Below are 113,780 nucleotides of genomic sequence, written 5' to 3' on the forward strand. Positions count from 1 at the left end.
AAGCTCAATACGTTATTTTTGCCTGAATTGGGGCTTCACGATGTACAGCTCACTTTAAAAGGGCCTGATTTTCGCGATCCGCTTGAAATTGCGAAGGTGCTTACGCCATTTATCTCCGCCGGTGCCGTTTCTCCTAATGATCTCCGTGATTTGGCCGGAAGAGTGCTCGGCAAAACGCTTGAGGAATGGCCGGAAGAGTACTACAGCCGGCCGGTGCTGAAAGGGAAAAAAGAGCAATCCTGAAAGGGGGTGAAAACATCTCGTGCCGAGAGAATTAAGAAATGCCGTCATCAGTTTTGTGAGCTATGTCGATAAAGCGGCGAACCAAACGGAATTCTTTTTTACAAAATCAGCCGTAGACCTTCCGTCATTTGAAAAAAAGGTGCAGGTGTTTACAAAAAGCGAACCCGATGAGCAGAAGCTTGTCTACGGCATCGTTTACGAGCCGGATGTCCCGGATGCCCATGGCGATTATATGACGGCCGAAGAGATTGAAAAGGCCGCTCACGGTTTTTTGGCGGACGCCCGCAACATTGATACAAATCATAATTTTGAAGGCGGAACCGGCGAGGTGGTGGAGTCGTACGTCGCCCCGGATGACTTTGAAATCGGGAATGCTGTGATCCGGAAAGGATCTTGGGTGCTTGTCACCAAAGCCTCCGATGAAGTATGGGATCAGATTAAAGCAGGTGTCATTACAGGCTACAGCATGGCGGGAACCGCTGATGTTTACGAGGAGCCGGCAGAAAAGCAAGCCGGCTTAATCGGCGCGGTCAAGCAATTTCTCGACCGTGACCGCAAATCAAGATACCGCAAGGGAGAGGACTTGAACAAGATGAGAAAAGATGATTTAAGAGAATCGATTGAACACGCGCTGCACCCGCTCTTAAAGCGGCTTGACAGTATGGAGCAAAATACGGAAGACAAAGACGGGGCGCCTGCACAGTCTGATGAAGAAAAACTGAAAACGCTTGTCGAGGACATGCTGGCGCCGATTATTAAACGCATCGAAGCGCTTGAAAAAGCAAGAGGCGCTTCAAAGCAGCCGGAAGAAGAGACGGGCGGCCAAGAACCTGTTAAAAAATCCATTTGGAGCGGACTGCTTTAAGCCCAGTCAGAAGGAGGAACTGTTAGTGAGAAATCAAGATATCATCAGAAAGGCGGAAATGTCACTTTCCGCATTAAAAAGCGGCGGTTTAATGAATCCCGCACAAGCTTCAGCATTTATCCGCATGGTGCAGAACACGCCGACCATTTTCAGCGAATCACGTGTGATTCAAATGGAAAACGACTCGCAGAAATTTGAAAAAATCGGTTTCGGCCAGCGTATTCTGCGTGCTGCTGAGGAAGGTAAAGCCTTAACGGACGATCAGCTGACCGTCCCGGCAACAAGTACGGTGCAGCTGAATACGAAAGAAGTCATTGCGGAAATTAACATCACCTATGACACGCTTGAAAACAACATTGAAAAAGACGGTCTGCAGCAGACAATCATGCAGATTTTAGCGGAGCGGGCGGCAGTTGATATTGAAGAGCTTGTCGTAAACGGCGATACATCTTCTTCTGATCCGTATTTGGCACAGCTTGACGGAATCCGTAAACAGACTGTGTCTCACGTCATCGACGGAAATGGGGAAGAACTGTCCAGAGCTACATTTAAAAAAGGTTTAAAAGCCATTCCGGCAAAATATTTACGCCTGCCTCAGGAATTCAGATTCTACACGTCTCAAGGCATGGAGATTGAATGGAAAGACCGTGTGGCTGACCGTCAGACCAATCTGGGGGATCTTGCGGTGCAGGGCGGTTTATCCTCAGCATTCGGCGTTCCGGTCAAAGGGGTTTCCAATCTGCAGCCGTACTCAGTCGGAGAAGGTGATTCCCAGTACGATGCGTCTGACATCATTTTGACTCATCCGAAAAATATCATTCTCGGTTTTTCACGGAATATCCGAATCGAAGTAGATAAAGATATCCGCAGCCGCAAATTTATTATCGTACTGACGGCTAAACTTGACAGCAAATTTGAAGAAGAAGATGCAAGCGCCAAAATCGTAAACGTTAAAGAATAAGCCGGGGGTGGCAGTTATGTTAATTCAGCCGTCTGACGTTGTCTCATATTCAGTTTATGATGAAGTCAAAAACAGGCCGGAGCCGCTGCTTATACAGGACATTCTGGAGGCGGAAGCGGAAGCGGCCAGAATGGCGGGGCACTCGTTCACTGATCCTGTTTACTCACCGCTTCCCGAGAAGGTTAAGCTTGCGTTATTAAAGCTTTCTCAATATTTTGCGCTGATCAATCAGAATGAAGCCGCCGCTTCCGCCTATCAATCTGAAAAGATAGGCGACTATTCCTATACAGTGTCGGGTGAAGGCGGAATCCGAAAACCGGCGGTATACCATCTGCTCTGTGAATATATCGCGCCGGGCTATTCCCCGGTTTCTATAAGCGCTAAGGTGAGACCGTTATGAGCTATGAACGGCTGCTCACTGACAGATGCGATATTTATCATGAGACGGTGTCAGTTCCGAAGGCCGGGCGCTTCGGCATTCCCGCTGAAAAGCTCCAGCCTGTTTTTACTTATCCGGACGTTCCCGACGCTGAAGACGTGCCGTGCCTGTTTGTTGAAAAACAGCAGCGGCTTATTCAGCTTGCGCCTGATCATAAAGTATATCAGCGGTTTCTCGTTCATTTTCCGAAAGAGGCTGCAGTGCGTGTTAATGACAAAATCATTTGGGAAGGACAGGCGTATATTCTGGAAATGCCGAAGAAAGCAAGACAGCACCATTGGGAGGCCATCGCTGTGAGAGATGACAGACTATGAGCATAAAGAGCCTGGAAAAATGGAATCGGTCGCTGCAAAAGGCATCATCCGGAGAATTTGCCCGTCAGGCTGGCCGATGGCTGGAACAATCAGGGGAGGATTTTCTCGACCTGGTACGGGAGGAGCTTATGCATTCGGGAGGGATTGATACAGAAAACCTGCTGTCTTCCTTCCGAAAAGGAGCGCAGGACCATGTATGGATCATTGAAAACGGGGGACTGACCCTTGAAATCGGCACCAATGTAGAGTATGCCTCATTCATAAATGACGGACATTGGACCGTCTCAGATGAAAATGTCAGATGGGTGCCCGGGTATTTTCAAGGCTCCCGGTTCATCTATGATCCGTCAGCTTCAACCGGAATGGCGCTCAAAAAACAGTGGAGCAGCGGGAATGGGTTTTGGGACAAAGCCCTTCTTATGTATGAAACCATCTTCGCCGGTTCGCTGGACAAGCGCTTCAATCAGTGGCTTAACACGTTAGGGGGAGATAACGGATGAATCGCGAGACCGGTTCAATCGCCGCTTTTTTGTATCAGCAGTGCGGCGTGCCCGTATATGAAAATGAACTGCCTGAACAATTTCAGGTGCCGTCCCTTTACATCCCGCCCCCGTATGTTTTTGACGAGAATGACACAGTCTCTACCTTTAAGAAGACATACAGTCTGAATGTGAAGCTGTTTCATGCTGACTCGGTGCAGGCGCTCACTGCAGCCGACCGGATTGCTGATGCGGTGAGAGAATCAAGACAGATCATTCCGCTGCTTACGGAATCAGGAGAGGATACGGGTGATTTCGTCCGCATCAGCCGTATTGAAACAAGAGTCGGAGACAAAGGCGAGGCAGTGATCACCATCCGCTGGACGAGCCGCTACTACTATCAGAAACAAACATCTCCCGCACTGCGGGATGTGGACATTAACAGCGGGGTGAAACAAAAGTGAAAGAACATAAAAAGAAAAATGCCGCAACGGCAGAACGAGCGATTCTTTTTGACACGGCGGATTTAACAAAGCACGCGAAGGAGCTTTTCGGCGTAAAACCTGAGATTCTCCAGGGGGCTTTATTCGGCGTGAAGCAGAAACAAATGACAAAAGCGCAAGCCCAGACTTACATTCAAGCATTTTTAACCAAGGAGGTCATGCAATAATGAACGGCGGAACATTTACGCAAGGAAAAGAAAAAGAACGTGCCGGGATCTATTTTAACTTTAAGACAACTGCCCAGGAGCGGGTCACAATCGGTGAACGGGGGATTGTCGCCCTTCCCGTCGCATCTAATTGGGGGGAAGCGAAAACATTCGTCTCTATTTCAAGCATTGAAGATTTGAATAAAAAAGTAGGGCTCAGCATTGAAGATCCGTCACTGATTCTGCTGCGCGAGGCGAAAAAGAAAGCAAAAACCGTTTTGATGTACCGTCTGATAGAGGGAATCAGAGCGAGCGCCGATCTTTCGCAAGGTGTAAAAGCAACCGCTTTGTACGGCGGTTCAAAAGGAAATGACATCATCATCCGCATCAGTGAGAACGTCCTTGACCAGACTGCTTTCGATGTGACCACATACATGGATGAAGCGGAAGTTGACAAACAAACGGTGAAAAAGGCCGAGGAGTTAAAAGCGAACGGCTATGTCACATTCACGGGAACGGGCGAGCTGTCGGCTTCCATCCCGCTGACAGGCACTGACGAAGAGTCCGGAGAAACGTTAAATCCTCAGGCAGGCATCCGTCTTGCGGGAGGAACTGATAAAGCGCCGGTCAACTCAGACTATACGGATTTTTTAGCTGCGGCTGAAACGGAGAATTTCGATGTCATCGCTCTTCCTGTCGCGGATAACGATCAGCTGAAAGCGACATTTGCCGCATTCATTAAACGCCTTCGCGATGCGCAGGGACAGAAAGTGCAAGGGGTGACTGCCCATTACAACGGAGATTACGAAGGTATCATCAATGTGACTGAGGGCGTCCTGCTTGAAGACGGAACCGAAATTAAAGCTGAAGATGCGACCGCGTGGGTGGCAGGCGCAAGTGCCGGCGCCGCATTTAATCAGTCCTTAACATTTGTTGAATACGAAGGCGCGGTCGATGTGCTGCATCGCCTGACTCATGATGAAGTGATCGAACGCCTTTCCAAAGGTGAATTCCTTTTCTCTTATGACGCCCGTGATAAGTCAGTCAGCGTAGAAAAAGATATCAACTCATTGGTGACATTTACGGCAGAGAAAAACAAAAAGTTCGCGAAAAATAAAATCGTCCGTGTGCTTGATGCGGTGAATAACGATTTGACACGTGAACTGAAAGCTTTAATTAAATCGAAAAAAGGCACCGGAAGCGATCTTCCAGCGACAAACGACGGCCTTCAATTCGTCAAAACGATGATTATTCAATATTTGACAACGCTTCAGGATGCGGGCGGCATCGCTAACTTTGATTCAGATAAAGACATTACAATCGGCCTTAATGAAGACCGCGACGGCTTTTTAATTGATCTCGCCGTGCAGCCTGTGGATGCAGCAGAAAAATTCTACTTTAATGTGGAGGTAAACTAAGATGGCATTAAAAGCGCAAAACACAATTTCAGGAAAAGAAGGCCGTTTATTTCTCGATGGAGAAGAGATGGCGCATATTAAAACCTTTGAAGCAAACGTAGAAAAAAACAAATCAGAAGTAAACATCATGGGACGCCGCATGACGGGGCATAAAACGACTGGCGCCAACGGAACGGGCACAGCGACGTTCTATAAAGTCACATCCAAATTCGCCGTGCTTATGATGGATTACGTGAAAAAAGGCAGCGACCCGTATTTTACGCTGCAAGCCGTTCTTGACGACAAATCATCAGGCCGCGGAACAGAACGCGTCACCCTGTATGACGTCAACTTTGATTCTGCAAAAATCGCCGGACTGGACGTAGACTCAGAGGCGCTTGAAGAAGAAGTGCCGTTTACCTTTGAAGATTTCGATGTGCCGGAAAAGCTTTCTGAAACGTTTTAAGAAAATGAAAAAGTATTGAAACCATCGCAAAAGCGATGGTTTTTCTAAATAAAAGGAGCATGCTGTATGAGTGAAAAACAACAAAATGTATATGATCTTTCATTTTTTATGCCTGGACAAACAATAGAAGCTGAAGAAATAAAAGTTGCAATTTCAAAACGATTTGTAGATAAAAAAGGGAATGTCATTCCATTTGTATTAAAGCCGATTACAACTGAACGGATTGATGAGCTGGAGAAAGAAAACACGACTTTTAAAAATGTGAAAGGCCGAGGCCGTATTAAAGATTTAGACACTCAGCGTTTCTATGCAAGAATCGCCATTGAATCAACAATTTATCCTGATTTTCGTTCCAAGGAATTGCGTGAAGCATATAAAACAGCAGACCCGGTTGAGGTGGCCAAACGTGTACTCTCTGTCGGCGGTGAATATGCAAATTGGCTGAATAAAGCGATTGAAATTAACGGCTTTGAAGATGATCTTGAAGATCTGGAAGAAGAAGCAAAAAACTAATTAAGGATGGTAATAAAGAAGCCGTGTATCTTTATTACGCGATGCACGAGCTTCATTATTCACCGTCCCAGATTTTGGAATTATACGAAGCGGAGAAATCTTTTAAAGCTCTCTTATACGGGATGATCGGCTATAAACTGGATCTGCTTGAAAAAGAATCGCAGAAAGGGGGGGCATAACTTGGCAAAGCTGACTGCACGTTTTGATTTAGAGGACAAGGTATCCAAAAAACTGAAAAGGATACATAAAGGCTTTAAAGAAGTTGAAAAGAAAGCGAAGACAATTAATCGGCAGATCAAAATCAGTATTAGAGCTGAAGATCAAGCTTTCTACAAACTGAGAAAAATCAATGATTATATTATTCTGAAATTCGCAAAATCCCTTCAGATTAAAGTGGCTGTTGATGATCAAGCTACCGGCACACTGGAAGCTTTAGAAAAAAAAATGAGGCTTCTCCCCAAAAAAATGAATATTTCTGTTTCTTTAACCGAACATGTGACACCTGTTTATAAAAAACTGAAAAAAATGTTATCAAATCATGCATTTTCCTTTCTTCTGACGGCTGATGATCAAATTACATTGAAAGTCAAAAAAATAATAGGCTATATCAAGCGGAATCTGAAAAAGGGCTACACTGTAAAATTAAAAGTGATTGACGAGATCACAAAAACCGTCAATCGGTTAACATCTGTTCTGAGGCAATTTGAAAAGACCTACTATGTCAAACTGGAAGTAAAGGATAAGGTTACTGACAAAGTTAAGAACCAGGGAAGTCCTCTTGAATATAAGGAAGATAAGCCTAAAAAAGGTGAAAGTGAGAATTCCAAAAAAACCTCAGAAAATGAGTCTGACAAAAAGCCTGGATGGGCTGGTAAAATAAAAGGCTGGCTTAAAGACTGGTGGACAAAATCAGCATGGCCTTGGATAAAGGATACACTGAAAGAAATTGGCAAGGCGTTTGTGGATCGATTTAAGGAAAGGCTGATGGAAAAGCTGAAGGATGACGTTTTTGATAAAATCATTGACAAAATCCTTGGTCCTCAAAAAAAGAAAGATGCTGAAGGCAAAGAGGAAACAGAAAGCAAAATTAAAAACCGTAATACAGGAGGATGCTGCTGCGATTGCGGAGGAAGCAGCGCTCCGGGAAGAAAGAGAAATAAAAATCCCCGTAAAAAAAGAAAAGGTCCGGGTACAAGGAAAACGCCTGGAAAGACCCCTTCAAGAACAATCAGAGTGCCTGGTAAAGTTATAAAGAATCGTCAGGAGAAATCTTCAGGAAACAAAACGGCTGGTTCAAAGATGAAAAAATGGTTCGGAGATTTAACCTCAGCCGGTGAAGAATCCTCTAAATTAGGAAAAGCACTAAAAGGATTGGGAAAATTCCGTAAAGCAATCCCTTATATCGGGAATTTGTTATCTTTATCAGACCTGCAAGGAACAAATAAAGATAATGTCGGAGAAAAGGTTGGTACGGTCGGAGGGCGTATTGCCGGTATGGAGGCCGGAGGTATTGCCGGGGCAGAAGCTGGTGCGGCAATCGGCAGTTTCGCAGGACCCGCAGGCACTGTGATAGGCGGAGCTGCGGGCGGTTTGGCAGGTGGAGCTATAGGCGCATTCGGCGGAGAAGAAGCTGGGAAATCAATCGGTAAGATGTTTGATACTTCTAAGTTAAAAGAAGATATATCCAAAACGCTGTTTAATGGGAGCTGGTGGAACGAGAAATGGACCGGGGTAAAAACATCTGCCGGCAATACATTAGGCGGTCTTGGGGGTACGTGGGACAATATTAAGAGTACTGCGTCTACGTCATTTTTTAATAATTCGAATTGGTGGGCTGAAAAAGCGGGTTATGCATATGGAGCTATGGAATCTACTCTTTTTAACAGTGATTGGTGGAAAGGAAAATGGGAAGGAGTAAAAGGCTGGACATCCGAAAAATGGGAAGAAGCCTCTTCTATATGGAATGACGTACAATCAAATGTAAAGAAAACGGTCTTTAATAAAGATTGGTGGAATGGAAAATGGAAAAACGTACAAAGCTGGGGTAAAGATACTTGGGAAAATAGCCAGGAATTATGGGGTAAATTTCAAAGTAAAATTAAGGAAACTTTGTTTAACAAAGATTGGTGGTCTGAAAAATGGAATTCGGTTAAACAATGGGGCGAAAATATATTAGGAGATTCAATGGATGCTATTAAAAGTGCTGGCGGGAAAGTGGTTAGCACTGCTAAAAATATAGGCGGAAAGGTAAAAGAAACTGCAGGGAATATTGGGAATGGTGTGAAAGACTGGCTTTCTGGAGTATCTTCAAGTTTCCAGAAAGGGAAAAATAAAGCTTACAAAGACTTTCATTATGACAAAAACGCCACAGGCGGCTTCATTACAAAGCCGACCATTTCGTGGATCGGTGAAGCCGGTAAAGAATTTGTTATTCCCGTTGACAACAACCGCGGCCGCGGGAAAATGCTGCTTTCACAAGCTGCGTCTAAGCTTGGCATGCGTGTCGTCGACGATATGGGAGCGGCTTCGGCTCAGTCTTCCGCTGCATCGGCGGGAGCGGGCGGTGTTTCTTCTTCGGCGTCTGTATCAGCCTCTGCGTCTGTGGATGCTTCCGGATTTGCCGGGACGGCTTCATCACTCGGCAAACAGTTTACAGAAGGCTTTGACAGCGGGATCAGCAATAAAGCAGTGGATATGGACGGCTGGAAAGAGAAAAACATCGGTACGCCGTTTAACGCCCTCATTTCGTCTTCGCCCGATTACGGAAAGCAAGTCGTTGCGGGCTATGCGAAAGGTCAGAATACGTCACAGACGGGCACCGATTCGTTTTTAAAAACAAAGGTGAAAACACCTTATCAATCGGCGGTCAATCAATCGTCCTCCTGGGGCACCGCTACAGTTAAAGGATTTTCGGCCGGACAGAATGCAAAAGATACGGGAACCGCACAATACGTGAGCACACACATCAATAAACCGTTTGTGCAATCAAGAGATTCTGCGAACGGCTGGGGGTCAGGCCTGATCGGACACTTCGTATCAGGGATGAATGCGAAGGGAAGCGAAGTCAAACAGGCGGCCAAAGATTTGGCCAAAAAAGTCGAGGACGCATTCAGGGAAGAGCTTGATATTCACTCTCCTTCCCGTGTCATGATGAGTCTCGGACGCTTTGCTTCAGTCGGCGTCGTCAAAGGGCTCAGCTCAGTTGACGTGAAAAAATACGCCGAAAAACAGGCAGGCTCGCTTGCAGCGGCCTTTTCCGGCATGGGTGCAGCGGGAGGAAGCGTCAAAGAGTGGCTGTTGGCCGCAATGAAAGCGACCAATACTCCGATCAGCTGGCTTCCCGGATTAATGACGATCGCACAGAATGAATCAGGCGGCAATCCTAATTCCATTAACTTATGGGATAGCAATGCCAAAGCCGGCCACCCGTCACAAGGGTTAATGCAGACGATCCCAAGCACCTTTGAAGCTCATAAGGCGCCGGGAATGAATGATATCAGAAACCCAATCCACAACGCCGCTGCCGCTATCGGCTATATTAAAAGCAGATACGGCTCGATCAACAATGTGCCGGGGATTAAGAGTATGGCGCACGGCGGCCCATACGTCGGTTATGCCAACGGAGGCCTGATTACGAAGGAGCAGATCGCCCGTGTCGGCGAAGGGAACAAACGGGAGTGGATCATCCCTGAAGAACGGGGCATCCGCGGCCGTTATCTGCTTCAAAAAGCGGCTCAAGCGCTCGGCATGGAAGTGTCCGATCCGTCCCAGACGGAACCCGCAGCGCTTTCAGCCGGCACGGTTTCCGCAGCCGTTAAAGGCGGCGGACAAACCGTGCAAAAAACGGGAACAAAAGAGATCAAAATCGAATTCAGCGGCGATCAGCATTTCCATAACGGACAGGACGCCGACAGCCTCGCTGCCAAAATCAAACAGGCGCTGATTGATGAACTGCAAAAAGACATTTATACCGGAGCAAAGGGGGCCGTTGCTTTTGACTAAATCTGTTTACGAATTTTGGCTGTCACAGGGGAAGGACAAGCTCCGGCTTCCCGTTCTCCCTGAAGCGATTGATATCGCAAACAGCGTGCAGAATGATTCCGTGAAAGTCACGGGTCTTGGAGAGGTGACGTTTATTGAAGAACCGGGAGCGAAAGAAATTTCGTTCTCTTCTTTTTTTCCGAAACGATACACCCCGATTGCCGAATATCAAAGCATCCCTTCGCCGGAAAAAGCAATTTCAGCCATTGAAACATGGATGAAAGCGAAAAAACCCGTTCAGTTTTTGATTACAGGGACAAAAATCAATGTCACATGCAGTATTGAAAGTTTCAATTACAGCGAAGGTGACAATGAAATCGGCGACCGGAATTTTGATATCGTACTGAAAGAATATAAAACCGCTTCGCCAAGAAAAATCAAACAAAAGAAAAAAACGAAAGCGAAGCGCCCATCCAAAGCTTCACCCAAAACATATACCGTCAAAAAAGGGGATACGCTTTGGGACATCGCCGGCAAGTTTTACGGAAACCACACGGAGTGGCGGAAAATCTGGAACGCGAATAAAACCGCCATGATTAAGCGCAGCAAACGGAATATCCGGCAGCCGGGGCATTGGATCTTCCCGGGGCAGAAGCTGAAGATACCGCAATGAAACGGGTGAGAAGATGATTGAACTATTTGTCATAAAAGAAACGGAGTGGCTCGAGCTTGTCACGGAAAGCGTAACGCTGGAAGGACACAGATATCAGGCGCCCCGCTCCATCGAAGCGACAATTGTCGTAAAGCAGGGCAGCCAGACGTATTACGGCGTATCAGAAGGGGATACGGTTTTGTTCAAATGGAACGGAAAAGAGCTGTTCCGCGGCATTGTCTTTGCAAGAACGCCGGATGAGCATACCGTCGCCTTCACCGCATACGATATGCTCCAATACCTTGTGAAAAACCAGGACGTTTATGTGTTTTCCAACAAGCGCGCCGATCAAATATTAAAAAGGATCGCCAGCGATTTTCAAATTCCCGTGACATCCATTGCCAACACAAGGCATACCATTAAATCACTCGTTTTCAAAAATGATACAAGTCTTTACGATATGATGTTAAAAGCGTTAAAACAGACAAAAAGCCAGACGGGCCGCAATTATCAGCTCTATTCAGAAAAAGGCAGACTCGGCTTGCGTGAATGGCCGGACCCGTCTGACATTTGGGTGCTGGAAACAGGAGTTAATATTACAGGGTATCAATACAGCACTTCAATTGATGATACCGCAACCCGTGTCGTCATGCGGCTGCAAAAAGACGATAAAACCGTGAAAGCTTCCGCGTCAGACAGCGCGGGCATGAAAACATTCGGCGTTTTACAGTATACCGAAACGGTTTCTGACGACATTAACGAAGCCCAGCTGAAACAGCGCGCAAAAGTGAAGCAGGCTGAGAAAAAAGGCGTAAAGAAAGAGCTGAAAAATATACAGGCGATCGGCATTCCGGGGTTGGAAAGCGGATTGCCGGTCTATATCTCAATTCCGGAAATCGGGCTGAAGAAAACTTATTATGTAGATACGGACCGCCATGAATTCCAAGGAACAAAGCATACCATGACGATTGATGTCACGGAGAAAAATTCACTTCCGGAGGGGACATCCTGATGAGATTAAGCGATGCTATTAAACATTTAGCCGTCGGGGCGGTTGACGCCGAAGCACCGGTGGAGCTGATGACAGCGGAAGTGACCTCGGTTTCTCCGCTCGAGCTGAAGCTGAAAGATCACGACAAACTTTTGATCCCGTCTGATGCACTCATTGTGCCGAAGCGGCTGCAATCCGGCGGAGATGATCAGCTTCAGGCAGGAGACCGGGTGATGACCGCCGCATTAACAGGAGGACAGTCCTTTTTTGTGCTGGATAAAATTTAACCGCATTCGATGAATGCCGGGAGTGTGACTTTGAAAATTCATCCGTCTGGACAGAAATGTATTAAAGATATCAGCCTGTTAAAGCCGCTTCATTTTCTGAAGAGGGCTTTTTTACATGAACAAATCAAAAAGGAGCGGGTGCAATGGCCCTGACACCGGAAATCGAATTTGAAGATTTGGAGGATGCGAGTGAGGCCATTGAAACTTCACAAACCTACCGAATTGATTTTGAAAACAACCGGATTACCAATGAACTGATAAACGGACTGGACGCCATCAGACAATTCGTCTATATCGCTCTTCACACAGAACGGTATTCATATTCGGTTTTCAGCCATGATATCGGGAATGAACTGCAGGAAGTGCTTTCTGATCAGAGCACGACGGATGCTTATAAAAAAATGGAGATTCCAAGACTGATAGAAGAAGCCTTGCTGTATGATGACCGGATTTTGGCTGTTGCCAATTTTGAGATTGAGAAAAAAGATGATGCCTTCATCGTCTCTTTTACCGTTGAAGCGGATGAGGGCATGCTTGAGATAGAGGAGGTGCTGGGAGAGAATGTTTGAAGCTCAGACGTTTGACGGCATTATGGACAGAATGCTGGCGCGCATTACGGCGGATATTGATACGAGAGAAGGAAGCGTCATTTACAATGCGCTCGCGCCTGCGGCCGCTGAGCTCGCAAAGTCTTATATTTGGCTTGATACCGTGCTGGAGCTTGTTTTTTCCGATACGGCTCAAGGAGAATTTCTGGACAGGCGGGCTGCCGAAGCGGGAATTGAACGAACACCTGCCACAAAAGCGGTCAGAGCCGGAGAATTCACAGCGGGCATCACCATTCCGACAGGCTCCCGTTTTTTCGTCGAGAACCTGTATTTTCAATATACAGAGGATGGAACGCTCGAATGTGAAACGGCCGGAGAAGCGGGGAATGCCGGCATTACAGGCCAAAATCTGCTGCCGCTTGATACGATTCCCGGGCTTGAGAAAGCGGTCATGGGCGATATATTAATTCCCGGCCGTGAGGAAGAAGATGACAGCAGCTTAAGGACACGATATTTTACCCGAGTCCGCCGGGAGGCAGTCAGCGCAAATAAACAGCATTATAAACAGTGGGCTGAAGAAGTGGACGGTGTCGGCAGAGCGAAAATCTTCCCGCTTTGGAACGGAGACGGAACGGTGAAAGTTGTCATCACAAATGCGAATTTGGAACCGGCATCAGATATTCTGATCAAGAAAGTAAAGGATTATATTGACCCGGATGAAGGCCAGGGAGAAGGCCAGGCGCCGATCGGAGCTGCAGTAACAGTGGAAAGCGCGGTATGGAAAGAGATCGAAATCTCCGCTTCCGTGCTGCCTGAACTGAACAGCTCGATCGATGACGTGAAAGCGGAGATTGAAAAAGGCATCCTGAATTTATTTAAGAAAATGGCCTTCGAAGAAAACACCGTCCGCTTATCACAAATTAACAACATCGTTTATAACGCGGCATCCGTCAGTGACTACGCAGATATCAAAATGAACGGTGCGGCGGAAAATCTTGTGCTCAGTGATGTGGAAATTCCTAAACTCAAAGGGGTGACAATCCTTGAGCAGACTCGATGAGATGACGGCATACCTCCCGCCGTTTTTAACTCAATTAAAAGAGATGGCGGAAATTCTTGAGGCGGAAGCTCCCGAGTTTGAGCGGCAGAATAACGATATTTTCGATTTGACAGACCAGCTTTTTATTACGACGGCGACGTGGGGGCTTGACCGCTGGGAAAAAATATTAAAAATACCGCGGGAGTCAGATGACACGGAAGACATGAGACGGCTCAGGCTGATCTCGAAGATGTCGAATATTCCGCCCATTACGCATCAAGCGATTGAGCAGGCGCTAAACCGGTTTTTAAAACATCCGTCAGCTTACGTTCGGATGTTTCCGGGGGAATATCGTTTTTATGCCGATATGGAGCTTGATGACCTGCAGTACATGAACGACCTGATTGAAACGCTTGAAAAAATCAAACCCGCTCATTTGGCGTATACACTCAGAGCCGCATTAAACGAAACACTGGAAATCAAAGACCGGGTCATTCTCAACAATCGGAGATACCGAAAAGTCAGCGAACTGAAGGTCGGTTATTCCGTCACACTCAACAATAACGAGGTGGTCTTACCATGATATCAGCCGCATATAGACAGCGTGCCGCAGCCGATTTGAAAAACAGGATCACAAAAGTGCTGTTAAACGGCAAGGAAACACCGATTGCGGACATTTCTGTAAAAGATGCCGCAGTCACTGTTCTCACACGCAGAGAAGAAGACATTAAACATATTGAAACCGTGCAGATGCTTGACGAAACAGGGAGCATCATCACAGAACGAAAAACAAATTTGGACCTCAGCAATAACAGAACGCTTGATTTAAGATTTACTTTTGAGGTGGTGTAACGATGGCTTACGAAGAAAAAACAGACTGGCTTCCGGACGATCCGATTAACGAAGATGACGTCAACCGCTGGGAAAAAGGCATAAAAGACGCACACACGGATCTGGCGGCCCATAAAAATGACATGAACAACCCGCACAAAACGACAAAGGCCCAAATCGGCCTCGGAAACGTAGACAACGTCCAGCAGGCAGCAAAAAAAGATTTCGACCAGCACAATCAAGATCAGAACCGGCATGTGACGATAGCTGATAAGGATAAATGGGATGCAGGACAGCTGTTTAAAATCACTGCCGATAATGGCACTCAGAAAATCAATTTAACTTCCGGCTCGTTTTATGACTCGTTAAAAGACGTTGGTTCTGTAACTTTTTACGGAACCAATGCAGTAACAGACAACCCGTCAAATACGAGCCTGCGCGGTATGCAGTTAGTGGGGCAGCCTGGAATAGGTAATGGTTATGCCGTAGACGTGAAGGGTAACGCATGGTGGTTTTACTATAACTCTAATCAAACAGCAATCAATTGGTATCCTATAGAGTCTACAACTGATGTGCAATCAAAGATAGATGCCCATGCTAATAAAACAGATATTCACGTAACAAAAACTGATAAAGACAAATGGAACAATTCGCAGTTAAATAAAATTTCGAATGATGACGGCCAGCCGTTATTAAATGTCACAACTGATCTTCATGCTGAACTGTTAAACTATCCGTCATTAACCTATTTCTCATATGAAAAAACTGCGGCGAATACCCCGCCTGCAGGCGGACGCGGGTTTTGGACCTGCAGCGTCGGAAAGTCATATGGTCATGTTCTTGCCATGACAAATGACAACAGAACATTTCGTAAGTCTTTGGCAAATAACGTTTGGAGTGATTGGGTTGAGTTGGACAGCACAGAAGATGCACAAAAACTAGTAGACGCTCACGCCAATAAAAAAGACATCCATGTCACACAGGCGGATAAAAATATGTGGAACGGCGGGCAGCTTTCCAAAATCACAAACGACAGCGGCGGCATTCTTCTCGCGATTGGTGATGAAGATAACTTTCTTGAAAAAATTGTGAAAAACGGCAGGGCGTTCGGCACCTTTTATTCAACCGGCAAAGCGGCAAACAGTCCGAGCAATGCTTCGACCCGCGGCATGTTTCATTTTACCTCTCTTGACAGTGAGGGAAAGGGAACGTTTGGGTATGTCATTGCCATCGATTATAAAAATAATATGTTCACGAACTATTTGGATTTGAACTTGGGCTGGCAGGGCTGGAGGCGGATCGTTACCGAACTTGATACTGAAAATGTTCCTTGGGTAAATGTTCCTTATAAAAATGGCGCTAAGTCAGGAGACAGGCCGCTTCAATATCGCAAAGTGGGAAACACCCTTCACCTGAACGGACACGTTCTTACGGACAGAGAAGTGGTATTCGGGAGTGTGCCATCCTCTTGTGCGCCGGCCAAAGGCGTTGTGACTATGGTCGCAGCCAGTGGCACCACCGGTTACAGTAAGATTGTTATTTATTCTAATGGAGATTTGAAGCTGACGGGAATTATGGCCAATATAGAAAATAATGTTAACGGCTATTACATTGATCTTGTTGTGGCCCTCACGTAAAGGAGCGAGAATATGAAATTAATATTTCCGTATGACAATGACAACATTTATACAGGCAGTCCGGTTGAGCTTTATCCGGATTCTGAGACAGGAGATTATATAATGCCGGCTAACGCTGCGGACTTTCCGCCGGAAATAAACGGCGAAGGCATGTGGCGCCCATTTTTTGATGAGGAAAAACAAGAATGGGTGGAAACGGCTGATGAAGCATATAAAAACAGTTTAAAAAAAGATATGGCTCCCGATGCAAATTCATTAAACCAGCTTGCGGGCCTCGGCGCGCAGCTGGCAAATGAGAAATTGGCCAGAAAAGCAGCCGAACAAGCACAGCAGTCACTCGGCGTGCAAATAGCATCTTTAAAACTGGAACTCTTAAACGTAAAAGGAGAATGAAAAATGAAGAGACTTAACTTTTGGGTTTACGCTTTGTTTTATAAGTGGGCCTCAACAGAAATGGTCAAACAGGCTATGGGCTATAATGACTGTTCTGCCGAAGATCTGGCTGAAGGGGTGGCCGCGCACTATATCACCCCTGAGGAATTTCAAGAAATAACGGGTGAAACATACGAAAACTATAAAAATGCTGTGTCATAAGCCAAACGGCTTTTTTTATTTGTCATTTTTAAAAAAGGAGGATGGCCAATGATAAAGCATTCATTTGAATTTCCCGCTGATCAACTTGGCAGGCCAGGCGCCGTAAAAGCTTATCGCGGTAGCAAAAACGATTATGCCACACCGGTTGCTGATTTGTCCGGAATGGCAGAGCTGCTTACCAACACGCCGCTGCAGGCAATTGAAGTTTACAGCCAATTCGGACAAGACCGTTTAGGGGCCGTCTTAATAGACAGAGCACAGGGGTGGGCTTATTCGGACCGCAACGGAACTCTTTTTATCGAAGAGAGCGAGGATAACAATTCGTGGACAGCTTCACATTCTGTCACAGTCACAGGCGGAGTGCTGACCGCTTCGGGGTGGGTCTGCCTGACAAAAAGATATTACCGGTTCCGTTTTGAAAATGGAAATCAAAAGCAGTCCGAATTTGTTTTATACCAATCCGTCGGTACGGGCGGTGATATGGCGTTTTCATATACAGACGTGATTTTTCATGAAGATGCAGCAGAGGCGGGAGAGGGAGTCATCTTCTCAGCGGGCGCCTGGAAAAAACTTCTCGTCGAAATCACCGGCACGGCTGAGTCGGGCCATGTCGCGTTTTGGGGAAGGTCTATCTCGGGGAAAAATGTGACGATCAGGGGAATCAGATCTGACGACGGAACCTCAGCCGCCGGCACGTCAGGCACAGGAGAAGTGTGGTTATTTGATATTGCCGGCTTTAAAGAAATCGTCATGGAAATCAAGAGCATTTCCGGCGGCAGCCTGTCTGTCAAAGGCACGGCATTTTCTTAAGAATGAAGCTTCCGAAGGGAGGTGAGAACAATGTAAGAGGGGGGAGCAGAAGTGCTTCTGGATGAACAAGCGGTGCAAAAAGAATTCGCAGGCATTAAAGGTGAACAAAAGGTGCTTGAACAGCGGGTGGCCGCATTAGAGCGGGTATCCGACCGGCAGGATCAGCAAATCATGACGCTGAATGAAAAACTGAACAAAATTGACGAAAACACAACATGGATTAAGCGGACCATTACAGGAGCGATCGTGACAGCAATCTGCACGGGCATCATTGGCGGAGCCATCGCCATCATGTACAATCTGCTGCAAAAGTAAGGGGGAAACCGATATGAAATTCGCGGACAAAGGCACGGTCGTCAGGACGGTGCTTCTTTTGCTTGCTTTATTAAACCAGACTTTGCTGATGTTCGGCAAATCGCCGCTTGATATTCAGGAGGACCAGGTCAGCCAGCTTGCAGATACACTGTATGCCGCCGGATCGGCCGTTTTTACGATCGTAACGACAGCCGCAGCCTGGTTTAAAAACAATTACGTCACAGCAAAAGGGAAAAAACAGCAAGCTTTATTAAAAATAAACAATTTATCGAAATAGGAGAGATGAGAACATGGTGAAAATCACACAGGATTTTATCCCGGCAGGAAACAATAACCGCCCCGGCTATGCAATGACACCGATTTACATTACGGTGCACAATACGGCCAATACCGCAGCCGGCGCTAACGCCAAAAGTCACGCAAACTATGTGAAAAACCCCGATACGCCGACAAGCTGGCATTTCACAGTCGATGATACGGAAATTTATCAGCATCTTCCGCTCAACGAAAGCGGATGGCATGCCGGAGACGGAAACGGGGACGGCAACCGCAAATCTATCGGTATTGAAATTTGTGAAAATGCCGACGGCAACTTTTCAAAGGCCGTGGCAAACGCCCAATGGCTCATCCGCACATTAATGACGTCGCACGGCATCCCGCTTTCAAATGTCGTTGCGCACAAGCATTGGTCAGGAAAGCTTTGTCCGAGAAGACTGTTGGATACATGGGACGAGTTTAAGGCGGGAATCGGTTCTGAGGAAAGACAGACGTATACTGTTCAAAAAGGAGATACGCTGTCGGCCATCGCGCGAAAATTCGGCGTCAGTGTGGCTGATCTTCAGAAATGGAATAACATCGCAGACCCGAATTTGATTAAAGTCGGACAAGTGCTGTTTGTCAGCGCGCCGGTTGAAGCACTGTATCCTCTTCCTGATGAGGTGATTCAGCTGACAGAGCCGTACACGTCCGGTGAAAAAGTATACCAGGTGCAAAACGCGCTCGCCGCGCTTTATTTTTATCCTGAAAAAGGAGCTGTCAATAACGGCATTGACGGCATCTACGGACCGAAAACCGCAAATGCCGTGGCCCGATTCCAATCTGTAAACGGACTGCCGTCTGACGGCATCTACGGTCCCGCTGTAAAAGCGAAAATTCTGATGCAGCTTTAAAAAATAAAAGGCTGGGTCCCGATCACATTACGGGATTCAGCCTTTCTTCTTTTTTAATCGGTTCAATAGCCCGAGACTCCTCGCCCGCATCCTCAGCGAATAAGCGGAAAGCCCGAACCGTCCGTAATCCACAAACTTTACGCGCCTTACAATTTTCTTCACATCATCACCTGTCGCATCTCTTTGTTGTTTTATTATATGAAATATAAGGAAAAAAGGAATAAGGACAAGAGCCGTGTCTCCTGTCCTTAGTGTAATCAAGCTTTTTTTTGTTTATACTTGTCAATCAGCCGTTCGTTTTCTTTGAAAATTCTGGCGGTATGAGGGCTGACCTGGTAACTTGCGATACTTGTCATTGAGCGTTTTTTAAACATTTTGAACGGTTTCGCTCTTTGTTCCGGCTGCCCGTTTTGAAATGCCTGCTCCATTATCCGTCACCTTCCTCTTCTATTGGCAGCATTAAATCATAAATGCTTGTTAGCGATGTGAAAAGCAAATAATCGAATTCCGTCAACAGGTTTTCTGACGTCAGTTTGATCACATAATGGCGGTCCTGGACTGTAAACGGAATAAGCACAAGCCTGCCCTTTTGATCATAGTAGACGTCCTTTCGGTTAAGGCGGGACTGAACGTCTGCCGCATCAGGCATATGCTCCGTCAAGCGGTCCTTATCCGACTGTGCTGAATAGTCGCACAATGAAGCCGTGACATTCATTTTTTCTGCATAAGCGGCCAGCAGTCTGCTGATGCCTTCTGCATAAGCTTCTGTACTTCCATAATATACATGGATCGGTTCATTTTTCAACAGATATTGATAGGTTTTCAGTTTTTCAAGATAGGAGTGAAGCATTTCATTATTTTCTTCCAAAATCTCCCTTGTATCCGTCTCTAATTCATTGCCGGCGAGCTTTTTGATATATGCGCTCAAAAAGATAAACGCATCAATAAGAGCAAAGCAGACGGCAACAATCAAATATTGTCTCCATGCGGAAAAGAGCGATTCGGGATCATATGTCCAATAGACCATGGAGCCCAGTACAAATAGTAAATACCACGTTTTACGGATGGCAAACATTTTTTCTTTTACCTTTGCCTCATACCGCCAGGATGCGTATACATATAAAATGAGTGCGGCGGCCATCGTCCACACCATGATCTGAAAAAACACAAGCATGAGCATCCCTCACAATTCGAAAAATGGTCTGCTATGTTCATTCTATGTCATGACATCATTTTCCTGTCACAAAAAAACCGCTTCTGTAAAGAAGCGGATGCCGTCATTAGAAAAAGAGATCTAAGATGAAAAAGGCGATGGCGCCGAGTGTACCTGCAATCGGCAGGGTGATGACCCATGTAATGAGCATCCGTTTAGCCGTTCCCCAGTTTACGCCTTTTACGCGGTGGGAAGCGCCCACACCGAGAATGGAAGACGAAATGACGTGCGTCGTGCTGACAGGGAGATGAATAAACGTGGCCCCGAAAATAATGGCTGCGCCGGTTAAGTCGGCAGATACGCCGTTTACCGGACGGATTTTCATAATTTTACCGCCGACGGTTTTAATGATTTTCCAGCCGCCGATGGATGTGCCGAGACCCATTGCAAGGGCACAGGAGAGCTGCACCCAAAAAGGAATCGCATCACTTTTATGTAAATTGGCCGTCATAAGCGCCATCGTAATGATACCCATCGCTTTTTGCGCGTCGTTTGTTCCGTGTGTATAGGACTGAATGGCAGCCGTCAAAATCTGCACTCTGCGGAAGCGTTTATTTGTTTTCGCCAGATTGCTGTCTTTAAAAATCAGCTTCACGATCGAATATACGATAAAGCCGAGAACAAAGGCGATGATCGGTGATAAAATAAGTGCTTCGATAATTTTAATGAACCCTTTATAATTAAGCGTCGCAAAACCTGACGCTGCAATGGCCGCACCGGCGATCGCTCCGATAATCGCATGTGAAGAGCTGCTCGGAATGCCGAAATACCATGTGATCAAGTTCCAGACGATTGCGGCGAGTAAAGCAGCAAGAATGACAACCGATCCGTTGTCTAATGTATAAGGATTCACAATATCTTTCGTAATGGTTTTCGCCACACCGGTAAACGTCATGGCTCCGAGAAAGTTCATGATGGCGGCCATGATAATCGCGTGCCGCGGCTTCAGCGCTTTTGTCGAAACTGAGGTGGCGATTGCGTTGGCGGTATCGTGAAATCCGTTAATGAAGTCAAATACCAAAGCGCAAATGACAATTAATATCGTTAAAAGTAATAGAGTATCCATTATAACCCCTCGTTACGCGTTTTTCATAATGATGGTTTCAAGATTATTGGCAACGCTTTGGCAAGAGTCAGCAATTTCTTCAAGCGTTTCGTAAATTTCACGATATTGGATCACTTTGATCGGATCTGTTTCATGGCCGAAAAGATTTTTTAATGATTTTCTGTGCAGGTTGTCACAGTTGTGCTCATACTCTTTAATTTTGATGGCGTGAGGCTGAATGTCCTTTAAGCGGTTTTCTGCCAACAGCTCAGTTGCAATTAAAATTTCTTTCGCACATTCTCTAATGTATCCGCTGAATTTGTCGATATGCTCGTCTGATGAAGTAATTGAGAAAATCTCCATCATGGCAGAGAAATGTTCAATTCCGTCAAGCACATCATCCAGGCTGTTTGTCAGCTGAAGGATATCTTCGCGTTCAATAGGAGTGATGAATGCTTTGTTAAGCTCTTTAATCATGACATGAACATGATTGTCACCTTTTGTTTCGTATTCTTTTAACGTATCTGCAAATTCTTTAAGTGTTGTTTGGTTTGTGACTTTAAAGTTCACAAAATACTCTGCAGTTTCATCTATATTTTTTGCGATTTCTGTTAAAAGGAGTGAGAACTTATCTTTTTTTCTTTTTATCATTAAAAACCCTCCATTGTTTGAATGAGACAATGCACACATCAAATTATTATATAGCCTTTTGTCGAAAAAAAACAGATAAAGTCGAAAAAAACGCCTCTTGATTTTTTCGTAAAAACGTGTCTCATCCTGTTTTCTTATGTTACCCACTTTGCCAAAAAAACGTAACATACTTCGAATTCAGACATCTTGCTTAAAAAGTATAACAAAAGATGTGAATTTGCTGTCAACTTTTGCACGTGATTTTGCCGAAAAAAAACGGCTCCTGTAAAAGGAACCGTTTTTGTCAGTCATTTCTGCGGTTTTTCAGCCAAAAATAAAGCGGGAGTCCGGCAAGACCGATCAAGATGGAAAGCCCGCAGCTCAGTGTATCTGTAATGATCGTGCTGATCAGCACAAACAGTGAACCCGCTATGGCCAAAACAGGAATGACCGGATACAGAGGCACGCTGTAGGCACGCGGTTTTCCGCCGCTTTTTTTTCTTAGAATGAAAACGGCGAAAAAGGCCATGACGTAAAAAATATAAATCATGAAAATAGAGATTTCAGACAGCTTATCAGGGTTGCTGATGATCATAAAAATAATGGCCAGCGCGATCTGAAATGACACGGCAATCCAAGGAGTGCGGAACGTCGGATGCACCCGTGAAATCTGTCTGGCAAACGGCAGCTGTTTCCGTTCTGCCATTGCAAACGAGACACGCGGAAACGCGAGAATCTTTCCGTTTAAACAGCCGAAAATGCTGACGATGATCCCAACGCTGATCAATTTTCCTCCGATACCGCCAAACAGCATTCCCGCAGCGGTGCCTGTGGCATTTTCACCGAGTTTGACAATGTCGGTCGCGGGAAGAATGTGCAGCAGTGCGAAGTTAATGAAAAGATAAATGGCGGTGACAACCAAGAGTCCGCCCGTCATCGCTCTCGGGAGAAGTTTTTCCGGGTTTTTCATTTCACCGCCGAGAGCCGCAAGCAGGATCCAGCCGTCATAGGCGAACAAGGTAGCCAGTATGGCAGCGCCGAAATTCATTTCCGACATGCTGCTTGTGACGGCTGTGAAAATATGCTGATCGCCTTTCCAAAGGCCGAACACAATCATGCAGATAATCGGAATCAATTTGCCGACCGTCGTAATTCCTTGGACGATGCCGCCATATTTCGTTCCGATAATATTAATGATGCTTAAAAACAAAACGGCTGCAATTCCGATCAATTTAGACCAGCCGGAATCCCAATTGAACAAGTGCGCCATCAAAGAGCCGAAATACAAGCCGATTGCTCCGATAATCGCGGGTCCGTAAATGATGATTTGCACCCAGCCGCACAAAAAGCCCCAAAATTCGCCGTACACTTCTTCAAGATATGTATAAAGTCCGCCCGTTTTCGGAATCTGAGTGCCGATTTCCGCAACGGTCAGGCCGCCTGCTAGCGTCAAAATGCCTCCTAACAGCCACGCGATAAGCGCGGTTTTTGCATCACCGGAGTAGGCAAGCACGGCGCCTGGTTTCATAAATACGCCGGAACCGATGATGGTGCCGATAACAAGTGAGAGGGCGATGGTAAGGCCGATCTCTTTTTTTAGTCCGTTTTCTTCAATCTGCATATCCTTTCCCTCCAGATGTAAAATCGTCATGCTGAAAAAACTATTTTCCATATTGTAAACCCTAATTGCTGAAACGCAAATAAAATAAATTTTCTGATTTCGGTTTTTGGCTTAAAAACAAAGGTTTTCGCTTTTGATAAGGAAAATATCTTATTTTAAAAACGAACATTAAGAGTTTTAAAATTTCTATAGTTCGTTATTTTGAAGGCGGAAATGTGCAGACCGCCGGCAAAGCAGATGTGTTGACTTTATGCTCCGGATAACATAAATTGTATATATAAAATATCTCGAAATCGAGATAATTGAGTGGAGGATAACATAATGAAAGTTAACGGAATACACCATGTATCAGCAATGACGGCTGATGCGCAGAAAAATTTAGATTTCTATCGGGACATCCTGGGACTGAAACTTGTGAAAAAGTCCGTAAACCAAGATGAACCGACGATGTATCATTTGTTTTACGGTGATGAAACAGCAAATCCGGGATCTGAATTGACGTTTTTCGAAATTCCGCGGATTGCGCCGTTTCATGCGGGAACAAACAGTATTTCTTCAATCGGCCTGCGTGTCCCGGATGCACAAGCGCTGCAATATTGGAAAAAACGATTCGAAGAGCATCAGGTCGCTCATGGCGACATCGTGACAATAGCGGGCAGAGAGACACTCGCTTTTCAGGATCATGAAGGACAGCGGCTTGTACTGACGGCTGACGAAAAAGGAAAAGACATCGGTGAAGCGGTGAAACAAAGCGGCATTCCGGAAGAATATTCTTTCCGCGGTCTTGGTCCCGTTGAATTGACTGTCCCGTATGCGGAGCCGACGTTGCGTGTGTTAACCGATGTGCTCGGCTTCACTGAAATCGGAAAAGAAACCCATGAAGACCGGGGCACAGTTACAGTGCTGGAATCAGGAAACGGAGGCGCGCGCACGGAAGTCCATCTGATTGAAAGAAACGATCTTCCGCGCGAGCGTCCGGGGAAAGGCAGCGTCCACCATGTGGCCTTCCGCGTTCAGAATGAAGAGGAGCTTGCTTTATGGCACCGCATCATTACAAAAGAAGGTTTCAGCAACTCAGGCATCGTAGAGCGTTATTATTTCAAAGCGCTGTACTTCCGGGAACCGAACGGAATTCTGTTTGAATTGTCAACGGACGGTCCGGGATTTATGGTTGATGAAAAACCTGAGGAGCTCGGCAAAACGGTGGCGCTTCCGCCTTATCTCGAACACCGCCGTTCTGAAATAGAAGCGCGGCTGAAACCGATTCAATAAATCAGGAATAATGACAGATGCCTCCCGCGGCTTGAGGGAGGCATCTTTTTTTACTTTCTAAAACCGTTTTGTCCTTCTTTTTACCCATTTGTAAACGGCAAAATAATTGTCTTTGTTTATTAATAAATTTTTCACATTTGGTTGTTACACTTGTTCAAAGTTCAACCAAAGGAGTGAAAATACAGGTGAAAATGAAAAAACGCGAGATAGACGCAGTCTTAATCCTCATTTTACTCGTTTCCGCATTCTTGAATATGTACAACATCTGGAATGACGATACGGTGAACCCTTATTACACCGCAGCGGTAACGAGTATGCTACAAAGCTTTCATAATTTCTTTTACGCTTCATTTGACGCAGCCGGATTTATCACGGTAGATAAACCGCCTGTTACATACCAAATTCAAACGATCAGCGCGCTGATATTCGGTATGCACGGGTGGAGTGTCATCCTGCCTCAGGCATTGGCGGGTGTAGGCTCGGTTCTATTCATGTACTTATTAATAAAGCCGACGTTCGGAAAAACGGCGGCCCGCATCGCCTCATTTGTCATGGCATGCACCCCGATCGCTGCAGCGGTCGCGCGGACAAACAATGTCGATGCTTTACTTGTCTTTTTCCTGCTGTTCGCCACATGGCTCCTCTTTAAAGCGATTCGTAAAGGAAAACTGATTTGGCTTCTGGCGGCGTTCTTTGTCGTCGGGGTAGGCTTTAATACAAAAATGCTTCAAGCTTATATGATTTTACCGGCTTTCTTGCTGTTCTATATGATTGCGGCAAACACAACCATTAAGAAAAAAATCATTTCATTGGTAAGCGCGCTGGCCGTATTAGCGGCTGTTTCGTTATCGTGGCCGCTCATTGTTGACAATATCCCTGCCGGCAAACGGCCATATGTCGGAAGCAGCCAGACCAACTCCGTATTGGAACTGGCTTTCGGATATAACGGGATTCAGCGGCTGACAGGCCAAAGTTCGGGCGGCGGTCAGGGCATGCTGCACGGAAACGCTTCGAAAGAAAAGGCTTCTTCCGCCGGTTCATCACAAATGCAGGCGCCGCCCGGACAGTCTTCAAGCGAAGGCAAATCACAAAACGGCAACATGACGGAACCTCCATCTAACGGGCAAATGCCAAGCGGCGGTCAAGGAGGCCCTCCAAGCGGCGGAGGAAAAGGAGGCGCAGGCACCGGCTCAAAAATGCAATCAGGTTCAGGAATGTTCGGGACGGGAACCCCCGGTCCGCTGAGGCTCTTCCAACAAGAATTATCTGATCAGATCAGCTGGCTCCTGCCGTTTGCGATTTTTGGAATGGCCGGTTTACTGATCGCCGGGGCGAGAGAAAGAAGAAGATTGTCAGAAGAACAGAAGGAAACGATCTTTTGGGCAGCGTGGCTAGTGCCGATTGCCGGATTCTTCAGTGTGGCGGAATTTTTCCACCATTATTATCTCATTATGCTGGCCCCTCCGATTGCTGCTCTTGCCGGTGCGGGATGGGTCGCCCTCGTTCATCTGTACCGCACGGAGACAGGCTGGAAGTCTTGGCTTCTGCCGGCCGCCATTCTTGTGACAACCGGATTTGAGCTGTTTATCCTCAGAAACTGGATTGATCAAATCGGCGCAGGCTGGAGCATCGGTGTTGGCGTTATCGGAGCTTTGTCTGCAATCGCTCTGTCCGTGTTCAAACAGCGCCAAAAACCGCTCAGTTATTATCTGTCACTTGCCGCTCTTCTCGTCTTGCTGGTGATGCCGATATATTGGGCGAGCACACCGCTTCTGTACGGGGGCAACAGCTCATTGCCTGAAACAGGCCCCCAGCTTGCGTCAACAAGCGGGAAAGGCATGGGAATGAATAACGCCTCTGTAAATAAAAAACTGATCAGCTATTTAGAGAAACATAACGCCGGAGCGGACTATCTATTTGCAACAACCGATTCCAACACAGCGGCGCCTTACATTATCAAAACGAAAAAAGCGGTCATGGCGATCGGCGGATTCAGCGGATCTGATCCGGCCATCACGCTGACTCAATTTAAAAAGCTCGTAAAAGAAGGGAAAGTAAAATACTTCTTAACATCCGGAATGGGCAAAGGCGGAAACAACGAAATTGTTGAATGGGTTGAGAAAAACGGTAAGAAAGTATCTTCAGATAAATGGCAAACAAGCACAGATCAGAAAACGAAAAATCATGATGCAGCTGATACAAAGCGCAGCAAGACCTCAGGTGAAAACAGCCGGATGGGCGGCGGCCCCGGCGGAATGAATCAGTCAGCTTCACTATACGAACTGCAATCTGATGAATAGGAGGAAAAAATATGAGCAGACATATTCAATATTCAATTGTCGTCCCGGTGTATAACGAAGAACCCGTCATTCAGACAACCTATCAGCGCCTGAAGGAAGTCATGGATCAAACAAAAGACCATTATGAATTAATCTTTGTCAATGACGGAAGCAAAGACCGCAGTATTGAAATATTACGAGAACACAGTCTGATTGATCCGAGAGTGAAAATTATTGATTTTTCCAGAAACTTCGGACACCAGATCGCGATCACCGCGGGCATGGATTACGCAGAGGGAAATGCAATCGTCGTCATTGACGCCGATTTGCAGGACCCTCCCGAACTAATCCTTGATATGATTGAACAGTGGAAAGAAGGCTACGATGTCGTGTACGCCGTCAGAACAAAACGAAAGGGAGAAACCTTTTTCAAGAAACAGACGGCTTCTATGTTTTACCGGCTGCTTCGGAGCGTGACTGATATTGATATTCCGCTCGATACCGGAGATTTCCGCCTGCTTGACCGAAAAGTCTGTGACGAAATGAAAAGATTAAAAGAGAAAAATCCTTTTGTCAGAGGGCTCGTCAGCTGGGTCGGCTTCAAGCAGACTGCTGTTGAATATGAACGTGATGAGAGGCTTGCGGGAGAAACAAAATACCCGCTTAAAAAAATGCTGAAGCTTTCAATGGACGGTATCACAACGTTCTCCCATAAACCGCTCAAGGCGGCAAGCTACGCGGGAATGATGATGTCCGGGGCGGGTTTTCTCTATATGTTTATCGTTTTATATATGAAACTCTTTACAGACAGCACCATAACGGGCTGGTCCTCTCTGATTGTGATACAGCTGTTATTCAGCGGCATCGTTCTTTTAATGCTCGGAATAATCGGCGAATATATCGGAAGGATTTATGATGAAGCAAAAGACCGTCCGCTCTATATCGTGCAAAAAGCGTACGGCATTAAAAACGAAAAGGTTTATCGGGATCAGCATATGTCTTAACCGAAACACCCTGTCCGGCCACCCGGGCAGGGTGCTTTTATGTCAAAAATAAAATCCGCAAGAACACAGAGTGTCCCGCGGATTTTTTCATTCATCTGCGGCCGGTCTGGATGTGCAGAGAGCGCATGATCAAGCCGGTTCCCGTCAGGTTCAATAAAATGCTTGCACCCAGCGTCATGCCCCAAGCAACGTTTTGCTGAGGAAGCTGAATGCTCAGCTGCAATAAGATAAGGCCGGTAACGACCAGCAAAAGTCCGGTATGTTTCATAGGTATGTATGCTCCTTTGTACAATCTTTCATACGGACGGTCTGCGCTTTAAAGTTTCATTATTGATGTAAAAAAATCCAAGGCCGCTGCCTTGGATTTTTGTTAAGACGATGTTTCTTCTTTTTGAGTCAGTTTCATTTTTTTCGTCATTTCCTTGCCGTTTCTGATAATCTTCACGTCAACGGTGCTGCCGACTTTCGTATTCTTATAGAGAATATTGCGAAGTTCGCTGCCCGTGTCAGTTTCTTTCCCTTTCAAGCTGATAATGATGTCTTCTGCTTTTAATCCGGCTTTGGCTGCAGGGGATCCCTGCGCCACTTCGCGAATGTAAACCCCTTTATTCAGCTGTTTGCCGAAAAGGCCGAGTGTGCCTTCCTGATAGTTTTGCGGCACTTGCTCCAAGTCGATCATGCTCACCCCGATATAAGGGCGCTCCACCTGTCCTTTCGTGAGAAGCTCTTCGGCAATCGGTTTGACATCGTTGCTCGGAATCGCAAAACCGATGCCTTCTACATCATTTTCACTGATTTTCATGCTGTTGATGCCGATGATTTTGCCGTCTGTATTCAAGAGCGGCCCGCCGCTGTTTCCAGGATTGATCGCGGCATCGGTTTGAATGACGTTGATACTTGACTCGCCGGCTGATGTGGAAATCGAGACCGTTCTGTTTAAACCGCTCACGATTCCCTGTGTGACGGTGCGGGAAAGGTCTTTGCCGAGCGGATCACCGATGGCGATCACGGATTCACCCGTTCTGAGAGCGGATGAGCTGCCGAAGCTTGCCGTTTTTGTTACGTGTTTATCACTGATTTCTAATACGGCCAAGTCTGTCAGCGAATCACGGCCGACGAGTTTAGCTGTTACATCGGTGCCGTCATATAATGACACTTTAAGGGAAGAGGCGCCTTCAACCACGTGATTATTCGTAATAATATACGCCTTGCCGTTTGCTTTCTTAAAGATAACGCCTGAACCTGAGCCTGTTTCAGCATCTTCACCCGATGAATTTGAGTTCGAATCTGAACCGGAACCGAATCCGAATAAATCTGAACTGTTTTGCTGCTTTTGCAGATTGGTGATCCCGACGATCGCCGGTGAAATGTCTTCCACCATATTCGAAATGCTGCTTGAATTTGCTGATGAGCTGTTTGCCGATTTGCCGCTGCCGGAATCAGAAGATGTCTGCTTAGCGGTTACTGAAGACGTTTCCTGAGCGGGAGCCGGATTTGAAGTATCTTGAGTCTGATGGTCTCCAAGCGGCGTAAATGCATAGATGCCGAGGGCGAGCCCTCCGCCGATCACCCCGCCGAGAAGCGGTCTGAACCAGCCGAAGCTTCGTTTTTTCTTGTCATCGTCCGGCGCGGCATATCTCGCCGGCTGCTGATTTTCTTTTACTAAAAGGACTTCCTGTTCTTTTTGGTCTGTCCGATTTTCATCACGATAGTTATCCATCATGTTCACTCCGTTTCTCTATTTCATCATAGCATGATTTGCCTATTATTACTGACTCCATCTTAAACAAAAAATGTGGGATAATAATGAAAAGATTGTGGGAAATTGTGAAAAAGACGTAATCGGACGGCGGCGCTCTATATTGACAATTTCCATCGGATTTGAAATAATAAATGAGATATTATGTTCAATCCTTCACATGAAAAGATATGAAAATTCTGTCAAGCTAATGGGGAAATCTGTTAGCTTTTTCACTTTATCAAATTTTGGAAAGGGGCTGTCAAATGAAAGAAAAACATCACTGGATTATTTCTCTGCTTGCTGTGCTGGCGGTCGGGCCGGGACTGATGTCGAACACCGCTCTTGCGGCTGTCCAAAGCTTTGTCCGGCAGACGGTCGGCGGGGAAAACTTTGACTCTTTTCATCCGATTATTATCGGTAATATGGCATTCGCCTTATTTGTGCCGGCTGGGCCGTATTTAAGAAAAAGGTTCGGCTCCCGGCCTGTCTATATGATTTCGATGGCCACGGGTGTCATCGGTGCGCTGCTCGCTGCTGTGACGAATGATATTTACCTGCTCGCTGCGGGCCGTTTGCTGCAGGGAGCTGCGGCGGGCACTATGCTGATGATTATGATTCCGATGCTGGTGCTTTCGTTTCCGATTGAGCGGCGCAATTACGCATTATTTGTGTTAATCGGCGGATTTTACGGAGCCGTCATTATGGGGACCGTATTAGGCACGGCGGCAAGCGCCGGCCATTGGCATTGGCTGTTTATCATTTTTGGCCTGCTGTCTCTATTCGGATTGATTTTCAGTTATATGTGGCTGCGGGATGATGCTCATAAAAATGCTGAAAAATCTCCATTTGACAGCATCGGTTTTCTTTTGGCCGGTATATCAGCCGTGCTGACCGCTTATACGTTTATTCATCTGCCGAAATGGGGCTTTTCATCATGGCAGACATTGGCGGGATTTGGCGGAAGCTTCGTCATTCTGCTGATCCTGCTGATTATGCAGTACAGAAACGAACATGCGCTGATTTCGATTAAACTTATGCTGATTCCAAAGCCGATTCTGGGTGTTTTCATGATCGCCGCGGCCAGCATTTCCATAGCGGTCAGCCTTTCTGCATTTCGCGGGGAGCTTCAGACGGCATACTATTTATCACAAACCCAGTTAATATTCTTATATGCGAGCCTTTTGGGAGGCGTGGCCGTTGCCGCTGTCATCAGTGCTTTAGCATATGATAAAGTCGGCCCGGGCATGCTCGGCATAACAGGCTCTGTTATATTGGTGTTCGTGAATTTTCAATGGATGACGACGGATCATCATCTGCCGCTTATTCTATTTGCGGGTCTTTTCGTGATGCTGGCGGCAGGGACAGGGCTTATCGTGGCGGCCGGACTGATGGGCGCCGCGTTGGGCGGACCGCTTCCGGAACTGGTGAAACGCATGACGGCCGTTCAGTTTTTACGGCTGTTCATTTATATGGGCGCGCCTGTATTAATCGGGTATTTTACGAAAAGAGATGCTTCGGGCACGCTTTGGGGCGCGCGCAGCACACAATCGCCGCATGACCAGCTGATGGGGACATACAGCGATCTGTTTCTAATTGCTTTTATCTTTAGCCTGCTTTTAGTGTGTTTATCATTTGTCATGAATGCGACCGGCATGGGACATAAGCTGGCGCATAAACCGCATACCGTACGCAGGCAGGCGGCTGAAGAGCCTTCGCCGCAGGTTCCTGAACCGATCAGGCATCAGGTCATTCCCGATCGCGAATACAGAAGTGCGGTCAGACAGTTTCAGGGTCACCCTATAAACAAAAACAGAATGTAACTTTTTCTATCAACAAACCCTTTTCCCTGTGAAAAGGGTTTGTTTTTTCCTATAAAGGCATAATGGTATATTGCATGTTTCATCCTTTTTTAATATAATTTGTTAGAATATTCATAATTTAATATCGGAATTTAAATAAAAAAGGAGGCATTATATGAAACTGTATCTATCTGTAGACATGGAGGGGATTTCCGGACTGCCGGATGAAACATTTGTCAATTCCCGCATGCACAATTATGAGCGCGGCAGGGTTCTGATGACTGAAGAAGCAAACTGGTGCATCGCTGAAGCGTTTAATAACGGATGCACGGAAGTGACTGTGAATGACAGCCACTCTAAGATGAATAATCTGCTTGCAGAAAAACTTCATCCTGAGGCAGAGCTGATCACGGGGGATGTCAAGCCGTTTTCTATGATGCAAGGGCTTGATGAATCATATTCGGGCGTGATGTTTATCGGCTATCATGCAAGAGCCTCGATGCCGGGCGTCATGTCACACAGCATGATTTTCGGCGTGCGCCATTTTTACATAAATGATCAGCCGGTCGGTGAACTGGGGCTGAATGCCTACCTCGCCGGATTTTACGGCGTCCCGGTTATCATGGCAGCCGGAGACGATTGCGCCGCAAAAGAAGCGGAGGAGCTGATACCGAATGTGACGACTGCCGCCGTCAAACAATCCATTTCAAGAACCGCTGTCAAATGCCTGTCTCCTCAAAAAGCCGGGCGGCTCCTGACGGAAAAAACAGCTTATGCGCTCAAAAATAAAGATAAGGTCAAGCCGCTGACACCGCCTGATCGACCTGTATTAGGCATTGAATTTGCCAACTACGGACAGGCTGAATGGGCTCATTTAATGCCGGGCACAGAAATTGTACCGGGAACGACAACCGTTCAATTTCAGGCAAAAGACATGCCGGAAGCTTATCAGGCCATGCTCGTCATGACAGAACTCGCCATGAGAACAACATTCTGTTAAAGGGGTGAACGGCATGCTGCGGTATTTTATCAAACGTTTTATCGCCATGATTGTGACCATGCTCGTCATCACCACTCTGACATTTGTCATGATGAAAGTGATACCCGGCTCGCCTTTTAACGAGGAGCGGGGCACAAACGAAGCGGTCCAGCGAAATCTCGAATCCTACTACCATCTGAACGAACCTCTTATCACTCAATACGCCATTTATCTAAAATCCATTCTCACCTTTGATTTCGGTCCTTCAATCAAAAAACCGTCAGACAGTGTAAACGCCATGCTTGAACGCGGATTTCCCGTTTCCTTTGAGCTTGGCATAACGGCGATCATCATCGCTGTTATTTCAGGGCTCGCGCTCGGCATAACGGCCGCTCTCAGACGCGGCGGCTTTCTCGATTATGCAGCCATGAGCCTTGCGGTGCTGGGGATTTCCATTCCGAATTTTATTATGGCGACACTGCTGATTCAGCAATTCGCAGTTCATCTGAAATGGTTTCCGGCAGCCACCTGGACGAGCCCCATTCACATGGTGCTGCCGACTGTAGCGCTTGCCGTCGGCCCTATGGCCATTATCGCAAGGCTGACAAGGTCAAGCATGGCCGAAGTGCTGACTCAGGATTATATCCGCACGGCAAAAGCAAAAGGTCTTTCCCCTGTCAAAATTATCATCAAACACGCCTTGAAAAATGCTCTTATGCCCGTTGTGACAGTACTCGGCACGCTTGCTGCAAGTATCCTGACGGGCAGTTTCGTCATCGAGAAAATCTTTGCCATTCCGGGAATGGGCAAATATTTCGTGGAAAGCATCAATCAGCGTGACTACCCGGTGATTATGGGAACGACCGTTTTTTACAGTGTGATTCTGATCGTCATGCTGTTTCTGGTTGATTTGGCATACGGCCTGCTGGATCCGCGCATAAAACTTCATAAGAAAGGGTGAGTCTGATGAGTCTCCCGCAAGAAACGGTAAAACACACAGAAGTGCCAGATGACTGGTTTCAGCCGGGCCTGGAAAGAAAGGGTGAAACCGAGTCGGTGAAGCGCCCGAGTCTGTCTTACACACAGGATGCGTGGCGGAGGCTTAAAAAGAACAAATTGGCGATGGCCGGCCTTGTGATTTTATGCTGCCTGTTTCTATCGGCTGTGTTCGGTCCGCTGATATCACCGCACAGTGTGACGAGGCAGACGCTCGCCGAGCAGAATCTTCCGCCGTCTCTTTCACATTGGTTCGGAACCGATGAGCTTGGGCGGGACGTGTTTACAAGAACGTGGTACGGAGCGAGGATCTCTTTATTTGTCGGTGTGATGGCGGCGTTGATCGACTTTTTGATCGGCGTCATTTACGGCGGCATCGCCGGCTACAAAGGAGGGCGGACAGACAGCGCCATGATGAGAATCATCGAGGTTCTCTACGGCTTGCCGTATCTGCTCGTTGTCATTTTGTTAATGGTGATGATGGGGCCGGGGCTCGGTTCCATCATCGTCGCTCTGACCGTGACGGGATGGGTCGGCATGGCGCGGATTGTCAGAGGGCAGGTGCTGAGGATGAAGCATGATGAACACGTGCTTGCTTCGAAAACGTTTGGAGCGAAAACATTTCGGATCATTAAGAAAAATCTGCTGCCGAATACGATGGGAGCCATTATTGTCCAAATGACGCTGACGGTGCCGGCGGCGATTTTTGCGGAATCATTTCTAAGTTTTCTCGGACTCGGCATTCAGGCGCCGTTTGCAAGCTGGGGCGTCATGGCAAACGACGGGCTGCCGGCGATTTTATCAGGCCATTGGTGGCGGCTGTTTTTCCCCGCCTTTTTCATTTCCTTAACGATGTACGCGTTTAACGTGCTTGGAGACGGCTTGCAGGACGCGTTAGATCCGAAACTGAGGAGGTAGGAAAAATGACGCAGCCAATTCTTTCAGTTCAAAATCTGCATGTTACTTTTTCGACATACGGCGGCACAGTAAAAGCCGTCAGAGGCGTCGGCTTTGATTTATATAAAGGTGAAACGTTTGCGATCGTCGGTGAATCGGGCTGCGGAAAAAGCGTGACGTCACAAGCCGTGATGGGTCTTCTTCCGAAACATTCGGCAAAGATTGAATCCGGGAGCATACAATTTAAACAGAAAGACCTTTGCCAAATGACGGAGCGGGAAATGCGGGGAATTCGGGGGCGCGACATTTCTATGATCTTTCAGGACCCGATGACGGCGCTCAATCCGACGTTGACCATAGGGGATCAGCTTTCGGAAGCGCTGTTGGAACACCGCGCCATGACGAGAAAAAAAGCTGAATCCGAGGTTCTCGCTATGCTGGATCTGGTCGGAATCCCTGACTCGAAATCCCGCCTGAAGCAGTATCCTCACCAATTAAGCGGGGGCATGCGGCAGCGGATCGTGATCGCGATGGCGCTGATCTGTGAGCCGGAAATCATGATCGCCGATGAACCGACAACGGCTCTTGATGTGACGATTCAAGCGCAAATCCTTGAATTATTTAAGAAGATTCAAAGAAAAACAGGCGTATCTATTATTCTGATCACGCATGACCTCGGTGTTGTCGCTCAAACCGCTGACAGGGTGGCCGTCATGTATGCGGGAAAAATCGCCGAAATCGGCACGAGGCATGATATTTTTTACCGGCCGGCTCATCCCTACACAAAGGGGCTGCTCCGCTCAGTGCCGCGGCTGGATATGGAGGACAGTGAGCTTTCGCCGATTGACGGGACTCCGCCTGATTTATTCGATCCGCCGCCGGGCTGTCCGTTTGCCGCCCGCTGTCCGGACAGGATGATCGTCTGTGAAAAGGTATATCCGGAAACAACCGTGAAATCCAAAAGCCATTTCGTCAATTGCTGGCTTCAGGATCACCGTGCAGAGCGGCTGAAGCACAAACAGCTGACGGCAGCAGAGGAAAAAGGGGGATTTAAATGAAAAAGAGATGGGCGATCGGAGTGATTGCTGTTGTTTCGTTTGCTTTGATGGGCTGTACGGCCAATGAGCAGGCGGGGACAGAACCCGGCAAAGCAAAAGAACAGGGGGGCGAAACGGTGCTCCGGCTCAATAACGAAAATGAGCCGACCTCACTTGATCCGCCGATCGGATTTAATAATGTTTCCTGGCAGCCGCTCAATAACATCATGGAAGGCTTAACGAGGCTTGGAAAAGATAATAAGCCCGAACCGGCCATGGCGGAAAGCTGGAAGGTGTCCGCTGATAAGCTGACATATACCTTCAATATCCGTGATAATGCCAAATGGACAAATGGCGATCCCGTCACGGCGGATGACTTCGTCTACGCCTGGAAACGGATGCTTGATCCGAAAACGGGCGCATCTTCCGCATTTCTCGGCTACATGATCAAGGGCGGAGAAGAATTTAACAGCGGAAAAGGCAAAAAAGAAGACGTGAAAGTTGAGGCAAAAGATAAAAAAACACTGGTCGTCACATTGGCGGCACCGCAGGATTATTTTCTGAGCGTCGTATCCAATCCGGCGTATTTCCCGATTAATGAAAAGGCCGCCAAGGCTGATCCGAAATGGTTCACTGAAGCGAAAACCTTTGTCGGCAACGGACCGTTCAAGCTGACGGAATGGAAGCATGATGACAGCATGACGATGGTCAAAAACGAGACGTACTGGGATAAAAAGACGGTGAAACTGGATCAAGTCACATGGGCGATGGTCAGTGACCGGAATACAGACTATCAAATGTTCCAGTCGGGGGATTTGGATACCGCTTTCGTGCCGGCAGAACTGAGTGAGCAGCTGATGGGCGGAAAAAACGTCCGCACGTGGGATCAGGCCGGACTTTATTTCTATCGCTTTAACGTAAAAATGGAGCCGTTCCAAAATGAAAAGATTAGAAAAGCGTTTGCTGCAGCCATTGATCAAAAAGAAATCACGGATTATGTGACCAAAAACAGGGAAAAGCCGGCGCATGCTTTCGTATCTCCGGGATTTACGCAGCCTGACGGGAAAGATTTCCGCGAAGCGGGCGGCAGTTTATTAACCCCGAATGAATCAGAAGCCAAAAAACTGCTGGAAAAGGGCATGGCAGAAGAGCATTATGACAAGCTGCCTGATGTCACACTGACATACAGCACAAAACCGGAGCATAAGAAAATAGCGGAAGCGATACAGCAGAAGCTCAAAAGTGTGCTCGGTATAGACATTAAGCTCGCCAATATGGAATGGAACGTCTTTTTAGAGGAGCAGAAAGGACTGAAGTTCCAGTTTTCTCAAAGCTCATTTTTACCGGATTACGCAGATCCGATCAGTTTTCTTGAAGCTTTCCAGACGGGGAATTCCATGAACCGCACAGGCTGGGGCAGCGCGGATTACGACGAATATATCAAACAGGCAAAACAGGAAGCCGATGCAAAAAAACGTTTTGCGCTCATGCATAAAGCGGAAAAGCTGCTCATGAACGAGGCACCGATCATTCCGATTTATTTTTACAATCAAGTGCACCTGCAGAACAGCGGTGTGAAAGGCATTGTCCGGCATCCCGTCGGTTACATTGATCTAAAATGGGCGGAAAAGTCCTGATATCACAACGGAAACAAATACCGCTCTTTTGACGTTAAAGGAGCGGGCTGTTTCACTTTTCAATCCATGGAAAAGGAGATTGAAAAAGCCATGAACCATAAACCGAAAGCACTGCAAAAAGGCGACACGGTCGGTGTGATTGCCCCTGCGAGCCCGCCTGAGAGCGGGACGCTGCAAACCGCGCTGCTTTTTTTAGAAGATGAGCTTGGTCTTCAAGTGAAACTCGGCCGGGCGCTGAAAGCCCGTCACGGCTATTTGGCGGGAGAGGACCGCGCGCGTCTCGATGATCTTCATGACATGTTTAGCGATCAGAAAGTCAAAGCAGTGATATGCGCGTGCGGAGGATTCGGCACGAGCCGCATTGCCGCTGATATCGACTTCGGCTTAATCCGCCGCAATCCGAAAATTTTCTGGGGATACAGTGATATTACGTTTTTACATACCGCCATTCATCAAAATACGGGACTCGTCACATTTCACGGCCCGATGCTGAGTACGGATGTCGGGCTTGATGATGCTGATCCGCTGACAAAGGCGTCATATCACCAGCTTTTCGCAGAAACGGAATTCACCTATACGGAGGACATTTCCCCATTAGAGGTGCTGACAGACGGAAGAGCCGAGGGAGAGCTTGCGGGCGGCAATCTGTCCCTCATTACATCGACACTCGGCACGCCGTTTGAAATTGATACAAAAAACAAATTGCTGTTTATCGAGGATATTGATGAGGAGCCGTATCAAATCGACAAAATGCTGAATCAATTAAAAATGGCCGGAAAACTGTCAGACGCGGCAGGAATTCTGGTCTGTGATTTTCACCAATGCGAACCGAAGAATAAAGAAAAATCTCTTACTTTAGAGCAAGTGCTGAACGATTACATTGTCAAATCAGGAAAGCCTGCGCTTAAAGGCTTTAAAATCGGTCATTGTTCACCGAGCTTCGCCGTTCCGATCGGAGCCCGCGCGGTTATGGATACGGCGGCCAAAGCGGTAACGATTGAATCGGGGGTTTCCGGAAAGGAGTGATCAGGCGTGAGGATAACAGATATTCAAACGGGGCGGGTATCCGTCCCGCTGAAAAAGCCGTTTAAGACCGCTTTGCGCACGGTTTACTATGCTGAATCTGTCATTGTGAAGCTCACATTTGACAACGGTCTGACCGGATGGGGCGAGGCACCGCCGACGGTTGTGATTACAGGCGACAGCGCGGCCGGTATTGAAAGCGCAGTCTGCGATGTGCTGAAGCCCGCTCTCTTGGGGCGGAGCCTTTCCGGCATGGAAGCTGTGCTGTATGATATCAGCCGGCTGTTGGAAAGAAATCAAAGCGCAAAAGCCGCTGTAGATATGGCTGTATATGATGGATGGGCGCAAATGCACGGGCAGCCGCTTTACCGGCTGCTCGGCGGCTATCGGAATACACTGGAAACGGATTTTACCGTCAGCGTCAATTCTCCAGAGGAGATGGCGGGGGACGCAGACCATTATGTGAATAAAGGGTTTCGTATTTTAAAAATAAAAGTCGGCATAGGTGACATATCAGACGATGTGGCGCGGATTCAGGCGGTCAGATCACGTGTCGGCGCAAACGTCAAACTGAGACTGGACGCGAATCAAGGCTGGACGCCGAAAGAAGCCGTGACCGCGATCCGAAAGATGGAAGACGCCGGACTCGGCATTGAACTGGTCGAACAGCCTGTTCACAAAGACGATATCGGCGGGCTGAAGCAGGTCACCGATGCCGTAGACACGCCGATTATGGCGGATGAGAGCGTGTTTACGCCCCGTCAGGCCTTTTGCGTGCTGCAGACGAGAAGCGCCGATTTAATCAATATTAAGCTGATGAAAGCGGGCGGCATCAAGCAGGCGGAAACAATCAATGCGATGGCGGAAACGTGCGGGGTGGAATGCATGGTCGGCAGCATGATTGAGACCAAGCTCGGCATCACCGCCGCAGCCCATTTTGCAGCGGGCAAACGCAATGTGACAAAGTTTGATTTTGATGCGCCGCTTATGCTGAAAAATGATCTCATTAAAGGCGGCATTACATACAGCGGCAGCCAGATTACGATCCCCGATGAACCGGGTCTCGGCATTACCGGTGTGTCAGTGCAAGAGGAGGCGAAACAATGAGAGCAGCCGTAACAGCGGCGGCAGCCAACATATGGACGCTGCCGTCATCTCCCCGTTCGCATGATGCGCCGATGCTTGAAAACCCGCCCAAGATCAGAAAATGGCTGGCGGCTATGGGATATGAAGAGCGGCTCCAATTATGCACGGACAATCTTGTCCAAACGCAAGTGCTCTTCGGGGAAGAGGTGATCATTCTCAAAGAAGAAGGAGAATGGGCTTTTGTTGCCGTTCCCGGTCAGCCTTCAAAAAAGGACGCGCGCGGATATCCGGGCTGGATGAAGAAAAGCCAGCTTTCAGCATCCGGCTTTCAAACATCTTCTCCCGCCGTCTGGATTACCAAACCGACAGCTTTTTTATATCACACAAACGGCGAACCTGACTTGGAAGTGAGTTTCTTAACGCGTCTTCCGGCATCAGGACGTGAAAAAGGCTTTTTTCGTGTGATGACGCCGCTCGGGGAACGGCTCATAAATGAAGCTGACGCAGATGAATTTCGGCATACGGAAGGGCGGGCCGCAGATGTCATTGAAACGGGCATGATGTTTCTTGGGCTTCCGTATTTATGGGGAGGACTGAGCGGTTTCGGGTTTGATTGCTCCGGATTGATATATTCGATATTTAAAGCAAACGGCTATACCCTTCCCCGAGATGCCCGGGAACAGGCAAAAGCGGGACGCGGCGCAGAAGTAAACGATATCCGGCCGGCTGACCTTTTGTTTTTCGCCTATGAAGAAGGGAAAGGCGCGATCCACCATGTCGGTTTGGCGCTTGGAGACGGCAGGATGCTGCACTCCCCGAAAACGGGAAAAGCCATCGAAGTGCTGCGTTTGAAAGGAACCGTCTATGAAAAAGAATTATGCACCGTACGCCGCTGTATAAGCGAAAAGGGGGAATGAATATGACGGCATCTCCGCTCCTTGAAGTCAGCGGGCTGAAAATGCATTTTGACGCCGGAAGAAAGAAAGCCGTCAAAGCAGTCGACGGTGTCAGTTTTCACATTCAAAGAGGGGAAACATTTGGACTCGTCGGAGAATCGGGTTGCGGTAAATCGACGCTCGGAAGGGTTATTCTCCGTCTGTATGACCCGACGGCCGGATCGGTATCATATGAAGGGACGGACATACACCGTGCCGCGGCAGAACAGCGGTCCGTCCTCTTCCGCAAGCTGCAGATGATTTTCCAAGACCCGTACGCCTCGTTAAATCCGCGCCTGACCGTACGGGAAATTATTATGGAGCCGATGGAAATCCATAATCTTTACAATACCCGTAAAGCCCGGCTGATGATGGCCGATGAACTGCTTGAATCTGTCGGGCTCCATCCGGATTTCGGCAGCCGGTATCCCCACGAATTCAGCGGCGGACAGAGGCAGAGAATCGGGATTGCCAGAGCGCTTTCTCTGCACCCCGAGTTTATTGTGGCGGATGAGCCGATTTCCGCGCTTGATGTGTCCGTACAGGCCCAGGTCGTCAACCTTTTAAAAAGGCTTCAGAAAGAGAAGGGGCTGACATTTTTATTTATAGCTCACGATTTATCAATGGTTAAGCATATCAGCGACCGGATCGGCGTGATGTATTTGGGGCGCATGATGGAAATCACAGAAAGCGCTGCGCTTTATAAGGAACCGCTTCACCCTTACACGAAGGCGCTTTTATCCTCAATCCCGATTCCTGATCCGCTTCTTGAGGACAAGCGTGAACGGATCGTTCTGAAAGGGGAGCTGCCGAGTCCCCTTAACCCGCCGAGCGGCTGTGTGTTCAGGACGCGATGTCCTGAAGCGATGGAGATCTGCGGCAGAATAACGCCTGAGCTTGAGGAAGTGAAGACAGGGCGTTTTGTCGCCTGCCACTTATACAAAAAAGAAAGCTGACCTTATGCCGTCAGCTTTCTTTTTGATTAAACCTGATGGAGAAATGACACGCAGACCGGATACGGAACCGGTACGTCGGATTGAAGCAGAGTCAGTCCGCCCGTTTCGGAGTCACGTTCAAACAAAACCAGATTTCCCGTTTCTTCATTTGACGCGACAAGGAATGTTTCGGACGGATCAAACGCGAAATCACGCGGCCAGTTTCCTTCTGTCGGCACCCATTCAAGAAGAGACAATTCACCGGAATACTGGTTGATCTTAAAGATGGCGATGCTGTCATGTCCGCGGTTGGCGGCATAAAGAAATCTGCCGTCTTTAGATATGCGGATCGCGCTGCCCTGCGATTTGTCCGTAAATCCTTCTGGCAAAGCGGAAATGACCTGAAGCTCTCTGAATTCACCTAAGGTCGGGTTGTATTCAAGCGCAATGACTTCATTGCTGATTTCCGTCATGACATAGGCGTATTTCTCCGCCGGATGGAAAACGATGTGGCGCGGCCCTGAACCGGGTGCGAAAGAATGGGTTTTCACCTCAGTGAGCGCACCGTTTTTCATTTGGTACGTATACAGCGTATCCGTCCCTAAATCGAGGGCTGCAATGTAGTTATGCTCAGGTGTATAGCCCGCGAAATGGGCATGCGGCTTCTCTTGTCTTTCATGAGGGCCAGTCCCCGTATGAGCGGCTTCGGCTGCCGGCTCCCGCAGGCTTCCGTCCTCATTGACCGGAAAGGCGTGCACTTTTCCGCTGTGATAATTCGCGGTTAAAACATATTCATGTTTCTCATCAATGCTGACGTGGCACGGTGACGGGCCTTCAATCAGCTGATGGTTCACAAAAGTTAATTCCCCGCTGTTCTGATGAATCTGATAGGCTGCCACGCCGCCTTTACCGTCTGCTTTTTCAATGGAATACAGCATGCTGTTATCAGAGTTCGGTGTGACGTACGTCGGGTTGCCGAGCTTTGCAGCCAGCTTCGGCCGGCTGAGCCGTTTCGCTTCTGTATCAAGTTCAAAACAATAAATGCCTTCGCTTCCGCCTTTTGTATATGTTCCCGCATATCCTATGTACTTAGCCATTCGGTTTCCCCCTTTAAGTCTTGTCTTCTCTATATTAACGTATCTTGAAGGAAACTGCCTTGTAAATGTTTAAGATGTTCTGACAAGCGGAAGGGTGCAGCAGCGGAAGGAACCGCCTGATTTAATAATTTCGGAAAACTCGGTTTCAATGACTTTATATCCTCTTTTTCTGAGCTCGCGGTTCGTATGACCGTGCTGGGGCAGGCTGATAATTGTCTGATTCCCGATGGACAGGATATTCGGGCCGAGCGTAAATTGCTCTTCTTCAGGCACTTCTATCAGCTCAAAACGTTCGGCGAGAAGATCAATTTCTTTTTGCCCCAAGCCATTTTTGCAGTATAGCGCCTCCGTTTCCGAGATCATATTAAATACACAGTCCAAATGTAAGAAATCCTCCTTGAGAGGGATCGGCACAACGGTCATCTCCGGCAGCGCTTCCTGCAGCTCCCGGACAGCCGTTTTATCCGTGCGCTCGCTCAGCCCGGCATAAACGGTGCCGTCTGCGATCATGACGTCGCCGCCTTCAATGTTCGCTTTTCTGAGCCGCGTATAAGGGATGTTCTCCTCGTCAAGCAGGTTTTGAAAGACTTTTTCTTCTCCCTGCCTGACTGAAGCCGCCATGCTTGAAATAAACGCCGTCTCTCCTAAGACAAATCCGATATCCCGGGTGAATACCTGCTCGGGCAAACCGGGATCGGCGGGAAGCAGGACGACTTCAATCTGATGGGATTTTAAAATGTCAATAAATGCATCATGCTGTTTGAGGGCGGCGGGGATGTCAATATTTTCTTGTTTGAAATGTTTTTGTGTTCCGTTAATAATATCTTTGATGGCCATGTGTTCCGGCCGGCATAAGATAACGGTCTTCAAAGCATCATATTCACTTCGGCATGCCGGTTTCTGTGTGAATTTGGGAATGGATACGTCCATGTGACAGCCTCCTATCAGTAATCAATGTGCGTTTATTATTCCCGGATGCGATGAATAATGAAACATTTCTGATAGAATATCTAACCAACTTAACATTTAAAATTTTAGACAAAATGGTCAAATTATTGTTTAATAAGGTACAGATGCAGTACGACCAGACACAAAGGGGAGTTTAAATCATATGAAGTTGCCAGAATCAAGGTTTTGCAAAGAAACAAGGGTTGTCAAGACAAGCAGGGTTTTTCCGCTCGATACGAATAATCACAATACGCTGTTTGGCGGAAAGCTGATGAGCTACATAGATGATATCGCCTCAATTTCCGCGGCCCGTCACTGCCGATGTGAAACAGTCACGGCCTCAATGGACTCTGTAGATTTTTTGCGCCCGATCGGCCAACAGGATTCCGTATGTCTTGAATCCTACGTCACATGGGTCGGCACATCGTCTATGGAGGTGTTTGTCAAAGTCATTAAAGAGCATCTGATGACGGGTGAACGCGAGCTTGCGGCAACGTCGTTTCTGACATTCGTCGCGCTTGATTCAAACGGGAAATCGGTGCCCGTTCCGCGGATCGTGCCGGAAACCGAGGAAGAAATCATGCTTCACAAGACGGCCGTTCAGCGCGCCGGAGAACGAAAAAACCGCTTAAAACACAGCAAGGCCCTGGCTGAGGCGCTCGGAACAGATAAGCCTTGGTAATCAATCGCCAAACCGCTTTTTTTTAAAAGCGGTTTTTTACGCTGAAAAAGGACTTTTCCCGCCGGATCCATAATCTATTACAGGGAAAGGAGCGTGGCGTGTATGATGAAACATAAATCTTCCGGCACCATCCTGACAACCGGGCGTATCCGCCTGCGGACCATGCGGGATGACGATGAAGAAAATTTGTACGGGCTGTTTACCGACAAAGAGGTCATGAAATATTATCCTTCTCTTAAAAGCAGGCGTGAAACAAAGGAATGGATTGCCTGGAACAAACGTCTGGCCAAAGGATACGGCGTCAGTCTTTGGATCGCAGAGGATAAAGAGACGGGCGCATTTCTCGGTCAATGCGGAATCGTTCCGCAGACGGTAAACGGAAACACATTGATGGAAATCGGCTATATGGTTGCCCGCAGCTGCTGGGGATGCGGTTATGCGACGGAGGCTGCGAAAGCCTGTCTGAAGTATGGTTTTCACACGAAACAATACGGACGTATCGCGGGGCTGATTGACCCGAATAATCTTGCTTCCGTCCGCGTCGCGGAAAAAATCGGCATGGTGCCAGGCGAGACCGTTAATAAATGGGAAAGGCAGCTGACGGTTTTTGATATTACATCTGACATTGAACGTTTCAGCGAAGTGTAGTATGATACGAACAGACATGTTTTCTAGGGTTCCGCATGTTCATACATGGCCTGGTCCGAGAGAAAACACATATGCGGACATATTCCCGCATATGCACACGGAGGGAAAAAAGCCCGGGAGAGTCAATCTCATGTGAGACGACTATCCGGGCTTTTTTGTATTGTCCGGAACAAGAAAGGGTGAAGAACATGAAATGGGGTTTAGTGGTCATAGCCGCCGTATTTGAAGTGGTATGGGTCACCGGCCTGAAACATGCTGATTCGGCACTGGCGTGGAGCGCCACGATTACAGGAATCATCATCAGTTTTTATCTATTAATCAAGGCGACAGACAGCCTGCCCGTAGGAACGGTATATGCGGTCTTTACAGGGCTCGGAACAGCCGGCACCGTGCTCAGTGAAATTCTGCTTTTCAAAGAGCAGGCCGATCCGGTGAAAATCGTGCTGATCGGCGTTTTGCTGATCGGTGTTATCGGATTAAAGCTGGTGACGCAGGATAAGCCTGAGACGAAGGAGGAGAAGGCGTAATGCATTGGATCAGCCTGATAGCCGCGGGCCTTTGTGAAATGCTCGGGGTCATTTTGATGAATCAATTTCAAAAAGAAAAGAAAGTCAAATGGATTCTTTTCATTATCGCAGGCTTTGCGGCTTCTTTTTCCTTGCTTTCTTATGCGATGGAGACGATTGCGATGGGAACGGCCTATGCGATCTGGACCGGTATCGGCACGGCGGGCGGCGCTTTAGCCGGCATTCTTTTCTACGGCGAGCAGAAGGATGCGAAGCGCATCTTTTTCATTGCGCTTATTTTGTGCGCAGCCGCAGGGCTGAAAATTCTTTCGTAAATTGATTTTTATCAAATTTTCAGTATAATCTATAATAAGTTACGAATTATGAAGATACGAGGGATTAAAGCATATGAATTCATATATGACACAGCGGCTGAAAGAATACCGCGATGGGAATGAGGAAAAAGGGCGCCTGCTTGTCAGCTGCCCCGATCAGCCGGGAATTGTATCGGCTGTGTCCGCGTTTTTGTTTGACCACGGTGCAAATATTATTGAATCAAATCAATATACGACTGACCCTGAAGGCGGACGTTTTTTTCTCAGGATTGAATTCGACTGCAAGGGCATTCGTGAGAAAAAAGAGGATTTAAAGCAGGCGTTCGCCTCAATCGCCCAGACATTCGGCATGACATGGAGCCTCTCTCTGGCAAGTGAGCTGAAGCGCGTGGCGATCTTTGTATCCAAAGAGCTGCACTGCCTTCATGAACTCATTTGGGAGTGGCAAAGCGGCAATATGATGGCCGAAATTGCTGTCGTCATCAGCAACCATGAAGAGGCGAAAGAAGTGGTCGAGCCGCTGAATATTCCGTTCCATTACATGAAAGCTAACAAAGACATCCGCGCCGAAGTGGAGCGGCGCCAGCTTGAGCTGCTGGAGCGGTATGAGATTGATGTGATCGTTCTTGCCCGCTACATGCAGATTTTGACGTCTGATTTTGTATCTGCCCATCCGAATCGGATTATTAATATCCACCATTCATTCCTGCCGGCTTTTATCGGCGCTAATCCGTATAAACGGGCTTATGAGCGCGGAGTGAAATTAATCGGGGCGACATCTCACTATGTGACGGACGATCTTGACGAAGGTCCGATTATTGAACAGGATATCGAACGCGTCGATCACAGAGATCACGCGGAAGATCTGAAGAATATCGGCAGAACCATTGAGCGCAGCGTGTTGGCGAGAGCCGTAAAATGGCACTTGGAAGACCGTGTCATCGTTCACGGAAACAAAACCATCGTATTTAATTAATGACGGTCCGCCGGGGAGGCGGGCTGTTTTTATGGATAAAAATGTCTTGACAAGAACCTTTTTTCTTTGCATAATATAAAAAAATCATTGAGCGTTGAAGAGGATCAGTACGCAGAAATTTCTGTGACAGAGAGCAAAATGGCCCGCTGAAACATTTTGCCGCATGAAACCTGCCGAACCTGCCTTGGAGTCCTGAGGGGAAAACTCAGGCGCGATAACCTGGCGTTACAGGAAAGCGGGACGCGTGCAAAACGCGTTCAAACAAGGTGGTACCACGGAAAGCCCATTTCGTCCTTATTTTTCAGGACGGAATGGGCTTTTTTTATTGAAGAAAGCCGGTTTGGATTGATTGCCACGGAGGAGAAACGATGAAAAAGCAAAGAATTGTTGTGAAAATCGGGAGCAGCTCGCTCACCAACAGTAACGGAAGCATTGATGAAACCAAAATCAAAGAGCATACGGAAGCCATTTCATTATTAAAAGAAGACGGGCATGAAGTCATTCTCATTACCTCAGGCGCTGTGGCCGCGGGTTTTTCCGCTCTCGGCTATCCGTCGCGCCCCGTTACGATAAAAGGAAAGCAGGCGGCTGCCGCGGTCGGCCAGACGCTTTTAATGCAGCAATACATGGACCATTTAAAAAGATACGGACTGACGCCGGCGCAAATTTTATTAACAAGAAATGATTTCTCAAAAAGAGAGCGGTACAGAAATGCGTACGCTACGGTAATGGAGCTGCTGGAGCGGGGAGTCGTGCCGATTATCAATGAAAATGATTCCACATCTGTCGAAGAGCTGACGTTCGGTGATAACGACATGCTGTCGGCGCTTGTGAGCGGTTTGATTCATGCAGACCAATTAATGATTCTCACAGACATTAACGGCCTGTACGATGCCAATCCGAATGAAAACCCGGACGCAAAGCGGTTTGACTATCTGAATGACATCACACCTGAATTGCTCGGATATGCCGGATCAACAGGCTCAAAGGTCGGCACAGGCGGCATGAAGTCAAAACTTCTCGCCGCCCAGACCGCATTGTCGCTCGGAGTGAAGGTGTTTATCGGCACCGGCTCCGGGCGGGAAAAACTGAGGGTGATTTTAGACGGAAAAGGTGACGGCACATATATCGGCGATAAAGAGCTGTCCTCAGTGAATAATACACGGCAATGGATCATGTTTCATTCTCCGATATCAGGGGAAATCATCATTGATGGGGGAGCGGAGCAGGCGATGATCCATAACGGGTCAAGTCTGCTCCCGGCCGGTGTCGCCGATGTCTGCGGCAGTTTTCCGAAAGGGGCTGTGGTGGAAGTCAGAGGGCCCGGCGGCATCATCGGAAAAGGCCAGACGCTTTACTCATCCGATGAGATTTTAGAAGCTAAAGGGAAGCGGAGCGATCAGCTTCCGGGCACGAAGCAGGTGGAAGTGATTCACAGAGATGATTGGGTGAATTTATTTGACGAGGGGGAAAACAAATGAGTGAAGTATTGCAAAAAGCAGCCTTGGCAAAAGAAGCCGCTGCCGAAATGGTCATGAAAACGACGGCTGAAAAAAACGAAGCGCTCCAATGTATCGCAGACGGACTCAGAAATGAACGGCAGCTGATTTTAACAGAGAATCAGAAAGACATTGAAGCAGGACAGAAAAGAGGATTGACAGCTGACATTATTGACAGGCTGACTCTTGATGAAAAACGCCTGCTCGATATCGCGGACGCTGTGGAACTGTTAATCGGTCTTGAAGATCCCGTCGGTGAATCATTGGAGACCATTCAAAAAGAGAATGGATTATTCATTGAAAAAATCCGCGTGCCCCTCGGAGTAGTGGGCATGATCTATGAAGCCAGACCGAATGTTACCGTAGATGCTGCCACACTCTGCCTGAAAACCGGAAACGCGGTTGTCCTCAGAGGAAGTTCTTCAGCCATCCATAGCAACATAGCACTTGTCAGTGTGATGAAACGCGCACTCGGGCTGTCAAAGCTTCCGATTGATGCCATTCAGCTCATAGAAGATACAAGCAAAGAAACCGCGAAACAGCTCTTTACATTAAATGACGGTCTGGATGTATTGATCCCGCGCGGCGGCAAAAATTTAATTGATCTTGTGGTCAGGGAATCCACCGTACCCGTGTTAGAAACCGGAGCGGGAAACTGCCACGTGTACATAGATGAGTCAGCAGATCCAGATATGGCAAGAGAAGTCGTCATCAACGCCAAAACACAGCGTCCTTCCGTTTGTAATGCGATTGAATCTCTTTTGATTCATGAAAAATGGGCGCAAGAACACGGGCGAAAACTGCTGCGTCAGCTGACAGAAAAAGGGGTGGAGCTTCGCGGAGATCAGGTGATTTGCGGACTGGAGCCTGCAGCGAAACAAGCCGAAGAGGCCGATTGGGGAGCTGAATACCTGGCGCCGATTCTCAGTGTAAAAACGGTGCAGGACGTACAGGAGGCGGTCCGCCATATTCAGCAGTACGGCACAAACCATTCAGAAGCCATTCTGACGGAAAACGGCGAGCATGCCGCATACTTCCAGACGGCCGTAGACGCCGCTGCCGTGTATCATAATGCTTCAACCCGGTTTACAGACGGTTTTGAATTCGGATACGGGGCCGAAATCGGCATCAGCACGCAAAAGCTTCACGCGAGAGGACCGATGGGGCTTCCGGCGTTAACATCTACAAAAATCATCATCAAAGGAAACGGACAAATCCGAGTATAGTCTCTTAAGCTTATCCTGAAAAAAGGGTAGGCTTTTTTTTTATACAGAAAGATTGACGAGTTACTTTATATTTCGTAAAATTAAATTGTACAAAATATAATAGAAGTGAATTCACATGACAAAACCATTATTTACAGCAACAGTATCAGCCGCCGGCGGACGGGAGGGGAAAGTCACGTCTTCTGACGGTGTGCTGAATCTTGATGTTGCCATGCCGGGAACGCCAAGAGCGAAACGTCTCGAACACGCCACAAACCCTGAACAGCTGTTTGCTGCAGGGTACTCAGCCTGCTTTGACAGCGCCCTTCAGCTTGTAGCGAGAAAAGAGCGCCTGAGTATTGAAACAGAGGTCACTGCGCATGTCAGTCTGCTGAAAGATGAAGCAGATCAAGGATATAAACTCGGCGTTACGCTTGAGGTTAAAGCATCCGGCATTGAGAAACAGGAGCTGGAAGCACTTATCCAAAAAGCGCACGGTGTCTGCCCGTATTCAAAAGCGACGGCGGGAAATATAGAAGTAAAGCTTCTGGCAGCAGAATAAAAATAAGGATGCCCATTCGGGGCATCCTTATTTTTCGCCGTGCAGCGTTCTTAAAACCTCATAAAGCGACTGCTTTACCTGCTTTAATTCCTCTTTTGACAGTCCTGTCTGTTCCAGCATGGCAATGGGAATATCCGCCGCCGTTTTCTGCATGGCCCATCCTTCATCTGTCAGCCTGATCGTCACGGAGCGCTCATCTTCAGGCGACCGCTTTCTTATAATGATTCCGCGCTGCTCCATCCGTTTCAGCATCGGTGTCAGCGTTCCTGAATCCAGGTGCAAAAGCTCACCCATCCGTTTTACATTCAGTTCTTCATGCTCCCATAATAAAAGAAGCGCCAAATATTGCGGATAGGTCACATTGAGCTTATCAAGCAGCGGCTTGTACCGTTTCGTCATTTCCCTTGAGCTTGCATACAGCAAAAAGCAAAGCTGATTCTCCAGTTTCATATGTTCAAATTCTTTTTCTGCCATAACTTCTTCACCAACTCTTTGTTTGTTAACGTTACCCCTATTGTAGCCGAAAAACGGCCCATTTCCTATTCTAATATGTTTAAAAATATGAGCATGGGTAATATAAACAGTAAGTACAATGAGGAGGCTGATAATTATGGCATTATTTACTGCAAAAGCGACCGCAGTCGGCGGACGGTCAGGACATATTAAATCCGAAGACGGAGTGCTGGATTTTGACATCATCATGCCGAATGCAAAAAAAGACGGAGAAACGGGCACAAACCCTGAACAGCTTTTTGCGGCAGGATATGCTGCCTGCTTCGGGGGAGCGCTTGAGCTCGCCGCCAAAAAACAGAATATCGACCTGACTTCTGAAATTGAAGGGCAGGTCAGCCTTTTAAAAGATGAGAGTGACGGGGGATACAAAATCGGCGTAACGCTCGTCATTGATACAAAAGACCTTGATAAAGAAACGGCGGAGAAGCTTGTACACGCCGCTCACGAGTTCTGCCCGTATTCAAAAGCAACAAGAGGAAATGTTGACGTCAAACTTGAACTCAAATAAATAAAGAACGAATATCCCGGATATATAAGATCCGGGATATTTTATTAACGAAAACATCAGTAATGAACTCTTCTCTCCCGGAATAAGAATACGATATAGCACTTTTGCATAATGACACCAAGAGAAACGAGGGAGAAATCGATGTCTCTTCCAAATATCCCGAACATCACCCCCGACATTACACTCTCCAAATGTGAGACTTTGAACTTCCTTCTTTCATCTGTGGCTATGGAAGAAATCGGACTATCCCATATTCTGCAGGCGGAAGCAGATCGAATTCAAACGTTTCTCGGCGCTTCCGGCGATCCTTCTCTGGAGGAATTGTCAGCCATCAATCGAAGCACCGAACGGCTTCTGCGCACAGTCATGAAATCCCAGCTCCTTTTGCAGACAAAGCTTGAGGACATTATCTACTTACAGGATTCTGAAGCCTGCATGGATCCTGATGACCGAAGCAATCCAAGTGACCCGGACGATCCTGATGACCCGTGGGACCCAGATGAACCCTGCGATCGTGATGATCCTGATGACGCGTGGGACCCAGATGAACCCTGCGATCGTGATGATTCTGATGACCCGTGCGACAATCCAAGCGACTCATGTGATCCGCGCTTTCCGAATCCTCCGCCCGAAGATCCGTGCGACGGTCTGTTTTACGGCCGCATTGGCTGCTGTGAGTGCGGGGATTGTGAGGAATGCGAATGGAGGAGGAAAGGCGGGGAGCGTTCATAAAGGAAGAGATGGGTGAAGCATATGCCGTATCCAAGCCTCTCAAAAGCGAAACAGACATCTTTTGAAGCGATGCATTGTCTCACGATTGCGCTGTTACATATATTGGCTGTGACCGTTGATAAAAGAAAGGATTCAAATTACAAAGAAGAAATCAGGCTGTTTTCCGCATTGTGCCGCTGGCAGGCGGAAACAGGCGGGCGGCTGTTTTTATTGATTAGCATGGAAAGAGAGAAGAAGCGGATGTATGAGCGGCACTTTCATGAAATGAAGACAGTGACGGAACGAACGAAAAAATTCATTTCTGAAAGTCCGCCAGAATTCCGGACGCATCCCATTACGAAACGGGCGGTCAGGCAGCTTCGGGAATGGGATCCGGAATCATCATCTGCCGAACCTGCCGTCAGATGGGTGCGGCCTGTTTTCGTAACGATGAACGGCACTCCTGAGAAGCCTTGGTTCAATCAACAACTCCAAAAGCGGGAAAGGTGAGAACATGAGCGGAAATGCTGAATGTAAACTGACGCTTTGCATGATTGTAAAAAACGAGGAGAGATATATCTCCCGGTGTTTATCAAGTGTACAAGATATTGTGGACGAGATCGTCATTGTAGACACCGGATCACAAGATAATACAAAAGATATCTGCAAAAGCTTTCAGGCCAGAGTGTTTGATTTAGAATGGGAGAATGATTTCGCCAAGGCGAGAAATTACGGCCTGCAGCATGCAAAAGGGGATTGGATTTTAATACTTGACGCGGATGAAGAGCTCGATCAGGAGAGCGGCCGCTTTATCACTTCGCTGCTTCATGATGAATTACCGAGCCGGGGTCTTTTAAAAATCATCAATTACACGGGGAAGCAGCTGGATGAAAATGAAGCGTTTGAAAGCATGCAGCCGAGACTGTTCCGCAATCATGAAGGCCTTCTGTACCAAGGCAGAATTCACGAAAATATCACCTCTTCCAATGAGGAAGAAAACAATGCTTTTTTTACGCTTCCTTGTGTGATTCATCACTACGGTTATTTGGAGCAGGAAGAAAAGATCAAACAAAAACATAAACGGAATATCAGCATTTTAAATGAAGAGCTTTCAGAGGAGAATCCGGATCCGTGGCTTATTTATCATTTGGCAAGCGAATGCTGCAGAATAAAAGACTATGAAAAAGCATTACATCTTGTCAACGGATCAATTTTTCAATTTTTAAGCGAAAAACGAATGCCCCCGTCTCTCTTGTATCATTTAAAATATACAATATTGCTTGAACTCAAACGGTATGAAGAAGCGGAGCAAGGGATTGAGAAGGTGCTCAGGCTTTATCCTGATTACAGCAATCTTCATTATTATAAGGGCCTTATATTATATCATTTGGAAAAGTACAGAGCGGCTATCAAAGCATTTGAAAACGGAACGAAGATTGAAGAAGAAAATGCTGGCCACTTACATTTAAAAGGTGCCGGCGATTTCAGAGCTTTTTATCATATGGCGAAATGCCATGCTGCATTAAACCATGATATGACGGCCGTCGCTTACGCCAAAAAATCCGTGAAATCTAATCCTCAATTTAAACCTGCACAAGAACTTCTGACACAATTAAAAAAGGATCAGCGGACAAACGCCTGATCCTTTTTTTGTTCCGTTAAGATAATCGAATAATGTTCAACGCCGCACCGGCACTTCCTCCAAGCAATGCCGCCGCACCTAATAATCCGAACAGCTGAAGCTGGATGGTGCTGCCTGCTGACAAATTCACAATGAAGGAGTTATTGAAGTTTGCCAATGACACGGCAGGTGCAATAATTGAACTTGCAGGCGGGGTGCCATTAATCAGGACCCGTGAACTTACAAGCAGGCCGGCTGCTAAATTAATCTGGTAGGAGATATAGTACCGTCCTGCCGGTGCAACGGTAAACACAGTATTAGCAGCATTAGCCGTAATATCCGGGGAAAGGTTTTGATCATTCGGCAAGGAAATGGCTGTGCCGCCGATAACAACAGCGACAACACCGCCGCCCGTATTACTTGCAAATCCGGAAGTCGCCGTTAAACTTGTTCCGGTGACACCCGCAGCGCCGGTGGCTCCAGTGATACCAGTGGGTCCAGTCGGCCCTGCCGCTCCAGTGGCCCCAGTAGTACCTGTGCCTCCGGGCGGTCCGATGGCTCCGGCAGCACCAGTGATGCCTGTGGGCCCGGAGACCCCTGTAGCTCCAGTAATTCCTATCGGTCCATTTTCTCCAGCAGCGCCAGTGGCCCCAGTAATCCCGGTCGGTCCAGTCGGCCCCGCCAGTGCAGGAATATTTGAGATACTGTCCAATTTTGAACCGAGAAGAAGTTCCTGTTTCATTAAGTTGTCAAGCGTATGACGGACGCTCTCATTCAAGTTCAAAATATCCGTAAGACTTGACGGCGGCCCTGTTAATCCGGGAATCGTTCCGAGCGCATATTGGATTTTTTCTCCTTCCGCATCCAGAATATGGGCCATTCCCAGCTCTTCCATCGCAATTGATGAAAGAAGAAGGTCAATGGTATCGTCTCTGGAATGGGTCACGACAGGGGTGATGTTAGGTAAATTAGGCTGTGACACAATGTCCCTCCTTATGAGTTGACAGAAAATGTCTTCATTACGTATAAAGTCCCCGAAAAAAAGCGTAAAGCAGTACTTTATCAATATATTCACTTATGCTGTCCATTTTTCTGAATGAATGACCTTAATTAATCAATTGCGTTCACGAAAAATAAACCTGCGTTGTGAGCAGGTTATTCTGGATTAATATACTTTTTTGCGGGCGGAAGTTTTCCAGGCGTCAAAGGGCACGGTATGATCGGAGAAGCTGAGATGATAAAAAGGAATTGATCTCTCCGTCCGCTGTTTCTTGATTTCATCATATATGAAGGTGTCATCAAAGCCTGCATCAGAGGCATCTGAGTGGCTGGATGCGTAATATACCGCTTTTGGCCTCGCCCAATAAATGGCGCCTAAACACATAGGGCAGGGTTCACAGCTTGTGTAAATCACACAATCGTCAAGCTGATATGTTTGAAGCGTCCGGCACGCATTCCGGATCGCCGTTACTTCAGCATGGGCTGTCGGATCGTTGCTGGATGTCACATTGTTCTGCCCTTCGGCGATAATGACGCCGTTTTTAACGATGACGCAGCCAAAAGGCCCTCCGCCTTCATCCACGCTCTCAACTCCAAGCGTGACCGCCCGCTTTAAAAATGAAGTGTGCTGATTCATCTCAAGTCCCCCTCGGTTGATCGAATACTTTAACTATAGCTGAAGATACATCGCAAAACATTGGCAAATCGGTCAAAATAACAGCTGGAAATGGGATCATATATATAAAGAAAGCTTTGTCTATATATCTTGTGCATGTCCTGCAAAAACTCTCTTTTTCATTTCCAGTTTTCTGTATAAAAGGGCAAGAAGCATAGAGGGGATCGTACAAACAACCATTCCGATAAAGGCATACCGGGGTTCAATTTCATATAAAAAACCTCCGAAAATAGTAAATACCGCAGTGCTCCAGCTGAGCGCAAGCGCTGAATATATGCCTTGGGCTTTCGGGACTTGCGCAGGGGAAATATGTTTAATTAAGTATTTCATAAATGCATAGTGTCCCATCGCGAATGAACAGGCGTGCAGCGTCTGCGCGATGCAGAAAATGATGACATGCGGAAAGGCAAATACGAGTATCCAGCGTACGGTAGCACCAAGCGCCGCCAAAGCGAGCAAAGCACCAGCCGTAAATCGATGAAAGCATCGGTCAGCGATTGCGAAGAAAATGATCTCTGCAATAACGGCGATGTTGATGATGATTCCGATTGCATATGCGGGTGCATGGATTTCCTGCAAAAAGAGATAACCGTAATTGTAGTAAGACGCATGTGCCGCCTGCAGCAAGATAACGATTGCGAGCACCAGACCGAAATGTTTGATGCGGAATAAGGCAACCATGCCCTCTTTTTTTGTACAATCTGTTTCCGGCCGTTTTGAAAGAACAGCGGGCGCATGCATAAAGCTGAGGCATACGAATATCAGAGTGCCCAAAAGCAGTGCCCATAAAATCACTTGATCGCCAAATATACCTGTAAAGACGGACAGGATGACGCCGGCTGAAACAAATCCGGCGGACCCCCATTGCCGGCTGGTCCCGTAATCTCTTAATTCATTATGCTGTACCAAAACGCCGCAAGCGCTGTCCAAAGCAGGCATCAAAGCCGGATAAAACACATGCAGCCCTAATGTGACAAGAAGCAGGCTTAGAAAAGAGTCAGCCGGAATATAACATAAAAGCGCAAGAAATGTACCGATTCTGGCTCCGTTCAATATGGCTCTGCTGCTGAATTTACCGGATAAATAAGGAAAGAAAAGCAATGTGGAAATTCCTCTTGCCGCCAGACCTAAGCTCATAATGAAACTGGCTTCGGATACGGAAACTCCTTTTATATGGACCATCCATCCCGTCCAATAGGGCAGAAAAATCCCCCATGTCATAAAAAAGCTAAAAAAATGCAGACTCATCCAGCGATATGCGTTCATTCCCGTTCCTCCTTTTCATTGGCATGTTATCATGTAAAACGTAAAGATAATATGAGATATCTCATATATTTCGGGGTGGACGATGGAAATTTATAAAGGTGAGAAAAAACGGCATCATATAGAAAAACACTCAATCGCGCATTTATTTTCTTTTCCCGCTGAAGAGTATATGGAAGTGCGGGAATATCAGCGGGATGAATGGATTATTCAAGAGGGCATGAGGCCGGACTTCCTGTTTTACGTGATTGAAGGAAAAGCGAAAATATATGTAACCCATCAAAACGGAAAAGTATCGTTAATTAATTTTATCAACAAAAATGATTACATCGGAGAGATGGAACTATTACATGAAGTATATTACACAAAAGGCATTCAGTCCTCAGCGAAGACTGTGTGTTTCGCTCTGCCGATTTGCCGCTGCCGCGCGCAATTGCTGCAGGATGCGAATTTTCTGCGTGAATTGGCTAAGTTTTTAAGTGATAAAGCAACGCTTATGGCTTCAAAGTATTCACAAAGTCTGGCGTTCCCGGTTGAAAACCGGCTTGCTGATTTTATTTTGCAGACGGCTTATGAAGGATTTTATAAAGAGAAGCACGTAACGGTTTGTGATTATTTAGGTGTATCTTACCGTCATCTCTTGCATGTGCTGACGCAATTCTGCCAAAAAGGGTATTTGCAGAAAGAAGGGCGGGGCTATCAAATTAAGCAGCATGATTCACTAAGTGAACTTGCAGAGGCGCTGAAGAATAAGTAGCAAACCCAAAAAAACAGCCATCCGCACATTAGGGATGGCTGTTTCTTTATTATACAAGCTGAGCTTGTTTTTTTCGCGCCTGTTTCGCAGCGTCGACCATATTTTTTAATGCCGCAACGGTTTCTTCCTGCTGTCTTGTTTTCAGCCCGCAATCCGGGTTTACCCAGAAACGGTCTGTCGGACACACTTCAAGCGCATCATCGATAATTTGATAGATTTCTTCAGTAGCCGGCACGCGCGGGCTGTGAATGTCGTATACACCGAGTCCGAGGCCTTTCACGTAAGGATGATCTTTCAGATATTCTAAAAATCCTCCGTGGCTTCGGCTGTGTTCGATTGTGATGACATCAGCGTCAAGGTCATTGATCGTATCGACAATATCTTCAAAGTTGCTGTAACACATATGCGTATGAATCTGCGTCTCATTTTTCACAGAAGACGTCGTTAATCGGAAAGCTTCTGCGGCCCAAGTTAAATATTCATCCCAATCCTGCGTTTTTAACGGCAGTCCTTCACGGAGCGCGGGTTCATCCACTTGGATAATCTGAATACCGGCATCTTCAAGCGCTTTTACTTCTTTTCTGAGGGCAAGCCCGATCTGGAAGGCGATTTCTTTTCTTGAAATATCCACGCGCGGGAATGACCAGTTTAAAATGGTGACAGGTCCCGTCAGCATGCCTTTCATGTGCTTTTCTGTCAGCGATTGGGCGTAGACCGTATCTTTTACCGTCATCGGTTCGATAAATTCGACATCTCCGAAAATGACAGGCGGACGTACGCAGCGTGAACCGTAAGACTGCACCCATGCATATTTCGTAAAGGCGAACCCGGCCAGTTTTTCACCGAAGTATTCGACCATGTCCGTCCGTTCAAATTCTCCGTGAACGAGCACGTCTAAGCCGATTTCTTCCTGAATGTCAACCCAGCGCTTCGTTTCCGCATTAATAAACGCTTGATACTGTTCATCCGTCCAATCCTTTTTCCGCCATTTTTGCCGTGCGCTCCGCACTTCTGCAGATTGAGGGAAGCTTCCGATCGTCGTTGTCGGCAGAAGGGGAAGACCGAGTGATTCATTTTGCAGCGCCAATCGTTCTTCAAAGCTTGCAGGGCGGGAGAAATCTTTTTCTGTCAGCTGATTCAATTCTTCTTTTTGAGCTGAGTTCGCTCCTGTTGCGAATGCTTTCAAAGCTTTAAGTGCCGCTTTTGACTCTTCGATCTGCTCACTGACGGCCGCTTTGCCGGACAGAAGCCCTTCTTTTAAGACGCCGAGTTCCGCCAGTTTTTCTTTAGCGTATGACAGGCCGTTCAGCAAATCCTTTTCAAGATGCTCGTCAGGGTGTTTCGCCACGGGCACGTGCAGAAGGCTGCTTGAAGGCTGAATCCATAACTCCTCAACATCAGCGTGGCTGAGGATATCCAAAGCCGCATCAAGGCGTTCTTCAACATCGATTTTCCAAATGTTTCGGCCGTCGATCACACCGGCTGCCAGCACTTTATCTTTCGGGAAGCCGTGCTTTTTCAATTGCTCAAGGTTTCTGCCTTTATCATGCACGAAATCAAGCCCGATTCCTTGTACAGGATACGAAACGAGTTCTTCATATGCATCAACCGAATCGAAGTATGTCTGCAGGAGGACATTCAGCCCTGAAAGCTCTTTTGTAATAGATTCATAGAGCTCTTTTGCGGCGCGGACATCTTCAGCAGAGGCTGTCACAAGGGCAGGCTCATCAATCTGAACCCATTTGACGCCTTCTGCTTCAAGCTCTTTCAGCAGCTGCACATAAAGAGGAACAAGGCGCTTTTGAATCGCTTTCGCCTCTGATTCTTCGTATCCTTTCGCAAGCGTGACGAATGTGTACGGACCGACAATGACAGGTTTCGTTTCCGCTCCGAATTCTTCTTTGATCCGGCGGTAGTCGTCAAGCTGTTTGTTTCTCGTCAGACGGAATTCAATGCTTTCGTCATATTCAGGAACGATGTAATGGTAGTTGGTGTTGAACCATTTTGTCATTTCACTGGAAACGGCATCTTTAACACCGCGGGCAATCGCGAAATATGTATCAACGGGATCCGTGATGCTGCGGAATCTTTCCGGAATCCAGTTAAAGCTGACGGCGGTATCAAGCACATGGTCATAATGAGTAAAATCAGAGACCGGCACGATATCGATATGTTGGTCAAGCTGTGTTTTGACAGCTGATAAGAATAAACCGTCAAGCTCTTTAAGAAACGTTTCTTTATCAGTGTTTCCTTTCCAATAAGCCTCAAGCGCTTTTTTCCATTCTCTGTCCAAGCCGATTCTCGGAAAACCGAGATTTGAAGTTTTGATTGTAGTCATTAAGTCTCCTCCTTTAAGTGAGATGTAACAAAAAAGCCTCTTTCTCATGAGAGAAAGAGGCTTTAACATCAAAATTTAAGCCTCTCTTATCTCTCAGATCACGTCTGATGGAATTAGCACCGTGCCTTATGAGACAATCGTCTCGGCGCAAAAATCACGCGCCCCATTTCACAATGGAATTACGGTCGGTTGCTGTTGGGGTCAAAAGGCCAATCCCTCGCCCAACTCTCGATAAGAGAAAATATTTCAATTTTTTTGAAAAGTTACATCATTTGTTGGTTATCTTATCAGCTTATTCAGATCACTGTCAATAGAAAATCTCACATTTTAAAAATTAGTGATTTTGACAAGCGGATCAATCATTATATGAGAAAAATATCAGAAAGACAGCAGCTGTGCCTGTTCGGCTCTTTCCATGAGCACATCAGGCGCGTCTAAATACAGAAACCCGTTCCCGGCCAATGTTTTAGAGATGTTCAAAGGAAGAGTACGCCGCACAAGCTGGGCATAAATTTCGGCTTCAGAAAGCGTCCGCTGAAACGAGTCCTGTTCAAGCCCTTTTATTAAGGCCAGTGCTCCGCTCACGTGCGGGGCGGCCATTGAAGTGCCCGTCAGCTTCCCGTATTTATGGTTGGGAAGGGTGGAGAGAATGTTTTCTCCGGGTGCCACGAGGTCAATTTCTTTATTTGCGTTTGAAAATTCTGACGATTTACGGGCGATTGAGACTGATCCGACGGCGATCACTTCGTTGTAAGCGGCCGGATACGACAGTTCTTCTGTCCGCTCGTCTCCGTCACCTTCATTTCCTGCTGCGCAAACGACCAGTACACCGCTTTTTACCGCATTTGAGACGGCTTCTTTCAGTTCAGGCACATCGTTCGGTCCGCCGAGTGACATGGAAATAATGTCCGCCTTTTGTTCAACGGCGTAGTTGATGCCATTTATGATCCATTCGTATTTGCCGCTGCCGTTTTGACCGCCGAGAACTTTAACGATTAAAAGGCTCGCTTCCGGCGCAACACCTGAAATTCCGCCGTTTGAATCATTGGCGGCAATCGTTCCGGAAACATGTGTCCCGTGGCCGTTGTAATCGGAAATCGCGTCTTCTTTGCCTTCGTCATCATCGGTGAAGTTTTTTCCGCCGATAACCCGGTCTTTCAAATCAGGATGATTAATGTCGCAGCCTGTATCAAGCACCGCGATTTTAATATCCTTTCCTTTAAACCCTTTTGCCCACAATTCTGGCGCCTTAATCACTTTAATACCCTCAGGAAGCTCGTTCACATCCATGATCTGCTCATCCGTGACATAAGGAATCAACCGCATTTCACCATTCATAAAAAAGCCCTCCTTTTTTATGCTTGCGAGTGGATTCAAGGGTGTTGCTACTATTTTATGGCAGATTATGCCGTTCGGGAAGAGTCATTTGAAGCATTTTTATAAAAAAGGCGCAATCTATTGCACTAAATAATTTCAAATAATTGGATGGTTCAACGGCTTTTATTTTGATTCGGCATCAGCTGACGCTATAATTGGAAATGGGAAAGGAGAAGAGGTATGAAGATAAATGAAGCATTGTACGACTATTTTTCCGAACGGGTGGATCAAATTGCGAAAGAATGGATTGAAACGATGGAAGATTCGGATCCGAATTCGATTTACTCTTTGACAAATCCCGTCATCATAGAAGAGCTGATGGAGCAAGATAAAGAATTTTACCGGCATATTAATAAAATGTATATCATGCCGGAAAAAGAATTTTTAGAAGAGTTCGAGCGATGGGTGATTGAGCTTGCGAAAGACCAGAAGCATCTGGATACCCCGGTCCAGTATGTGGTCCGTGAATTCATGAGAAACCGGAGACTGTACATCAGTTATTATGATGCGTTTGCCGATAAACATGAATCTTCGTTTGCCGAGGGAGAAAGGAAGAGATGGGAGAATTTAATCGTTCAAGTATTTGATTTTACGATTTACACCTTTGTCGATCACGCCGAATATAATTCGAAAATGCAGCTGAATGCGCAAAGAGAAATGATTTTAGAATTAAGCTCGCCGGTTATTACGCTGAGCAATCGGACGGGGCTTCTGCCGCTTGTCGGCAATATTGACACGGAACGCGCCAAATACATTCTTGAAAATACGCTGAGTACATGTGCAAACCGGCTGATTGAGCATCTGTTAATCGACTTGTCGGGCGTAGTGGTTGTCGATACAATGGTGGCGCACCAGATTTTTAAATTAATTGAAGCGCTGAACCTGATCGGCGTTTCGTCCACTTTATCCGGGATCAGGCCGGAAATTGCCCAAACCGCCGTACAGCTCGGCATTAATTTTTCGGATATTACGGTTAAATCCAACCTCGCGCAGGCTCTCAATTATCATCAGTAACATACATACAAAACAGGCTGCCGAATCACTCCGGCGGCCTGTTTTTATACAAACAACAGTGAAATGAGACAGCTTGCGCCGAATAAAAGGAGCACGAGCATGAAAAAGAACCAGTCAGCGCGGCGCACAGTAACGGTTCTGTAAAACGTGCGGTTTCGGCTCCCTGTAAAGCCTTTAGATTCCATTGCGATCGCTGTGCGTTCCGCCTTTCTGATGGCGCCTGCCAAAAGCGGGATGGTAAAGCGCCTGAAGGCAAAGAGCTTTCCTTTCAGCCCGGAATCAGATGCCGCGCCTCTGATTCTGTGCGCCTGTCTGATAATCAGGATTTCATCTTTCAGAAGAGGTAGAAACCGGAACCCGGCGATCACGCCGTAAGCAAGCTTCGGCGGGAGCTTACATTGCTGAATCAGACTGAGCATAAACAGAATCGGATCGGTTGTGAAAAGAAACATCATCGACAAAGCGGAAAAACATAAAATACGAAACGCGATAGAAATCCCGAGCGCCGCATTATCACTGTTGACGGCAATCGGTCCGAGCTTAAACAGCAGATTGCTTTCGGTTGTCGGGACGTTTCCGAATACGGCGGCTGTCCATAAAGATCCGAAGGCAAGAATGACAAACGGAACCGTAAACAGCAGCCATTTTTTCAGCGGCACACGTCCCGCCATGAGTACGCCTCCGGCAATGATAATATAAAACAAAGCAGGCGTGTACGGGTTATAAATAAACGAAAGCATAATGACGCATAACAAAACAGCCGCCGCCTTAATTGACGGGTTAACAGCCTCCAGCCGCAGGTTCATTTCTCCGCCTCCTGTCGTGTTTCATCCATTCATACCGCAGGGGCAAAGCTAAATGCGCCCGCACCGCGATTCCGATATGATCAGAAAACAATGAGTCGGGCGTTCCGCGGTACACCAGCTTCGTGCCGCAGAGCACAACGATCGTATCGGCATAATCTGAGACGAGCTCCATATCATGTGTCACCATTAAAACAGCCGTTCCTTCCTTTTGGATCTCCTGAAGCATCAGCATGCACTCACGCGCCGTTTTTGCGTCCTGCCCGAAAGTCGGTTCATCAAGCAGCAAAACTTTCACCTGATGCATAAGCATCGTGGCGACGCTGAGCCTGCGTTTTTGTCCTTGGCTTAAAGAGAACGGATGCTGTGAGGCATAGCGTCTCAGGCCGAACCGGGTTAAGAGCTGAAGAGCTTTCTCCTTTGCGGCTTGACCGTTTTCAAAGCCGAACAGCAGCTCTTGAATGACGGAATCTGTGACAAACTGGTGTTCAGGATTTTGGAAAACATATCCCATCAGCCGCCGAAGTTCTTTTTCCGAATAGGAATCTACCGATCTGCCGTCCATTTTGATGTCTCCGCTCACAGGGCGGATGAGCTTGGCCGCGGCGGACAGGAGCGTGGATTTTCCGGTTCCGTTAGGGCCGGCAATCGCGGTGATTGACCCTTTTTTTACGGAAAAGCTCACGTCCTGAAAAATGGTGTCTGTTCCTCTTATGAATGACAGCCCGTGAACACTCAGCGCGTCCTCTGCCGAAAGCGCGGCGGGCCGGGGGCCGGGAAAGGGCGGTACAGGTTCTTGAAACAGTCTTTCTTTGCACAATGTAAAAGGAATGCTGACGTGCTCCTGCAATGAGATCACCCGCGGAATCGGAATGCCGAGCTGTGTCAGCTCTTCAAGTTTTGTTTCAAAGATCGCGCCCGTCTCTCCGTCCATCACTTTCTGACCCGTTCCGTCAAGGACAATTGTCCTGTCCATCCACGGCGCCCAATGATCAAGCTGATGCTCGATAACAAGAAGTCCGAAGCCTTTTTGGGCCTGCAGTTCTTTGATCAGCCGCACCAATTCACGCACGGAATATGGATCAAGCTGTGCCGTCGGTTCGTCTAAAATAATGAGTTCCGGTTCCATCGCAATGATACAGGCGAGCGCGACCTTTTGTTTTGAACCGCCTGACAGCGAGGCGATCGTCCGTGTTTTCAGATGAGTGATTTCTAATTTTTCCAAAACGTCCTCAATAATTAAGTCCATCTCTTCTTTTGTATATTGCAAATTTTCCAGACCGAAGGCTATTTCATCTTCAACCGTCAGCATGCAAAACTGCTGATCCGGATCTTGAAACACGACCCCGATGGATCGGGCGGCGGGTTCTGACAGGTCCGAAAGAGGTGTTCCGTATAAGGAAACGGTTCCCGTTTGAACCGCATCGCAAGCTTCCGGGTACAGACCGTTTAAACAAAGTGCGAGCGAGCTTTTGCCGCATCCGCTCGGCCCGAGCAATAAAACCCGTTCTCCTTTGCGGAGCTGAAATGACACGTCTTGAAAAACCGGCTTCTCATCCTGCTCATAAGAAAAGGTAAGACGGCGGGCCGATAGAAGGGGTTCAGATGCCTGCATCTTGATTCACCTGTTTCTTTTTCTTCTTGAATTCTCTTCCCAGCGCCATGCCGTTCAGCACCCCTGTGTAAGCCAGCGCATCACTGATTGCTTTGCCGAGAAGGCCGGCAAGAAGCGCACCTGAGACCAGGCGGATGAGAAGCATGACGGCTAATAAACCCGGATTCAAAACAGAGTATCCGGAAATGAACAAGTCATAAATGAAGCTCGCAACAGAAGACCCCATACCGGATAAAAGGAGCACGGGCAGGGTATACACCCGCCAGCGTGTCGCAAAAAAGACCGCTTCCGCACCGATTCCCTGCGCGATGCCGATCAGAATCACCATCGGCCCTGACGGATTTCCGAGTAAACACTCCACAAACGCGGCGATGATTTCAGAAATGAGCGCCGCTCCCGGTTTTTGAATAATGTAGGCGGCAATCACCGAGACGATAAACCAAATACCGTAAATCGGTTCGTAGCTCATCCGGCCGAAAAACCCTGCCGCTATATTGCTTGCATGAGTTGATAATAAATAAACGACAGCAAATACAACACTGATGACGGACATGACGACAATTTCTCTCATTTTCCAATTTTTCATTGTGATCTCCTGCTTTCTTATCGGATAGTCGTATGTATGAAAGAGTTGATTTTACGAAAGACGATTGATCGTAAGTTTCATATTGCAGTGTCCTCCCCCGTTTTTTAATGAAAAATAAAAAACTGCATATCCGAGGGAATATGCAGCAGCAGAACGAAAACGCATGGAAAAAACCCTGCGCTCCGGTCAATCTGCACTTCCCCACGCTGGTATTATCCAGATCGGGTTATAAGGGATCAAAACACGCCTGCCGCATGTTTTATCTCAGCCGATAACAGCACCCCTAGTGCGTTTCCTATACAGTTTTTTATGATGACATCATCATAGTTGATCATGTCTGATTTGTAAACAGCCTTTCTCTAAACAGAGTTTGGAATCGGACCGGAAGATCATTCATAAAGATAAGAAGAGCCCTTTTGATCAAAAGGAAACGGAGGACATCTATGTTTGTTCATACAGTGCAGTCTGGCGACTCGTTATTTTCCATCAGCAGAAAGTACGGATACCCTGTTGACAGCATCAGAAGCGTCAACGGGCTTGAGGAAACGAATATCGTTCCGGGGCAGGCGCTTTTGATCCCTCTTAATGAATATACGGTTCAGCCGAATGATACGTATGCCGTTATCGCAAGTAAAACTTATGTGCCGCAGATGCAGCTGATGCAGGCAAACCCGGATATTCCGCCGAACCGGCTGCGGCCGGGTTTGAAAGTGAGAATTCCGGATATCTCCAACTATCTGGCGGGAACCCTGCAATTTTATGTTATTCGGACACCTGAAGCGGACAGAGAGCTCATTAATGATTTTGCACCCTATTCATCGGCGATTTCTTTGTTTGAATATCATTTTGGTCCGAACGGAGATATCATGAATGATTTAAACGATAGAACCGCGATAGAAACCACATGGCAAAACAGAGTGCGGCCGCTTGCGGTTATCACGAATCTGACAGAAGGAGGGTTCAGCCCGGAATTAGCCCATCAAGTCCTGCAGAACCCGACGGCGAGAACGAACCTCGTCAATAATATCGTCTACCTGACCGTAAGAAAGGGATACGGCGGTGTAAATATTGATTTTGAACGGATCAGGGAAGCCGACCGGGACCTGTTTACAGGATTTCTCCGGCAGTTAAAAACCAGGCTCTCAGAGCATCAGCTCGCGCTAACGATATCGGTTCCGGCGAAAACAAATGAAGCGGTGCCGTGGCTGAGGGGATATGATTACGGCGGAATCGGAGCCGTCGTCGATTATATGTTCATCATGGCGTACGACTGGCACCACGCCGGCAGTGAGCCGGGACCCGTAGCGCCTTTGACGGAGGTCAGAGAAACCATCCATTTTGCCATCAGCAGGGTGCCGAGAAGAAAGGTGATTCTCGGTGTGCCGCTGTACGGATATGATTGGGTGATTCCGTACCGCCCCGGGACGATCGGATCGGCGATCTCCAATCAGCGCGCCATGGAAACCGCCATGAAATATCAATCAGTGATCCGCTACTCTCAGAGGGATCGCTCCCCTTACTTCCGGTATACGGATGAAAATGGAAGAACGCATGAAGTATGGTTCGAGGATGTGCGGAGCATGAGTGAAAAAATGGTTCTCGTGCGGGAATTCGGACTGCAGGCGATCGGCGCGTGGCAATTAACGCTCGGCTTCAAACCGGGTCCGTGGCTGTTGCGGAACTTTTTCACCATCCGAAAGATATAACTGCATTGTCCCGCTTTTGCGGAGAGTTTTTCTTTCTTATGATAACGGATCTTCTTTTGGACAATCTAAAGTTGAAAAGGAGGTCTGTTCTGTGAAGAAAAGGGAAGAGCAGTATATCAACGAGGCTGAGTATGTACCGCACCCGACAAAAGAAGGGGAATACGCGCTCATGCTGCATGAATCATATCATTTACTTTCAGAAGAAGATGAAAGCGATTTGCCGGAATAAGGGCTTTATGCCTTTATTCCGTTTATTTTATAGGCATATGCTGAAATAACAATTTAAAGGTTGACACATTCCTTTTTTTTCTGTAATCTCAGTGTGTCAATTCAAATAACAACTTCGTTAGGTGAGGCTCCTGTATGGAGATACGCTGCTGCCCAAAAATGTCCAAAGACGCCAATGGGTCAACAGGAATCATCGACATAAGGTGATTCTTAACGCAGCTGGATGATTGTCCTATGCCATACAGTGCTAAAGCTCTACGAATGAAGGCCCCGCACGTTTATTTGCCGTGCTTGTTTTCGCCTTCATTTCGGAAGGTTTTTTTTATGCCTCAAAACGTACATGACTGAGCATGATAAGGAGGTGCGGAGTATGGATTCTCCCCATTCGAGTATGTCAGAAGAAGTACCCATATACAGCCAGATAACCAGTGACGACATGATGAGGAGACAAACCGCCGCACTTCCCTTGACGGACGGCGCGTCTCCGTAAAGGAGGTACGAGTCCCGATGGTCCAAAACATGACCTATGACGAACTCATATTACGCATTATCATTTTATTGCGGGACGGAAAAATAAAAGAATTCCGAAACATGATAGACGAGCTTCAGCCCTATGATATGGCCTTTTTATTTAAAGAAATGCCGGAAAAGCACCGGGCCCGCTATCTGTCATATATGACGGTTGATGACATCACCGACATGATCGGAGAGCTGGAGCGGGAATTTCAGCTTGCCGTTCTCCATAAAGTCGGTAAAACGAAAGCCACTCTCGCAATGAATAAAATGGATAACGACGATCTCGCCGCTTTGCTGGAAGAGATGGATGAAGAGCTGAAAGAGCAGCTTTTGTCCAGCATGGAAGCCGAGGAATCAAAGGCCGTACAGCTTTTGATGAACTATCCGCAAGAATCCGCGGGCCGGATGATGACGAACCGCTTCGTCTGGATTCCGCAGCATTATACAGTAAAAGATGCGGTCGTGAAGCTGAAAAGCTTTGCGGAAATCGCAGAATCAATTAACTACTTGTACGTGATTAATGACAGCAAGCAGCTTGTCGGGGTGCTGTCTTACAGAGATTTAATTCTCGGCGAGCCTGACGATAAAGTGCAGGATCTCATGTTTACGCGTGTCATCTCGGCCGGGGTGCTCCAGGATCAGGAAGAAGTCGCCCGGCTGATCCAGCGGTATGACTTTTTAGCCATTCCCATCGTTGAAGAAAATAATGTGCTTGTCGGCATCGTCACTGTCGATGATATTATCGACGTCGTGATTAAAGAGGCTGATGAAGATTACGAAAAATTCGCCGCCTCCGGTAAGGCGATTACATTTGATACGAAAGCGTACGTGGCGGCGTACCGCCGCTTGCCGTGGCTCATTCTCCTTTTGTTTATCGGATTGATTTCCGGAAGCATCCTGAATTATTTTGAAGATACATTGCAAAAAGTGGTCGCCCTCGCATTTTTCATGCCGATGATCGCGGGAACGACGGGAAATACAGGCACACAGTCGCTCGCTGTCGTTATCAGAGGATTGGCTAAAGAAGAAATGAATAAAAAAACCATCTTTAAGCTGATTTTCCGGGAATTAAGAGCCGGCATCTACATCGGTATTGTCTGTGCGATTGCGATTACAATTGTCGCAACCGTCTGGCAGAAAGACTTAACGCTCGGTTTTGTCGTCGGTTCATCGCTGCTTGCAACGCTGATTATCGGTACGATGGCCGGAACGATCGTCCCTATTATTCTTCATAAACTGAACATAGACCCGGCGATTGCATCCGGGCCGCTGATTACGACGCTGAACGATATTTTGTCCTTATTAATTTATTTCGGCATTGCAACTGCATTTCTTCATGCTTTATAAAAAAAGGTCCGTCTCATTAGGAGGCGGACTTTTTTTGTCAGCGGTTTTTATATTTAAAATGAGCATTAAGCTGTCCTTCCAGCATTTTCTTGCGGAGCTGCGGGTCGTTTTTGAGGGCCTGCTCTTTTTTGCGCATGTCTTTTAAAATCTCAGCAGTCTGCACGCCGTCCTCACGCTTGTTGGCAATATCCATCAGCCGCTCAACGTCCGCGAAGGAATATTTTCTCGTTCCCCGCGATGAGCGCTGCGGGTAAATTAATTTCCGTTCTTCATAGTATCTGATCTGCCTGACTGACAATCCGGTTAATTCGCTTACAATGCCGATCGAGATTACTTTTTTATCTTTGTAAGATTGTTCGTCTGTCGTCATTTTTCCACCCCTGGATGTCTTTTACTCATATTATATAAGAAAAAAAGAGAAAAAACCTGACGCTTGTCAGGTTTTCTGACGTGAAATAGAAGATTTTAGAAAAAAAGCGTCAGAAAAATTAACAAGGTTAATGCATGGCTCTGTATCCCGTTTTATGCTTACTTTACAGATACAATGAGAGGAAGGATATGAATGGAGAAAGAAAAAGCGGTTTCGCTGGCAAAAGAAATCATTGAATTAGATATGAAACGCGATGAAATGCTGGAGACGTTTATGCAGCTTGCCGGGGAACACGCTTTTCCGCTGCTCAGAGCCGTCCAGAACGGACTTTACCGAAAAACATCATAATTCCACATAAGTTTTACAATGGCTTCATACGTCATTGAAATAAAAGCGGTATTCTGATCATAGAATAACGGAAAACAAAGGAGGGCGTCATGAGTCATTTGTTTCAAAATGCACTGGACAAAGAGAGAAACCATTATTCCAAAAAGCTTCTTCAGATCGGAGTCTATACGAAAGAAATACTGAACTCCATGACAATCACGGAGCTGAGAAAGGAATACGCGTATTTTTTCCGGAACATTCCCTATAAAGAACGAAACCCTTATACAAATTAAATGATGTATAAGGGTATTTTTTTATATAAAAAAGAAGGAATTCTGAAAAACGGCACGAATAGAATATAAAACAAAGAACGACTCTTATGAATTGTAAGGGTTTACATTATTTTTTTATAAAAATCTTAAATACGGGGTAGATATGATGAGATTATCATTTAATGAAGAAGAAGTGATGCGTTCGATGAATTTGTACAAAGTTTTTGCAAGGGCTTTCAAAAGTGTGTCTGAACACAGTATCCGCGACAGTAAAGAACACGGTTTTAATCCGACTGAATTTGCCGTTTTGGAGCTGCTGTATACGAGAGGCCCGCAAAAGCTCCAGCAAATCGGGTCGCGTCTTTTGCTTGTCAGCGGGAATGTCACCTATGTCATCGACAAGCTTGAAAGAAACGGGTTTTTGGTCAGAGAACAAGACCCGAAGGACAAACGGTCTGTTTACGCCCATTTAACTGATAAAGGAAATGAGTATTTAGACAAAATTTATCCGATTCATTCATTGAGAATTGCGAGAGCGTTTTCAGGACTTATGCCTGAGGAACAGGAACAGCTGATTGCCTTATTGAAAAAAGCGGGGATTCACAGCCAGCACTTGCTTTTCCGTTAAAAGAAAGCGGATACAAACACTCTTCTTCAAGGAGAGTGTTTTTTTCTGTCCGACGGTAGAGCCTGAAGCCGATTTTGCATATGCTGATACAGGGCGGCATCATTATTTACCAATCATAATGTGACATGCCCCATGCCAAAATATGAAAGTGCTTTGAATATAAAGAAGGTGAACGTGTGAGAAGCTGTCTGCTGACTATATGGTACTTACTTGATCCGCTTTATTTCTTCTTTACCCGGCTGACGCTGATTGATAAACAGCAATCGAATGTATTCCGCGTTCGTTTGACAAGATATAAAGGGAAAGAGGTCATCCTGAGCGACGGAACCAGAATTGAAAAAAATGACGTGTTAGTCAAGATTCATCTTCATAACGTCAAACTCCTGAAAGAGCTGCAGCCTATTGAAAGCGCGGTCAGAAGGGGGATTATGCTATATCAGAAGGTTTATCAATCCATGCCTCATTTAGCTGATTATATTAACCAGCATAAACGGAAAGACGAGATTAAAGGCGTCGTCGGCATTACAATGCTTCATAAAGGGGCGGCAAGACTCGGATTTGATGTGATAAAGCCCTCCAGCTGCTGCTACAGGCTGTTTAAAAAAGCGGCACATATTCCGATTTTATATTTTACTGAAAAACAGCTCACCCTCAAAAACATTCCTTATTCCTGCTATTTATTCATTTCCAAAGAAAAACTGATGTGCACGTATCAGACTGAAAAGAGCTGACGAAAAGCGTCAGCTCTTTCTCTTGATTTGCTCAAGCACGTTTGAAAGCGGGCCGTCCTGCGGATTCCGGTAAAAATCATAAAACGGATCTCCCTCTGTCCTGACCCGATTCACCACTGTATCAATCGTATAATCATCGGGTGTTAAAGAGGAGTTGACTTCGTTCCAATAAAGAGGGGCGGCAACCGTTCCTAGTTCATTGCCCCGGGTCGAATAAGGAGCGATGATCGTTTTTCCTTCGGCATGCTGCAAATAATCAAGGTAGAGCCTGCCGTTTCTGTTTTTGATAAACCGCTCTGTCGTAAAAAGATCCGGACGTGTCCTGACGCAATAATCGGCGATGAGCATTGTGAACGCACGGGTCTCCTCATAGGTGAATGCTTCCGGTGAAAGCGGGATGTAGAGCTGAATGCCTTTATTCCCGGAGAGCTTCGGGAATGATGTAATGCTGAATGAGTCAAACAGCTGTTTCAGCACATGCGCCGCCTCCACGGCCATAGGAAAATCGTTCCTTGAAGGAGGATCAAGGTCAATGACGATTTCTGCGGGCCTTTCAGAATGCACGGTCTGAAACGGAACGTGAAATTCCAGCGCCAGCTGATTGGCGAGCCATAAAAGAGACGGTATGCTGCTGCATACGATGTGTTCGTGGCTCCCGTCAAATACGCTTGAGACAAAGTCCGGCGTGTAATCCGGTTTGTTTTTTTGAAAAAAAGATTCGCCCGGCGCCCCATGCGGATAACGGATCACCGTGACGGCCCGATCTTTGAGAAAGGGCATAAGAAAATCGCTCATCTTCACCATATAGCAAAGGAAATCCTCTTTCTTTTTTTCAGCCTTCTTAAAAACGGTCTTGTCCAGGCTTGTGAACTGCAGTTTCGGCGGCAGCGTTTTAGAACGGAGGATAAGCTGCTGATACGTACATTCAGTCCAATCCATTTCAAACTGAAAAGAAACAAAAGACACTTCACGCAGCGTGTCCTGCAATATGGTTAAATACTGCACGGTCATACAGATGGAAGGCTCAAGTATATACTCGCCGCTTTTTTGTTTTTGGCCGTGAGTCTCCATAATGGTTCTGACGGCGTTTTTTTCTTCCGCCTGCATGCCGTGGGAAACGGAAGCGATCGGGACAATGGTGCCGTCTTTTAATACCGAGGCCGTCACATACCCGTTCTTCGGATTAAACCCGGTTAATAGCACGTGAGCCGTTTTCATATGTTTATACTTCTGCCAGTCGGGAGACCGTTTATTTTCCGCCCAGCCGCTTGATGCTTTTTTTGCTACTATTCCTTCTCCGTCATACCGGACGACCTTGTCCCAGAGCGCTTCAAAGTCAGTGTGCTCTGGAATGTACTGAATCGCTTCCTCCGCTAAGTGATGGGGGCTTTTCGGAAGATTTGCTTCTTCAAACAGTTTGAAAAGGGCGCGCTTCCGCTTCACATACGGCAAGGAGACGGTGCCGGCCCCTTCCAGAACCAGGAGATCAAATGCCAGAAAGCGGCAAGGCCGTCTATTGGCGGTGCTTTCAATGGCTTCCGCCCGTTTTAAACGCCCGCGGATTTGAATATGTTCAAAGTCCGCTCTGTACGGATTGATTAAATAGACAAGCTCTCCGTCAAGCGTAATGGGGAACCGGTCTTTCATGTGCTGAAAACACCGTGCCGCAAAAGCCGTGATTTCCGGAAATTGATTCGTCAGCGTCTGGCCGTTTCTGCTGGTCAATGTGACGCCGCTTTCGTCTATGCGGAGAAGACAGCGGAATCCGTCATACTTTACCTCATAGCGCCACTCACTGCCTATGGGCGGTGAAGAGGTCAAAATCGGCTGCATCGTCAGCACCATGATTAAGACGTTCCGGCTTTTTGTCTGGTCGTCTTCCGCTTTTTGCCTTCGCCGCCTGCAGGTGCGGCGTCTTTTGTCCGTGCCGGTGCAGCCTGCTCGCGATTCGGCCGCTTCGTCCGGTCGATGCTTGCCTGAAGGGCGCTGACAAGATCAATGACATCTTCGCGCGGGCCGGCAGCAGCCGGTGTCACGCCCGCTTCTTCATGTTCAAGCTTATCATTAATTTTGGCGAGAAGGGCTTTCCGGTATGTGTCTTCGTATTGCTCTGGCTCAAACTCGGTTGTCAGCTCATTAATTAACGTAATCGCCGTCTGCAGCTCTTTTTCATTAACGGCTGTCTGCTCCGGAACGCCCGGCACATGTCCGGCGTTTCGGACTTCATCCGGATAATGAATGGATTCCATCACGATGCAGTTGTCATACACCCGAAGAATCGCAAGCTGCTGCTTAGAACGGATCGTAATAGAGGCAATCCCGATTTTACCGGTCGTCCTCAGCGCTTCCCGCAAAAGTGTATAGGCTTTTGTGCCGTTGTCTCCAGGGCCGACATAATAAGACCGGTTAAAATAAATCGGATCAATCTCTTGCAGCTGGACAAAGTCAACAATCTCAACCGCTTTTTCTTCGTGTTCCTGCTTTACGTCTTTCAGGTCTTCGTCTGTCAAAATGACGTATTTTCCCTTTACATACTCATAGCCTTTAACGATTTCATCCGGCTCCAGACTCTTTTCACACCCGGTACAGATCTTTTCGTATTTAATCGGCGCATGATCTTCTTTATGAAGACTGCGGAATTTTATATCTTTATCTTCAGTGGCCGCAAAGAGCTTGACCGGGATATTGACGAGGCCGAAACTGATCGAACCCTTCCACATCGTGTGCATGAATAAAAACTCCTTTTTTCTTTATTGTGGATAATCGGGTCCGTTCCATGTGTAGAAACTTATGGGTGGCGCGGCGCTTCATTGAGGAGCCGTTCAATCTCCTCAGGAGGCAATGGCCTGCTGAAATAGTATCCCTGGAGAAAATCGCATCCTTTTTCATCTAAAATCTTTTTTTGCATCGCCGTTTCAACCCCTTCAGCAACGACTAAAAGAGAAAGCTGATGGCCCATGGCAATAATGGCGCCGGTGATCTGCGCAGATTTAGGATGTGTCTGGAGATCATCTATAAATGATTTATCTATTTTCAATCTGTGAATCGGAAAGTCCTTCAAGTAGCTGAGAGAACTGTGACCCGTTCCGAAATCATCAATGCTTACACTGATTCCCAGCTCAGTTAGTGCGGTAAGCACTTTTTTGCTGTGCTCGTGATCCTCCATTGTCATGCTTTCGGTCACTTCTGCTTCAAGCAGCCGGGGAGGAAGCTTGTAATGGGAAAGTGTTTTCTGAATAAACGGAACCAGTTCTTCTGATTGAAACTGTTTGGCCGAAATATTAATGGCGACTGGAAGGTGGTATCCTTTTTCATGCCACTCCTTCGCCTGCCGGCACGCCTCGGTGATGATCCATTTGCCGAGGTCAATAATCAGCCCGGTTTCTTCGGCAGCCTGGATAAAGTCTCCGGGATTCTTCAGTTTCCCATCCGCGCCGGCCACTCTCAGAAGCGCTTCAGCTCCCGTGATGAGCTGATCAGAAGAGCTGTATTGAGGCTGATAATGAAGGACGAACCTTTTTTTCTCAATCGCTTCTCTCAGCTCCATCTCAAGCCGAAGCTTTTTCGCTTCTTTTTCTCCGATTTGGGCAGAGTAATATTTGTATTTGCTCTTGTTTCGGTCTTTGCAGGCGTACATCGCCATATCGGCTTTTTTCATCAGTTCCATCCCGTCCGACCCGTCTTTTGGAGAGACGGCGATGCCGATGCTGACAGAGGTAATCAGCTCGTGCTCCTGAATGGTAAACGGTTTTTCGAACTGCAGGATGATCTGTTTTGCTAAATCATCAATGTCATCATTCTCATCATTCTCAGAAGGGACGTCAGTTAAAATAATAATAAATTCATCACCGCCAAGACGAGCGATAAAACCATTATCCGGGATGATGGAGGAGAGCCTCTGAGCCGCTGATTGAAGAAGTCCGTCTCCGGCATTGTGCCCGAGCGCATCGTTAATAATCTTAAACCGATTTAAATCGAGAAAGAACACAACGGTCAAGCGTCCGAATGAATGATCTCTTTCCAGAACTTCTGTCAACCGCTGAACGGCATGCCGTCGGTTCGGCAGGTCTGTCAAAGAATCATAATGCGCCATACGGTGAATGTCCTTCTCGGCTTTCCGCTGTTTGGTCATGTCTTTGCAGATGACATATACACTGTCCAGTCCGTTATCGACCAAAACGGGGATAAAGGTAACATTAATATAAAATAAGCCGACGTCTGTTTTCAGATCAGCATCAATATGCAGGGCCTGCTGTTCTTTTTTTACCTGTTTAAAATAAGTTTTCAGCTGTCTGCTGATATGCCGGCGCCAATTTTGGCTGTCCAGTCCGAAATTGTGTTTCATCTCGGCTCCTGCTTCATTAGAGTAAAGAATTTTACCGTCAGGAGATAGGATGAAAATAGGGTCAATATTATGATTGATTAATGATTGGAACCGCTGTTCATGGTCTTTCATCCGTTCATTGTGGCGGAAAAACTGACGATCGAAATGTGAGCTGAAAAACAATAACATCTGAAAACAAAAGATGATCAGCGTAATAAAAACGGACCAATGAAACGAATGAATTTCCATATCGTTTTCCGGCTTTCTCATGTCTTCATAAAATGAGGCAGCCATCATTCCGGTATAATGCATCCCTGAAACGGCCGCGCCCATGAAAACAGAACCGATGATTTTGTGAAAAGTAAAAGGTTCCGTCGGTTTTTTCGCTGCCAAACCGAAAAATACTTTCAGCGAAATGAAAGAAGAAGCCATGGCAATCAGAATAGACATACAGAACAAAAAGGGATTATACATAATCATTACCCGGGAAATGGCCGACATTCCCATGTAATGCATGAGAGAAATTCCCGCGCCCATAAAAACAGATCCGGTAATCAGCCGGCTGAATGTTAAGATTCTCCGGCTGACAATGTATAAAGCCGCAAAAGATCCGGAAATCGCGGCGGCTGCAGAAAAGAACATCGGCACAGCTTCATAATTCATGTGCATGTTCATATAAACGGCAAGCATTCCGACAAAGTGCATTGACCATATGCCGAAACCCATGATAACTGAACCCATAAACAGCCACAGCTTACTGTGAATCCCCGTTTTGAGCGTTATTTTTCTGGAAATTTCAAGTGAAGTAAACGCCGCCAGACAAGCAATCAGGATGGATAGCCCGACAAGCGGGACATTGTATTGTACATGTAATTCCAAAAGATGATTCCTCCTACTACTACCGATCTGAAACGATCCTCATTTATATCGGCGCGGCATAAAAATATTTCAGTTTCGAGGTTTTGTGTTAAAATGATTCTTAAGATTCGGAATACAAAATGCCTGGAGTGATAAATCATCGAAGGTTTTATCATATCAATAATAGAAGCGTTTAAAAGCTTATCCTACGCCGGAATTTTTTTGGCGCTGAGTATAGAATTCATCCCGGCGGAAATTGTACTTCCGCTTGCAGGCTACTGGGTGTCAAAAGGGGATATGACGCTTGCCGGAGCCGTGATTGCCGGATCGCTCGGCGGTGTTTCGGGTCCGCTGGTCTTATATGGAATCGGAAGGCTGGGGGGCCGGCCGTTTTTGCTGAAGTATGGAAAGTATATATGGATAAAGCCCGAATCGCTTCAGAAATCAGACCATTTCTTTCAGAAACACGGAGGTTTGGTAGCGTTCAGCGGCCGTTTTATACCGGGGGTCAGGACGCTGATTTCTCTGCCGTGCGGAATTGCGAAAATGAATGTCTGGGTGTTTTCTCTTTATACATATGCAGCGATGCTCCCGATTACGTTTGTTTACGTATACCTCGGAATGAAGCTCGGGGAAAATTGGAAAAGCGTCGGTTCCATTCTTGATCAATATATGCTGCCGCTCGGTATATTCATTGTCTTGCTTCTTGTCTTTTATCTGCTTTTAAAGAGAGGAAAGCAACGGGATAAAACAGAAAAAATTTCTCAATTTGTTAAAAAAGTTAAGCGTTGACAAATGATGAAACAGGCTTTATCATGAGCGTATAAACAAAATATTTCTTGAAATCCCAAAGGGGAGTAGCGTCCGGAAGTTCCGGAAACAAAGTCGTCAATTCATGGATCATATCCATCGGCTTTGTTGGCATGCCAATTATTCATGTCTAGCAAGACCTTTGCCTTATATCGGCAAAGGTCTTTTTTGCGTAAAAAAACGCCGGTATAAGCTCGGATGATAGAAATGAAACGGAGGGAATGGATTGGACTTTGCATTATTATTGGAGTATGGATGGGTTCTTCTCGTTTTAATCGGGCTGGAAGGGATTTTAGCGGCGGATAATGCGCTGGTGATGGCTGTGATGGTGAAGCATCTTCCGGAAAAACAAAGGAAGAAGGCTTTATTTTATGGATTGGCGGGCGCATTTATTTTGCGTTTCGGGTCGCTGTTCGCCATTTCTTTTCTGGTGAATGTCTGGCAGGTTCAGGCCCTGGGCGCCTTATATCTCCTTTACATCGGGGTCAGTCATTTGCTGAAGCGGTATGTATTCAAACATGGTACAGGGCAGAAAACGCAGAAAGAGAGCGGATTTTGGCAGACTGTATTGAAAGTGGAGCTGGCTGACATCGCTTTTGCCGTTGACTCCATTTTAGCGGCGGTCGCGCTTGCCGTAACGCTTCCGGAAACGCCGCTTCCTGCCATCGGCGGCTTGGATGGCGGTCAGTTTCTCGTTATTTTAGCCGGCGGTGTTATCGGTTTAATCATCATGCGCTTTGCGGCGTCTATGTTTGTTTCCTTATTAAAAACCAGACCGAGCCTTGAAACGGCCGCATTTGTTATTGTCGGGTGGGTAGGCGTGAAGCTCGCTCTTTATACTCTGGCTCATGAGGAACTCGGCGCCATTCCGGCGGATGTTATTCATTCTGCGGCTTGGAAAATCATTTTCTGGACGGTTTTGGCAGCCATTGCGGTTTGCGGATGGTTTATGTCAGGAAGAAAACAAATAGAACAGGACGCGGCATCGGCGGAAAGAGAACATGCATAAAAGGAATCTTAAAGGGACTGTTTTTTCAAAAAACAGGTTCCCTTTTTTATTTGAAACGCTTACATTTAAGACATATGATAACAATTTTATAACAGCCTTGTTACAAAAAACACAGAGAAAACCCCCTTAATTCTGCCCGAGCGCACGAAATCATGTATAGTACGTCTTATTGGCTTGTCATAATTGAGACAAATGAAATCGATTTCTCTTTTTCTTCCTTTGCGAATCCCTACTAAATTAGCTATGATTATGAGTAGTTATAGGGAGGAACTGAGGTGAAACCAGTGCTTAGCCTTTTGTTTAAATTGGGAAAAAAGAAGCAAACGCTTGAAACATCTGTTGAAAAAATACAAAAAGGCGACAAAGATCTGCAGAACGATTTAATACAGCAATATAAGCCTTTTATCGCGAAGACGGTTTCATCCGTTTGTAAACGATATATAGATGAAAAAGACGACGAATTCAGCATCGGGCTGATCGCGTTTAACGAAGCCATTGAAAAATATTCGGCTGAAAAAGGTAATTCGCTGCTTGCATTTGCAGAGCTGATTATAAAAAGAAAAGTAATAGATTATATCAGAAAAGAAGCAAGAGCCGCCCAGCATATCAATATGGATGTGCAGGAAGGCGACGACCAGGAGTCTTCGCAAAGCCTTATTGAAGCGGAGCTTTCCATTGATGAATACCGCAAACAGATAGAACAGGAGCAGCGCCGGGAGGAAATTCTTTTTTTTCAGAAGCAGCTGCAACAATACGGTCTGTCTTTTAAAGAGCTGCTGGAACAATCGCCGAAGCATACAGATGCGAGGCAAAATGCGATTAAGGTAGCCTACACGCTTGTGGAAAATGAAGAGCTGGCGTCTATTTTGCACCAGAAGAAACAGCTTCCGGTCAAACAGCTGGAGCAGCTCGTGTCGGTCAGCAGAAAAACGATCGAACGGAACCGAAAATATATCATCGCCATGAGTATTATTATTTCCGGTGATTATATTTATTTAAAAGATTATCTTAAAGGGGTGTTGCACTCATGAGAAGAGGGATCATAGTAGAGAAAAATAAAAAATTCGTCACGTTGCTAACCCCTGACGGACAATTTTTGAAAACAAAAAATGATCACCGTGCTTGTGAAATTGGAGAGGAAATTACGTTTGAAGGCGAAACGCGTATGGGAAGAAGGGCCAGCTTTTTTGATTTTCTGAAACTGCGCCCTTTTAAATTGGGAGTGTTTACAATGACTGCTATTATCCTATTTATTTTAATCATGCTCCCGGTTTTTTCTGATAACAAAGCTTACGCGTATATGACGCTTGACATTAATCCAAGCATTGAAATGGCTTTAAACAGCAAATACGAAGTCATTGAACTCACACCGCTGAACCATGACGCCCAAAAGGTCATAAGTGACATCGGAGACTGGAAAAGCAGCGATTTTAAGGAAGTCATCAGTAATATTATTACCGATTGCAGCAAGCATGGATATGTAAAGGAATCAAAAGAGATTTTAATTTCCACGATTTACGAAAATACAGATGACAATACATATAAAAAAGGCGTTAAAAAACAGCTGGCTGACATGACTGAAAAATATAAGGGCACCTACCAGCTTCAATCTCTTGAATCGGATATGGAAACAAGGGAAAAAGCAAAACAGGAAGGGATGTCAACAGGCAGCTACATAAGAAGAAACGAAAAGAAAACAGAAGATAAACAGCCTGAAAAGAAAACCGACGATAGTGAGAAAGATCAGAAAAACACTGAAACAGATACAGATCAAAATAAGCAGCCGGACACAGAAAAACCGGCGGCTGATGACAACACGGCTCCTGATGAAGAAAAGGCAGCAGAGCAGCCGGAAAACAATGAAACAACGCCCGGCACGGAAGATGCGAAGCCGGACAGTCAAGACGGCAATCAGCAAAACGAAAAAAATGCAGTTTCCGGATCAGAGGAAAATACTCAGAAGGAACAAGATGGGGAAACAGAGCAGCCCCCAACACAAAATCCTCAGGAAAACGGAAATGACAAAGAGCCTAAGCAGAGGTATAACAATCATTACTGGAATCATGAACGAAATGAACATTGGGAATCCTATCGGCGCCATGAAGATCCGTCAGACCGAAGGAACCCGAACGGCTACCGGCACGGAAGGGAGAATGCCGATAAACATCAAAATTCGCCGAGAAATCCCGGCGAATAAGCTGCATTATTGAGTTTTGCCGTTTAATTGTGATTGAGCCTGCTGTACAAGCCGCTTTGTCATTTCCCCGCCTACAGAGCCGTTTGCGCGTGCTGCTGTATCAGAGCTAAGGTTCACGCCGAATTCTTGAGCCACTTCGTATTTAAATTGGTCAAGTGCCTGCTCAGCCCCTGGAACTAAGAGTTTATTTCTGCTCGCCATCTTTTTCATCTCCTTTTCTCTGGCAAGATGTTTTTACGCGTTTTAGTTTCAAACGGAACGGTATTGATTATGCTGGCAATTGTTGTGCACCTGAAAAAACCCCGGCGCAGACACCGGGGCAAAAAAACGTATGAATTATAATAAATGGCTGGTCATTTTGTAGGCGGAGGCTTGGATATGGAAAGTCAAAACGGAGAGCACGGTAACCGCGAGTATGGCCCTGATATTGTTCCATTGCCCGCTTTCGAGTTCTTGAAAGCAGCCTCTGAGCTTGTCCGTCTGCTGTTCAACGAGCTCCTGCAGGCTCGTTTCCTTCATCGGCGGGTTTGTCTTATGATGAAGATAATCAATCACCTGGGCGCAGCTCTCATAATAGCTGATCGGGCTGATGACGTCATCTGATCTGTCGGTGATCGTGTTAAAAGCGATTTTTAATATGGCGCGTATATGTTCGAAGTCATAAATTGATTTTAAATCACGTACAATGAGAAGGATGACAGCTTGTTCAATTGTATATTTTTTTCCGAGTAAAGGGTGTCCGATTAAATCTTTAATATCGCGCTTCACCCAGTTTTGGACGGCGGTTGATTTTAAAGACGTCAGCTCGCACAGGTTTCCCAGCTCGACAATCTCGTTTGTTGAAAGCCCGTATTCCTTTTTCTCTTTTTTTCGTTCGAATCTCGTCAGAAATTCAGGGATGTGCAGCCGGCTTTCCGCTTCATCCAATGTCATGTCCGCTGATTGCAGTAAGATTTGGAGAGGGGTTGCGTCTCCTTGGCCTTTTAACGCGTAAAGAAGCCGCACCATATCGGTTCGGGTCAGTTTAAACGTGTTCATGATTCACCTCTGATTGATTACGTGTTCACTTTCTTATATCACTGAGAATTACATTAACATCATACGTCGAAATTGTTGCATTTTCAAACAGATCATTTATAATTTAATTAAATAAGTTCTTTTGATCTTAAAAAAGACGGAGGTAATTATGGCGAAAAGAATATTTCTGTTTATTTTAACGAACCTTTTGGTCATTACGACAATCGGAATTGTGCTTACGATTATTACAAGCGTTACCGGTGTCGGCTCGTATATACAAAATGGCCGCGTCGATCTGATGGCATTGCTCGTGTTCAGTCTTGTCGTCGGTTTTGTCGGTTCTTTTATTTCTCTCGGTATGTCCAGATGGATGGCAAAAACGATGATGGGCGTCCGGGTGTTAAATCCGAAGAAGCAGTCACTCAGCTATGAAGAGCAGCAATTGGTTGACCGTGTGCACAGATTGTCCCGTGCAGCGGGGATGACGAAAATGCCTGAAGTCGGCATTTATCATTCATCTGAGGTCAATGCCTTTGCGACCGGGCCTTCTAAGCGCCGCTCGCTTGTCGCGGTTTCCTCAGGTTTATTGCAGCAGATGGATGATGCTGCGGTGGAAGGGGTTCTTGCCCATGAAGTCGCACACATTACAAACGGTGACATGGTCACGATGACGCTGCTTCAGGGAATCGTCAATACGTTCGTCGTATTCCTTTCCCGTATCGCGGCATGGATTGCGAGCCGCTTTGTCAAAGAAGATCTCGCGCCGGTCGTGCATTTTATCGCGATGATCGTGTTTCAGATTATTTTTTCCATTCTCGGCAGTCTTGTCGTCTTCGCATACTCGCGTCATAGAGAGTTCCACGCTGACCGCGGCGGTGCCGACCTTGCCGGAAAGGATAAAATGATTCACGCCCTGCGTACGCTGAAGTCTTATACGGGACATGTGAATGAAGAGGACCAGACGGCGGTGCAGACGTTAAAAATTAACGGCAAAAAGCATTCGTCACTGTTCTCCACACACCCTGATCTGGATGAGCGCATCCGCAGGCTGGAAGCCAAATAATTAACAAAACCTCTGACAATCGTTTCAGAGGTTTTTTGTTTAAAGATCGGCAAATTACATAAGGTAATGAAAAATCTTTCTAAAAAGCCCTTTAAAAAATCTCCCAATATCATTAGAATAATTACGTACTACATTTGAGAGGCAGAAGGAACTATCTTATGAAATTAAAGCTGAAGAAATTCATACAGGTTTTGTCGCCTGCACAGCTGATCGCGTTATATTATTTTCTTGCTGTGACGGTGGCATTTATTTTGTTAAGTCTGCCGGCCGCCCACAAACAAGGGGCCAGCTGGTCGTTTATAGACGCGCTGTTTACGGCGGTCAGCTCAGTCAGTGTCACCGGTTTAACGGTCGTCAGCACGGCTGACACGTTCAGTACGGCCGGGATTGTCATTTTGGCTTTCGTGCTGCAATTCGGCGGAATCGGCATTATGACGCTCGGAACATTCGTCTGGCTCATTATGGGCAAACGGATCGGTTTGCGGGAACGGAAGCTCATTATGGTGGACCAGAATCAATCGCAGTTTTCCGGTATCGTCAACTTGATGAAGCAAGTGCTGTTTTTGATTTTATTAATCGAGTTTTTAGGCGGCATCATTTTAGGAACATATTTTTTAACGTACTATGATTCGTTTGAACAGGCGTACTTGCACGGCTTCTTTGCAAGCGTCAGCGCCACGACAAACGGCGGTTTTGATATTACGGGAAATTCACTCGTTCCGTTCAGGCATGACTATTTCGTGCAGTTTATTACGATGCTTCTGATTGTTTTCGGTGCGATCGGGTTTCCGGTGCTCGTAGAAGTGAAGGACTTTTTGTTTTCAAAACAGCGCAGATACTCATTTACGCTGTTCACGAAAATCACGACCGTAACGTTCGGACTGCTCGTTTTGTTCGGGGCTGTCGGAATATACGCGCTTGAAGCCAGCCATGTCATGAAGGGAAAAAGCTGGCATGATGTTTTATTTTTATGTCTCTTTCAATCAACCGCTACGAGAAGCGGCGGGCTTGCGACGATCGATATCAGCCAGCTGTCCGCGCCGACATTATTTTTCATTTGCGCCCTTATGTTCATCGGCGCATCGCCGAGCTCGGTCGGCGGCGGAATCCGTACGACGACATTTGCGCTCAACCTTCTTGCCCTGTTTCATTTTGCCCGCGGAAATAAAGCGGTCAAGGTCTTTAAGCGTGAGCTTCATCAGGCTGATGTCATAAAGTCGCTGGTCGTTACGATGATGGCGATTCTGCTCGTATTTGGGTCAACGCTGATTCTGGCAGTGACGGAGAAAAATCAGACGCTGCTGGGGCTGCTGTTTGAAGTTTGTTCCGCTTTCGGAACGACCGGGCTTTCGCTGGGAATCACTCCGCATTTAAGCGACATCGGAAAATGCGTGATCATGGTGGTCATGTTTATCGGCCGAATCGGTATTTTGACGTTCCTTTATTTAATCGGCAGAAAAGAAATCGAAGCAAATTATCACTATCCGAAGGAAAGAATCATTATCGGCTGACACCGCTTTTTGAAAAGCGGTGTTTTTTATTACCGGAAAATGGATGGGTGGAAACCGTTTTGTTGGAGATTCTATTTGTAAAGAGGTGACGTCATTGCTTGCCGTTTTTTGGAAATCTTTGATTATGATAGCTGTCGGTACCTTTTTATTGCGAATTGCCGGACGGAAATCGATCAGCCAGCTGTCGGTGACTCAGACGGTCATCATGATTTCCATTGGCTCGATTATTATTCAGCCGTTTATTGAACATAATTTATGGGAAACCATTTTCGCAGCGTCGATTTTTATCGCGGTACTGATTCTGATGGAATATTTAGAAATCAAATCAAACTTTTTTGAGTTTTTGTTTTCGGGGAAAACCGTCGCCGTTGTCAGAGACGGAAAAGTCATCCCGGAAAATTTAAAAAAGATGCGTTTCACCGAGGCACAGCTCTCCATGCGGATCAGGCAGGAAGGCCTTGGGGACATACAGGATTTTAAATATGTGCTGCTTGAGCCGAACGGACAGATCGGCTATGAGCTCATTGATGATGCCAAAAATGTGACAGTGCGCGACCTTAAAAAAATGTTTGATGAATTCAAAACAGATCTGCAGACAGAAGGAGGAAATCAAATGAAACGAAAAGCAGCAAAGAATGAAGCTTTGACCAACAACAATACACCGACTGAGAGCATGGATAAAGATGCATACAAAACACAATATGACGGCGATCCCGGACTGAGAGGGGCAAACCGCAAATCAAAGCACGGCAGACAAGGGGGCGAATAATGTGACGAAAACAAACCGGCACAGCAAAGACATGCAAAATCATAAAAAGCCGATGGACCCTAAATTGCTTGAAGAAGAATTTTCAAGTGAGCTCGGAGATTATAACGCCGGAAAATGGATTGAAACGCTTGAACAGACGAAGCCAAAGAAAAAAGAAGACGGCAAAAAATAAAAAACACCTCTTAGGCGATAACGCTTAAGAGGTATTTCACATTATTTCGAATAAGCCCCGTTCCTTGTTCCTTTAATCGCTTCAAGCCAGCCGGTAATCCGCAATTCAATAAACGGCTGTGCGGCCGTTTTCACCGCATTGCTGGAGAGAATGGACGTGAGGGCGGCCGTTAAAATCAAGAGCATGACTAAATTCTGGTAATCAGACAGATGATCTTCAAGCCCGATTTGCCGCAGCGTTTTTATAATGAATCCATGCAGCAGATAGACGTAAAACGTTCTTGTACCCCACTTCGTAAAGAAATAACGCTTTTGCGGAACGAGCGCCAAAAAGCTGAAGGTGGAGGCAAAGGCCAATATGTACCAGCCGATCCGCGACAGACCGCTCAAAAGCGTCACTGTGCCGAATGTAGAATAAGGCTCTGATCCGAACAGCCACGAGTAATCAAAATCAATGCACCAGCATAAGAGGAAAACAATGCCCAGTACGCCCGCGGCAATCTGCCTGCCCCTTTTAGCCCGAAGTAAATCAAAGTGCTGTTTTTTTAAATAAAACCCGACGAGGAACATCGGAAGAAAAACAAACGTCCGTGAAAGACTCAGCGTGCTGCTGACGAAATCAAGATACCCGATCATGACGGCAAGCCCGCAGCTCGTGCCAAGCGCCCACATTTTCGGCAGCTTCGTAAAGGGATACAGCAGCAGATTCCAAAAGAATAAGCTGACTAAAAACCAGAGAGACCACTGCGGATCAATCGGATTGACGCTCGTCATGCTTTCATCCTGAATCAAATAGTAAAAAACCGAGTAGATGCCCTGAAAAATCAGGTACGGAATAATCAGCTTCACAGCCAGCTTTTTTACATAACCTTTCCGCTTAAAGTTCTTTGCGAAGTAGCCGGAAACCAGGATAAAGGCCGGCATATGAAAAGTATAAATGAATTTGTAGAGATGGAGCATAAACTCATTTCCGTTAATAAATGACCGGAGGATATGGCCGAACACCACCAGAAAAATCAAGATAAACTTGGCGTTGTCAAAATAACTGTCTCGCGATTTTGTCATAGCATCACCTTCTCTTCAAAAATCATCCACTGCATGATTATTTCCTGATGATGTTCATTTTAAAATAAAAAACAAAAAATTGAAGGAGGAAAAAAGGGATTGTTAGGATGATGTAACGGGGAGGTAAGGATCGTAGAAAAAGACTCTAACTTGTCATATCATTGAAATTTTCTGAAATGTATAGGGCGAATGAAGGAAGATGAGGTATTTTGTAGAAATATTGAAGGATAGGTTTTTGAAGAAGGAGTGTACTGAATGGCTGAAACTCTGGATTTGCAGACAAAGGAGTCGCTGAAAGAGCAGCTGAAGCGGCTGAAGGAGGAAAATGACCGCCTGAAGAGTGATTTGAACCGGTATCATGTGATTATGAATAACACGCTTGATGCCATTTTTATATGCCATAAGGAAATGAAAATCGTCCAGGCGAACGAGGCCGCGGCCCGGATGATGCAGATTGAGGCAGAGAGCCTCATGAACCGCTCCGTTCTGGACTTTTTATATTCCGTGCCTCAGGAAGAACTGAATAAGGCCGTGAAAAAATTTTTGAAAAAGGGCTATCTGTGGAAAGAGGTGCCGATTAAGCTTGACAGCGGCGCGACGAAATACATTGAATTCCTCGCCAGAGACGGAATTGGGGAGGATTATTTTTTTGTGGTAATGAGGGATATCTCCTCTAAAAAAATCTTAGAGCGTGAATTCTCCATGAACGAGCAGCTGTTCAAAGATTTGTTTGACAGAGCTGTCGACGGCATCGTGCTGTTTGATAAGGACGGCGGGTTTATTGATGCGAACCTCTCTTTTTGCAAAAGCTTTGAGATCGGCCAGAATGAACTGTCCCATCTGTCGCTCCTCCATTTTACCGACGGAGAAAACAAAAAGCACCTGAAAGAAATCTGGGACACCCTCCGGAGAAAAGGAAACGCCAAAGGAGAACTGCCGGTCAAGCTTCGGTCGGGCGAGGAGAAGCTGTTTGAGTTTACGATTACGTCCAACTTAATCAGCGGGTTTTACATGTCTATTATGAGAGACATAACGGAGAAACGGTCGATGGAATTGAAACTTTTTAAAAGCGAAGAGCGCTTCCGCGAAATCTTTGAAAACGCCATGGACGCGATTGTCATTTGGTCTGATGACGGAAAAATTGCCAAAGCAAACGAGTCGGCGTGCCGCATTTTCGAGCTGCCGATGGATAAGCTGGTGGAGACGAATTTATGTACGTTTATCGTTGATCCGCAGAAAAAATACAAGCAGATTAAGAAGAAATATGAAAAATACGGGGAAATCCGGGAAGAGATGCTGTTTCAAATGGCAAACGGCCAGTACAAAGAGCTTGAGTTCACATCAAAACGAACCATACTCGAAGGTCAGCATTTAACCATTTTAAGAAATGTCAGCGATCGTAAGCGGATGGAAAAAGAATTGCGGGAAAGCGAGCTGAAGTTCAGAAAAGTATTCAACGGCTCAATGGACGGAAAAGTCTTGTTTGACAACCAATTCCGCATAATTGACGCGAATCCTCTCGCAAGCCGTATACTCGGCATGCCCGATGATGAGCTGAGAGCGCATACCGTTCCGGATATTCTTTCTTTATTTGAAATTGAAAACGCGGGTGTACCCGCCAAAAAGATCGATCTGGAAGGAATGGATAATGAAATCCCCTTCTTGTTAAGCAGCAGTGACAGCCGCAAATTGGAATTTTCCTTCAAAAGGAATATCATTCAAAATATGAACCTGGCCATCTTTAAAGATGTCACCGAGGCCAAAGAGCTTGAGGAGAGGCTGCGGAAATCTGACACTCTTCACGTCGTAGGGGAGCTGGCGGCCGGCATCGCCCACGAAATCAGAAATCCGATGACGGCGCTGAAAGGGTTCATTCAGCTTCTGCAAGGAAGCATTGAAGGCGAATATTCCCTGTACTTTAACGTCATTACCTCAGAATTAAAACGCATCGAGTCTATCATTACCGAATTTTTAATTTTAGCGAAACCTCAGGCAATATTATATGAAGAAAAAGACGTGACGCAGATTATGAAAGACACGGCTGATCTTTTGAATGCCCAGGCCAATCTTGTCAATGTGCAGATCCATTTGAACCAGACCGGGAACATCCCGCCGATTTACTGTGAGCCGAATCAATTAAAACAGGTGTTTATCAATATTTTAAAAAACGCCATTGAAGTCATGCCGGGCGGCGGCAATATCTACGTGACGATCCAGCCTTCTGATAAAGACCACATTCTGATATCCCTTCAAGATGAAGGAACAGGCATTTCTGAAGACAAATTAAAACGTCTGGGCGAGCCATTCTACACGACAAAAGACAGGGGGACGGGTCTCGGTCTCATGGTCAGTTATAAAATCATCGAAGAGCATCAGGGCCGCATTCATGTGGAAAGTGAAGAAGGGAAGGGCACGGTTTTTCATTTGACGCTTCCGATCCGGCAGAATACAGAAGAAAGAAGGAGCGGCGAATGATCTGCTTTACAAGGGTGAATGCACCGTTTGGAACGGTCAGCCTGACGGAGGAAGAGGGCTTTATTACCGGCCTGTTTCTCACCGGGGAAGATTTTGAGGAATGGCGGAAAGATACGCCCGGCGTGAAATTTTGCGAAACCGATTTGCTGTCGGAGGCGAAACAGCAGCTGACATCATATTTTTCCGGAGAGAGAAAGCATTTCTCTCTGCCTCTGAAACAACAAGGCACACTCTTTCAGGAAAAGGTATGGAGCGCGCTGACGATGATTCCTTACGGTGAATCACGAAGCTATGGCGATGTAGCTGAAGCTATCGGCAAGCCGAAAGCGGTGCGCGCTATCGGACAGGCCAATAAACGCAACCGGCTGCCGATTTTTGTCCCGTGCCATCGGGTAATCGGCAAAAACAGCGCCTTAACGGGATACGCGGGCACGAAGACGGATGTGAAAGCGGCGCTGCTGAACATCGAACAAATATCCTATAAAGAAAAATAAAGCATATGGCACGTTCCGTTTTTTCACGTCCGACATATCATTTTATTAAGTGAAAAAAGTTGGTCTGATGAAAAAGGAGGACGAAGCCTGATGAAAATGAGCCGTCCGCAAAAGATAGCCGGTTATGCAGAGCTGTTTTTTAAAATGCATCTGATTTCAGCCGCCCAAAAAGATGAAGTGCTGACATTATGCAGACAAAAAAACCGCTGACATTGCCTGAGGCAACATCATCAGCGGTTTTTTAGCTCAGCTGGCAGTCTGCGAATAATTGTTCAATTTCTTCTGTGTAAGAACCCGTCACAATTCCTTTCTCGGTGATAATGCCTGAAATCAGGCTGCTCGGTGTGATGTCAAAGGCCGGATTGAAGACCGGCACATCTTCGGGAGCGGTGCGTATGCCGGAGATCTGTCTGACCTCATCCGGATCTCTTTCTTCAATCGGAATCTGATCGCCGTTTTCAATCTGCAAGTCAAAGGTCGAAAGCGGTGCGGCCACAAAAAACGGAATCTGAAAGGCGTTTGCCAAGATCGCGAGGCCGTACGTTCCGATTTTGTTGGCCGTATCTCCGTTTTTAGCAATTCTGTCAGCGCCGACAATGACTGCTGAAATATGTTTTTCCTTCATTGTATGGGCAGCCATGCTGTCAGTAATGAGCGTGACATCAATTCCGCCCTGCATCAGCTCCCACGCCGTCAGCCGCGATCCTTGGAGAACGGGCCTTGTTTCACATGCGTAAATATGAAGGCCGAGGTCTTTTTGTTTCGCTAAGTAGAAGGGAGCAAGCGCCGTACCGTACCGGCTTGTGGCAATTGAACCCGCATTGCAGATGGTCATGATCTGGTCGCCTTTTTTAAAAAGGTGCAGCGCATTTTGGCCGATCATCCGGCATGTTTCTTCATCTTCAACCTGAATTTGAATGGCTTCATGAACGAGCGTTGTCTTCGCTTCATTGATTGAGATTGCATTCCTGATGGAATCCGTCAGTCTGTCAAGCGCCCAAGCGAGATTGACGGCAGTCGGTCTTGAGCTGTTTAAATATGCTTTGACATCGGCGAGCTGACGGCGGAAATCAGAAAGATCGCGGGTTTCAAACGATTTGGCGGCAAGCGCGAGTCCGAACGCCGCAGTTATACCGATGGCCGGAGCGCCCCTTACTTTCAGTGTGACAATCGCGTCGAATACATCTTCCTTTGTTTCAAGATCCGCATACTCAGTGACATCAGGGAGCTTTTGCTGATTTAAAATGCGGATGTGTGTTTCTTTCCATTCCACGGAACGGGGGATGGCAAATTCATTTGTCATGCTGCATCATTCCTTTACACGGAGCTTAAATTGATCCAGAACCTCAGTGATATGCTTCAGTTCTTTTCTGTTTTCGATATAATAGGCGCCGATTTCAAGCGCCAGCTTCTTCCGTTCAATTCGTTTATCAAACGGAGTGATTTCATCCAAGTCAGCCACATGGGCGAGCCCGATCGTGCGCCGGATCAGTTCGCATCCCGCAAAACCGACTGCTTCCTCAAACGCGTTTTTCAGTGTATCTTCCAGCAGGTGTCTGCAGGAAGGCAGGCAGTCTTTCTCCCATGCTTCACTGAATGTTTTTACAAATGTGTCCCATACGGCGGAGGTGTGGTCATATAATGGCTGTCTGTCGTCATCGTCCCGGCTGAGGGCGTTTAACAGCAGATTTGCAATAAATTGGCCGATGTCAAAGCCGATCGGTCCGAAGAAAGCAAACTCGGGATCAATGACCTTTGTTTCATGTTCATTGGCGAAGATGCTTCCCGTATGCAGATCGCCGTGAACCAATGTTTCCGCGGAATTCAGAAAGACGGCTTTCAATTCATCAGCGCCTTCTTTCAGGCGGGAATTGTTCCAAATTTTTTCTGCGTATGGGCGCAGCTCCTCTTCAAAATCGTTTGTTTCATGGTCGAGAAACGGTTCTGTAAACACAAGCCTTTCTGTAATATTGCAAAGTTCGGGATTTGTAAACTGCTTTGCGAGCTGCTGTTTTACTTTCGCATCAAGCGCATAATCGGATGAGTAAAAGAGCGTTTTTCCCAGAAATTCACCGATATGGACTGATAAATTCGGATAATGTTCTCCTTCCATCAGTCCTTTTCTTGAGATCTTCAGATGCGAAAGGTCTTCCATTACCGTGACCGCCATTTCAGTATCGGAATAGTAAACGGCCGGAACGAGATGGGGCACGTGTTCGCCCTGGCGGATGAGGGCGCTGCTTTCGATTCTCGCCCGGTCAATCGTAAGCGGCCAGCTTTCCCCGACGATTTTCGCATAAGGAATCGCCTGTTTGATAATCAGTCCCTTTTTGTTTTCTTTATCGAAAACGTGAAAGACGTAATTTAAATTGCCGTCGCCGATTTCACGGCATGTGAGAGTGCTTTTGCTTTGAAATAAGCCGAGCTTCACAGCTAACGCTGCGGCGGAGCTTTCCGTTAATTGTTCATAAAGACTTGTTTTAGTTGCAGACATGGATTTACCCTCCAATTATGTAGTGGCAGTAAGAGATCGTGACGGAGAATACGCCCGAAAAAAAGCCTCCTTCTCTGAAAGAGAAGGAGGCCGAAACAGTGCAGTCCGCCTCTTATCTCTCAGATAACATCTGATGGAATTAGCACCGTGCCCTATGAGACAATCGTCTCGGCGCAAAATGTACGCGCCCCATTTCACAATGGAATTACGGTCGGTTGCTGTTGGGGTCAAAAGGCCAATCCCTCGCCCAACTCTCGATAAGAGAAAAATATATTGATTTGTATCACAATTCGGATTAATCAGTTGATGAAAATATTAGCAGGTGCCGGATATTCTTGTCAACATTTTTTTGAAAATTAATATAAATCACGCCGCAAATCTTTGAAAACCGGGATGGTCTCGCGTACGGACGCGCTTTCTGAAACATCGATTTCCGCCCGGACTGCGCCTTCCGTCCGATCTCCTTCCGCTAAAATCCTGCCCCACGGGTCAATAATCAGGCTGTGGCCGGCAAATTCATTATCGGGATTTGACCCCGTGCAGTTAGAGGCCGCGACAAAACATTGGTTTTCAATGGCTCTGGCGACAAGCAGACTCCGCCAATGATCGAGGCGGGGAAGAGGCCATTCCGCAGAGATAAACAGGATATTCGCTCCTTGGGACGTATGCTTTCTGATCCATTCGGGGAAACGGATATCATAGCAGATCAGCCCGGCGCACTTGACACCGTCAAGCTCAAAGGAACCATCACTGTTTCCTGCTGTCAGATACAGATGTTCATCCATCAGCTGAAACAGATGGGCTTTCTGATAGCGCTTCACGATCTGTCCGCTGTTATCGGCGGTGTACATAGTGTTATAGACATTTTCGCCTTCTTTGACTGCAAAAGATCCGGCAACGAGGTGTACGTTGTATGCTTTGGCCGTTTTTTTAAGCCATTGTGCCGAAACTTCGCCGTTTTCATCCGCCAGCTGGTCAAGCCGTGTGAGATCATAGCCGGTCGTCCACAGCTCAGGAAGCACGATGACATCAGCATGGCGGCTTTCTTGCTCAATCAAAGATTCTGCTTTTTTGAAGTTTTCTGAAGGATTTCCGTATGAAATATCAAATTGCAAACAGGAAACGGTCCATTTCATTTTTTATACACCTCAAGTTTCTCTTTACTTTTTTTATTTAACCATATATGATGATGGACTATCATTTCAAGACATTTTTAGAAGGTGAAAATATGAACTTTGAAGTCTCAGATGTACTCAAACAGCTGCCGGAACAATTTTTTGCATCTTTGGTGCAAAAGGTCAATCAAAAGCTGAAAGAAGGCAAAGACATCATCAATTTAGGACAGGGGAATCCCGATCAGCCGACACCTCAGCATATCGTTGAAGAAATGAAGCGCGCCGTCGAAAAGCCGGAAAATCATAAATACTCATCATTCCGGGGCGCTTACAGCTTCAAAAAAGCAGCGGCTGAATTTTATGAAAGGGAGTACGGGGTGACGCTTGATCCGGAAACGGAAGTAGCCGTGCTGTTCGGAGGCAAGGCCGGGCTTGTTGAGCTTCCGCAATGTCTTTTGAACCCGGGAGATACCATTCTTGTGCCTGATCCCGGATATCCTGACTACTGGTCGGGGGTCGCACTTGCGAAAGCGAAAATGGAAATGATGCCGCTGACGGAAGATAGAGGGTTTCTCCCCGATTACAGCGCAATTCCTGAAAAGGTGCAGAACGAGGCGAAGCTGCTGTATCTCAATTATCCGAATAATCCGACCGGTGCTGTGGCAACAGAAGCGTTTTTCGAGGAGACGGTCAGCTTTGCGGAACAAAACGGCATTTGTGTCGTTCATGATTTCGCATACGGGGCCGTCGGTTTTGACGGGCATAAACCGCTGAGCTTTTTGCAGACGGAAGGCGCAAAAGAAACGGGGATTGAAATCTATACTTTGTCCAAAACGTATAACATGGCGGGCTGGCGGGTCGGATTTGCCGTCGGAAACGCGTCTGTCATCGAAGCGATCAATCTTTATCAAGATCATATGTTTGTCAGCCTGTTTCCCGCGGCGCAGCAGGCGGCAGCCGCCGCTCTTTTAGCGGATCAGACATGCGTCGCAGCGCAAAATGACAGATATGAGTCGAGACGCAATGCCTGGATTGCAGCCTGCCGTGATATCGGCTGGGATGTGACGGCTCCGGCGGGTTCCTTTTTTGCATGGCTTCCGGTGCCGGACGGATATACGTCGCAGTCGTTTTCAGATCTGCTTTTGGAAAAAGCGGATGTCGCGGTCGCAGCCGGAAACGGGTTCGGAAAATTCGGAGAAGGCTATATAAGAGTCGGTCTTCTGACAAGTGAAGAAAGACTTAAAGAAGCTGCGGAACGGATCGGGAAGCTGAATCTTTTCACCCGAAAAAGCATTGACATATCAGGATAACAATGCGATAATTCAAAATACTTTATAAAATCATTATTCTTATCAAGAGCAGGCAGAGGGACGAGCCCGATGAAGCCCGGCAACCGACTGATAAAGCACGGTGCTAATTCTTGCAGCAGGAGCTGAGAGATAAGATTCGGACATAACACGAAGCCTCTTTCTGCTCTTAAGGAAGAGGCTTTTTTATATTTTGCGAAAGAAAGAGAGGCGTTCACGCATGAGCGAAGTATTGGCAACATATCTTCTGACAGACACAACGGACAGTGAAAAGCGGGCGGAACAGATTGCGGCGGGGCTGACGGTAGGCTCCTGGACGGATCTGCCCCTGGTGAAACAGGAACAGCTCAGAAAGCATAAAGGCCGGGTCGTGAAAGTTGAGGAAAAAGAAGGGGCCAAAGAAAACGAAACACAATCCGTCATCACCATCGCCTATCCTGAGGCGAACTTTTCAAGAGATATTCCGGCCGTCCTGACGACGGTATTCGGAAAGCTGTCACTGGACGGAAAAATAAAATTGACTGATCTGGAATTTTCCGAAGGGTTTAAACGCTCCCTTCCCGGGCCGAAATTCGGTATATACGGCATCCGCAAACTGCTGGGCGAATTTGAAAGACCGCTTCTGATGAGCATCTTTAAAGGCGTGATCGGACGGGATCTTGCCGACATTAAAGAGCAGCTCAGACAGCAGGCGCTCGGCGGCGTGGATCTTATTAAAGATGACGAAATTTTCTTTGAAAATGAACTGACTCCGTTTGAAACCCGCATTATCGAAGGAAAACAAGTCCTGAAGGAAACGCGGGAGGAGACGGGGCATAAGACGCTGTACGCCGTAAACCTGACGGGGAGGACTTCTGAATTGCGGGATAAAGCGAGACGCGCGGCAGAACTCGGGGCAGACGCCCTTTTACTGAATGTATTCGCCTACGGCTTAGACGTCATGCAAAGTCTTGCTGAAGATGGGGAAATCCCGCTTCCGATTATGGCGCATCCGGCGGTCAGCGGCGCGTTTACATCATCTCCCGTTTACGGTTTATCGCACGCACTTTTGCTCGGCAAGCTGAACCGCTATTGCGGCGCCGATTTCAGCTTATTTCCGTCACCATACGGATCCGTCGCTCTTCCGAAGGAGTCCGCACTTGCGATCCATCATGAATGTGTAAAGGAAGACGTCTTTCAACCGACGTTTGCCGTCCCGTCAGCAGGCATTCATCCCGGCATGGTGCCATTGTTAATGCGTGATTTCGGTATTGATCACATCATCAATGCAGGCGGAGGCATTCACGGCCATCCGAAAGGAGCCGAGGGCGGCGGAAGAGCGTTTCGCGCCATTATTGATGCAGTGCTTGAAGCACAGCCGATTAAAGAAAAAGCCGCGTCGTGCAAAGATCTTCAGCTCGCATTAGACAAATGGGGAAAGGCGGAATCCGTATGACCCGCACACCGCTGATTATTTGTGATTTCGACGGAACAGTCACCATGAACGACAACATTGTCAGCATGATGAAAGAATTCGCGCCCCCTGAGTGGCTTGAATTAAAAGACGGTGTTCTGTCTAAAAGCATATCAATTCAGGAAGGAGTCGGCCGGATGTTCGGGCTGCTGCCGAGCAGCTTAAAAGATGAGCTGACGGACTTTATTCTGGAGGATGCGAAAATACGGGACGGCTTTTTGGATTTTGTTTCGTTTGTCCGGTCAAACGATCTCCCGTTTTATATCGTAAGCGGGGGAATGGACTTTTTTGTGCATCCGCTTTTAGAAGGCATCGTAGAAAAAGAGCGGATCTTTTGCAATCATGCATCCTTTGACAATGAATATATTCATATCAATTGGCCGCACGCCTGTGACGAAGCCTGCACGAATCAGTGCGGCTGCTGCAAACCGTCAGTCATCCGGAAGCTATCCGACCGGCAGAAATTTCTCATTATGATCGGTGATTCGGTGACGGATGTCGAGGCTGCAAAGTTATCCGATATGTGTTTTGCGAGAGATTATCTTTTGACTGAATGCAAAGAGCTCGGTCTTCGGCATCAGCCTTTTCAAGATTTTCATGAAGTGAAAGCAGGCATCGAAAATATCGGGGAGGTGCAGGCATGGCTGCAAAAGAAGAACGCTGGCGCGAACTTGCCGAAGTAAAGCGCGAGCTGGCTGAAAGAGACTGGTTCCCGGCAACAAGCGGGAATCTTTCCATCAAAGTATCCGACGCACCGCTGACGTTTCTCGTTACGGCAAGCGGAAAAGACAAACGAAAAGAAACAGACGAAGATTTTCTCTTAGTCGATGAGAACGGGGAGCCCGCTGAGACCGGCTATTCCTTAAAACCCTCGGCAGAGACGCTTCTCCATACGTACTTATACCAAAAGACAGACGCGGGCTGCTGTCTGCATGTCCATACCGTTAATAATAATGTCATCTCAGAGCTCTACGGGGATGAAAAACAAATCACCTTTCAGGGGCAGGAAATGATTAAGGCGCTCGGATTGTGGGAGGAAAACGCGTCGGTGACCGTTCCGATCATTGACAATCCGGCGCACATCCCGGCATTGGCCGAAAGCTTCGCGCGCCATGCAGACGCCGGATCAGGCGCGGTATTAATCCGCAATCACGGCATTACGACATGGGGGCGGACCGCGTTTGAGGCGAAAAGGGTGCTGGAAGCCTATGAATTTTTATTCAGCTGTCATATCAAGCTTCTGTCACTTCGGCCGCAGCTTGTAAAATAAAAGGAGGAACGCAAAATGGCGACAATCAGAATTCATGACGAAAAGAATACGATCATTGAACATCAGGAAGAAGTAGCGCGCTTTTTAGACGAACAAGAGGTGATCTATGAGCAGTGGAACATTGAAAAACTTCCGCCTGAGCTTTCGGAGAAATACGATCTAACCGAAGATGAAAAAAACCGGATTCTCACGGTGTTTGACAAGGAGATTCAGGATATTTCAGCCCGGCGCGGCTATCGGTCTCAGGATGTCATTTCTTTATCAGATACAACACCCAATCTTGATGAGCTGTTGAAAAATTTTCAAAGAGAACATCACCACACGGATGATGAAGTCCGCTTTATCGTCAGCGGGCACGGCATCTTCGTCATTCAGGGCAAAGACGGCACTTTTTTTGATGTCCGTTTAAATCCGGGGGATTTGATTTCGGTTCCGGAGAACATCCGCCATTACTTTACGCTTCAGGAAGACCGCCGGGTCGTCGCAATCCGAATCTTCGTGACGACTGAAGGATGGGTCCCGATTTATGAAAATGAAAGTGTACAAAACGGATAGATGTCCCAACCTCTCATGCGGTCAGCCGCATGAGAGGTTTTTTATTGTAATATAAAATCTCTGTTTTTTTATGCATTAAATGGGCGTATTTTGTTTATATCATTACCTGAATGGGTATTATTCTCGTAATCATACTAAAGATTCCAATATGAAATGAAAAATTAAGTTATTTAGTAAAAAAATGTTTACAAATAAAGTATAATCTGTAATAATGCTCAATAACCCAATCAAACTTGTTTCCTATTCTTTTAGCGGTGAGGGGTGAAGTGAATGGGCAGTTATTCTGAACAAGAAAAATTGCTAGTATCTATTGATGAAAAGAGGAAAATGATGATAGATGCGGCTAACAGGCAGGGGTTTACAGGATATGACACGATCAGACACAGCCAGGAACTGGACAGTCTGATGAACGCGTATCAGCAGCTGATAAACCGTGAACGCACACATCACCAAGGAATACAGGGCCTTGTGAAGAAAATAGGCTTGTTCTCCCGCGGTGACGTCATGCCTGCATATGAAGCAAACAAATGATTGATGATAAACAGATAACGAAGACTGAATGCGCTTCATGATTAACCGCCGCATCCGAAAGATGACCGCGTACAGTCAGCGGGTTTTTCCGCTGGCACAGCTCACGAAGCGCCTCGTATCTATCTGCCGGCTATGTTGCCGTTCCCCGGTATATCCTCTTACACATATTCTTCTTATATAAAAAACACCCTGTTTCAGGGTGTTTTTTCATCGTGAAGCGGCAGGGAGGGTAATGGTGACCTCTGTGCCTTTATCGACTTCACTTTGAATGTCAATCGAACCGCCGTACATCAGCACGATCCGTTTACATACGACAAGACCGAGGCCGGTGCCTTTTTCCTTTGATGTGACAAACGGAAGGAAAATGTGCTCAAGCATATCTTCAGAAATACCCATTCCGTTGTCGGCCACCTTAATGACTGCTTTATCGTCGAGGGCCTCTAAATAGATGGACAGCCTGCCGCCTTCCTGCATTGATTCGAGCGCGTTTTTCGCGACATTTAAGATCACCTGTTTAATATGGTCTTTCGTGCAGTTGACCTTGAGCGGCCGATTGACGAGAATCTCCACATTCACTTCCACATTATAAAGATTCCCTTCCGAATAAATAATCGGCATAATCTCATCAAGAATATCCTGCAGCGAGTTCACTTCCAATCGTTCCGCGGTCGGTTTGCCGAGCACTAAAAACTCACTGACAATCTGATTGATCCGTTTAACCTCCTGCTCAATAATTGAGAAATACAGCTGATCTTCCTCCGTTTTATATTTTTTCTGCAAAAGCTGAATGAAGCCGCTGATCCCTGTAAGCGGGTTGCGTATTTCATGAGCGGTGCTTGCGGCAAGCGTTCCGATCAGCTCCAATTTTTGCGCCTCGTTTTGAGCGCGCTCCAGCTCGGTCTTGCGCTTAAGCAGATAATATTGAACGAGGATGAACAGAATATTCAGCAGCACGGCAATACTGGACATCGGCAGCAGCACGCTTTTGGTCAGCTCGTTCAGCTCTACCGGTTTCGGGTAAACATTGATATTCCAATTAATATCATCCAGATAGCCGCTGACCGGTTTCACGCCTTCTGACTGATCAGCCCGTCCGCTGGCAAATATCACTTTATCCTCATGGGTTGCCTTGACATAAACGTCGGGGCTCAGCATATTGATCATATTTCTCAAATAATCGACTTGTATGGCGGCCACGAAATAATCCGTGACCTCCCGGTTTGCGTCTAACACCGGCACGCAGATCGTAAAGATGCGCTGGCCTGTAATTCTGCTGGAGTAGTCGTTTGTGATGACCGTTTTTTTCGTCTTTTTTGCCTTCGTAAAATACGGTCTGTCGGCCAAATTCACCTTTGTTTTCAGATCGGTCGTGCTTGCGATGACGTCACCTTTGGAATTCAGCATATACAATCCGCTGAATCTGGGTTCATCCTCAAAAGCCTGATCGAGGATTTCATTTATCTTTTCTTCATTGACAGGCTTATCGACAGCGATCGCAAGTGTTGTCATCCGGGCTTTTGTTTCACCGATTAAATAATTGAGCTTATTGCGGTGAAGATTGAGCATCATACTGGCTTCCTGTATGTGTTTATCGGCTATTTTCTGCTTTTCTTTTTCATATATGAAAAAGCTGATAATAAGTGCCGGGATGATCACCAATATGAGATAAAGTTTGATCTTTCCCCGGGCACCTTTAAATGTATTCACTCTGCATCGCTCCAACATTACACTTGAATAGAGGTATTATATCATTGTTTATACTTCTTTAATAAGAAAAAATAACCAAAATGCTATAAAAACAAATTATTTTATTAAGGTCCGTCAAAAAGAAGAGAAATTTTGGAAAGATTTTTGTTGACATTTTTCATTTTGTTTATTAATGTTTCTCTGTAACGGTTTCTTTTGCAAAAAGGATGATTGAATGTATGACGGATAAAACAGAAAACTCATTGAAATTATTTATTGTACTGTCGCGTGCATACCGGTCCATAAACGACCATATGAATAAACATATTCATAAGCACGGCCTGAATCCGACAGAATTTGCTGTGCTTGAACTGCTGTATCATAAAGGCAACCAGCCGCTGCAGCAGATCGGCGACAAAATTTTATTAGCGAGCGGGAGTATTACATACGTTGTTGACAAATTAGAGAAAAAAGAACTTCTCATCAGAAAAGCCTCGCCGACTGACAGGAGGGTGACTTTCGCACAGATTTCCGAAAAGGGAATCCGTCTTTTGGACGATATTTTCCCTGATCATGCAGCCGAAATTAAAGAAATGATCAGTGTGCTGAGTGATGAAGAGATAGAAATGTGTACGGAAATGCTGAAAAGAGTGGGATTAAACGCTAAACATTTTCATCAGAAATAAAAAAGGAAGCCATTTGAAAGGCTTCCTTTTTTATATTACTGATTTTCGTCAGGGACGGCGTTTCGCGGCTGTATCAATACTTCGACACGCCTGTTTTTGCTGCGTCCTTCCGCGGTTTTGTTCGACGCAGCCGGCTTATACTCACCGAAACCTTTGGCGCTGAATACTTTTGCGTCAAGTTTCGGGTTTTCTGTAAGAATAGCCATGAAGTTGACGGCCCGCATGACGCTTAAATGCCAGTTTGATTGAAATTGTGAGTTTTTAATCGGCACATTGTCCGTATGCCCGCTGATGATAATGTTCCTTGGCGGATTCAGCACAAGGAGATTCGAGATTTCCTTCGCGAGCGGAATATCTTCCTGGCGGATATCCGCCCGTCCTGAGTCAAAAAAGATACTGTCTTTAATGGTAATTAAGAGGCCTTCTTTTGTCAGCTTTGTTTCCAGCTGATGTTCAAGCTTTTTGTTTTTTATAAATTGTTTGACTTGCTTTTGCACACCTTCAAGCTCTTCGCGGTCGGCTGCTTCTCTTTCTTTCTTCTTCTGTTCTTTATCTTTTTCCTTGTCTTTTTTTAACTGATCAACGCCGTCTTTTTCATTTTCGGGAGGGGTGACGCTTGAATATTCAAGGACCCCCGTGCCTCCTGTGAAAACGGCGTTAAATGATTTAGACAGCATTTGAAATTTCGCCGCGTCGACAGAACTCATGGCGAACAATACAATGAACAGAGCCAAAAGAAGGGTGAGAAGGTCCGCGTACGGGATCAGCCAAGACTCATCCACATGCTCGTCATCATGCTTCTTCTTCTTTTTTCTCGCCATTGTTTGCCTCTCCTTCTTGTTCAATGACTTTTGCTCGTTCGTTCGCAGGGAGATACATGAGAAGTTTTTGTTCGATCACTTTCGGCGCCTGTCCTTCAAGCACCGACAGAACGCCTTCGATCATGATTTCACGCAGTTTGACTTCCTGTTTTGATTTACGTTTCAGCTTGTTGGCGAAAGGATGCCATAGTACATATCCCGTAAAGATCCCGAGAAGGGTGGCGACAAACGCCGCACTGATGGCATGTCCGAGCGCCTCGGTATTGTTCATATTGGAAAGAGCGGCGATAAGACCGATGACCGCACCCAAAACGCCGAGTGTCGGCGCATATGTGCCGGCTTGGGTAAAGATAGCCGCGCCGGCCTGGTGTCTGTCCTCCATCGCTTCAACTTCCTCAGTCATAATATCTCTGATAAATTCTGCGCTTTGTCCGTCAACCGCCATGCTCAGTCCGTTTTTCAAAAACGCGTCATCCACGTCTTCGATGCTTGCTTCCAATGCGAGCAGACCTTCCCGTCTGGCGATTTGCGCCCATTGAGAGAACATGGGAATTAATTGCGCAATGGTCAGCTGTTTGTTTTCTTTAAACAGCACTTTAAAAAGGGCAGGCACTTTTTTGATTTCTTTTCCGGGGAATGCGATGATCACCGCAGAAATCGTACCGAACAAAATAATCAGAATAGCTGCCGGGTTAGCGAGTGCGCTTAAGCTGACCCCTTTCAGCACCATGCCCACGCTTAAAGCAATCAGGGCGAGGATGATACCGATAATCGATGTTTTATCCATAGTTTTCACCAAATCCTTTATACTAGCTTTCTATGGTTAATATCGGTGGCAGTGGATGGAACTTTAGGGTGAATGCGAAATTGTTGCCGAATTCTTCACAGTTTCTGCCCTCCGGCATGGAAAAAGATACAAAAAAGCGGCTCCCCGGACAGGGAACCGCTTTTTCTTATTGTGCACGGACTTTGATGCCGTCTTCTTCCATTACGACATGGAAGGCTTTGATTTCGTTATCATCCAATAAGAGATCTGTCATTTCGTCTTCGATCAATTCCTGGATGGTTCTTCTGAGCGGGCGTGCTCCGAAAGCAGGGTGATAGCCGATTTCAGCGATTTTTTCTTTCGCATCATCGGTGACGCTCAGGCTGATGCCGCGCTCTTTTAATGTGTCTTCAAGCTCTGCGAGAAGCAGGCTGACGATTTTTACGAGATGTTCTTTTTTCAGGGATTGGAATTCAATAATGCTGTCAAACCGGTTTAAAAACTCCGGTTTGAAGAACGCACTCAGTGAATCAATCAGCGTTTGTTCTTCCATGACGCTTTCTTCAGATTGGAACCCGACCTTTGCTTGTTTTTCGCCGGTTCCCGCGTTGCTTGTCATAATCAAAACGGTATCTTTGAAGCTGACAGTTCTGCCTTGGCTGTCTGTCAGACGGCCGTCCTCCATAATCTGCAGGAACATATGCTGGACGTCAGGGTGCGCTTTTTCAATCTCATCAAGCAGCACGATGCTGTACGGATTGCGTCGCACTTTTTCCGTTAATTGCCCGGCTTCATCATGTCCGACATATCCCGGCGGTGAACCGATGATTTTAGAAACGGCGTGTTTTTCCATGTATTCACTCATATCGAGCCGGATGATAGAATCTTTTGTGCCGAACAGTTCATCTGCGAGTGTTTTTGATAACTCGGTTTTTCCGACCCCGGTCGGTCCGACAAAGAGGAAGGAGCCGACAGGTCTGTTTTTTGATTTTAAGCCGGCGCGGCTTCGTCGGACCGCTTTCGCCACTTTTTTCACGGCTTTTTCCTGACCGATGACACGCTCATGAAGGCGCTCTTCAAGTTCCTTCATTTTGACTTGTTCATCAGCCTGAAGTTTTCCGACCGGAATGCCTGTTTTCTGTTCAATGATGGCTTGAATATGCTCCGCCCCGATTTCTGAAGAAGCGGCCGGTGTTTCATGCGCCAGCTGCTTTTCCAACGCCGCTTCTTCATCGCGCAGTTTCGCGGCAAGCTCATAATTTTCTTCCTGAAGCGCTTTTGTTTTCTCCGCGTCAATTGCTTTAAGTCTCTCAGCCGCATCTTCTTCATTTACGGTATCAAGCTCCAGGTTTGCCTTAGAACCGGCTTCATCTAACAAGTCGATCGCTTTATCCGGCAGATGGCGGTCCTGAATGTAGCGGGAAGAAAGTGTAACACACGCTTTGATCGCTTCATCGCTGAATGTGACGCCGTGATATTTCTCGTATTTATCTTTAATGCCTTCAAGAATGCTGATGGCTTGTTCGATAGAAGGCTCATGAACCATGACAGGCTGGAAGCGTCTTTCAAGCGCTGCATCTTTTTCAATCTGGCGGTACTCTTTCAGCGTTGTCGCCCCGATGACCTGCAGTTCGCCTCTGGCCAGCGCCGGTTTCAGGATGTTTCCGGCATCCATTGATCCCTCGGCAGAGCCGGCGCCTACGAGAAGGTGAATCTCGTCAATGAACAAAATGACGTTTTTCCGCTCTTTTAATTCGTTCATTAATTGTTTCATTCTTTCTTCAAACTGGCCTCTGATTCCTGTGTTGGCGACGAGGGAAGCGACATCAAGCAGATAAAGTTCTTTGTTTTTCAGTTTGTTCGGCACATCGCCTTCAGCGATTTTAAGCGCCAAACCTTCTGCAATAGCCGTTTTGCCGACACCGGGTTCACCGATAAGCACCGGGTTGTTTTTATTCCGGCGGTTCAAAATTTCAATTACGCGCGCCACCTCATCATCGCGTCCGATCACAGGGTCAATCAGACCTGCTTTTGCGCCGTTTGTGACGTTTTGAGCGAGCTCATCGAGCAGACCCTTTTTACGGCTGTCCTGCTGTTTATTTTGACCGGGAGCGAAGCCTTGCTCAAACGGGAATCCGAAAGATTGCGGACCCATGCTCATAGCCGGTTTGCGGGTTAATTCTGTATAACATGTTTCACATAAAACGAATTGTCTTTGAATGGAATTGACTTGCATGTTCAGGCGAATCGTCGCCTCGTTTTTCTGACAGTGTTGACAACGCATTTGCCAAAACCTCCTTGTTTGATCTTCTTTGACCAAATGAATTAGAAAATAAGGCCTTAACTTTGACCTTCTTTGATGAATAGTATACTCTGACCTTCTTTGACTTTCAAGTGTTTTGTTTTAAACCGCGAAAAATCAAAGTTTACAGCATGAAAAGCGGCATTTGAAATGTTTGACCTTTCTTGATGAAGAGTATACGCCGGTCCTTTTTTTCTTTCAATATTTTTGCTTAAAGGGGAGAGCTGAATTCGTTTTTGGGGAAGGATGATTTGTTCTTCTTTTCAGGCGACTTGTCTCATATGCTGATAAAAAGGCCTGGACAAATCTGCGCATAGCCGGAGGGTGAAATGGGACAAAGAAAAGGTTCTGCAAGTCAGCTTGCATTCGTATACGTAGGAACGGTTGTAGGAGCCGGTTTTGCCACGGGACGGGAAATCGTTGAATTTTTTCTGAGGTTTGGCTGGATCGGTCTGTTCGGTATTATGGTAAGCGGTCTGATGTTTACATATTTAGGCGCCAAAATCATGATTATTTCCAAACGGATTCATGCAGCATCTTATCAGGAATTGAACACATATTTATTCGGCCGGTCCATCGGCCGCGCCGTGAACATGTTTATGATGTTTATCTTGCTGGGAGTGACCTCTGTCATGCTGTCCGGAGCGGGAGCGCTGTTTCATGAACAGCTTGGCTGGCCTGCACAAGCGGGGATCCTTCTGACGATCGTCCTGAGTTTTGCCGTCATGACAAGCGGTGTTAAAGGTGTGTTCGGCGTCAATATATTGGTTGTGCCGCTTTTAATTTCCTTCTCTTTTATCGTTGCCGCTGATTCTTTTGTATTTACAAGTGCGAGAAATGCGGACGAATGGGTATGGCCTGACAAGTGGAATTGGGTTTTGTCCGCCGTCTCTTACGGCGCGTTAAATTTATCACTCGCCCAAGCTGTTCTTGTGCCGCTTGCGAATGAAATGTCATCAGAGAAAGTGATCAGAAGGGGGGCTTATTTAGGCGGCGCTCTGTTGACACTGGTGCTTGCCGCGAGCTTCTTATCATTATCGGTGCTGCCGGATGTGCTGGAGTTTGACATTCCGATGGCTCAAGTTGTGTATTTGTATTCGCGCTCGCTTCATATCATCTATTTGTTTATTATTTTCGGGGAAGTGTTTACGTCAGTTATCGGCAATTTATATGGATTGGAAAAACAATTAAACAGTTTTCTTCATATAAAAAGTACATATATTTACGGCGGGATTTTGATGTTTGCGTTTATTGTCAGTCAAATCGGCTACGGACAGCTGATTTCCACCGTTTATCCGGTGTTTGGATATGTGAGTCTGGCCTTTATCGGCGCATTGGTTTGCAAAAAAGTCCCGAAAGAAAAACAACGTAAATAAGGAAAATGTCTGTATTTTTTGGAAATCCCCCTTCTTTTTTCCTGTCAATTCTGTATAATGAACTGGGAAATGATGGGGAGGAGTAAGAGATGAAAGATCGACGTGTATTATTGGGATTTATTTTTATTTGTATCGGCATTGCGTTTTTTTTACAGAAGGCGGGAGTTATACATCTTTCTGCCGGTTCGGCGTGGCCGTTTCTTTTTATTATAATGTCCGCGGGGTTTCACGCCGGATTTGTTTTTTCGAAAAAAACGCCTGAACAGACGGGACTGCTCGTTCCCGGCGGTCTTTTTCTTGTGCTGGGCTTCCTGTTTTGTTTTGAGACGGCAACAGGATGGGCGTATTCAGGCGTGACGTGGCCTGTTTATATATGGGCGCCTGCTCTCGGTCTGTTTGAACTGTGGTATTTCGGCGGGAGAAAGGTCGGCGTATTGATTCCTGCTTTGATTTTGGCAGGGACGGGTGCCCTATGCTTTGCCGGTATGCTGTTGACAGGGCTGTGGCCGCTTTTGATCATTGCAGTAGCGGTTCTGTTTCACGCCGCTGCCTTCATGCAGCCGAAAAAAAGAACGGGCCTTCTCATTCCGGGCGGAACATTGCTTGTGATTGGCGGGTTATTATGGTTTGAAACGCTGACAGACTGGACATACGCAAATATGACATCGCCTGTCTACCTCTTTGCCGTCGCGTTCGGCCTGTTTGAAGCCTGGCTGTTCGGCAGAAAGCAAAGGGGGCTATTGGCTGCTGCTGCGGTTCTTTGCGCAATGGGGATTTTCGGCATATTCACCAATGTAAATGAAGTCATCAGCGAACGCGGCTGGCCCGCGCTCATTCTTTTGCTTGCAGCCGCTTTTCACATTCCGATTTTCGGTCCGAAACCGGTCAAAAACGCAGGACTTCTCGTACCGGGCGGCATTTTATTGGTTACAGGGATCTTGTTTGTTTTTGAAACGGCGACCCATTGGGCCTATTCCGGTGTGACATGGCCTGTTTATCTGTTGGCAGCGGCATTCGGTTTATTTGAACTGTGGCTGTTCGGCGGGAAACAAAAGGCGCTGCTCATTCCGGTTGCGGTTCTGACCTTGACCGCGCTATGCTTTACGCTGATGTATCAGCCGATCATCCCGGTTTCTGTTTTCTGGCCTGCCTTATTTGTGCTGAGCGGGATTGCACTGATGGCATTTCCGAAAAAGAAAAGCCGGGCATAAATTGGTTTTTGCAGCCTGACACAAGTTTCAGGCTGTTTTTTTTATTGTCACGGGAAACAGCATTATGGTATGATAGCAAAAGTGAAAAAAAGAAGAAAATCCGTATTGATGCGGGAGAGGTTCTAGCTACACCCTCTATAAAAAACTAAGGACGAGCTGTATCCTTGGATACGGTTTTTTTTATGTTTTTTAGGGCGCCTTCTCCGAGATAGGCGCTTTTTTTATTGAATGATAGATAAGGGAGAGAAAGACATGAAAAAAGAAAAAGCGGTTGTGGTGTTCAGCGGAGGCCAAGACAGCACGACGTGTTTATTATGGGCTTTGCAAAACTTTGAAGAAGTGGAAACCGTTACATTCCATTACAATCAGCGTCATCAAGAAGAAATTGATGTAGCTAAATCGATTGCCGAAAAGCTCGGTGTCAAAAATCATCTGCTTGATATGTCTCTTTTAAACCAGCTTGCGCCAAACGCGCTGACACGGGATGATATCGAAATTGAAGCGAAGGACGGCGAACTGCCGACAACGTTTGTGCCGGGGCGCAACCTTGTATTTTTATCCTTTGCATCGATTCTTGCATATCAAATCGGCGCACGCCACATCATCACCGGTGTATGCGAGACTGATTTCAGCGGCTATCCTGACTGCCGGGACGAGTTTGTCAAGTCCTGCAATGTCACCGTCAACTTGGCGATGGAAAAGCCGTTCGTCATTCATACGCCGCTTATGTGGCTGAACAAAGCGGAAACATGGAAACTTGCTGATGAGCTCGGCGCGCTTGATTTTGTAAAGAATAACACATTGACTTGCTATAACGGCATCATTGCGGACGGATGCGGAGAATGCCCGGCATGTCTGCTCCGCAATAAAGGATATGATGAATATATGAAAATGAAAGGGGAGCGGAACTAATTGCTTTCTCAAATTTACCCGCAGGTTCAGCATCCTTATTCGTTTGAGCTGAATAAGGACATGCACATTTCAGCCGCGCACTTTATTCCCCGTGAAAGTGCCGGAGCGTGCAGCAGAGTCCACGGCCACACGTATACAGTAAATATTACAGTTGCAGGGGATGAACTGGATGATTCAGGCTTTCTCGTGAATTTCAGTGTGCTGAAGAAATTGGTGCACGGCGCTTACGATCATACATTGCTGAATGACCATGACGAATTTTCCGATGATGACCGATATTCGCTGCCGACAACCGAAGTCGTAGCCAAAACGATTTACGATAAAGTTCAGTCCTACCTCGAAACACTGGAGAATCAGCCGGTCTGCGTCCAGGTTTTTGTCAGGGAAACCCCCACAAGCTATTGCATATACCGCCCGAAAAAAGGTGATTTGAATGGCTAAAGGAATCCCGGTTTTAGAAATTTTCGGACCGACGATACAAGGAGAGGGCATGGTCATCGGCCAGAAAACCATGTTCGTCCGCACGGCAGGCTGCGACTACTCCTGCAGCTGGTGCGACTCCGCCTTTACATGGGACGGCTCAGCCAAAAAAGATATCCGCTGGATGACGGCGGAAGACATTTACCGCGAGCTGAGAGAAATCGGCGGAGACGCCTTTTCCCATGTTACCATCTCAGGAGGAAACCCGGCGCTGTTAAAGCAGCTTGACGCGCTGATTCTGCTGCTGAAAGAACATGGTGTGCGCGCCGCTTTAGAAACGCAGGGAACGGTCTATCAGGATTGGTTTACAATGATTAACGACCTGACGATTTCACCGAAGCCGCCGAGTTCAGGGATGACAACCGACTTTGCAAAGCTCGATCACATCGTGTCTTCGCTTGATGCGGCTGAAAGGCTTAGCGCAGTCAGCTTAAAGGTCGTCATTTTTAATGATGAAGATCTGCAATTCGCGAAAACCGTGCATAAGCGGTATCCGAATATCCCGTTTTATCTTCAGGTCGGAAACGATAATGTCCACACGACGGATGACCGGGCATTAATTGCGCATCTGCTCGAAAAATATGAAAAACTCGTTGACAAGGTTTCTGCCGATTCAGACCTGAATCTCGTCAGAGTCCTGCCTCAGCTTCATACATTGCTTTGGGGCAATAAACGGGGAGTTTAATAGAAAGGGAGAATTTACATGACAAGAAAAGAATCAGAATTAGAAGGAGTTACACTCCTGGGGAATCAAGGGACAAACTATTTATTTGAATATGCGCCGGAGGTTTTGGAATCATTCCCGAATAAACACGTGAACCGTGATTATTTCGTTAAATTCAACTGCCCGGAATTTACGTCGCTTTGCCCGAAAACGGGACAGCCGGATTTTGCAACCATCTACATCAGCTATATTCCGGACGAAAAAATGGTGGAAAGCAAATCGTTAAAGCTGTATCTTTTCAGCTTCCGCAACCACGGAGACTTCCACGAGGACTGCATGAACATCATCATGAATGACTTGATCGAATTAATGGATCCGCGTTATATCGAAGTGTGGGGTAAATTCACGCCAAGAGGCGGAATCTCCATTGACCCGTATACAAACTACGGCAGACCCGGAACAAAATATGAAAAAATGGCTGAACATCGCATGATGAATCATGATATGTATCCGGAGACGATTGACAACCGTTAATGTTCCCGGCGCAGCCTAAATACTTCCGGTTATGATCCGAAGTATGAAACGGAGTGGGGTCACGGTAAAACCCGAACATTCAACGCCAGTTTTAGGCGGAAATGTGACCGATTGTGACCTGAAGCAGCCGCAGTGTGACCACGATCCCTGTCTTTTTAGGCGGGGATTTTTCAATACGTTCCATTTATTCAGCGTCCTCAATTTCAAATAGCTCATCGACTCCTACGCCGAGCGCTTTGGCAATCGAAAAACGTGCCAGTCTTCGTGGCGACTATTCTTATCGAAGCGCGATATCGAACCTTGTGGCACACCTGATGCTTCCGAAAGTCTTACCTGCGTCCACCCTTTCGCCTTCATAACGGCGTTTAGGCGCGGCGTTGCGTTTAGTTTCATTTCGACCACCTCTGCGACCATTATAAGTCATTTTAAAAGAGCAAGTATAGTCTATTCAGTTGTTTATTTCTAATATTATTTAATGCATTTCTTCTTTGGTGATGCATGTTATAATTTACCTATACAATGAGAATAAACACGAAAGGCAGTGAAAATGGAGGGTAAAGATTACGAAACTAAAGGATACGATTCGAGCATAACGTTCGACTACAAAGAAATGCCGGACGTACGCTTAACAATACTATAATAAAATAATTAGAGGATAATATGTTTGATATATACATACATCCTCTTTTTTAATACATATAAATTTTAAACCGGACTAAACAAAGTTAGTTTAATATGTAGACATTAACTTTAACAGTGTAGCCAATGAGGCTGGAGTATCTAAGGCTACTCTATATCATACTATGATACTAAGAGAACAAATTGAAACGTTACGTCAACAGCAGCAGATAAAGAGACCAGCTGCGAAGCGTATGAAGATTGAAAGAATGAAAATAATAAAGACTAGATTATTTAATCTCTAAACGGAAAATTAAGTGAATAGAAAAAGAACTACGAAGACAATTAAAGATTGCTTACGCTCAGGTATATAAAATGCTATTTACCTAAATGGTGAAAACGAAAGCAATTGCAATAAGAGCATTTGCTTTTTTTAGCCGGGCAGCATTCCTGTAATAAATAAAAATTTAATTTATGGAAGAAACATGGCAGTTTAGCACAACAGAAAATTAAAAAAAGATATAATAGTTCTAGATAATATCAATTTGGAGGGGAAAAATGAATTTAGAAATACGATTAGCAAGTGCAGAAGAATATCAGATTGTGCATAAAATTATGTTAGAAGCATTTGAAGAATATAGATTTCTTAAAGTTCCCTCTAGTGCATTAAATGAACCATTAGATAATCTATTAAATGCAATGAAACAAGGATTAGAAAAAGCATTGTTGTGCTTTGTAGATGGGGAACCAGTAGCTTCTTCTAGGATTACATTAAAAGATACCTCGATATATTTTTCAAGATTATCCGTTACATCACATGCAAGAGGAAAAGGGATTGCGAAGGCAATGTTATTATGGATTGAGAATTATGCTATTGAAAATAACAGAAAGAAAATAGAATGTCGTGTTCGTGCATCATTACCAAAAAATATAAGCTTGTACGAAAGAATGGGTTACATAGTTTCTGAAGAAGAAACTGTTACCAACCCTAATGGTTACGAAGTTAAAACAGTAGTAATGGAAAAACCTATACTAGAAACTAGGAACGGCAAATTGGATAGTTTGTGAAGTAATACACTTAAACAATCGGGTGCATTTGTTGAATAAAGGGGTCATACATATTATTTCTGTCTTATATGAATGACCCCTTATTTTATCTGTATTATTATTTTAAATTTAGTCTTGATAATTTAACAGCAGGACAATGTGATAACTGCGACTATACGCTAGTCAAAAGCTCGGTGAAGAACGAGAAGTTTCTTCGGGAGTGCCGGCGGTCTCGGAATATAACCTAAATCCCCCCGCTTTTTAAGCGGGGGGATTTTTCGTCTGTGGCGCGCCGCTGGAAAGGTGCATGATATCCGCACAGACCTTGTATAATGAAAAGAGAAATTATCTGGAGAAAAGAAAAAGACGAGTAAACCCGGGGGGAGTGTACTCGCCGCTTCATTACGTGACGGGTGCTGGATGGCAGCTCGTCTGTTTCATTATAAAATAGGGAACGTATGTTTGTAAAGGCCTGCGCCGTTTTTTTCTTATCCGGAGCGGAACAATTGTAAATGAATGATCAGCATGATAGCATGTCCTGTAAAAAGAAGGAGTGTTCGTCATGGAGCCGTTAGAGTTAAACGGTGTAAGGCTTGAAATGTATGACTGTAAAGAAAGTGCGGGCAAAAACGGCCGCGTCATCTCATTTATATTGAAGGTGACCTCTGAAACGTATCATGACATTGCCGTCCTTTTGTATGAAAAAACATTTGAAATTAAGGCGCCCGATCGGGGTCTTGAATTCCGCGGCAAAATAACCAACTACCATACATCCATCACAAATCTTTACAATAAAGATGAGACCGGAGATTTTTTCATTGAAATGACGGAAATCTGAAATCATTTGAAAAAGCTGCCGGGCGGCAGCTTTTGTGCGGGATATGTAAATGGTTCGGATTGTTCAGTGGGGGTTAATAGGAGTCTCTGATGATTTTATAATTTTTATGGTTGACGACAGTGAGGGAATCTAATTCAAGATCACGATAATTATCCATGATGGTTACATCAACGATGACGGAGTTTTCATTTACCTTTTCAACAATACCGGTTAATCCGTTTTTAAATTCAATGACGTTTCCAACCTTAGCAATTTTCACGAGCTTCCTCTCCTTTATCATAAATCCTGTTTGAAAATATTTTGCAGTATTTTCTTTAAGAAGTAAAGCGATATGGGTATCGGCCTGCTCAATCATTGTCCCGGCGGGGGAAAGATGATATATTGATTTTCGGGAAAAAGCCGAGAAAAGGAGGCTGTGTTCGTTGCTGCCTGAAGAAATATCAGAACGTATCAACCAAATGCGCACCGGTGAAATCAAAGAATTCAGGGTGCAGAAAGAACATTTTCTTGCATTTCGAGCGGTTTTATCGAAGCAGGAAGATTTTAAGCATTTCCGCGGTATTGCACAGCAGGGCGGAGATGTTGTTTTCCAGTATTTAGAACAGCCAAGAAGCTGACGGCTCCTCGCATATGAGGAGTCTTTTTTTGTTTTCGCTGCTCATTTCATCTTGCTGTAACAGATGTAAACAAAATGTAAAATCCCTCCGATGGATACTTTTACTGCAATTTGGTTAATGTTGTGAAAATGACGGCCGTTTTTCTGCCAATAATAAGGCCGTTAACGAACTTCTTCCATCATAAAAGCTGATTGGGAGTGCTGGAAAATCTTTAACCGTGAATTTGCGCACTGCTCTTGTTAAGGTAGTGAAGTATTTAAGGAGGAAAGCGTATGACGACAAAATTTGCTGCCTTGGCTGTCTTTTTTCTTTGTTTTATGCCTGCAACAAAAATTGAACATACAGAAGCTCTGTTTACTTTAGCGAAGAAGCCAAAGCAAGAATCCAGCACACTGGTTGCTGATTTAAATAGAAATAGTTCGGTGCCGAAGTTTTCAAAAACTGACCAGAAGCATTCGATCCATCCGATAAAGCTGTCATCTCATCTTGAGCAGAAAGCCAAACCGGAGAAAATGGCTTATCAGCCGCCGAAAAAGACGTATTCCAGTGCCGACAGGGAACTTCTGTCACGTCTCGTGCACGCAGAAGCGAAGGGTGAGTCTTATAAAGGAAAGGTCGCGGTAGCCAGCGTCGTGCTGAACCGGACTGAAAAGAAAGGCTTCCCGGATACCATTCGGGGTGTGATTTATCAAAGGAATGCATTTGAACCGGTAGCAAACGGAAGCATTAATCAAAAGCCGGATAAGGATTCCATCGCCGCCGCAAATGAGGCGCTTAACCATCCGGGCAGAGAAACGAACGCATTGTTTTTCTACAATCCGAAAACAGCTTCTGACCATTGGATCCGTTCCCGAAAAATTATCGAACGGATCGGCAGACACGTATTTGCTATGTAAGCATAGCGGGACAAATATCCCGGCTATGCTTTTTTCAATTTTAAGAAATCGAAAATATTTTCAGAACTTGTCTCATATGATGATGAAAGAACGAGAGACAAGGAGAGACACCATGAATCGATTTGTGAAAGGGATCATTCTTTTATCCATCGCCGCCTTTTTCGCTGAATGTCTGGAATTTGTCGTGAATATGATACTGGCGCGGGAGCTTGGCGAGCATGGGATGGGGCTTTACATGAGTATTCTGCCCACCATTTTTCTCATTATCGTGATCGCCAGTCTGGAGCTTCCGATCTCCATCTCAAAATTCATCGCGGAATCCAATCAGAAGCTGCATGAAAGCATGCTCCGGCATGCCTTCAGAATGACCGCCGTATTTACCGCGTTTTCAACCGCGGCCGCAAGCATCGCGCTGCCGTTCATTCCTGTATTCGATACGTACCACCCTTTTATTAAAGGGATTGTCATCGGACTGATTCCCGTCGTCGCTTTTACATCCATCGCCAGAGGCTATTTTATGGGTGTGCAGCAGATGGGGAAAATCGCGGTTGCAAATGTCTTGAAAAAAATCATTCAAGTGCTTTGTCTGTTTATCTTTTTTCAATGGTACTCTTTTGAAATTGATATGGCCGTGCTCATCTCGTTATTTGTGCTGGTCGCAAGTGATGTCGTGGTGTTCGTATACTTGTATACGCAGTTTATTTTGGCGAGGAGGACGCTTTCCGGCCATCAGCACATTCATCTCCGCGGCAAGGATGTGCGGAAACGTCTTCTGGCGGTATCCATTCCGACAACGGGGCTTCGTATTTTTCACGCGGTGACAAATGCCATTGAACCTTTTTTAGTAAAAGGAGCGCTGCTGGCCTCAGGGGCGGCCGGGGCAGCAGCGATTGATCAATACGGCATGCTCGCCGGTGTAGCGGTGACGATCGGTTCGTTTCCCGCATTTATCGCTCATTCACTGATGGTCGTCATGATTCCGAGCATTTCAGAAGCGTACGCGCTGTCTCAATATGACATTGTACTGAAACGGCTGAGACAAGCGATTTTTATTACATTCGGCTATGGCATTCCGGCAGTCTGGATCATGTTTCAGTTCGCCGGCCCGCTGACCCATTTATTTTTTCAGTCTCCGGAAGCGCAGTATTTTTTGCAGCTTTTGTGG

At 46.4% G+C, this 113,780-nt stretch carries 123 protein-coding genes, 2 pseudogenes, 7 riboswitches and 1 other annotated feature (2 of these 133 cut by a window edge); of the genes and pseudogenes, 90 read left to right on the top strand and 35 right to left on the bottom strand.

Annotation, left to right across the window (positions count from 1 at the left end):
• From AD710_RS14085 to AD710_RS14210, 27 genes are all read left to right on the top strand, one after another.
• Window positions 1-243 carry the 3' portion of a phage portal protein gene (locus tag AD710_RS14085; protein WP_156133002.1) on the top strand. The gene continues 1,149 nt to the left of window position 1, outside the view, so only the last 243 of its 1,392 coding nucleotides appear in the window; its start codon lies beyond the left edge, outside the window; the stop codon is at window positions 241-243.
• A 19-nt stretch (window positions 244-262) separates the two neighbouring features.
• Entirely contained in the window at window positions 263-1,108 is an 846-nt protein-coding gene (locus tag AD710_RS14090) for an XkdF-like putative serine protease domain-containing protein (protein ID WP_049628313.1), read from the top strand.
• A gap of 25 nt (window positions 1,109-1,133) precedes the next feature.
• Window positions 1,134-2,069 (top strand): phage major capsid protein, encoded by a 936-nt coding sequence (locus tag AD710_RS14095; RefSeq protein WP_007407274.1) that lies wholly within the window; start codon window positions 1,134-1,136, stop codon window positions 2,067-2,069.
• A gap of 16 nt (window positions 2,070-2,085) precedes the next feature.
• Window positions 2,086-2,469, top strand: a complete 384-nt coding sequence (gene yqbG, locus AD710_RS14100; RefSeq protein WP_016936449.1) for a protein YqbG — start codon at window positions 2,086-2,088, stop codon at window positions 2,467-2,469.
• Window positions 2,466-2,822 (top strand): DUF3599 family protein, encoded by a 357-nt coding sequence (locus tag AD710_RS14105; RefSeq protein WP_016936448.1) that lies wholly within the window; start codon window positions 2,466-2,468, stop codon window positions 2,820-2,822. The genes yqbG and AD710_RS14105 overlap by 4 nt, the downstream gene beginning before the upstream one ends.
• Window positions 2,819-3,322, top strand: a complete 504-nt coding sequence (locus AD710_RS14110) for an HK97 gp10 family phage protein (protein WP_049628314.1) — start codon at window positions 2,819-2,821, stop codon at window positions 3,320-3,322. The genes AD710_RS14105 and AD710_RS14110 overlap by 4 nt, the downstream gene beginning before the upstream one ends.
• Window positions 3,319-3,765, top strand: coding sequence for a hypothetical protein (locus AD710_RS14115; RefSeq protein ID WP_049628315.1), 447 nt, complete (start codon window positions 3,319-3,321; stop codon window positions 3,763-3,765). Before AD710_RS14110 ends, AD710_RS14115 begins: the two co-directional genes overlap by 4 nt.
• Entirely contained in the window at window positions 3,762-3,971 is a 210-nt protein-coding gene (locus tag AD710_RS14120) for a YqzN/YkzM domain-containing protein (protein WP_047475412.1), read from the top strand. The genes AD710_RS14115 and AD710_RS14120 overlap by 4 nt, the downstream gene beginning before the upstream one ends.
• A complete protein-coding gene (locus AD710_RS14125) occupies window positions 3,971-5,368 on the top strand; it encodes a phage tail sheath family protein (RefSeq protein ID WP_049628316.1) in 1,398 nt (465 codons plus the stop codon). The genes AD710_RS14120 and AD710_RS14125 overlap by 1 nt, the downstream gene beginning before the upstream one ends.
• Window position 5,369: 1 nt before the next feature.
• On the top strand, window positions 5,370-5,813 hold the full coding sequence (locus AD710_RS14130) for a phage tail tube protein (RefSeq protein WP_003154837.1): 444 nt from the start codon (window positions 5,370-5,372) through the stop codon (window positions 5,811-5,813).
• A 66-nt stretch (window positions 5,814-5,879) separates the two neighbouring features.
• Entirely contained in the window at window positions 5,880-6,326 is a 447-nt protein-coding gene (locus AD710_RS14135) for a phage tail assembly chaperone (RefSeq protein WP_049628317.1), read from the top strand.
• A 41-nt stretch (window positions 6,327-6,367) separates the two neighbouring features.
• Window positions 6,368-6,505, top strand: a complete 138-nt coding sequence (locus AD710_RS19625; protein WP_156187190.1) for a hypothetical protein — start codon at window positions 6,368-6,370, stop codon at window positions 6,503-6,505.
• Between the two features lies 1 nt (window position 6,506).
• Window positions 6,507-10,328, top strand: coding sequence for a transglycosylase SLT domain-containing protein (locus AD710_RS14140; RefSeq protein WP_049628318.1), 3,822 nt, complete (start codon window positions 6,507-6,509; stop codon window positions 10,326-10,328).
• The gene (locus AD710_RS14145; protein WP_016936442.1) at window positions 10,321-10,980 is read left to right on the top strand and encodes a LysM peptidoglycan-binding domain-containing protein; all 660 of its coding nucleotides are present in this window, start codon (window positions 10,321-10,323) and stop codon (window positions 10,978-10,980) included. The genes AD710_RS14140 and AD710_RS14145 overlap by 8 nt, the downstream gene beginning before the upstream one ends.
• Before the next feature lie 13 nt (window positions 10,981-10,993).
• Complete coding sequence (locus AD710_RS14150) at window positions 10,994-11,971, top strand: XkdQ/YqbQ family protein (protein ID WP_049628319.1); 978 nt, start codon at window positions 10,994-10,996, stop codon at window positions 11,969-11,971.
• The gene (locus tag AD710_RS14155) at window positions 11,971-12,237 is read left to right on the top strand and encodes a DUF2577 family protein (RefSeq protein ID WP_049628320.1); all 267 of its coding nucleotides are present in this window, start codon (window positions 11,971-11,973) and stop codon (window positions 12,235-12,237) included. The genes AD710_RS14150 and AD710_RS14155 overlap by 1 nt, the downstream gene beginning before the upstream one ends.
• 143 nt (window positions 12,238-12,380) lie before the next feature.
• Window positions 12,381-12,806, top strand: coding sequence for a DUF2634 domain-containing protein (locus AD710_RS14160; RefSeq protein WP_049628321.1), 426 nt, complete (start codon window positions 12,381-12,383; stop codon window positions 12,804-12,806).
• Entirely contained in the window at window positions 12,799-13,845 is a 1,047-nt protein-coding gene (locus tag AD710_RS14165) for a baseplate J/gp47 family protein (protein ID WP_049628322.1), read from the top strand. The genes AD710_RS14160 and AD710_RS14165 overlap by 8 nt, the downstream gene beginning before the upstream one ends.
• Complete coding sequence (locus AD710_RS14170) at window positions 13,829-14,407, top strand: YmfQ family protein (protein WP_049628323.1); 579 nt, start codon at window positions 13,829-13,831, stop codon at window positions 14,405-14,407. The genes AD710_RS14165 and AD710_RS14170 overlap by 17 nt, the downstream gene beginning before the upstream one ends.
• Entirely contained in the window at window positions 14,404-14,676 is a 273-nt protein-coding gene (locus AD710_RS14175; protein ID WP_016936435.1) for a hypothetical protein, read from the top strand. The genes AD710_RS14170 and AD710_RS14175 overlap by 4 nt, the downstream gene beginning before the upstream one ends.
• Window positions 14,677-14,678: 2 nt before the next feature.
• On the top strand, window positions 14,679-16,292 hold the full coding sequence (locus tag AD710_RS19895) for a hypothetical protein (protein ID WP_049628324.1): 1,614 nt from the start codon (window positions 14,679-14,681) through the stop codon (window positions 16,290-16,292).
• Window positions 16,293-16,304: 12 nt separating this feature from the next.
• Window positions 16,305-16,685 (top strand): XkdW family protein, encoded by a 381-nt coding sequence (locus AD710_RS14185; RefSeq protein ID WP_016936433.1) that lies wholly within the window; start codon window positions 16,305-16,307, stop codon window positions 16,683-16,685.
• A 3-nt stretch (window positions 16,686-16,688) separates the two neighbouring features.
• Window positions 16,689-16,886, top strand: a complete 198-nt coding sequence (locus AD710_RS14190) for an XkdX family protein (RefSeq protein ID WP_045925711.1) — start codon at window positions 16,689-16,691, stop codon at window positions 16,884-16,886.
• A 48-nt stretch (window positions 16,887-16,934) separates the two neighbouring features.
• Window positions 16,935-17,696, top strand: a complete 762-nt coding sequence (xepA, locus tag AD710_RS14195) for a phage-like element PBSX protein XepA (protein ID WP_049628325.1) — start codon at window positions 16,935-16,937, stop codon at window positions 17,694-17,696.
• Between the two features lie 51 nt (window positions 17,697-17,747).
• Window positions 17,748-18,011: a hemolysin XhlA family protein gene (locus tag AD710_RS14200; RefSeq protein ID WP_049628326.1), complete on the top strand. Its 264-nt coding sequence runs from the start codon at window positions 17,748-17,750 to the stop codon at window positions 18,009-18,011.
• A 13-nt stretch (window positions 18,012-18,024) separates the two neighbouring features.
• Entirely contained in the window at window positions 18,025-18,288 is a 264-nt protein-coding gene (locus AD710_RS14205; RefSeq protein WP_016936430.1) for a phage holin, read from the top strand.
• A gap of 13 nt (window positions 18,289-18,301) precedes the next feature.
• The gene (locus AD710_RS14210; protein ID WP_045925709.1) at window positions 18,302-19,180 is read left to right on the top strand and encodes an N-acetylmuramoyl-L-alanine amidase; all 879 of its coding nucleotides are present in this window, start codon (window positions 18,302-18,304) and stop codon (window positions 19,178-19,180) included.
• A 36-nt stretch (window positions 19,181-19,216) separates the two neighbouring features.
• Here the strand turns inward: AD710_RS14210 and AD710_RS19635 are convergent, their stop codons facing one another.
• The 6 genes from AD710_RS19635 to AD710_RS14235 all read right to left on the bottom strand — a co-directional run bounded on the left by AD710_RS19635 (window position 19,217) and on the right by AD710_RS14235 (window position 23,689).
• Window positions 19,217-19,375, bottom strand: a complete 159-nt coding sequence (locus AD710_RS19635) for a hypothetical protein (protein ID WP_176465383.1) — start codon at window positions 19,373-19,375, stop codon at window positions 19,217-19,219.
• 62 nt (window positions 19,376-19,437) lie between these two features.
• Window positions 19,438-19,608 carry a type II toxin-antitoxin system SpoIISB family antitoxin gene (locus AD710_RS14215; protein ID WP_003154807.1) on the bottom strand — a complete coding sequence of 57 codons (171 nt, stop codon included), beginning with the start codon at window positions 19,606-19,608 and terminating at the stop codon, window positions 19,438-19,440.
• Complete coding sequence (locus AD710_RS14220) at window positions 19,608-20,354, bottom strand: type II toxin-antitoxin system SpoIISA family toxin (protein ID WP_049628327.1); 747 nt, start codon at window positions 20,352-20,354, stop codon at window positions 19,608-19,610. Before AD710_RS14220 ends, AD710_RS14215 begins: the two co-directional genes overlap by 1 nt.
• Before the next feature lie 106 nt (window positions 20,355-20,460).
• Window positions 20,461-21,459 carry an inorganic phosphate transporter gene (locus AD710_RS14225; RefSeq protein WP_032874611.1) on the bottom strand — a complete coding sequence of 333 codons (999 nt, stop codon included), beginning with the start codon at window positions 21,457-21,459 and terminating at the stop codon, window positions 20,461-20,463.
• A gap of 12 nt (window positions 21,460-21,471) precedes the next feature.
• Window positions 21,472-22,089 (bottom strand): DUF47 domain-containing protein, encoded by a 618-nt coding sequence (locus AD710_RS14230; protein ID WP_032874614.1) that lies wholly within the window; start codon window positions 22,087-22,089, stop codon window positions 21,472-21,474.
• A 283-nt stretch (window positions 22,090-22,372) separates the two neighbouring features.
• Entirely contained in the window at window positions 22,373-23,689 is a 1,317-nt protein-coding gene (locus AD710_RS14235) for an APC family permease (RefSeq protein WP_049628328.1), read from the bottom strand.
• A 321-nt stretch (window positions 23,690-24,010) separates the two neighbouring features.
• Between AD710_RS14235 and AD710_RS14240 the strand changes: the two genes are divergently transcribed.
• The 3 genes from AD710_RS14240 (at window position 24,011) to AD710_RS14250 (ending at window position 28,244) form a co-directional block, all read left to right on the top strand.
• Window positions 24,011-24,961 carry a ring-cleaving dioxygenase gene (locus AD710_RS14240; protein WP_016936424.1) on the top strand — a complete coding sequence of 317 codons (951 nt, stop codon included), beginning with the start codon at window positions 24,011-24,013 and terminating at the stop codon, window positions 24,959-24,961.
• Between the two features lie 185 nt (window positions 24,962-25,146).
• Window positions 25,147-27,261 carry an ArnT family glycosyltransferase gene (locus AD710_RS14245; RefSeq protein WP_049628329.1) on the top strand — a complete coding sequence of 705 codons (2,115 nt, stop codon included), beginning with the start codon at window positions 25,147-25,149 and terminating at the stop codon, window positions 27,259-27,261.
• 11 nt (window positions 27,262-27,272) lie between these two features.
• On the top strand, window positions 27,273-28,244 hold the full coding sequence (locus tag AD710_RS14250; RefSeq protein WP_016936422.1) for a glycosyltransferase family 2 protein: 972 nt from the start codon (window positions 27,273-27,275) through the stop codon (window positions 28,242-28,244).
• Between the two features lie 91 nt (window positions 28,245-28,335).
• On the opposite strand, the gene AD710_RS19900 is transcribed toward AD710_RS14250, so the two are convergent.
• Both AD710_RS19900 and htrA read right to left on the bottom strand, forming a co-directional pair.
• The gene (locus AD710_RS19900) at window positions 28,336-28,512 is read right to left on the bottom strand and encodes a hypothetical protein (RefSeq protein WP_173425957.1); all 177 of its coding nucleotides are present in this window, start codon (window positions 28,510-28,512) and stop codon (window positions 28,336-28,338) included.
• A gap of 102 nt (window positions 28,513-28,614) precedes the next feature.
• Window positions 28,615-29,964, bottom strand: coding sequence for a serine protease HtrA (gene htrA, locus AD710_RS14255; RefSeq protein WP_156187175.1), 1,350 nt, complete (start codon window positions 29,962-29,964; stop codon window positions 28,615-28,617).
• A gap of 284 nt (window positions 29,965-30,248) precedes the next feature.
• On the opposite strand from htrA, the gene AD710_RS14260 reads away from it, so the two are divergent.
• The 10 genes from AD710_RS14260 (at window position 30,249) to AD710_RS14305 (ending at window position 41,330) form a co-directional block, all read left to right on the top strand.
• A complete protein-coding gene (locus tag AD710_RS14260) occupies window positions 30,249-31,805 on the top strand; it encodes an MFS transporter (protein ID WP_049628331.1) in 1,557 nt (518 codons plus the stop codon).
• A gap of 154 nt (window positions 31,806-31,959) precedes the next feature.
• A complete protein-coding gene (locus AD710_RS14265) occupies window positions 31,960-32,784 on the top strand; it encodes a M55 family metallopeptidase (protein WP_016936418.1) in 825 nt (274 codons plus the stop codon).
• A gap of 13 nt (window positions 32,785-32,797) precedes the next feature.
• Window positions 32,798-33,724, top strand: coding sequence for an ABC transporter permease (locus AD710_RS14270; RefSeq protein ID WP_045925702.1), 927 nt, complete (start codon window positions 32,798-32,800; stop codon window positions 33,722-33,724).
• Window positions 33,725-33,729: 5 nt separating this feature from the next.
• Window positions 33,730-34,677 (top strand): ABC transporter permease, encoded by a 948-nt coding sequence (locus AD710_RS14275; protein WP_049628332.1) that lies wholly within the window; start codon window positions 33,730-33,732, stop codon window positions 34,675-34,677.
• A gap of 5 nt (window positions 34,678-34,682) precedes the next feature.
• Window positions 34,683-35,714, top strand: a complete 1,032-nt coding sequence (locus AD710_RS14280; RefSeq protein WP_016936415.1) for an ABC transporter ATP-binding protein — start codon at window positions 34,683-34,685, stop codon at window positions 35,712-35,714.
• Entirely contained in the window at window positions 35,711-37,330 is a 1,620-nt protein-coding gene (locus AD710_RS14285) for a peptide ABC transporter substrate-binding protein (RefSeq protein ID WP_049628333.1), read from the top strand. Before AD710_RS14280 ends, AD710_RS14285 begins: the two co-directional genes overlap by 4 nt.
• A gap of 66 nt (window positions 37,331-37,396) precedes the next feature.
• On the top strand, window positions 37,397-38,356 hold the full coding sequence (locus tag AD710_RS14290) for a S66 peptidase family protein (RefSeq protein ID WP_197083940.1): 960 nt from the start codon (window positions 37,397-37,399) through the stop codon (window positions 38,354-38,356).
• A gap of 6 nt (window positions 38,357-38,362) precedes the next feature.
• The gene (locus tag AD710_RS14295; RefSeq protein WP_049628334.1) at window positions 38,363-39,460 is read left to right on the top strand and encodes a mandelate racemase/muconate lactonizing enzyme family protein; all 1,098 of its coding nucleotides are present in this window, start codon (window positions 38,363-38,365) and stop codon (window positions 39,458-39,460) included.
• The gene (locus AD710_RS14300; RefSeq protein WP_049628335.1) at window positions 39,457-40,356 is read left to right on the top strand and encodes a C40 family peptidase; all 900 of its coding nucleotides are present in this window, start codon (window positions 39,457-39,459) and stop codon (window positions 40,354-40,356) included. The genes AD710_RS14295 and AD710_RS14300 overlap by 4 nt, the downstream gene beginning before the upstream one ends.
• Before the next feature lie 2 nt (window positions 40,357-40,358).
• A complete protein-coding gene (locus AD710_RS14305) occupies window positions 40,359-41,330 on the top strand; it encodes an ABC transporter ATP-binding protein (protein ID WP_049628336.1) in 972 nt (323 codons plus the stop codon).
• Between the two features lie 26 nt (window positions 41,331-41,356).
• Here AD710_RS14305 and AD710_RS14310 read toward each other — a convergent pair whose 3' ends face one another.
• On the bottom strand, window positions 41,357-42,406 hold the full coding sequence (locus AD710_RS14310) for a lactonase family protein (RefSeq protein WP_045925694.1): 1,050 nt from the start codon (window positions 42,404-42,406) through the stop codon (window positions 41,357-41,359).
• A 69-nt stretch (window positions 42,407-42,475) separates the two neighbouring features.
• A complete protein-coding gene (locus AD710_RS14315; protein WP_049628337.1) occupies window positions 42,476-43,336 on the bottom strand; it encodes a dimethylarginine dimethylaminohydrolase family protein in 861 nt (286 codons plus the stop codon).
• A 181-nt stretch (window positions 43,337-43,517) separates the two neighbouring features.
• Here AD710_RS14315 and AD710_RS14320 point away from each other — a divergent pair, with 181 nt between their 5' ends.
• The 8 genes from AD710_RS14320 (at window position 43,518) to AD710_RS14355 (ending at window position 49,767) form a co-directional block, all read left to right on the top strand.
• A complete protein-coding gene (locus tag AD710_RS14320; protein WP_016936407.1) occupies window positions 43,518-44,036 on the top strand; it encodes an acyl-CoA thioesterase in 519 nt (172 codons plus the stop codon).
• Window positions 44,037-44,138: 102 nt separating this feature from the next.
• The gene (locus AD710_RS14325) at window positions 44,139-44,684 is read left to right on the top strand and encodes a GNAT family N-acetyltransferase (protein ID WP_049628338.1); all 546 of its coding nucleotides are present in this window, start codon (window positions 44,139-44,141) and stop codon (window positions 44,682-44,684) included.
• 12 nt (window positions 44,685-44,696) lie between these two features.
• A riboswitch (guanidine-I (ykkC/yxkD leader) is annotated at window positions 44,697-44,806 on the top strand.
• A 66-nt stretch (window positions 44,807-44,872) separates the two neighbouring features.
• Complete coding sequence (locus tag AD710_RS14330; RefSeq protein WP_029575216.1) at window positions 44,873-45,211, top strand: DMT family transporter; 339 nt, start codon at window positions 44,873-44,875, stop codon at window positions 45,209-45,211.
• Entirely contained in the window at window positions 45,211-45,525 is a 315-nt protein-coding gene (locus AD710_RS14335; protein ID WP_016936404.1) for a DMT family transporter, read from the top strand. Before AD710_RS14330 ends, AD710_RS14335 begins: the two co-directional genes overlap by 1 nt.
• A 73-nt stretch (window positions 45,526-45,598) precedes the next feature.
• On the top strand, window positions 45,599-46,501 hold the full coding sequence (gene purU / locus AD710_RS14340) for a formyltetrahydrofolate deformylase (protein WP_016936403.1): 903 nt from the start codon (window positions 45,599-45,601) through the stop codon (window positions 46,499-46,501).
• Between the two features lie 85 nt (window positions 46,502-46,586).
• Window positions 46,587-46,800, top strand: a binding site (T-box leader).
• A gap of 69 nt (window positions 46,801-46,869) precedes the next feature.
• Window positions 46,870-47,982: a glutamate 5-kinase gene (gene proB, locus AD710_RS14345; protein WP_045925691.1), complete on the top strand. Its 1,113-nt coding sequence runs from the start codon at window positions 46,870-46,872 to the stop codon at window positions 47,980-47,982.
• Window positions 47,979-49,226, top strand: a complete 1,248-nt coding sequence (locus tag AD710_RS14350) for a glutamate-5-semialdehyde dehydrogenase (protein ID WP_049628339.1) — start codon at window positions 47,979-47,981, stop codon at window positions 49,224-49,226. Before proB ends, AD710_RS14350 begins: the two co-directional genes overlap by 4 nt.
• A 115-nt stretch (window positions 49,227-49,341) precedes the next feature.
• Entirely contained in the window at window positions 49,342-49,767 is a 426-nt protein-coding gene (locus AD710_RS14355) for an organic hydroperoxide resistance protein (RefSeq protein WP_049628340.1), read from the top strand.
• Window positions 49,768-49,794: 27 nt separating this feature from the next.
• On the opposite strand, the gene AD710_RS14360 is transcribed toward AD710_RS14355, so the two are convergent.
• Window positions 49,795-50,241, bottom strand: a complete 447-nt coding sequence (locus tag AD710_RS14360; RefSeq protein ID WP_049628341.1) for a MarR family winged helix-turn-helix transcriptional regulator — start codon at window positions 50,239-50,241, stop codon at window positions 49,795-49,797.
• A 136-nt stretch (window positions 50,242-50,377) separates the two neighbouring features.
• Between AD710_RS14360 and AD710_RS14365 the strand changes: the two genes are divergently transcribed.
• The 4 genes from AD710_RS14365 to AD710_RS14380 all read left to right on the top strand — a co-directional run bounded on the left by AD710_RS14365 (window position 50,378) and on the right by AD710_RS14380 (window position 53,141).
• Window positions 50,378-50,788, top strand: a complete 411-nt coding sequence (locus AD710_RS14365; protein WP_016936399.1) for an organic hydroperoxide resistance protein OhrB — start codon at window positions 50,378-50,380, stop codon at window positions 50,786-50,788.
• A 141-nt stretch (window positions 50,789-50,929) separates the two neighbouring features.
• Window positions 50,930-51,520: an alpha-helical endospore appendage domain-containing protein gene (locus tag AD710_RS14370; protein ID WP_049628342.1), complete on the top strand. Its 591-nt coding sequence runs from the start codon at window positions 50,930-50,932 to the stop codon at window positions 51,518-51,520.
• Between the two features lie 21 nt (window positions 51,521-51,541).
• The gene (locus tag AD710_RS14375; protein WP_049628825.1) at window positions 51,542-52,009 is read left to right on the top strand and encodes a hypothetical protein; all 468 of its coding nucleotides are present in this window, start codon (window positions 51,542-51,544) and stop codon (window positions 52,007-52,009) included.
• A gap of 4 nt (window positions 52,010-52,013) precedes the next feature.
• Window positions 52,014-53,141, top strand: a complete 1,128-nt coding sequence (locus AD710_RS14380; RefSeq protein ID WP_049628343.1) for a glycosyltransferase family 2 protein — start codon at window positions 52,014-52,016, stop codon at window positions 53,139-53,141.
• A gap of 16 nt (window positions 53,142-53,157) precedes the next feature.
• On the opposite strand, the gene AD710_RS14385 is transcribed toward AD710_RS14380, so the two are convergent.
• The 3 genes from AD710_RS14385 to AD710_RS14395 all read right to left on the bottom strand — a co-directional run bounded on the left by AD710_RS14385 (window position 53,158) and on the right by AD710_RS14395 (window position 56,061).
• A complete protein-coding gene (locus AD710_RS14385) occupies window positions 53,158-54,102 on the bottom strand; it encodes a BclA C-terminal domain-containing protein (protein WP_049628344.1) in 945 nt (314 codons plus the stop codon).
• Between the two features lie 183 nt (window positions 54,103-54,285).
• Complete coding sequence (locus AD710_RS14390) at window positions 54,286-54,756, bottom strand: guanine deaminase (RefSeq protein ID WP_049628345.1); 471 nt, start codon at window positions 54,754-54,756, stop codon at window positions 54,286-54,288.
• 120 nt (window positions 54,757-54,876) lie between these two features.
• On the bottom strand, window positions 54,877-56,061 hold the full coding sequence (locus AD710_RS14395; RefSeq protein WP_049628346.1) for an MFS transporter: 1,185 nt from the start codon (window positions 56,059-56,061) through the stop codon (window positions 54,877-54,879).
• An 82-nt stretch (window positions 56,062-56,143) separates the two neighbouring features.
• Between AD710_RS14395 and yeiL the strand changes: the two genes are divergently transcribed.
• Window positions 56,144-56,815, top strand: a complete 672-nt coding sequence (yeiL, locus tag AD710_RS14400) for a transcriptional regulator YeiL (protein ID WP_049628347.1) — start codon at window positions 56,144-56,146, stop codon at window positions 56,813-56,815.
• 49 nt (window positions 56,816-56,864) lie between these two features.
• Here yeiL and metE read toward each other — a convergent pair whose 3' ends face one another.
• Window positions 56,865-59,153: a 5-methyltetrahydropteroyltriglutamate--homocysteine S-methyltransferase gene (gene metE / locus AD710_RS14405; RefSeq protein WP_049628348.1), complete on the bottom strand. Its 2,289-nt coding sequence runs from the start codon at window positions 59,151-59,153 to the stop codon at window positions 56,865-56,867.
• 83 nt (window positions 59,154-59,236) lie between these two features.
• A riboswitch (SAM riboswitch) is annotated at window positions 59,237-59,391 on the bottom strand.
• 140 nt (window positions 59,392-59,531) lie between these two features.
• On the bottom strand, window positions 59,532-60,491 hold the full coding sequence (locus AD710_RS14410) for a S8 family peptidase (RefSeq protein WP_016936389.1): 960 nt from the start codon (window positions 60,489-60,491) through the stop codon (window positions 59,532-59,534).
• A 219-nt stretch (window positions 60,492-60,710) separates the two neighbouring features.
• Between AD710_RS14410 and AD710_RS14415 the strand changes: the two genes are divergently transcribed.
• Window positions 60,711-61,544, top strand: coding sequence for an STAS domain-containing protein (locus AD710_RS14415; RefSeq protein WP_049628349.1), 834 nt, complete (start codon window positions 60,711-60,713; stop codon window positions 61,542-61,544).
• Between the two features lie 44 nt (window positions 61,545-61,588).
• On the opposite strand, the gene AD710_RS14420 is transcribed toward AD710_RS14415, so the two are convergent.
• Genes AD710_RS14420 through AD710_RS14430 form a run of 3 tightly spaced genes read right to left on the bottom strand, consistent with a single transcriptional unit; the run spans window position 61,589 to window position 64,548 of the window.
• Window positions 61,589-62,350, bottom strand: a complete 762-nt coding sequence (locus AD710_RS14420; protein WP_049628350.1) for an energy-coupling factor transporter transmembrane component T family protein — start codon at window positions 62,348-62,350, stop codon at window positions 61,589-61,591.
• Window positions 62,325-63,962: an ABC transporter ATP-binding protein gene (locus AD710_RS14425; RefSeq protein ID WP_049628351.1), complete on the bottom strand. Its 1,638-nt coding sequence runs from the start codon at window positions 63,960-63,962 to the stop codon at window positions 62,325-62,327. Before AD710_RS14425 ends, AD710_RS14420 begins: the two co-directional genes overlap by 26 nt.
• On the bottom strand, window positions 63,949-64,548 hold the full coding sequence (locus AD710_RS14430) for an ECF transporter S component (protein WP_049628352.1): 600 nt from the start codon (window positions 64,546-64,548) through the stop codon (window positions 63,949-63,951). Before AD710_RS14430 ends, AD710_RS14425 begins: the two co-directional genes overlap by 14 nt.
• A 181-nt stretch (window positions 64,549-64,729) precedes the next feature.
• Window positions 64,730-64,843: riboswitch (TPP riboswitch) on the bottom strand.
• A 148-nt stretch (window positions 64,844-64,991) separates the two neighbouring features.
• On the opposite strand from AD710_RS14430, the gene AD710_RS14435 reads away from it, so the two are divergent.
• From AD710_RS14435 to mgtE, 3 genes are all read left to right on the top strand, one after another.
• Complete coding sequence (locus tag AD710_RS14435; protein ID WP_047475345.1) at window positions 64,992-66,254, top strand: glycosyl hydrolase family 18 protein; 1,263 nt, start codon at window positions 64,992-64,994, stop codon at window positions 66,252-66,254.
• A gap of 91 nt (window positions 66,255-66,345) precedes the next feature.
• The gene (locus AD710_RS19640) at window positions 66,346-66,483 is read left to right on the top strand and encodes a transcriptional regulator SplA domain-containing protein (protein ID WP_116746191.1); all 138 of its coding nucleotides are present in this window, start codon (window positions 66,346-66,348) and stop codon (window positions 66,481-66,483) included.
• Window positions 66,484-66,589: 106 nt separating this feature from the next.
• Window positions 66,590-66,755, top strand: a riboswitch (M-box (ykoK) riboswitch).
• A 234-nt stretch (window positions 66,756-66,989) separates the two neighbouring features.
• On the top strand, window positions 66,990-68,345 hold the full coding sequence (gene mgtE, locus AD710_RS14440) for a magnesium transporter (protein ID WP_045925675.1): 1,356 nt from the start codon (window positions 66,990-66,992) through the stop codon (window positions 68,343-68,345).
• 37 nt (window positions 68,346-68,382) lie between these two features.
• On the opposite strand, the gene tnrA is transcribed toward mgtE, so the two are convergent.
• A complete protein-coding gene (gene tnrA, locus AD710_RS14445; RefSeq protein ID WP_003154734.1) occupies window positions 68,383-68,715 on the bottom strand; it encodes a MerR family transcriptional regulator in 333 nt (110 codons plus the stop codon).
• A gap of 192 nt (window positions 68,716-68,907) precedes the next feature.
• On the opposite strand from tnrA, the gene AD710_RS19645 reads away from it, so the two are divergent.
• The 4 genes from AD710_RS19645 to AD710_RS14460 all read left to right on the top strand — a co-directional run bounded on the left by AD710_RS19645 (window position 68,908) and on the right by AD710_RS14460 (window position 70,673).
• Complete coding sequence (locus AD710_RS19645) at window positions 68,908-69,063, top strand: hypothetical protein (protein ID WP_101605506.1); 156 nt, start codon at window positions 68,908-68,910, stop codon at window positions 69,061-69,063.
• A gap of 89 nt (window positions 69,064-69,152) precedes the next feature.
• On the top strand, window positions 69,153-69,335 hold the full coding sequence (locus AD710_RS14450; protein ID WP_016936380.1) for a Fur-regulated basic protein FbpA: 183 nt from the start codon (window positions 69,153-69,155) through the stop codon (window positions 69,333-69,335).
• A 142-nt stretch (window positions 69,336-69,477) separates the two neighbouring features.
• Window positions 69,478-69,942: a MarR family winged helix-turn-helix transcriptional regulator gene (locus AD710_RS14455; protein WP_007610911.1), complete on the top strand. Its 465-nt coding sequence runs from the start codon at window positions 69,478-69,480 to the stop codon at window positions 69,940-69,942.
• 176 nt (window positions 69,943-70,118) lie between these two features.
• Window positions 70,119-70,673: a YkoP family protein gene (locus AD710_RS14460; RefSeq protein ID WP_049628353.1), complete on the top strand. Its 555-nt coding sequence runs from the start codon at window positions 70,119-70,121 to the stop codon at window positions 70,671-70,673.
• 9 nt (window positions 70,674-70,682) lie between these two features.
• Here AD710_RS14460 and AD710_RS14465 read toward each other — a convergent pair whose 3' ends face one another.
• From AD710_RS14465 to AD710_RS14475, 3 genes are read right to left on the bottom strand one after another with little or no spacing between them, the layout of a single operon-like run.
• Window positions 70,683-72,518, bottom strand: coding sequence for a DNA ligase D (locus tag AD710_RS14465; protein ID WP_049628354.1), 1,836 nt, complete (start codon window positions 72,516-72,518; stop codon window positions 70,683-70,685).
• A 2-nt stretch (window positions 72,519-72,520) separates the two neighbouring features.
• The gene (ku, locus tag AD710_RS14470; RefSeq protein ID WP_049628355.1) at window positions 72,521-73,402 is read right to left on the bottom strand and encodes a non-homologous end joining protein Ku; all 882 of its coding nucleotides are present in this window, start codon (window positions 73,400-73,402) and stop codon (window positions 72,521-72,523) included.
• Between the two features lie 59 nt (window positions 73,403-73,461).
• Window positions 73,462-75,876 carry a bifunctional diguanylate cyclase/phosphodiesterase gene (locus AD710_RS14475; RefSeq protein ID WP_049628356.1) on the bottom strand — a complete coding sequence of 805 codons (2,415 nt, stop codon included), beginning with the start codon at window positions 75,874-75,876 and terminating at the stop codon, window positions 73,462-73,464.
• 135 nt (window positions 75,877-76,011) lie between these two features.
• Between AD710_RS14475 and AD710_RS14480 the strand changes: the two genes are divergently transcribed.
• From AD710_RS14480 to AD710_RS14495, 4 genes are all read left to right on the top strand, one after another.
• Complete coding sequence (locus AD710_RS14480) at window positions 76,012-76,647, top strand: DedA family protein (RefSeq protein WP_416053613.1); 636 nt, start codon at window positions 76,012-76,014, stop codon at window positions 76,645-76,647.
• Window positions 76,648-76,891: 244 nt separating this feature from the next.
• Window positions 76,892-77,674 (top strand): TerC family protein, encoded by a 783-nt coding sequence (locus AD710_RS14485; protein WP_049628358.1) that lies wholly within the window; start codon window positions 76,892-76,894, stop codon window positions 77,672-77,674.
• A 275-nt stretch (window positions 77,675-77,949) separates the two neighbouring features.
• A complete protein-coding gene (sigI, locus tag AD710_RS14490; RefSeq protein WP_045925670.1) occupies window positions 77,950-78,705 on the top strand; it encodes an RNA polymerase sigma factor SigI in 756 nt (251 codons plus the stop codon).
• On the top strand, window positions 78,702-79,871 hold the full coding sequence (locus tag AD710_RS14495; protein WP_049628359.1) for an anti-sigma-I factor RsgI family protein: 1,170 nt from the start codon (window positions 78,702-78,704) through the stop codon (window positions 79,869-79,871). The genes sigI and AD710_RS14495 overlap by 4 nt, the downstream gene beginning before the upstream one ends.
• 6 nt (window positions 79,872-79,877) lie before the next feature.
• On the opposite strand, the gene AD710_RS14500 is transcribed toward AD710_RS14495, so the two are convergent.
• A complete protein-coding gene (locus AD710_RS14500; RefSeq protein ID WP_013352019.1) occupies window positions 79,878-80,072 on the bottom strand; it encodes an alpha/beta-type small acid-soluble spore protein in 195 nt (64 codons plus the stop codon).
• A gap of 135 nt (window positions 80,073-80,207) precedes the next feature.
• Entirely contained in the window at window positions 80,208-80,909 is a 702-nt protein-coding gene (locus tag AD710_RS14505; protein WP_016936370.1) for a DUF1836 domain-containing protein, read from the bottom strand.
• 148 nt (window positions 80,910-81,057) lie between these two features.
• Here AD710_RS14505 and htpX point away from each other — a divergent pair, with 148 nt between their 5' ends.
• The 4 genes from htpX (at window position 81,058) to AD710_RS19650 (ending at window position 84,403) form a co-directional block, all read left to right on the top strand.
• The gene (htpX, locus tag AD710_RS14510) at window positions 81,058-81,951 is read left to right on the top strand and encodes a protease HtpX (RefSeq protein WP_045925667.1); all 894 of its coding nucleotides are present in this window, start codon (window positions 81,058-81,060) and stop codon (window positions 81,949-81,951) included.
• Window positions 81,952-82,109: 158 nt separating this feature from the next.
• Window positions 82,110-83,462 (top strand): TrkH family potassium uptake protein, encoded by a 1,353-nt coding sequence (locus AD710_RS14515; RefSeq protein WP_045925666.1) that lies wholly within the window; start codon window positions 82,110-82,112, stop codon window positions 83,460-83,462.
• A 94-nt stretch (window positions 83,463-83,556) separates the two neighbouring features.
• Window positions 83,557-84,231 carry a DUF421 domain-containing protein gene (locus tag AD710_RS14520; protein ID WP_049628360.1) on the top strand — a complete coding sequence of 225 codons (675 nt, stop codon included), beginning with the start codon at window positions 83,557-83,559 and terminating at the stop codon, window positions 84,229-84,231.
• Between the two features lie 31 nt (window positions 84,232-84,262).
• Complete coding sequence (locus tag AD710_RS19650; protein ID WP_095240833.1) at window positions 84,263-84,403, top strand: hypothetical protein; 141 nt, start codon at window positions 84,263-84,265, stop codon at window positions 84,401-84,403.
• A gap of 41 nt (window positions 84,404-84,444) precedes the next feature.
• On the opposite strand, the gene AD710_RS14525 is transcribed toward AD710_RS19650, so the two are convergent.
• Window positions 84,445-85,467, bottom strand: a complete 1,023-nt coding sequence (locus tag AD710_RS14525) for an acyltransferase family protein (protein ID WP_049628361.1) — start codon at window positions 85,465-85,467, stop codon at window positions 84,445-84,447.
• A 255-nt stretch (window positions 85,468-85,722) separates the two neighbouring features.
• Between AD710_RS14525 and AD710_RS14530 the strand changes: the two genes are divergently transcribed.
• Entirely contained in the window at window positions 85,723-87,942 is a 2,220-nt protein-coding gene (locus AD710_RS14530; protein WP_049628362.1) for a PAS domain-containing sensor histidine kinase, read from the top strand.
• Complete coding sequence (locus tag AD710_RS14535; protein ID WP_049628363.1) at window positions 87,939-88,436, top strand: methylated-DNA--[protein]-cysteine S-methyltransferase; 498 nt, start codon at window positions 87,939-87,941, stop codon at window positions 88,434-88,436. Before AD710_RS14530 ends, AD710_RS14535 begins: the two co-directional genes overlap by 4 nt.
• A gap of 241 nt (window positions 88,437-88,677) precedes the next feature.
• Here AD710_RS14535 and mtnA read toward each other — a convergent pair whose 3' ends face one another.
• The 3 genes from mtnA to AD710_RS14550 all read right to left on the bottom strand — a co-directional run bounded on the left by mtnA (window position 88,678) and on the right by AD710_RS14550 (window position 92,066).
• Entirely contained in the window at window positions 88,678-89,739 is a 1,062-nt protein-coding gene (mtnA, locus tag AD710_RS14540; protein WP_049628364.1) for an S-methyl-5-thioribose-1-phosphate isomerase, read from the bottom strand.
• A 6-nt stretch (window positions 89,740-89,745) separates the two neighbouring features.
• Complete coding sequence (gene mtnK, locus AD710_RS14545) at window positions 89,746-90,930, bottom strand: S-methyl-5-thioribose kinase (RefSeq protein ID WP_049628365.1); 1,185 nt, start codon at window positions 90,928-90,930, stop codon at window positions 89,746-89,748.
• A gap of 109 nt (window positions 90,931-91,039) precedes the next feature.
• Window positions 91,040-91,194, bottom strand: a riboswitch (SAM riboswitch).
• 92 nt (window positions 91,195-91,286) lie between these two features.
• Window positions 91,287-92,066, bottom strand: a complete 780-nt coding sequence (locus AD710_RS14550) for a carbon-nitrogen family hydrolase (protein WP_049628366.1) — start codon at window positions 92,064-92,066, stop codon at window positions 91,287-91,289.
• 92 nt (window positions 92,067-92,158) lie between these two features.
• Here AD710_RS14550 and AD710_RS14555 point away from each other — a divergent pair, with 92 nt between their 5' ends.
• The 6 genes from AD710_RS14555 to AD710_RS14580 all read left to right on the top strand — a co-directional run bounded on the left by AD710_RS14555 (window position 92,159) and on the right by AD710_RS14580 (window position 97,161).
• The gene (locus AD710_RS14555) at window positions 92,159-93,355 is read left to right on the top strand and encodes a pyridoxal phosphate-dependent aminotransferase (protein WP_049628367.1); all 1,197 of its coding nucleotides are present in this window, start codon (window positions 92,159-92,161) and stop codon (window positions 93,353-93,355) included.
• A 36-nt stretch (window positions 93,356-93,391) separates the two neighbouring features.
• Window positions 93,392-93,491: riboswitch (SAM riboswitch) on the top strand.
• 81 nt (window positions 93,492-93,572) lie between these two features.
• On the top strand, window positions 93,573-94,787 hold the full coding sequence (mtnW, locus tag AD710_RS14560) for a 2,3-diketo-5-methylthiopentyl-1-phosphate enolase (RefSeq protein ID WP_049628368.1): 1,215 nt from the start codon (window positions 93,573-93,575) through the stop codon (window positions 94,785-94,787).
• A complete protein-coding gene (mtnX, locus tag AD710_RS14565; protein WP_045925657.1) occupies window positions 94,784-95,488 on the top strand; it encodes a 2-hydroxy-3-keto-5-methylthiopentenyl-1-phosphate phosphatase in 705 nt (234 codons plus the stop codon). Before mtnW ends, mtnX begins: the two co-directional genes overlap by 4 nt.
• Complete coding sequence (locus tag AD710_RS14570) at window positions 95,446-96,075, top strand: methylthioribulose 1-phosphate dehydratase (protein WP_049628369.1); 630 nt, start codon at window positions 95,446-95,448, stop codon at window positions 96,073-96,075. Before mtnX ends, AD710_RS14570 begins: the two co-directional genes overlap by 43 nt.
• Window positions 96,076-96,090: 15 nt before the next feature.
• Window positions 96,091-96,630 (top strand): 1,2-dihydroxy-3-keto-5-methylthiopentene dioxygenase, encoded by a 540-nt coding sequence (locus AD710_RS14575; RefSeq protein WP_047475314.1) that lies wholly within the window; start codon window positions 96,091-96,093, stop codon window positions 96,628-96,630.
• 270 nt (window positions 96,631-96,900) lie between these two features.
• Window positions 96,901-97,161, top strand: coding sequence for an aspartyl-phosphate phosphatase Spo0E (locus AD710_RS14580; RefSeq protein ID WP_016936353.1), 261 nt, complete (start codon window positions 96,901-96,903; stop codon window positions 97,159-97,161).
• Window positions 97,162-97,368: 207 nt separating this feature from the next.
• Here AD710_RS14580 and AD710_RS14585 read toward each other — a convergent pair whose 3' ends face one another.
• The gene (locus AD710_RS14585) at window positions 97,369-98,886 is read right to left on the bottom strand and encodes a sporulation kinase KinD (RefSeq protein WP_049628370.1); all 1,518 of its coding nucleotides are present in this window, start codon (window positions 98,884-98,886) and stop codon (window positions 97,369-97,371) included.
• A gap of 200 nt (window positions 98,887-99,086) precedes the next feature.
• On the opposite strand from AD710_RS14585, the gene AD710_RS14590 reads away from it, so the two are divergent.
• Entirely contained in the window at window positions 99,087-99,533 is a 447-nt protein-coding gene (locus tag AD710_RS14590; protein ID WP_016936351.1) for a MarR family transcriptional regulator MhqR, read from the top strand.
• A 35-nt stretch (window positions 99,534-99,568) separates the two neighbouring features.
• Here the strand turns inward: AD710_RS14590 and motB are convergent, their stop codons facing one another.
• From motB to clpE, 3 genes are all read right to left on the bottom strand, one after another.
• The gene (gene motB, locus AD710_RS14595) at window positions 99,569-100,354 is read right to left on the bottom strand and encodes a flagellar motor protein MotB (protein WP_047475311.1); all 786 of its coding nucleotides are present in this window, start codon (window positions 100,352-100,354) and stop codon (window positions 99,569-99,571) included.
• Window positions 100,326-101,141, bottom strand: coding sequence for a flagellar motor stator protein MotA (gene motA, locus AD710_RS14600; RefSeq protein WP_013352039.1), 816 nt, complete (start codon window positions 101,139-101,141; stop codon window positions 100,326-100,328). Before motA ends, motB begins: the two co-directional genes overlap by 29 nt.
• A gap of 166 nt (window positions 101,142-101,307) precedes the next feature.
• Window positions 101,308-103,404 (bottom strand): ATP-dependent protease ATP-binding subunit ClpE, encoded by a 2,097-nt coding sequence (gene clpE, locus AD710_RS14605; protein ID WP_049628371.1) that lies wholly within the window; start codon window positions 103,402-103,404, stop codon window positions 101,308-101,310.
• 347 nt (window positions 103,405-103,751) lie between these two features.
• Here clpE and AD710_RS14610 point away from each other — a divergent pair, with 347 nt between their 5' ends.
• From AD710_RS14610 to queF, 6 genes are all read left to right on the top strand, one after another.
• Window positions 103,752-104,798, top strand: coding sequence for a YkvI family membrane protein (locus AD710_RS14610; protein WP_049628372.1), 1,047 nt, complete (start codon window positions 103,752-103,754; stop codon window positions 104,796-104,798).
• A gap of 89 nt (window positions 104,799-104,887) precedes the next feature.
• A complete protein-coding gene (locus tag AD710_RS14615; protein ID WP_049628373.1) occupies window positions 104,888-106,009 on the top strand; it encodes a hypothetical protein in 1,122 nt (373 codons plus the stop codon).
• A 110-nt stretch (window positions 106,010-106,119) separates the two neighbouring features.
• Window positions 106,120-106,164: riboswitch (PreQ1 riboswitch) on the top strand.
• A 97-nt stretch (window positions 106,165-106,261) separates the two neighbouring features.
• Window positions 106,262-106,921: a 7-cyano-7-deazaguanine synthase QueC gene (queC, locus tag AD710_RS14620; RefSeq protein WP_003154679.1), complete on the top strand. Its 660-nt coding sequence runs from the start codon at window positions 106,262-106,264 to the stop codon at window positions 106,919-106,921.
• Entirely contained in the window at window positions 106,922-107,362 is a 441-nt protein-coding gene (queD, locus tag AD710_RS14625) for a 6-carboxytetrahydropterin synthase QueD (RefSeq protein ID WP_049628374.1), read from the top strand.
• On the top strand, window positions 107,355-108,086 hold the full coding sequence (gene queE, locus AD710_RS14630; protein ID WP_016936344.1) for a 7-carboxy-7-deazaguanine synthase QueE: 732 nt from the start codon (window positions 107,355-107,357) through the stop codon (window positions 108,084-108,086). Before queD ends, queE begins: the two co-directional genes overlap by 8 nt.
• An 18-nt stretch (window positions 108,087-108,104) precedes the next feature.
• Window positions 108,105-108,599, top strand: coding sequence for a preQ(1) synthase (queF, locus tag AD710_RS14635; protein WP_003154673.1), 495 nt, complete (start codon window positions 108,105-108,107; stop codon window positions 108,597-108,599).
• A 184-nt stretch (window positions 108,600-108,783) separates the two neighbouring features.
• Here queF and AD710_RS20100 read toward each other — a convergent pair.
• Window positions 108,784-108,992: pseudogene (locus tag AD710_RS20100) on the bottom strand (helix-turn-helix domain-containing protein).
• A 783-nt stretch (window positions 108,993-109,775) separates the two neighbouring features.
• Between AD710_RS20100 and AD710_RS14640 the strand changes: the two are divergent.
• From AD710_RS14640 to AD710_RS14645, 3 genes and pseudogenes are all read left to right on the top strand, one after another.
• The gene (locus AD710_RS14640; RefSeq protein ID WP_049628375.1) at window positions 109,776-110,285 is read left to right on the top strand and encodes a GNAT family N-acetyltransferase; all 510 of its coding nucleotides are present in this window, start codon (window positions 109,776-109,778) and stop codon (window positions 110,283-110,285) included.
• A gap of 128 nt (window positions 110,286-110,413) precedes the next feature.
• Window positions 110,414-110,512 (top strand): annotated as a pseudogene (locus AD710_RS20380) (hypothetical protein); the annotation flags it as partial.
• A 314-nt stretch (window positions 110,513-110,826) separates the two neighbouring features.
• Window positions 110,827-111,102, top strand: coding sequence for a DUF3219 family protein (locus AD710_RS14645; RefSeq protein ID WP_016936332.1), 276 nt, complete (start codon window positions 110,827-110,829; stop codon window positions 111,100-111,102).
• Window positions 111,103-111,175: 73 nt separating this feature from the next.
• On the opposite strand, the gene AD710_RS14650 is transcribed toward AD710_RS14645, so the two are convergent.
• Window positions 111,176-111,361 carry a YkvS family protein gene (locus tag AD710_RS14650; RefSeq protein ID WP_003154669.1) on the bottom strand — a complete coding sequence of 62 codons (186 nt, stop codon included), beginning with the start codon at window positions 111,359-111,361 and terminating at the stop codon, window positions 111,176-111,178.
• Window positions 111,362-111,524: 163 nt separating this feature from the next.
• On the opposite strand from AD710_RS14650, the gene AD710_RS14655 reads away from it, so the two are divergent.
• The 3 genes from AD710_RS14655 to AD710_RS14665 all read left to right on the top strand — a co-directional run.
• Window positions 111,525-111,719: a hypothetical protein gene (locus AD710_RS14655; RefSeq protein WP_012117423.1), complete on the top strand. Its 195-nt coding sequence runs from the start codon at window positions 111,525-111,527 to the stop codon at window positions 111,717-111,719.
• Between the two features lie 272 nt (window positions 111,720-111,991).
• Window positions 111,992-112,615 (top strand): cell wall hydrolase, encoded by a 624-nt coding sequence (locus AD710_RS14660; RefSeq protein ID WP_049628376.1) that lies wholly within the window; start codon window positions 111,992-111,994, stop codon window positions 112,613-112,615.
• Window positions 112,616-112,727: 112 nt separating this feature from the next.
• Window positions 112,728-113,780 carry the 5' portion of a polysaccharide biosynthesis protein gene (locus tag AD710_RS14665; RefSeq protein ID WP_016936329.1) on the top strand. The gene runs 288 nt beyond the window's last position, so 1,053 of the gene's 1,341 nt are visible here — the first part of the coding sequence; the start codon lies at window positions 112,728-112,730; the stop codon falls past the right edge of the window.

Origin of the sequence: Bacillus sp. JFL15 (assembly GCF_001184225.1) — a bacterium.
In the GTDB taxonomy this organism is placed as follows: domain Bacteria; phylum Bacillota; class Bacilli; order Bacillales; family Bacillaceae; genus Bacillus; species Bacillus siamensis.

Coding starts and splice junctions, on each gene's coding strand:
- mgtE (WP_045925675.1), top strand. CDS start 66,990: ATGGTCCAAAACATGACCTATGACGAACTCATATTACGCATTATCATT.
- htpX (WP_045925667.1), top strand. CDS start 81,058: ATGGCGAAAAGAATATTTCTGTTTATTTTAACGAACCTTTTGGTCATT.
- AD710_RS14430 (WP_049628352.1), bottom strand. CDS start 64,548: ATGAAAAATTGGAAAATGAGAGAAATTGTCGTCATGTCCGTCATCAGT.
- AD710_RS14275 (WP_049628332.1), top strand. CDS start 33,730: ATGAGTCTCCCGCAAGAAACGGTAAAACACACAGAAGTGCCAGATGAC.
- AD710_RS14320 (WP_016936407.1), top strand. CDS start 43,518: ATGAAGTTGCCAGAATCAAGGTTTTGCAAAGAAACAAGGGTTGTCAAG.
- AD710_RS14455 (WP_007610911.1), top strand. CDS start 69,478: ATGATGAGATTATCATTTAATGAAGAAGAAGTGATGCGTTCGATGAAT.
- AD710_RS19650 (WP_095240833.1), top strand. CDS start 84,263: ATGCAAAATCATAAAAAGCCGATGGACCCTAAATTGCTTGAAGAAGAA.
- AD710_RS14450 (WP_016936380.1), top strand. CDS start 69,153: ATGAGTCATTTGTTTCAAAATGCACTGGACAAAGAGAGAAACCATTAT.
- AD710_RS14135 (WP_049628317.1), top strand. CDS start 5,880: ATGAGTGAAAAACAACAAAATGTATATGATCTTTCATTTTTTATGCCT.
- AD710_RS14435 (WP_047475345.1), top strand. CDS start 64,992: ATGTTTGTTCATACAGTGCAGTCTGGCGACTCGTTATTTTCCATCAGC.
- ku (WP_049628355.1), bottom strand. CDS start 73,402: ATGCACACGATGTGGAAGGGTTCGATCAGTTTCGGCCTCGTCAATATC.
- AD710_RS14535 (WP_049628363.1), top strand. CDS start 87,939: ATGATCTGCTTTACAAGGGTGAATGCACCGTTTGGAACGGTCAGCCTG.
- AD710_RS14555 (WP_049628367.1), top strand. CDS start 92,159: ATGAACTTTGAAGTCTCAGATGTACTCAAACAGCTGCCGGAACAATTT.
- AD710_RS14465 (WP_049628354.1), bottom strand. CDS start 72,518: ATGGTGCTGACGATGCAGCCGATTTTGACCTCTTCACCGCCCATAGGC.
- AD710_RS14265 (WP_016936418.1), top strand. CDS start 31,960: ATGAAACTGTATCTATCTGTAGACATGGAGGGGATTTCCGGACTGCCG.
- AD710_RS14330 (WP_029575216.1), top strand. CDS start 44,873: ATGAAATGGGGTTTAGTGGTCATAGCCGCCGTATTTGAAGTGGTATGG.
- purU (WP_016936403.1), top strand. CDS start 45,599: ATGAATTCATATATGACACAGCGGCTGAAAGAATACCGCGATGGGAAT.
- AD710_RS14355 (WP_049628340.1), top strand. CDS start 49,342: ATGACAAAACCATTATTTACAGCAACAGTATCAGCCGCCGGCGGACGG.
- AD710_RS14325 (WP_049628338.1), top strand. CDS start 44,139: ATGATGAAACATAAATCTTCCGGCACCATCCTGACAACCGGGCGTATC.
- AD710_RS14175 (WP_016936435.1), top strand. CDS start 14,404: ATGATATCAGCCGCATATAGACAGCGTGCCGCAGCCGATTTGAAAAAC.
- tnrA (WP_003154734.1), bottom strand. CDS start 68,715: ATGACGACAGACGAACAATCTTACAAAGATAAAAAAGTAATCTCGATC.
- AD710_RS14500 (WP_013352019.1), bottom strand. CDS start 80,072: ATGGCGAGCAGAAATAAACTCTTAGTTCCAGGGGCTGAGCAGGCACTT.
- queF (WP_003154673.1), top strand. CDS start 108,105: ATGACAAGAAAAGAATCAGAATTAGAAGGAGTTACACTCCTGGGGAAT.
- AD710_RS14425 (WP_049628351.1), bottom strand. CDS start 63,962: ATGCAGGCATCTGAACCCCTTCTATCGGCCCGCCGTCTTACCTTTTCT.
- AD710_RS14110 (WP_049628314.1), top strand. CDS start 2,819: ATGAGCATAAAGAGCCTGGAAAAATGGAATCGGTCGCTGCAAAAGGCA.
- xepA (WP_049628325.1), top strand. CDS start 16,935: ATGATAAAGCATTCATTTGAATTTCCCGCTGATCAACTTGGCAGGCCA.
- AD710_RS14580 (WP_016936353.1), top strand. CDS start 96,901: ATGGGCAGTTATTCTGAACAAGAAAAATTGCTAGTATCTATTGATGAA.
- AD710_RS14350 (WP_049628339.1), top strand. CDS start 47,979: ATGAGTGAAGTATTGCAAAAAGCAGCCTTGGCAAAAGAAGCCGCTGCC.
- AD710_RS19645 (WP_101605506.1), top strand. CDS start 68,908: ATGGAGAAAGAAAAAGCGGTTTCGCTGGCAAAAGAAATCATTGAATTA.
- AD710_RS14260 (WP_049628331.1), top strand. CDS start 30,249: ATGAAAGAAAAACATCACTGGATTATTTCTCTGCTTGCTGTGCTGGCG.
- queC (WP_003154679.1), top strand. CDS start 106,262: ATGAAAAAAGAAAAAGCGGTTGTGGTGTTCAGCGGAGGCCAAGACAGC.
- AD710_RS14150 (WP_049628319.1), top strand. CDS start 10,994: ATGATTGAACTATTTGTCATAAAAGAAACGGAGTGGCTCGAGCTTGTC.
- htrA (WP_156187175.1), bottom strand. CDS start 29,964: ATGGATAACTATCGTGATGAAAATCGGACAGACCAAAAAGAACAGGAA.
- AD710_RS14270 (WP_045925702.1), top strand. CDS start 32,798: ATGCTGCGGTATTTTATCAAACGTTTTATCGCCATGATTGTGACCATG.
- AD710_RS14610 (WP_049628372.1), top strand. CDS start 103,752: ATGGGACAAAGAAAAGGTTCTGCAAGTCAGCTTGCATTCGTATACGTA.
- AD710_RS14215 (WP_003154807.1), bottom strand. CDS start 19,608: ATGGAGCAGGCATTTCAAAACGGGCAGCCGGAACAAAGAGCGAAACCG.
- AD710_RS14310 (WP_045925694.1), bottom strand. CDS start 42,406: ATGGCTAAGTACATAGGATATGCGGGAACATATACAAAAGGCGGAAGC.
- yqbG (WP_016936449.1), top strand. CDS start 2,086: ATGTTAATTCAGCCGTCTGACGTTGTCTCATATTCAGTTTATGATGAA.
- AD710_RS14585 (WP_049628370.1), bottom strand. CDS start 98,886: ATGTTGGAGCGATGCAGAGTGAATACATTTAAAGGTGCCCGGGGAAAG.
- AD710_RS14210 (WP_045925709.1), top strand. CDS start 18,302: ATGGTGAAAATCACACAGGATTTTATCCCGGCAGGAAACAATAACCGC.
- AD710_RS19625 (WP_156187190.1), top strand. CDS start 6,368: ATGCACGAGCTTCATTATTCACCGTCCCAGATTTTGGAATTATACGAA.
- AD710_RS14505 (WP_016936370.1), bottom strand. CDS start 80,909: ATGAACACGTTTAAACTGACCCGAACCGATATGGTGCGGCTTCTTTAC.
- AD710_RS14395 (WP_049628346.1), bottom strand. CDS start 56,061: ATGAACGCATATCGCTGGATGAGTCTGCATTTTTTTAGCTTTTTTATG.
- AD710_RS14410 (WP_016936389.1), bottom strand. CDS start 60,491: ATGAATGGTGAAATGCGGTTGATTCCTTATGTCACGGATGAGCAGATC.
- AD710_RS14365 (WP_016936399.1), top strand. CDS start 50,378: ATGGCATTATTTACTGCAAAAGCGACCGCAGTCGGCGGACGGTCAGGA.
- AD710_RS14290 (WP_197083940.1), top strand. CDS start 37,397: ATGGAAAAGGAGATTGAAAAAGCCATGAACCATAAACCGAAAGCACTG.
- AD710_RS14280 (WP_016936415.1), top strand. CDS start 34,683: ATGACGCAGCCAATTCTTTCAGTTCAAAATCTGCATGTTACTTTTTCG.
- AD710_RS14205 (WP_016936430.1), top strand. CDS start 18,025: ATGAAATTCGCGGACAAAGGCACGGTCGTCAGGACGGTGCTTCTTTTG.
- AD710_RS14660 (WP_049628376.1), top strand. CDS start 111,992: ATGACGACAAAATTTGCTGCCTTGGCTGTCTTTTTTCTTTGTTTTATG.
- AD710_RS14235 (WP_049628328.1), bottom strand. CDS start 23,689: ATGCAGATTGAAGAAAACGGACTAAAAAAAGAGATCGGCCTTACCATC.
- mtnK (WP_049628365.1), bottom strand. CDS start 90,930: ATGTCTGCAACTAAAACAAGTCTTTATGAACAATTAACGGAAAGCTCC.
- AD710_RS14105 (WP_016936448.1), top strand. CDS start 2,466: ATGAGCTATGAACGGCTGCTCACTGACAGATGCGATATTTATCATGAG.
- AD710_RS14225 (WP_032874611.1), bottom strand. CDS start 21,459: ATGGATACTCTATTACTTTTAACGATATTAATTGTCATTTGCGCTTTG.
- AD710_RS19895 (WP_049628324.1), top strand. CDS start 14,679: ATGGCTTACGAAGAAAAAACAGACTGGCTTCCGGACGATCCGATTAAC.
- queE (WP_016936344.1), top strand. CDS start 107,355: ATGGCTAAAGGAATCCCGGTTTTAGAAATTTTCGGACCGACGATACAA.
- AD710_RS14285 (WP_049628333.1), top strand. CDS start 35,711: ATGAAAAAGAGATGGGCGATCGGAGTGATTGCTGTTGTTTCGTTTGCT.
- AD710_RS14575 (WP_047475314.1), top strand. CDS start 96,091: ATGGCGACAATCAGAATTCATGACGAAAAGAATACGATCATTGAACAT.
- AD710_RS14360 (WP_049628341.1), bottom strand. CDS start 50,241: ATGGCAGAAAAAGAATTTGAACATATGAAACTGGAGAATCAGCTTTGC.
- AD710_RS14160 (WP_049628321.1), top strand. CDS start 12,381: ATGGCCCTGACACCGGAAATCGAATTTGAAGATTTGGAGGATGCGAGT.
- AD710_RS14250 (WP_016936422.1), top strand. CDS start 27,273: ATGAGCAGACATATTCAATATTCAATTGTCGTCCCGGTGTATAACGAA.
- metE (WP_049628348.1), bottom strand. CDS start 59,153: ATGACTACAATCAAAACTTCAAATCTCGGTTTTCCGAGAATCGGCTTG.
- AD710_RS19900 (WP_173425957.1), bottom strand. CDS start 28,512: ATGAAACATACCGGACTTTTGCTGGTCGTTACCGGCCTTATCTTATTG.
- mtnX (WP_045925657.1), top strand. CDS start 94,784: ATGACCCGCACACCGCTGATTATTTGTGATTTCGACGGAACAGTCACC.
- AD710_RS14300 (WP_049628335.1), top strand. CDS start 39,457: ATGAGAGCAGCCGTAACAGCGGCGGCAGCCAACATATGGACGCTGCCG.
- AD710_RS14415 (WP_049628349.1), top strand. CDS start 60,711: ATGAAGATAAATGAAGCATTGTACGACTATTTTTCCGAACGGGTGGAT.
- motA (WP_013352039.1), bottom strand. CDS start 101,141: ATGGATAAAACATCGATTATCGGTATCATCCTCGCCCTGATTGCTTTA.
- clpE (WP_049628371.1), bottom strand. CDS start 103,404: ATGCGTTGTCAACACTGTCAGAAAAACGAGGCGACGATTCGCCTGAAC.
- AD710_RS14530 (WP_049628362.1), top strand. CDS start 85,723: ATGGCTGAAACTCTGGATTTGCAGACAAAGGAGTCGCTGAAAGAGCAG.
- AD710_RS14185 (WP_016936433.1), top strand. CDS start 16,305: ATGAAATTAATATTTCCGTATGACAATGACAACATTTATACAGGCAGT.
- AD710_RS14525 (WP_049628361.1), bottom strand. CDS start 85,467: ATGACAAAATCGCGAGACAGTTATTTTGACAACGCCAAGTTTATCTTG.
- AD710_RS14130 (WP_003154837.1), top strand. CDS start 5,370: ATGGCATTAAAAGCGCAAAACACAATTTCAGGAAAAGAAGGCCGTTTA.
- mtnA (WP_049628364.1), bottom strand. CDS start 89,739: ATGACAAATGAATTTGCCATCCCCCGTTCCGTGGAATGGAAAGAAACA.
- AD710_RS14305 (WP_049628336.1), top strand. CDS start 40,359: ATGACGGCATCTCCGCTCCTTGAAGTCAGCGGGCTGAAAATGCATTTT.
- AD710_RS14190 (WP_045925711.1), top strand. CDS start 16,689: ATGAAGAGACTTAACTTTTGGGTTTACGCTTTGTTTTATAAGTGGGCC.
- AD710_RS14515 (WP_045925666.1), top strand. CDS start 82,110: ATGAAATTAAAGCTGAAGAAATTCATACAGGTTTTGTCGCCTGCACAG.
- AD710_RS14420 (WP_049628350.1), bottom strand. CDS start 62,350: ATGAACCTGCGGCTGGAGGCTGTTAACCCGTCAATTAAGGCGGCGGCT.
- AD710_RS14390 (WP_049628345.1), bottom strand. CDS start 54,756: ATGAATCAGCACACTTCATTTTTAAAGCGGGCGGTCACGCTTGGAGTT.
- mtnW (WP_049628368.1), top strand. CDS start 93,573: ATGAGCGAAGTATTGGCAACATATCTTCTGACAGACACAACGGACAGT.
- AD710_RS14240 (WP_016936424.1), top strand. CDS start 24,011: ATGAAAGTTAACGGAATACACCATGTATCAGCAATGACGGCTGATGCG.
- AD710_RS14645 (WP_016936332.1), top strand. CDS start 110,827: ATGGAGCCGTTAGAGTTAAACGGTGTAAGGCTTGAAATGTATGACTGT.
- AD710_RS14335 (WP_016936404.1), top strand. CDS start 45,211: ATGCATTGGATCAGCCTGATAGCCGCGGGCCTTTGTGAAATGCTCGGG.
- yeiL (WP_049628347.1), top strand. CDS start 56,144: ATGGAAATTTATAAAGGTGAGAAAAAACGGCATCATATAGAAAAACAC.
- AD710_RS14370 (WP_049628342.1), top strand. CDS start 50,930: ATGTCTCTTCCAAATATCCCGAACATCACCCCCGACATTACACTCTCC.
- AD710_RS14550 (WP_049628366.1), bottom strand. CDS start 92,066: ATGAAATGGACCGTTTCCTGTTTGCAATTTGATATTTCATACGGAAAT.
- AD710_RS14495 (WP_049628359.1), top strand. CDS start 78,702: ATGAGAAGAGGGATCATAGTAGAGAAAAATAAAAAATTCGTCACGTTG.
- motB (WP_047475311.1), bottom strand. CDS start 100,354: ATGGCGAGAAAAAAGAAGAAGAAGCATGATGACGAGCATGTGGATGAG.
- AD710_RS14380 (WP_049628343.1), top strand. CDS start 52,014: ATGAGCGGAAATGCTGAATGTAAACTGACGCTTTGCATGATTGTAAAA.
- AD710_RS14375 (WP_049628825.1), top strand. CDS start 51,542: ATGCCGTATCCAAGCCTCTCAAAAGCGAAACAGACATCTTTTGAAGCG.
- AD710_RS14315 (WP_049628337.1), bottom strand. CDS start 43,336: ATGGACGTATCCATTCCCAAATTCACACAGAAACCGGCATGCCGAAGT.
- AD710_RS14125 (WP_049628316.1), top strand. CDS start 3,971: ATGAACGGCGGAACATTTACGCAAGGAAAAGAAAAAGAACGTGCCGGG.
- AD710_RS14615 (WP_049628373.1), top strand. CDS start 104,888: ATGAAAGATCGACGTGTATTATTGGGATTTATTTTTATTTGTATCGGC.
- AD710_RS14220 (WP_049628327.1), bottom strand. CDS start 20,354: ATGCTTGTGTTTTTTCAGATCATGGTGTGGACGATGGCCGCCGCACTC.
- AD710_RS14590 (WP_016936351.1), top strand. CDS start 99,087: ATGACGGATAAAACAGAAAACTCATTGAAATTATTTATTGTACTGTCG.
- AD710_RS14115 (WP_049628315.1), top strand. CDS start 3,319: ATGAATCGCGAGACCGGTTCAATCGCCGCTTTTTTGTATCAGCAGTGC.
- AD710_RS14570 (WP_049628369.1), top strand. CDS start 95,446: ATGGCTGCAAAAGAAGAACGCTGGCGCGAACTTGCCGAAGTAAAGCGC.
- AD710_RS14230 (WP_032874614.1), bottom strand. CDS start 22,089: ATGATAAAAAGAAAAAAAGATAAGTTCTCACTCCTTTTAACAGAAATC.
- AD710_RS14640 (WP_049628375.1), top strand. CDS start 109,776: ATGAATTTAGAAATACGATTAGCAAGTGCAGAAGAATATCAGATTGTG.
- AD710_RS14165 (WP_049628322.1), top strand. CDS start 12,799: ATGTTTGAAGCTCAGACGTTTGACGGCATTATGGACAGAATGCTGGCG.
- AD710_RS14155 (WP_049628320.1), top strand. CDS start 11,971: ATGAGATTAAGCGATGCTATTAAACATTTAGCCGTCGGGGCGGTTGAC.
- proB (WP_045925691.1), top strand. CDS start 46,870: ATGAAAAAGCAAAGAATTGTTGTGAAAATCGGGAGCAGCTCGCTCACC.